General features: G+C 68.9%; 95 protein-coding genes, 3 tRNA genes, 1 pseudogene and 1 riboswitch (1 of these 100 only partly in view). Of the genes and pseudogenes, 56 read left to right on the top strand and 43 right to left on the bottom strand.

What is annotated here, in order from left to right; all coding sequences use genetic code 11:
• Positions 1-155 precede the first annotated feature (155 nt).
• Both KBY47_RS18330 and KBY47_RS18325 read right to left on the bottom strand, forming a co-directional pair.
• Entirely contained in the window at positions 156-446 is a 291-nt protein-coding gene (locus tag KBY47_RS18330) for a hypothetical protein (protein ID WP_210922234.1), read from the bottom strand.
• 317 nt (positions 447-763) lie between these two features.
• Positions 764-1,315 (bottom strand): ATP-binding protein, encoded by a 552-nt coding sequence (locus KBY47_RS18325; RefSeq protein WP_210922224.1) that lies wholly within the window; start codon positions 1,313-1,315, stop codon positions 764-766.
• 211 nt (positions 1,316-1,526) lie between these two features.
• Between KBY47_RS18325 and KBY47_RS18320 the strand changes: the two genes are divergently transcribed.
• Complete coding sequence (locus KBY47_RS18320; protein ID WP_210922223.1) at positions 1,527-2,900, top strand: sporulation protein; 1,374 nt, start codon at positions 1,527-1,529, stop codon at positions 2,898-2,900.
• Between the two features lie 3 nt (positions 2,901-2,903).
• Here KBY47_RS18320 and KBY47_RS18315 read toward each other — a convergent pair whose 3' ends face one another.
• Positions 2,904-3,818 (bottom strand): phosphotransferase enzyme family protein, encoded by a 915-nt coding sequence (locus KBY47_RS18315; protein ID WP_210922222.1) that lies wholly within the window; start codon positions 3,816-3,818, stop codon positions 2,904-2,906.
• 360 nt (positions 3,819-4,178) lie between these two features.
• Between KBY47_RS18315 and KBY47_RS18310 the strand changes: the two genes are divergently transcribed.
• Both KBY47_RS18310 and KBY47_RS18305 read left to right on the top strand, forming a co-directional pair.
• The gene (locus KBY47_RS18310; RefSeq protein WP_308405193.1) at positions 4,179-4,661 is read left to right on the top strand and encodes a hypothetical protein; all 483 of its coding nucleotides are present in this window, start codon (positions 4,179-4,181) and stop codon (positions 4,659-4,661) included.
• Between the two features lie 110 nt (positions 4,662-4,771).
• A complete protein-coding gene (locus KBY47_RS18305) occupies positions 4,772-7,840 on the top strand; it encodes an ATP-binding protein (RefSeq protein WP_210922221.1) in 3,069 nt (1,022 codons plus the stop codon).
• Between the two features lie 279 nt (positions 7,841-8,119).
• Here the strand turns inward: KBY47_RS18305 and KBY47_RS18300 are convergent, their stop codons facing one another.
• Entirely contained in the window at positions 8,120-9,238 is a 1,119-nt protein-coding gene (locus KBY47_RS18300) for a pentapeptide repeat-containing protein (protein ID WP_247694865.1), read from the bottom strand.
• Positions 9,239-9,392: 154 nt separating this feature from the next.
• Positions 9,393-11,204 (bottom strand): phosphomethylpyrimidine synthase ThiC, encoded by a 1,812-nt coding sequence (gene thiC, locus KBY47_RS18295; protein ID WP_247694864.1) that lies wholly within the window; start codon positions 11,202-11,204, stop codon positions 9,393-9,395.
• A riboswitch (TPP riboswitch) is annotated at positions 11,197-11,386 on the bottom strand. Its footprint overlaps the gene before it by 8 nt.
• A 71-nt stretch (positions 11,387-11,457) precedes the next feature.
• On the opposite strand from thiC, the gene KBY47_RS18290 reads away from it, so the two are divergent.
• A complete protein-coding gene (locus KBY47_RS18290; protein WP_210922219.1) occupies positions 11,458-13,197 on the top strand; it encodes a YibE/F family protein in 1,740 nt (579 codons plus the stop codon).
• Between the two features lie 100 nt (positions 13,198-13,297).
• Here the strand turns inward: KBY47_RS18290 and KBY47_RS18285 are convergent, their stop codons facing one another.
• The 4 genes from KBY47_RS18285 to KBY47_RS18270 form a co-directional block, all read right to left on the bottom strand.
• Positions 13,298-13,741: an SsgA family sporulation/cell division regulator gene (locus KBY47_RS18285; protein ID WP_210922218.1), complete on the bottom strand. Its 444-nt coding sequence runs from the start codon at positions 13,739-13,741 to the stop codon at positions 13,298-13,300.
• Between the two features lie 98 nt (positions 13,742-13,839).
• On the bottom strand, positions 13,840-14,553 hold the full coding sequence (locus KBY47_RS18280; RefSeq protein ID WP_210922231.1) for an IclR family transcriptional regulator: 714 nt from the start codon (positions 14,551-14,553) through the stop codon (positions 13,840-13,842).
• 540 nt (positions 14,554-15,093) lie between these two features.
• The gene (locus KBY47_RS18275; RefSeq protein ID WP_210922217.1) at positions 15,094-15,306 is read right to left on the bottom strand and encodes a DUF5326 family protein; all 213 of its coding nucleotides are present in this window, start codon (positions 15,304-15,306) and stop codon (positions 15,094-15,096) included.
• A gap of 180 nt (positions 15,307-15,486) precedes the next feature.
• Complete coding sequence (locus KBY47_RS18270) at positions 15,487-15,804, bottom strand: cupin domain-containing protein (protein ID WP_210922216.1); 318 nt, start codon at positions 15,802-15,804, stop codon at positions 15,487-15,489.
• A gap of 59 nt (positions 15,805-15,863) precedes the next feature.
• On the opposite strand from KBY47_RS18270, the gene KBY47_RS18265 reads away from it, so the two are divergent.
• From KBY47_RS18265 to KBY47_RS18235, 7 genes and pseudogenes are all read left to right on the top strand, one after another.
• Positions 15,864-16,241: a phage holin family protein gene (locus tag KBY47_RS18265; protein WP_210922215.1), complete on the top strand. Its 378-nt coding sequence runs from the start codon at positions 15,864-15,866 to the stop codon at positions 16,239-16,241.
• Positions 16,242-16,245: 4 nt separating this feature from the next.
• A pseudogene (locus KBY47_RS18260) lies at positions 16,246-16,739 on the top strand (low molecular weight protein-tyrosine-phosphatase).
• A complete protein-coding gene (locus KBY47_RS18255; RefSeq protein ID WP_210922214.1) occupies positions 16,736-17,932 on the top strand; it encodes a cystathionine gamma-lyase in 1,197 nt (398 codons plus the stop codon). The pseudogene KBY47_RS18260 and the gene KBY47_RS18255 overlap by 4 nt, the downstream one beginning before the upstream one ends.
• 226 nt (positions 17,933-18,158) lie before the next feature.
• Positions 18,159-19,064, top strand: a complete 906-nt coding sequence (locus KBY47_RS18250; protein ID WP_210922213.1) for a LysR family transcriptional regulator — start codon at positions 18,159-18,161, stop codon at positions 19,062-19,064.
• Positions 19,065-19,197: 133 nt separating this feature from the next.
• Entirely contained in the window at positions 19,198-19,680 is a 483-nt protein-coding gene (locus tag KBY47_RS18245; protein WP_210922212.1) for an NUDIX domain-containing protein, read from the top strand.
• 81 nt (positions 19,681-19,761) lie between these two features.
• Complete coding sequence (locus KBY47_RS18240; RefSeq protein ID WP_210922211.1) at positions 19,762-20,628, top strand: GNAT family N-acetyltransferase; 867 nt, start codon at positions 19,762-19,764, stop codon at positions 20,626-20,628.
• 7 nt (positions 20,629-20,635) lie between these two features.
• Positions 20,636-21,088, top strand: coding sequence for a GNAT family N-acetyltransferase (locus tag KBY47_RS18235; RefSeq protein WP_210922210.1), 453 nt, complete (start codon positions 20,636-20,638; stop codon positions 21,086-21,088).
• Between the two features lie 57 nt (positions 21,089-21,145).
• Here the strand turns inward: KBY47_RS18235 and KBY47_RS18230 are convergent, their stop codons facing one another.
• On the bottom strand, positions 21,146-22,531 hold the full coding sequence (locus tag KBY47_RS18230; protein ID WP_210922209.1) for a serine hydrolase: 1,386 nt from the start codon (positions 22,529-22,531) through the stop codon (positions 21,146-21,148).
• 80 nt (positions 22,532-22,611) lie between these two features.
• Positions 22,612-24,090: a replicative DNA helicase gene (gene dnaB, locus KBY47_RS18225; RefSeq protein WP_210922208.1), complete on the bottom strand. Its 1,479-nt coding sequence runs from the start codon at positions 24,088-24,090 to the stop codon at positions 22,612-22,614.
• Positions 24,091-24,550: 460 nt separating this feature from the next.
• On the opposite strand from dnaB, the gene KBY47_RS18220 reads away from it, so the two are divergent.
• Positions 24,551-25,888, top strand: a complete 1,338-nt coding sequence (locus KBY47_RS18220; protein ID WP_210922207.1) for an MATE family efflux transporter — start codon at positions 24,551-24,553, stop codon at positions 25,886-25,888.
• Positions 25,889-26,026: 138 nt separating this feature from the next.
• On the opposite strand, the gene rplI is transcribed toward KBY47_RS18220, so the two are convergent.
• From rplI to rpsF, 4 genes are all read right to left on the bottom strand, one after another.
• The gene (gene rplI, locus KBY47_RS18215) at positions 26,027-26,473 is read right to left on the bottom strand and encodes a 50S ribosomal protein L9 (RefSeq protein ID WP_210922206.1); all 447 of its coding nucleotides are present in this window, start codon (positions 26,471-26,473) and stop codon (positions 26,027-26,029) included.
• Between the two features lie 18 nt (positions 26,474-26,491).
• Positions 26,492-26,728: a 30S ribosomal protein S18 gene (gene rpsR, locus KBY47_RS18210; protein ID WP_003949403.1), complete on the bottom strand. Its 237-nt coding sequence runs from the start codon at positions 26,726-26,728 to the stop codon at positions 26,492-26,494.
• Positions 26,729-26,800: 72 nt separating this feature from the next.
• Positions 26,801-27,385 carry a single-stranded DNA-binding protein gene (locus tag KBY47_RS18205; RefSeq protein WP_210922205.1) on the bottom strand — a complete coding sequence of 195 codons (585 nt, stop codon included), beginning with the start codon at positions 27,383-27,385 and terminating at the stop codon, positions 26,801-26,803.
• 75 nt (positions 27,386-27,460) lie between these two features.
• Complete coding sequence (rpsF, locus tag KBY47_RS18200) at positions 27,461-27,751, bottom strand: 30S ribosomal protein S6 (RefSeq protein WP_003991486.1); 291 nt, start codon at positions 27,749-27,751, stop codon at positions 27,461-27,463.
• A 295-nt stretch (positions 27,752-28,046) separates the two neighbouring features.
• On the opposite strand from rpsF, the gene KBY47_RS18195 reads away from it, so the two are divergent.
• The 3 genes from KBY47_RS18195 to KBY47_RS18185 all read left to right on the top strand — a co-directional run bounded on the left by KBY47_RS18195 (position 28,047) and on the right by KBY47_RS18185 (position 30,774).
• On the top strand, positions 28,047-28,361 hold the full coding sequence (locus KBY47_RS18195; protein WP_210922204.1) for a hypothetical protein: 315 nt from the start codon (positions 28,047-28,049) through the stop codon (positions 28,359-28,361).
• A gap of 185 nt (positions 28,362-28,546) precedes the next feature.
• The gene (gene femX / locus KBY47_RS18190; RefSeq protein WP_210922203.1) at positions 28,547-29,668 is read left to right on the top strand and encodes a peptidoglycan bridge formation glycyltransferase FemX; all 1,122 of its coding nucleotides are present in this window, start codon (positions 28,547-28,549) and stop codon (positions 29,666-29,668) included.
• Between the two features lie 74 nt (positions 29,669-29,742).
• Positions 29,743-30,774, top strand: a complete 1,032-nt coding sequence (locus KBY47_RS18185; protein ID WP_210922202.1) for an alanine racemase — start codon at positions 29,743-29,745, stop codon at positions 30,772-30,774.
• A 95-nt stretch (positions 30,775-30,869) separates the two neighbouring features.
• Here KBY47_RS18185 and KBY47_RS18180 read toward each other — a convergent pair whose 3' ends face one another.
• Both KBY47_RS18180 and KBY47_RS18175 read right to left on the bottom strand, forming a co-directional pair.
• Positions 30,870-32,393 (bottom strand): glycosyltransferase family 87 protein, encoded by a 1,524-nt coding sequence (locus KBY47_RS18180; RefSeq protein WP_210922201.1) that lies wholly within the window; start codon positions 32,391-32,393, stop codon positions 30,870-30,872.
• Between the two features lie 100 nt (positions 32,394-32,493).
• Positions 32,494-35,196 (bottom strand): transglycosylase domain-containing protein, encoded by a 2,703-nt coding sequence (locus tag KBY47_RS18175; RefSeq protein WP_210922200.1) that lies wholly within the window; start codon positions 35,194-35,196, stop codon positions 32,494-32,496.
• Positions 35,197-35,570: 374 nt separating this feature from the next.
• Between KBY47_RS18175 and KBY47_RS18170 the strand changes: the two genes are divergently transcribed.
• The 4 genes from KBY47_RS18170 (at position 35,571) to KBY47_RS18155 (ending at position 39,339) form a co-directional block, all read left to right on the top strand.
• Positions 35,571-36,248 carry a PadR family transcriptional regulator gene (locus tag KBY47_RS18170; RefSeq protein ID WP_210922199.1) on the top strand — a complete coding sequence of 226 codons (678 nt, stop codon included), beginning with the start codon at positions 35,571-35,573 and terminating at the stop codon, positions 36,246-36,248.
• A 45-nt stretch (positions 36,249-36,293) separates the two neighbouring features.
• Complete coding sequence (locus tag KBY47_RS18165) at positions 36,294-37,376, top strand: inositol-3-phosphate synthase (protein ID WP_210922198.1); 1,083 nt, start codon at positions 36,294-36,296, stop codon at positions 37,374-37,376.
• A gap of 78 nt (positions 37,377-37,454) precedes the next feature.
• Positions 37,455-38,732 (top strand): MFS transporter, encoded by a 1,278-nt coding sequence (locus tag KBY47_RS18160; protein WP_210922197.1) that lies wholly within the window; start codon positions 37,455-37,457, stop codon positions 38,730-38,732.
• Between the two features lie 109 nt (positions 38,733-38,841).
• Positions 38,842-39,339 carry a hypothetical protein gene (locus KBY47_RS18155; protein ID WP_210922196.1) on the top strand — a complete coding sequence of 166 codons (498 nt, stop codon included), beginning with the start codon at positions 38,842-38,844 and terminating at the stop codon, positions 39,337-39,339.
• Positions 39,340-39,462: 123 nt separating this feature from the next.
• Here KBY47_RS18155 and KBY47_RS18150 read toward each other — a convergent pair whose 3' ends face one another.
• Positions 39,463-40,905, bottom strand: a complete 1,443-nt coding sequence (locus tag KBY47_RS18150) for a CCA tRNA nucleotidyltransferase (RefSeq protein WP_210922195.1) — start codon at positions 40,903-40,905, stop codon at positions 39,463-39,465.
• Between the two features lie 232 nt (positions 40,906-41,137).
• Here KBY47_RS18150 and KBY47_RS18145 point away from each other — a divergent pair, with 232 nt between their 5' ends.
• The 7 genes from KBY47_RS18145 (at position 41,138) to trxA (ending at position 50,965) form a co-directional block, all read left to right on the top strand.
• Positions 41,138-43,552: a DUF6049 family protein gene (locus tag KBY47_RS18145; protein WP_210922194.1), complete on the top strand. Its 2,415-nt coding sequence runs from the start codon at positions 41,138-41,140 to the stop codon at positions 43,550-43,552.
• A 45-nt stretch (positions 43,553-43,597) separates the two neighbouring features.
• Positions 43,598-45,907, top strand: a complete 2,310-nt coding sequence (gene murJ / locus KBY47_RS18140; protein ID WP_210922193.1) for a murein biosynthesis integral membrane protein MurJ — start codon at positions 43,598-43,600, stop codon at positions 45,905-45,907.
• Positions 45,908-46,044: 137 nt separating this feature from the next.
• Positions 46,045-47,772: a protein kinase family protein gene (locus KBY47_RS18135; RefSeq protein WP_210922192.1), complete on the top strand. Its 1,728-nt coding sequence runs from the start codon at positions 46,045-46,047 to the stop codon at positions 47,770-47,772.
• Positions 47,773-47,796: 24 nt separating this feature from the next.
• The gene (sigM, locus tag KBY47_RS18130) at positions 47,797-48,522 is read left to right on the top strand and encodes an RNA polymerase sigma factor SigM (RefSeq protein ID WP_210922191.1); all 726 of its coding nucleotides are present in this window, start codon (positions 47,797-47,799) and stop codon (positions 48,520-48,522) included.
• Entirely contained in the window at positions 48,519-49,439 is a 921-nt protein-coding gene (locus tag KBY47_RS18125; RefSeq protein ID WP_210922190.1) for an anti-sigma factor, read from the top strand. Before sigM ends, KBY47_RS18125 begins: the two co-directional genes overlap by 4 nt.
• A gap of 183 nt (positions 49,440-49,622) precedes the next feature.
• Complete coding sequence (gene trxB / locus KBY47_RS18120; RefSeq protein WP_210922189.1) at positions 49,623-50,591, top strand: thioredoxin-disulfide reductase; 969 nt, start codon at positions 49,623-49,625, stop codon at positions 50,589-50,591.
• A 41-nt stretch (positions 50,592-50,632) separates the two neighbouring features.
• A complete protein-coding gene (gene trxA / locus KBY47_RS18115) occupies positions 50,633-50,965 on the top strand; it encodes a thioredoxin (RefSeq protein WP_210922188.1) in 333 nt (110 codons plus the stop codon).
• A gap of 91 nt (positions 50,966-51,056) precedes the next feature.
• Here trxA and KBY47_RS18110 read toward each other — a convergent pair whose 3' ends face one another.
• The 9 genes from KBY47_RS18110 to rpmH all read right to left on the bottom strand — a co-directional run bounded on the left by KBY47_RS18110 (position 51,057) and on the right by rpmH (position 57,997).
• On the bottom strand, positions 51,057-51,674 hold the full coding sequence (locus tag KBY47_RS18110; RefSeq protein ID WP_210922187.1) for a GNAT family N-acetyltransferase: 618 nt from the start codon (positions 51,672-51,674) through the stop codon (positions 51,057-51,059).
• A 295-nt stretch (positions 51,675-51,969) separates the two neighbouring features.
• On the bottom strand, positions 51,970-53,070 hold the full coding sequence (locus KBY47_RS18105) for a ParB/RepB/Spo0J family partition protein (protein ID WP_210922186.1): 1,101 nt from the start codon (positions 53,068-53,070) through the stop codon (positions 51,970-51,972).
• Positions 53,067-54,140, bottom strand: a complete 1,074-nt coding sequence (locus KBY47_RS18100; protein ID WP_210922230.1) for a ParA family protein — start codon at positions 54,138-54,140, stop codon at positions 53,067-53,069. Before KBY47_RS18100 ends, KBY47_RS18105 begins: the two co-directional genes overlap by 4 nt.
• A 297-nt stretch (positions 54,141-54,437) precedes the next feature.
• A complete protein-coding gene (rsmG, locus tag KBY47_RS18095; RefSeq protein ID WP_210922185.1) occupies positions 54,438-55,154 on the bottom strand; it encodes a 16S rRNA (guanine(527)-N(7))-methyltransferase RsmG in 717 nt (238 codons plus the stop codon).
• A 135-nt stretch (positions 55,155-55,289) separates the two neighbouring features.
• The gene (locus tag KBY47_RS18090) at positions 55,290-55,805 is read right to left on the bottom strand and encodes a R3H domain-containing nucleic acid-binding protein (RefSeq protein WP_210922184.1); all 516 of its coding nucleotides are present in this window, start codon (positions 55,803-55,805) and stop codon (positions 55,290-55,292) included.
• A 15-nt stretch (positions 55,806-55,820) separates the two neighbouring features.
• Positions 55,821-57,104 (bottom strand): membrane protein insertase YidC, encoded by a 1,284-nt coding sequence (gene yidC, locus KBY47_RS18085; protein ID WP_210922183.1) that lies wholly within the window; start codon positions 57,102-57,104, stop codon positions 55,821-55,823.
• A 3-nt stretch (positions 57,105-57,107) separates the two neighbouring features.
• Positions 57,108-57,470, bottom strand: a complete 363-nt coding sequence (yidD, locus tag KBY47_RS18080; RefSeq protein ID WP_210922182.1) for a membrane protein insertion efficiency factor YidD — start codon at positions 57,468-57,470, stop codon at positions 57,108-57,110.
• Positions 57,467-57,838: a ribonuclease P protein component gene (gene rnpA, locus KBY47_RS18075; protein ID WP_210922181.1), complete on the bottom strand. Its 372-nt coding sequence runs from the start codon at positions 57,836-57,838 to the stop codon at positions 57,467-57,469. Before rnpA ends, yidD begins: the two co-directional genes overlap by 4 nt.
• 21 nt (positions 57,839-57,859) lie before the next feature.
• Positions 57,860-57,997: a 50S ribosomal protein L34 gene (gene rpmH / locus KBY47_RS18070; RefSeq protein ID WP_003956500.1), complete on the bottom strand. Its 138-nt coding sequence runs from the start codon at positions 57,995-57,997 to the stop codon at positions 57,860-57,862.
• Positions 57,998-58,392: 395 nt separating this feature from the next.
• On the opposite strand from rpmH, the gene dnaA reads away from it, so the two are divergent.
• The 9 genes from dnaA (at position 58,393) to KBY47_RS18025 (ending at position 71,259) form a co-directional block, all read left to right on the top strand.
• Positions 58,393-60,300, top strand: a complete 1,908-nt coding sequence (gene dnaA / locus KBY47_RS18065; RefSeq protein WP_210922180.1) for a chromosomal replication initiator protein DnaA — start codon at positions 58,393-58,395, stop codon at positions 60,298-60,300.
• Positions 60,301-61,204: 904 nt separating this feature from the next.
• Positions 61,205-62,335, top strand: coding sequence for a DNA polymerase III subunit beta (gene dnaN / locus KBY47_RS18060; protein WP_210922179.1), 1,131 nt, complete (start codon positions 61,205-61,207; stop codon positions 62,333-62,335).
• A 171-nt stretch (positions 62,336-62,506) separates the two neighbouring features.
• Entirely contained in the window at positions 62,507-63,382 is an 876-nt protein-coding gene (gnd, locus tag KBY47_RS18055; protein ID WP_210922178.1) for a phosphogluconate dehydrogenase (NAD(+)-dependent, decarboxylating), read from the top strand.
• Positions 63,383-63,455: 73 nt separating this feature from the next.
• Positions 63,456-64,577 (top strand): DNA replication/repair protein RecF, encoded by a 1,122-nt coding sequence (gene recF, locus KBY47_RS18050; protein ID WP_210922177.1) that lies wholly within the window; start codon positions 63,456-63,458, stop codon positions 64,575-64,577.
• Positions 64,574-65,125, top strand: coding sequence for a DUF721 domain-containing protein (locus KBY47_RS18045; RefSeq protein WP_210922176.1), 552 nt, complete (start codon positions 64,574-64,576; stop codon positions 65,123-65,125). Before recF ends, KBY47_RS18045 begins: the two co-directional genes overlap by 4 nt.
• Positions 65,126-65,559: 434 nt before the next feature.
• Positions 65,560-67,620 carry a DNA topoisomerase (ATP-hydrolyzing) subunit B gene (gyrB, locus tag KBY47_RS18040; protein ID WP_210922175.1) on the top strand — a complete coding sequence of 687 codons (2,061 nt, stop codon included), beginning with the start codon at positions 65,560-65,562 and terminating at the stop codon, positions 67,618-67,620.
• Positions 67,621-67,662: 42 nt separating this feature from the next.
• Positions 67,663-70,257 (top strand): DNA gyrase subunit A, encoded by a 2,595-nt coding sequence (gene gyrA / locus KBY47_RS18035; RefSeq protein WP_210922174.1) that lies wholly within the window; start codon positions 67,663-67,665, stop codon positions 70,255-70,257.
• A gap of 18 nt (positions 70,258-70,275) precedes the next feature.
• Complete coding sequence (locus tag KBY47_RS18030) at positions 70,276-71,094, top strand: DUF3566 domain-containing protein (protein ID WP_210922173.1); 819 nt, start codon at positions 70,276-70,278, stop codon at positions 71,092-71,094.
• Positions 71,095-71,182: 88 nt separating this feature from the next.
• A tRNA-Ile gene (locus KBY47_RS18025) sits at positions 71,183-71,259 on the top strand.
• 59 nt (positions 71,260-71,318) lie between these two features.
• Here KBY47_RS18025 and KBY47_RS18020 read toward each other — a convergent pair.
• Both KBY47_RS18020 and KBY47_RS18015 read right to left on the bottom strand, forming a co-directional pair.
• Entirely contained in the window at positions 71,319-72,308 is a 990-nt protein-coding gene (locus tag KBY47_RS18020; protein ID WP_210922172.1) for a hypothetical protein, read from the bottom strand.
• Positions 72,309-72,537: 229 nt separating this feature from the next.
• Positions 72,538-72,918, bottom strand: coding sequence for a DUF6344 domain-containing protein (locus KBY47_RS18015; RefSeq protein WP_210922171.1), 381 nt, complete (start codon positions 72,916-72,918; stop codon positions 72,538-72,540).
• 273 nt (positions 72,919-73,191) lie between these two features.
• Between KBY47_RS18015 and KBY47_RS18010 the strand changes: the two genes are divergently transcribed.
• Together KBY47_RS18010 and KBY47_RS18005 are read left to right on the top strand one after the other, a co-directional pair.
• Positions 73,192-73,320: a DLW-39 family protein gene (locus KBY47_RS18010; protein ID WP_003999697.1), complete on the top strand. Its 129-nt coding sequence runs from the start codon at positions 73,192-73,194 to the stop codon at positions 73,318-73,320.
• Positions 73,321-73,433: 113 nt separating this feature from the next.
• Entirely contained in the window at positions 73,434-74,774 is a 1,341-nt protein-coding gene (locus tag KBY47_RS18005; RefSeq protein ID WP_210922170.1) for a hypothetical protein, read from the top strand.
• A 45-nt stretch (positions 74,775-74,819) separates the two neighbouring features.
• On the opposite strand, the gene KBY47_RS18000 is transcribed toward KBY47_RS18005, so the two are convergent.
• Complete coding sequence (locus KBY47_RS18000; protein WP_210922169.1) at positions 74,820-76,397, bottom strand: serine/threonine-protein kinase; 1,578 nt, start codon at positions 76,395-76,397, stop codon at positions 74,820-74,822.
• Between the two features lie 100 nt (positions 76,398-76,497).
• Positions 76,498-77,046, bottom strand: a complete 549-nt coding sequence (locus tag KBY47_RS17995) for a DNA-binding protein (RefSeq protein WP_210922168.1) — start codon at positions 77,044-77,046, stop codon at positions 76,498-76,500.
• A 181-nt stretch (positions 77,047-77,227) separates the two neighbouring features.
• Here KBY47_RS17995 and KBY47_RS17990 point away from each other — a divergent pair.
• A tRNA-Ala gene (locus KBY47_RS17990) sits at positions 77,228-77,300 on the top strand.
• Positions 77,301-77,396: 96 nt separating this feature from the next.
• Here the strand turns inward: KBY47_RS17990 and KBY47_RS17985 are convergent.
• Positions 77,397-78,104: a DUF5324 family protein gene (locus KBY47_RS17985; protein WP_210922167.1), complete on the bottom strand. Its 708-nt coding sequence runs from the start codon at positions 78,102-78,104 to the stop codon at positions 77,397-77,399.
• A 325-nt stretch (positions 78,105-78,429) separates the two neighbouring features.
• Between KBY47_RS17985 and KBY47_RS17980 the strand changes: the two genes are divergently transcribed.
• Together KBY47_RS17980 and KBY47_RS17975 are read left to right on the top strand one after the other, a co-directional pair.
• Positions 78,430-78,963 (top strand): peptidylprolyl isomerase, encoded by a 534-nt coding sequence (locus KBY47_RS17980; protein ID WP_210922166.1) that lies wholly within the window; start codon positions 78,430-78,432, stop codon positions 78,961-78,963.
• A gap of 105 nt (positions 78,964-79,068) precedes the next feature.
• Entirely contained in the window at positions 79,069-79,950 is an 882-nt protein-coding gene (locus tag KBY47_RS17975) for a rhomboid family intramembrane serine protease (RefSeq protein ID WP_210922165.1), read from the top strand.
• A 295-nt stretch (positions 79,951-80,245) separates the two neighbouring features.
• On the opposite strand, the gene crgA is transcribed toward KBY47_RS17975, so the two are convergent.
• Positions 80,246-80,500: a cell division protein CrgA gene (crgA, locus tag KBY47_RS17970; RefSeq protein WP_210922164.1), complete on the bottom strand. Its 255-nt coding sequence runs from the start codon at positions 80,498-80,500 to the stop codon at positions 80,246-80,248.
• A 141-nt stretch (positions 80,501-80,641) separates the two neighbouring features.
• Between crgA and KBY47_RS17965 the strand changes: the two genes are divergently transcribed.
• Genes KBY47_RS17965 through KBY47_RS17940 form a run of 6 tightly spaced genes read left to right on the top strand, consistent with a single transcriptional unit; the run spans position 80,642 to position 84,872 of the window.
• A complete protein-coding gene (locus KBY47_RS17965; protein ID WP_210922163.1) occupies positions 80,642-81,424 on the top strand; it encodes a DUF881 domain-containing protein in 783 nt (260 codons plus the stop codon).
• 38 nt (positions 81,425-81,462) lie between these two features.
• Positions 81,463-82,161 (top strand): class E sortase, encoded by a 699-nt coding sequence (locus KBY47_RS17960; RefSeq protein ID WP_210922162.1) that lies wholly within the window; start codon positions 81,463-81,465, stop codon positions 82,159-82,161.
• A gap of 16 nt (positions 82,162-82,177) precedes the next feature.
• Positions 82,178-82,375 (top strand): hypothetical protein, encoded by a 198-nt coding sequence (locus KBY47_RS17955; protein WP_210922235.1) that lies wholly within the window; start codon positions 82,178-82,180, stop codon positions 82,373-82,375.
• Entirely contained in the window at positions 82,372-83,010 is a 639-nt protein-coding gene (locus tag KBY47_RS17950; protein ID WP_210922161.1) for an aminodeoxychorismate/anthranilate synthase component II, read from the top strand. The genes KBY47_RS17955 and KBY47_RS17950 overlap by 4 nt, the downstream gene beginning before the upstream one ends.
• The gene (locus KBY47_RS17945) at positions 83,007-84,101 is read left to right on the top strand and encodes a class E sortase (RefSeq protein ID WP_210922160.1); all 1,095 of its coding nucleotides are present in this window, start codon (positions 83,007-83,009) and stop codon (positions 84,099-84,101) included. Before KBY47_RS17950 ends, KBY47_RS17945 begins: the two co-directional genes overlap by 4 nt.
• A gap of 6 nt (positions 84,102-84,107) precedes the next feature.
• Positions 84,108-84,872 carry a class E sortase gene (locus KBY47_RS17940; RefSeq protein ID WP_210922159.1) on the top strand — a complete coding sequence of 255 codons (765 nt, stop codon included), beginning with the start codon at positions 84,108-84,110 and terminating at the stop codon, positions 84,870-84,872.
• A gap of 74 nt (positions 84,873-84,946) precedes the next feature.
• Here KBY47_RS17940 and pknB read toward each other — a convergent pair whose 3' ends face one another.
• The 6 genes from pknB to KBY47_RS17910 all read right to left on the bottom strand — a co-directional run bounded on the left by pknB (position 84,947) and on the right by KBY47_RS17910 (position 93,073).
• The gene (gene pknB, locus KBY47_RS17935) at positions 84,947-86,929 is read right to left on the bottom strand and encodes a Stk1 family PASTA domain-containing Ser/Thr kinase (protein WP_210922158.1); all 1,983 of its coding nucleotides are present in this window, start codon (positions 86,927-86,929) and stop codon (positions 84,947-84,949) included.
• A 173-nt stretch (positions 86,930-87,102) separates the two neighbouring features.
• Positions 87,103-88,575 carry a penicillin-binding protein 2 gene (locus tag KBY47_RS17930; protein WP_210922157.1) on the bottom strand — a complete coding sequence of 491 codons (1,473 nt, stop codon included), beginning with the start codon at positions 88,573-88,575 and terminating at the stop codon, positions 87,103-87,105.
• The gene (locus tag KBY47_RS17925) at positions 88,572-90,005 is read right to left on the bottom strand and encodes an FtsW/RodA/SpoVE family cell cycle protein (protein WP_210922156.1); all 1,434 of its coding nucleotides are present in this window, start codon (positions 90,003-90,005) and stop codon (positions 88,572-88,574) included. Before KBY47_RS17925 ends, KBY47_RS17930 begins: the two co-directional genes overlap by 4 nt.
• 26 nt (positions 90,006-90,031) lie before the next feature.
• On the bottom strand, positions 90,032-91,552 hold the full coding sequence (locus KBY47_RS17920; RefSeq protein WP_210922155.1) for a Stp1/IreP family PP2C-type Ser/Thr phosphatase: 1,521 nt from the start codon (positions 91,550-91,552) through the stop codon (positions 90,032-90,034).
• 140 nt (positions 91,553-91,692) lie between these two features.
• Complete coding sequence (locus tag KBY47_RS17915; RefSeq protein ID WP_210922154.1) at positions 91,693-92,205, bottom strand: FHA domain-containing protein; 513 nt, start codon at positions 92,203-92,205, stop codon at positions 91,693-91,695.
• Between the two features lie 10 nt (positions 92,206-92,215).
• The gene (locus KBY47_RS17910) at positions 92,216-93,073 is read right to left on the bottom strand and encodes a DUF3662 and FHA domain-containing protein (protein WP_210922153.1); all 858 of its coding nucleotides are present in this window, start codon (positions 93,071-93,073) and stop codon (positions 92,216-92,218) included.
• Positions 93,074-93,532: 459 nt separating this feature from the next.
• On the opposite strand from KBY47_RS17910, the gene KBY47_RS17905 reads away from it, so the two are divergent.
• Positions 93,533-93,619, top strand: a tRNA-Leu gene (locus KBY47_RS17905).
• 74 nt (positions 93,620-93,693) lie between these two features.
• On the opposite strand, the gene KBY47_RS17900 is transcribed toward KBY47_RS17905, so the two are convergent.
• Entirely contained in the window at positions 93,694-96,135 is a 2,442-nt protein-coding gene (locus KBY47_RS17900; protein WP_210922152.1) for an FtsX-like permease family protein, read from the bottom strand.
• On the bottom strand, positions 96,129-97,061 hold the full coding sequence (locus tag KBY47_RS17895) for an ABC transporter ATP-binding protein (protein WP_210922151.1): 933 nt from the start codon (positions 97,059-97,061) through the stop codon (positions 96,129-96,131). Before KBY47_RS17895 ends, KBY47_RS17900 begins: the two co-directional genes overlap by 7 nt.
• A gap of 210 nt (positions 97,062-97,271) precedes the next feature.
• On the opposite strand from KBY47_RS17895, the gene KBY47_RS17890 reads away from it, so the two are divergent.
• The 5 genes from KBY47_RS17890 (at position 97,272) to KBY47_RS17870 (ending at position 102,229) form a co-directional block, all read left to right on the top strand.
• On the top strand, positions 97,272-98,582 hold the full coding sequence (locus tag KBY47_RS17890; RefSeq protein ID WP_210922229.1) for a sensor domain-containing protein: 1,311 nt from the start codon (positions 97,272-97,274) through the stop codon (positions 98,580-98,582).
• Entirely contained in the window at positions 98,582-99,214 is a 633-nt protein-coding gene (locus KBY47_RS17885; protein ID WP_210922228.1) for a response regulator transcription factor, read from the top strand. The genes KBY47_RS17890 and KBY47_RS17885 overlap by 1 nt, the downstream gene beginning before the upstream one ends.
• Before the next feature lie 321 nt (positions 99,215-99,535).
• Positions 99,536-100,990: a DUF2252 domain-containing protein gene (locus KBY47_RS17880; RefSeq protein WP_210922150.1), complete on the top strand. Its 1,455-nt coding sequence runs from the start codon at positions 99,536-99,538 to the stop codon at positions 100,988-100,990.
• Between the two features lie 47 nt (positions 100,991-101,037).
• On the top strand, positions 101,038-101,838 hold the full coding sequence (locus tag KBY47_RS17875; protein ID WP_247694861.1) for a hypothetical protein: 801 nt from the start codon (positions 101,038-101,040) through the stop codon (positions 101,836-101,838).
• A gap of 61 nt (positions 101,839-101,899) precedes the next feature.
• Positions 101,900-102,229 (top strand): rhodanese-like domain-containing protein, encoded by a 330-nt coding sequence (locus tag KBY47_RS17870; RefSeq protein ID WP_210922227.1) that lies wholly within the window; start codon positions 101,900-101,902, stop codon positions 102,227-102,229.
• Between the two features lie 37 nt (positions 102,230-102,266).
• On the opposite strand, the gene KBY47_RS17865 is transcribed toward KBY47_RS17870, so the two are convergent.
• Complete coding sequence (locus KBY47_RS17865; protein WP_210922148.1) at positions 102,267-103,406, bottom strand: acyl-CoA dehydrogenase family protein; 1,140 nt, start codon at positions 103,404-103,406, stop codon at positions 102,267-102,269.
• A gap of 284 nt (positions 103,407-103,690) precedes the next feature.
• Between KBY47_RS17865 and KBY47_RS17860 the strand changes: the two genes are divergently transcribed.
• The 3 genes from KBY47_RS17860 to KBY47_RS17850 are packed head-to-tail and all read left to right on the top strand — an operon-like array spanning position 103,691 to position 106,511.
• Positions 103,691-104,476 carry a DUF5819 family protein gene (locus KBY47_RS17860; protein WP_210922147.1) on the top strand — a complete coding sequence of 262 codons (786 nt, stop codon included), beginning with the start codon at positions 103,691-103,693 and terminating at the stop codon, positions 104,474-104,476.
• The gene (locus KBY47_RS17855; protein WP_210922146.1) at positions 104,473-105,687 is read left to right on the top strand and encodes an HTTM domain-containing protein; all 1,215 of its coding nucleotides are present in this window, start codon (positions 104,473-104,475) and stop codon (positions 105,685-105,687) included. Before KBY47_RS17860 ends, KBY47_RS17855 begins: the two co-directional genes overlap by 4 nt.
• A complete protein-coding gene (locus KBY47_RS17850) occupies positions 105,684-106,511 on the top strand; it encodes a TrmH family RNA methyltransferase (RefSeq protein WP_210922145.1) in 828 nt (275 codons plus the stop codon). Before KBY47_RS17855 ends, KBY47_RS17850 begins: the two co-directional genes overlap by 4 nt.
• Positions 106,512-106,514: 3 nt before the next feature.
• On the opposite strand, the gene paaN is transcribed toward KBY47_RS17850, so the two are convergent.
• Positions 106,515-108,206 (bottom strand): phenylacetic acid degradation protein PaaN, encoded by a 1,692-nt coding sequence (gene paaN / locus KBY47_RS17845; RefSeq protein ID WP_210922144.1) that lies wholly within the window; start codon positions 108,204-108,206, stop codon positions 106,515-106,517.
• 181 nt (positions 108,207-108,387) lie between these two features.
• Here paaN and KBY47_RS17840 point away from each other — a divergent pair, with 181 nt between their 5' ends.
• Positions 108,388-108,889 carry the 5' end (the start) of a 3-hydroxyacyl-CoA dehydrogenase gene (locus KBY47_RS17840; protein WP_210922143.1) on the top strand. Its footprint extends 1,025 nt past the window's final position, so only the first 502 of its 1,527 coding nucleotides appear in the window; it begins with the start codon at positions 108,388-108,390; its stop codon lies off the right edge, out of view.

Below are 108,889 nucleotides of genomic sequence, written 5' to 3'. Positions count from 1 at the left end.
GGGGGCCGATCGGGCTATTGCGGGCAGCTCCACAGACTGCCCGATCCGCTGGCGAGCGTAAGGCCCCCTGTTCACTCGCCCCATGGCAGCTCCAGCCCAAAGTCTCTCCAACCGCCGACGTGCCCACACACCCCACTCACCAGCAGAAAGCCACCTCACGACGCACCACCGTCGCCACCCGCATACGCGTCCAGGAGCATGGCGAGCCGTTCCAGCGCGCCCGGCCAACCCACCAGGCGAACGACGCCGCGTCCGTCATCGTTCGTCGAGGCGACGGCCCGCACGGCGGACAGTTCGAATCCCGCACTCAAGAGCGCGCGGTTCAAACGATCAGCGGTGTCACGAGCGTCGCGCCAACCCGCCACGTAGTCGACTCCCGACACCCAGACACCGAAACCCACCTCCTCGATGCCGTCACCAAGCCAGCCCTCACCCGCACCAGTCACCTTGATCACTCCAGCCCTGGTCGATATGACCTTGCGTCAACTCACTTTCAGCCAGGGCCACAAGCAGCACGGCGGCCCCGGTACCATCAGGCACCGGGGACCGCCGTGTTCCCAGCCGGGCCACCCATCTGCTTTCCAGGGCTAGGGGGTGGCCCGGTCTCGGTATGGGGTTGTCAGGCGCGGTCCTTCAGCAGGGAGGGGAGCCCCCAGGGCTGAAGGAGCCGCGCCCTTAGGCCGAAGGGGTCAGACTTCGGCCGCTTCCGGTTCGCCGCCCGCTCCCGATCGCGTAGGAGCCATGACGGGCGGCGGACCGGAGATCATTGGCGCGGCTTATCGCCCACCAGGTCGAAGCGACACCACACCGTCTTGCCGCCGCCCTCTGCCGGGGTCCACCAGACCGCCGACGCGATCCGCTGCGTGATCATCAGCCCACGGCCGCTGTCAGGAAGAAGCGCATCGGTGAACTCACCCACCAGCTCAGGCGACAGCGCGTCGCCCATGGGGAGGAGAGGGGGCGTGGAGTCTTCGTCCTTCACTCCGACGAAGAACCACTTCGGGTACAGCTTGAAGGTCACGTCGATACGCCGAGACCGGCCGTCTCGGGAGCGAGAGCGATCCGGCACCACGTGGTTGACGACGTTGCCCACCAGTTCCGAGACAGCCAGCCGGGCGTCGTAGACCACTTCACCCGTGACGATGTCCCGCAGGAACACCGAGACCGTGTCCCGCGCGATACGTGCTGCATCACCGCACTCCGCGAAGAACGTCAGAGCGAGGAAGCGCCCATTTGCAGACGGTTCAGGCACCGCGAACCAGTGGGCGTACGCCTCCAACTCTCCCGCTACGTACTCGGGCTTTCTCGCATCCATCACGTCTCCCTCTGAGCCTTCCGACGGCCTTCACGTCACCGTTTGCTGCACGCAGGCCAGTACACGGCGCACCAGGCGCGATCGGGAGAGTTCACCAGGGGGTTCACGTGAACACCCGCAAAGCCATGGGGGGTTCGCGGATGAACCCCCCACAGCGATACTGCTGTGACAGGATGAGTACTCGCCGTCATTCTCGGGTTGGCAGGGGAGCATGAGCCGAGAGCCGAACGCGCAATTGATCGCAGTCATGGACGAGGCGAAGGTCTCGAACAAGGGACTCGCGAAGCGAATGAAGGACGCCGCCGCTCAGCGTGGCATCAGCTTGGGTACCACTCATGTCTCCGTCCAGCGGTGGCGGGATGGCGCCGGTATCCAGCCCCAGACAGCGGCGATCATGGCCAACGTCCTGAGCGCAAAGCTGAGCCGCCGCATCACTCCCGGAGATCTCGGATTCTTCGACCACTCAGGGCCCAGCACTCCGCAAGCGGTCGGCTATCCGAGCACGGTCCCCGACGTGCTCTCCATGCTCGATGGACTCGCCCAGGAACGCGCCGAGACCGTCACACCCGACCAACTGATCGTCGCGGATGCCGACGTCAGCTCCGCCGTACTGTCGTGGATGATCGCTCGCCCCGACGGAATCCAAGCTGACAGGCCAGCCCATCAACGGGTCGGCATGCGCGACGTACGGGCGATCAGAGACGCAGCCGCCACCTTCATGCAGCTCGACTTCAAGTACGGCGGAGGCCACGGCCACAAGGCGTTACGCCACTACTTCCGCCATGAAGTCCTACCCCTGCTCAGCGCGAGCTACAGCGAGAAAGTAGGCACAGCACTCTTCAGCGCCGCAGCCGAAGTCTCTCAGCTGCTTGCATGGACTGCCTACGACTCCGGAAACCACCGACTCGCCCACCGCTATCTCACGTCCACCCTGCGTCTGTCGCAGGTTATCGACGACCGAATGTTCGGCGCTCGCATTCTCGGCAACCTCAGCCACCAGGCAAACTATTTGGGCAACCACGCCCAAGCCATCCAGCTAGCCCGTGCCGCCGTCGAGGGCGCCAAAGGCCGAGCCACTCCGCGCGCCATGGCGAACTACTGGGCAATGGAGGCCCGCGCACTCTCCAACGCCGGTGACCGAGCTGCGGCAGGTCTCGCAATGAACCAGGCGGAACGCCACTTCGAGCGTGCCGACAGCGCAGAAGACCCGACGTGGCTGAGTTATTTCGATGACGCGGAACTGTTAGGCGAGTTTTGCCACTGCTTCCGCGATCTCAAAATGCGCAGCGAGGCCGTTGAGCACGCCCAGCGCGCCGTGAACAGCACCGACCCGCAATACGCACGGACCCTGGGCTTCTGCCGCATGGTGCTCGCTCAAAGCCAGCTACTGAACGGCGAGCTGGAGGCCGCCGTGACCACAGCAAGACTTGCCGTAGACGGCGGTGACTCCCTCCAGTCCTCCCGCTTCCAACGCTATGTAACAGACTTCCAGGCAGAGATCAGCACCCACGCGGCCAACCCTGCTGTCGTCGCCTTCAACGAGCATGTAAGCGATGCATTTGCGCGGCTTGACGAAGACGAGTAGTGGCTACCAAGGGCGCCAATCACGAGGCGCATCATCGTTACGCAAGCCAGCGATCCGCCGCTGATATTCAGCCGCCGTTTCTTCACTCTCCCGCACATTCTGCATGAGCCATGTAGTCATTCCGAACTCTTGCAGCCGCCTAAGCGTGTCGTAACCGTGCCAGTCGCGCAAATCCCGCCCGTAAGCACGCACGAAATCAGCGTACTGTTCATCGGTCTGCCATCGAAGACTGTGGTGTTCCACCGCCGTGACCATCAAATCCCACTCAGGGTGATCGAAGCAGAAAGCCTCAAAGTCAATCAAGATGACTTCACCCTGCGCGTCCACCATAAGGTTTTGCACATGCGCGTCACCGTGCACCGGCCCTTTTGGTGTTTCGAATTGCAGTTCTTCGTACTGCGCCCGCAACTCGTGCCAGCGCTTCCGCAGGAACACCCTGTCATCTTCGGGAATCACAGCCCGGTTGATCCGCAGATCTTGTTTGTCGAAAGGATCGAATCGGGGAAGCTCCAGCCCGGTCGGCACGGTCATGGAATGAAGATCATGCAGAACACGACCAAGTTCTCCGTATGTCGCCTTCCGATCCCCCTCGACGATCAGCTGCCAGAAGGTCACCGGGTGCCCGTCGATCACAAAGGGCTGTTCCAGACCCCCAACCAGACGGGCAGCCGGGAACCCTTCGCCCGCCAACCACCGGGAAACGGCTACTTCGGTACGAGCCTTGGGCAGCCACTCCCACCCCCGAGCCACCCGCACGATCACCGGCGCTGCAACCAGCCGAAACAACGCGTTCTCGCCGAGACGGATCAACTCTGCGCCTCGGTCGTCCAGGCCCGCCGCCCGGCACGCGGCACTCATCACCCGCCTCGCCGCAGCCGACGTGAACCCCTCTTGCGATCGAGCAGCGTTAACCGCCATGCCCGTACCAGCTCCCCTAAGTCGCACGCGATCAACCAGCGCACGTCTACAGGTGACCAACCCAGCGTGCACCGGACACGACTCTGACCGTACCCACAAGCAGTCGGCATGAAGGCTCAGCACTGTCCTAATGTGAGCACTTTGTCACGAATGGTAGATAAATCCCATTCGGCAGGAGCGAGAAGAGGGTCTAGCGATGTGACCCCGAGGAGTTACCCATCGACAGGCCAGGCCAGGTTCAGAAAACGCAAGATCTTTTCACGCCACACTAGCCCTCCCGATGGCAGCAAGGACTTTTCGCAAATCGAGTACGACAGGGGCGCATATCCCCTATCCTCACAGAGAGGTTGGGGGGGGATAGTGGTAGCCGGAGACGTCAGGCCTGAAGCAGAAGCCACGCGTAATGAGTTCGCACTAGAGAGATACCGATATATTCTGCAGCAAATTCATGCCGTCAATGAAAACGGACATCGCTTCCTCGCAATCTATCAGACGCTGGCCACGACCCTCGTGGGGGCCGCGCTTGCACTCTTCGTCGGCTATCGAAGATGGGGAGTAGAGCCCGATACAGCCCGAGGAGGAATCATCGGGCTGTTGGTGCTTACTACGGTGGTAGCCGCCTTTACGGTGACGCAGATCGTGGTGGGCACTCTTGCATGGCTTGACTACCGCAATGAAGAATGCGATATAACGGATCAGATGGTGGAGCCAGGTTTCCGAAAGCGCCCAAAGCCAGAAAACTTTTTCAGATGGTACGAGACCTACGTAGTGGCGTTCATCCTGATATCGATCATAACCATGTGGTCACTCGCCAGCCTCCTCATGCTACCGAAGGTTCAATGAGGCACGAATGCGCTAGCAAGCCTCAACCTGAGAATCTCAAATACGAACCACTTTGCCAGTCCCGTCCGGATAGTCTCGTGCGCTAGGCCAAGTTCCCTTGGAGGGAAATAATGAGTTCTCTTTCTTCGCTTGCCGAGCAAAAAGCCGATCAGGCTTCGCAGTACTCCGCATTTGGCGGCTTCAGTGTCCGCCAGGCAAAGCAGGACATAGAAGACCTTCTTGGGCGGATCGGCCAGCTTGGGTTCTTCGACCAGTACACCAAGCACGACGTCTCGCACATTAATGCAATGTTAGAAAAGCTAGATTGGCTAATCCCTGACGACACCAAAGAGCGCTTGACATCGGCAGACTGGCTTCTCATCGTTCTCTCCGCCTACTTCCATGACCTTGGAATGTTGGTCACGAAAGAGGAGTACGAAAGACGGCAAGAATCTGGTTTCGAAAAGTTCCGAGCCGACGTACTACTAACAGACGATGCCGACGGACGGGACTATGAGGCACGCTTGGCTGTGCTAGGCGATGAAGATAGGGAGAGGTTCCTCTATCAAGAGTTCGTGCGTGAGAACCACGCCTTGAGGGTTAAAAACTGGATCTTGGGTGACGATTCCCCCGCTGCGGGCATCTGCACTGCAGTGATGAGCGAGGTGCAGCGCATTCTGCAACCCCTCGATCCCGTATTCCGAGATGACCTCGCTCAGGTGTGTGAAAGCCATCATCTGGAAGATCTGTACGACACCAGCATTTATCCAGTCCAGCAATACTACGGGAGTGACCCCCAAGAGTCAGCGAATGTCCAGTATGCAGCCGTTCTGTTGCGTACCATTGATCTGCTCCATATTACGCGCGACAGGGCTCCCTCCATCGCCTTTAGGGTGCTTAACCCCAGCGACCCAATAAGCCAGGTCGAGTGGGCTAAGCAAATGGCAGTACGAGCAGTCAAGCCTGTCTGGGGACTAGACAATGAGGGGAATAGGAATGAAACAGCCCCCCGAGACACTATCGGTATTCATGCAAAGTTCACGGATGGGGACGGGTTCTTCGGCCTCACCTCCTACCTTAGGTACGCAGCCGACCAGCTACGCAAAAGCCACGACTGGATCCAGCGCAGCAACATAGCAAACGGACTCAACTATCAATTTCCCTGGAAGTACATTGACAAGTCCAGGATTGAAGCCAAGGGGTTTTTGACCCAACCGTTTCAATTCTCTCTTGATCAGACTAAGGTCCTCGACCTACTCACCGGTCACACGCTCTACAATGACTCAAACGTGGTCCTGCGCGAACTGATGCAAAACTCCATCGATGCCGTCAGACTTCAGCACGACAACAAGTCCCGGTCAAACGGGAAGGTGTTCGTTAAGTGGGACTCCAGCTCTAGAACTCTCGAGGTGCGTGATAACGGTACGGGGATGACACAGGCGATTATTGAGAATAATCTTCTGAAGGCTGGATCAAGCCGGTACCAAGACGCCGAGTTCCGCAAGAAGTATCCTACTTTCAACCCTATCAGCAGATTCGGCATCGGCGTACTTTCTACCTTTATGGTGGCCGACGAGGTAGAGATAGTCACTTGTCATCCCGACGAAACCGAAGCTCGTCAAATGTCTTTGAGGTCCGTACATGGCGAGTACCTTGTCAGAACTCTCAACAAAACCGAAATTGATAAGCATCTTTTCCCGCACGGGACATCCGTGCGGCTTAAGATCCGGCCCAGTGCGGACGTCGGGGACGTCTTAAAAATCGCCCAGAAATGGATCGTTCTTCCTGAATGCGAGGTTGCGGTTGAGGCGGATTCGGGAAAGCCGATCCGAGTAGGTTATGACTCTGTCGGGAGCGCATTGCGAGCTGCGATTTCTCACTTCGGAGCGGACTTCCGCGAACGACTTGAAAAGTCGAAAATTAGGATCGTCGAGAAGGAGCTCGATGGCCTATCGATTGCATATGCCGTGAGATGGAACGAATACTTCAATGAATGGGTTTTTCTCCCCTTTCCGGGTCCTGTGCGAGAAGCGGACACACTCGCGGGCACCTGCGTTGGTGGCATACGCGTGGAAGGGTACCCGCCTGGCTTCCGCCGCGCCTACGGCGTTTGGGCACTTGCCAATGCGTGGGGACCACATGCTCCTCGCACGAACGTAGCTAGGTCTGCAATCGATTCCACACCAGAGTTCGCTCGTGTTGTCGAACAGATCTACTCCGCTTACTGCGACCATATCCGCGAGGAGGTCGAGGAGCTCCAGTCGGTCCGATCACACTCATTGACTTGGGCTACGGGCGAAGCCGCCATTATTTCTGGCATCTTCTCCGACAGGGACTCCGTGCCGATCTCTAGCCCTTCTTTGAGGCAAAGCCTCGGCAAGCTTCCTCTGTTCCTGCTCGAACAAGGCGGAACCCGCAGACACGCTTCCGCTGACGATTTGCTTCAGTTCGAGGCACTCCGCATGACGGAGAGCACAGTAATGGAACATATCGAATACCTCCTCCGTGAGCTGCCAGGAGGATCGAGAGCTTCCGTGATGAAAGTGCTAGACGGCACCGACGATCAACGGGAGGAATCCGAGCCAGTAATCTGTACGCGTTTGGGCCGAGACAAGCACGTCGACGAGTTCTTTCTATCGGCGTGGCAAATAGCCGAGATGAAGGCCAACAAGTCGGCGCGTCGTTGTGATATCAGGTGGATCAAACGTGGTGACAGATCTCTTTGGTCCTCGGTAGACCTTCAATCGGCCGGGCTCGAGCGACTGGGTTCCGACCAAGACCGGTACGGCATCTCGCGAAGCCAACTAGTTCACATCCCGATTGACAGCATCACCGTTAACGGGTTTACAAATAGGGAGATTGGCGTACGAGTTGGCAGTGAGCTGTACCTAATTCCGGGACATCCATGGGCTAGCATGGTAGATACCATGAAGGAAGCGCCGGACTGGCAAGGGCCAGAAGACGAAAGAATTGTCGCGCTGTCATGGATGATTTCAGCGGTAATGCCATCGCTCAGAGATTTCTCTCGAATTCTTCCTCCCCTCGGTGATACACTAGAAGAGCTACGCATTCGCACAAGGAGATTCGAAATTTCCCACCTATTCGACTTTGATGCTTTCGCTGCCGCTACTGCGTCCAGCGAGCTGGAGTTTTTCGACACCCGTAGGTGGCAACGGTGGGGCGGGCAAGTATGGGGATAAGCAGGAAGAGAGCTTGACATGTGGGTTGGCTCTCGGCTCCCGGACAGCAGCCGTACCGCCCTAGTGCGGGCTTAAGGTAACCTGCGCCGCGCTCAGGCAGCAGCGACCAGTGCCTAGGGCGAATGGAAGATCCTTACATATCGGTATGGCCGTCGTTCCAGCAGAACAGGGCCGGAGACGAGGCAGTGCTATACGCAGCGACGGAGCACCGCCTTGCACTACCGAACCGCTCTGTAGAGCGAAGATTTACGCGGCCCTGTCAACACGGTCGGCCGTTGCTCACGAGCGCCGCAGTGAACTGAGACTCCCTTTGGCCTTCTCAAGCTCCTCGAAGCTCATCCCCGAGGGTAGGTTCTTGATCTCAGTCAGTACTGCAGCAGCGAGTTGTTCGAGCTGTAGGCCTTCAGAACGGGATAGATCCACGTTCTTCAGCTCGGCGCCCGCGAGGTCAGCGTTGTGGAACTCAGCGGACAGTAGTTGAGTGTGAACGAAGGCAGCACCTTGGAGCTTGGCGTCCCTCAACCGAGCCCGCTCCATGGCGGCGTACGAGAAGACAGCATTTCTCGCGTCGGCCTGCCATAGCGCGGTTTCTTCCATACCAGCTTGGTAGAAGATCGCGCCGTTGAGGTGCGTGAAGGAGAAGTCGGCCTTGAAAAGTGCAGCGCCCTGGAAGACCGCATCGCGCAGAGAGGATCGCGCGAAGTGAGCCCGCTGCAACCAGGCGTTCCTCAGGTCGACCTGATCGAGCTTGGCATCGCTCAAGTCCGCACCACGAAGATCTGTGTGACGAAGGTTGATGTATGGGGTGCTGTCACCGTGGGTCGGTCGCCGCCCAAGGACAGTTAGCGCAGCCTGTACGTCCTCGTCAGGCTTAGCGTCCTGCTCGTCAGAGCCCTCTTCGTCCCCAGCGGCGGCGCGCTGTCGGACAAAGGCAGCCAGCACTTCTACGACAGTCGCGTGATCCTTCTCGGAGTCCCTCATGATGCGTTCCAGCGCGTAGATACCGCCGAGTCTCTCCGTGAGGTTCTCCGACGCCAGGAGCTTGATCGCTTCAACGTACCTTTCCGTGACTTGGCCTTCACGGGTTAGTTCAGACTGTTCTTGATCACGGGCCCTCGTATGTTCGAACTGTTCCTGCACCTGCTCGTATTGCCGCAGACTCAGAACATGGTTGCGGTGCGTGTAGTAGAGGGTGATGGCCGCTACCGCCCCCACGCCGAGCGCGACAATCGTTGTGCGCAAGCCGGTGATGACGACGCCGTCAGCAGGCTGGAGGTCCTTGCTGCGGAGGTGGCCGCCATCGATCCACCAGGGGCCGCGCCACAAGAGCAGAACGTACCCCACGAGTGCCAGGGCGAGGACCATGATGAAAGCGATCCGCTTCGTCTTCGACTTCATGCTGAGCAGCATGGTCCTCGCCGCCGTCATCCAACCTCGGAACAGTAAAGTGCAGAGAAGAAGTTGAGGTCGGGGAAGTCGCGACGCGGTGGTCCACGCTCCAGGTCAAGCTGTAAGCCCGAACCAGAGAGCACGGACCATCTGTGGTCGATCCTCAGTCTGCGATCGGCAGGTAGACCCTGTTGCCCGCCTGAGCGAACTCCTTCGACTTCTGGAGCATGCCTTCGGCGATCTCCTTGGGAGACGCCCCCTCAGCCGCCGCACCACCGAACCGCTGTGTGATGCTTTGGCTAATCTTCATCGAGCAGAACTTCGGCCCGCACATCGAGCAGAAGTGCGCTGTCTTGGCGGGCTCGGCGGGCAGGGTCTCGTCGTGGAACTCACGGGCCGTGTCCGGGTCGAGGGCGAGGTTGAACTGGTCCTCCCACCGGAACTCGAAACGGGCGTCGGACAGGGCGTCGTCCCACTCCTGTGCACGTGGGTGCCCCTTGGCGAGGTCGGCTGCGTGGGCGGCGATCTTGTAGGTGATGACGCCGGTCTTGACGTCGTCACGGTTGGGCAGGCCAAGGTGTTCCTTGGGCGTGACATAGCAGAGCATGGCCGTGCCCCACCAGGCGATCATCGCGGCACCGATGCCGGAGGTGATGTGGTCGTACGCCGGAGCGACGTCCGTCGTCAGTGGGCCGAGCGTATAGAACGGAGCTTCATCACAGATCTCCTGCTGAAGGTCGATGTTCTCCTTGATCTTGTGCATCGGGACATGGCCCGGGCCCTCGATCATCGTCTGAACATTGCAACGCTTCGCGATCCGGTTGAGTTCCCCGAGCGTGCGCAACTCCGCGAACTGCGCCTCGTCGTTGGCGTCCGCGATGGAGCCCGGCCTGAGGCCGTCGCCGAGGGAGTACGTGACGTCGTAGGCGGCGAGGATCTCGCAGAGTTCCTCGAAGTTCTCGTAGAGGAAGCTCTCCTTGTGGTGCGCCAGGCACCATGCCGCCATGATCGAGCCACCGCGGGAGACGATGCCGGTCTTGCGGTTCGCCGTCAGCGGCACATAGGCCAGGCGCACCCCCGCGTGGACCGTCATGTAGTCCACGCCCTGCTCGGCCTGTTCGATGACCGTGTCCTTGTAGATCTCCCAGGTCAGCTCCTCGGCCTTGCCGTCGACCTTCTCGAGCGCCTGGTAGAGCGGCACCGTGCCGATGGGCACGGGGGAGTTGCGCAGCACCCACTCACGGGTGGTGTGGATGTTGCGGCCGGTGGACAGGTCCATGACCGTGTCGGCGCCCCAACGGGTCGCCCAGGTCATCTTCTCCACCTCCTCCTCGATGGAGGAGGTCACCGCGGAGTTGCCGATGTTGGCGTTGACCTTCACCAGGAACCGCTTGCCGATGATCATCGGCTCGATCTCCGGGTGGTTGACGTTCGCGGGCAGCACGGCACGGCCCGCCGCGATCTCCTCGCGGACCACCTCGGGAGAAACGTTCTCGCGGAGGGCCACGAACTCCATCTCCGGCGTGATCTCGCCCCGGCGCGCATACGCGAGCTGGGTGACCGCCTTCCCGTCGCGGCCACGGCGCGGCAGCCGTGGCCGACCGGGGAAGACCGCGTCGAGGTTGCGCAGACCGCCGCGCGGGGCGGTGTGCTTGATTCCGTCGTCCTCGGGACGGACGGGACGGCCCGCGTACTCCTCGGTGTCGCCGCGGGCGATGATCCAGTTCTCCCGCAGGGGCGCCAACCCCCTGCGGACGTCCGTGTCGACGAGTGGATCGGTATATGCCCCGGACGTGTCGTACAGCGTGACCGACTGCCCGTTGGTGAGATGCACCTGACGGACCGGCACCCGTATGTCGGGGCGGGAACCCTCGACATACGCCTTGTGCCAGCCGATGGACTTCCCGGCCTCGGCAGACTCCGTGTCGCTGGAGAGCTGCGTGGAGGCAGGCGTGCGTGCGTCCTTGTTGGCCATGAGACCTACTCCCTACGCCGGCATTACCCGGTAACAGGTTCGGCGGTCGACGCAGCGGTTTCCGTCCGCCGATGCTCCGTGTGAAACATCACTCGAGTGAGGTGATGTTTCATGTGAAACATCGCTGGGACGGAGGTCAGCGCCCTCTCAGCCCGGTGCTCCGAGCTCCCGCGTGTACAAAGGTGCCTCCACGCTAGCGTCAATTCGGGCGCGGTGAACAGAGGGCCTCTGTCGTTCTTGCGATGATCGGTCGGTGACCACGACGCATCATCCTCCGTTCCCGCCACCCGACCCACCTCGCGGATCCGACCCCAGATTCGGGAACGGCCCTGCTCAAGGCCGTAGTTCGGGCTCCGGCTCCGGTGCCGTCGGCGGGCCGGGGTTCGGTGGTGGGCAGGGCCCTGAGGGCCGTCGGGGTGGGCCTGGGCCCGGCTTTGGTGGAGCGGGCGGGCGCGGGCCGGGTGGAGGGCCCGGCGCCGGTGGTCGTGGGCCGGGGTCCGGTGGTGGGCCAGGAGCCGGTGACGGCCCGGGCGGGGGTGGCGGCAACGGCAGCGGCGGGCGCGGGTCAGGGCCCGGTGGTGGGCATACGCCCGGCGATGGACAAGGGCCGGGTGGCGGACACGGGCCCGGCGATAGCCATGGGCCCGGCGACGGATACGGGGCCGGTGGCGGTGGCGGACACGGGCACTCGCACAGCCACGCCCATGGCCCCGCCGCGCCCGTCTCCCAGCACCTGCGCAAAGTGATCGCGGTGATCCTGGTCCCGTTCGCCGCCGCGGTCGTGGTCGGACTCGCCGTGCTGTGGCCGGGCGGCGCACCGCCGCACGAGCGCACCGGGGTCGGCTTCGACCGCCAGACGCAACAGGCCACGGTCACCAAGGTCGAGAGCGTCAGCTGCTCCTCGGTGAACGGCTCGGCGCCCCCGCCAACCGGCGACACCTCCACGGCCGAGGGCTCCTCGGCACAGCAGCAGGCGCAGGGCACCTGCAAGAGGGCGACGATCCGGATCGACACCGGTGAGGACACCGGCCGTACGTTCACCGAGATCGTGCAGCCGGACCAGTCACGGCAGTTGCACGAGGGCCAGGAGGTCGTGGTCGCCTACGAGCCCTCGGCGCCCGAGGATCTCCAGTACTCGGTGACCGACGTGAACCGCAGGCTCCCCCTGACCCTGCTCGCCGGGATCTTCGCACTCGCCGTCGTGGTCGTCGGGCGATTGCGGGGCGTCATGTCGCTGATCGCGCTGGCCACCAGCTTCCTGGTACTGAACTTCTTCATCCTGCCCGCGATCCTCCAGGGCTCCAACCCCCTGCTCGTGGCGGTCATCGGGTCGAGCGCCATCATGCTGATGGCCCTGTACCTGTGCCACGGCCTGTCGGCGCGTACGTCCGTGGCGGTGCTGGGCACCCTGATCTCGCTGCTGCTGATCGGCGTGCTCGGCCTGCTGTTCATCGACTGGGCGGCACTCACGGGCAACACCGACGACAACACGGGTCTGATCCACGGCCTGTACCCGGAGATCGACATGAGCGGTCTACTGCTCGCCGGGATCATCATCGGCTCGCTCGGTGTGCTGGACGACGTGACGGTAACTCAGACGTCGGCGGTCTGGGAGCTGCACGAGGCCAATCCGACGATGGGCTGGCGCGGCCTGTACCGCGCGGGCATCCGGATCGGCCGCGATCACATCGCGTCGGTCGTCAACACGCTCGTCCTCGCCTACGCCGGTGCCGCGCTGCCGCTGTTGCTGCTCTTCTCGATCGCGCAGAGCAGCGTGGGGACGGTCGCCAACAGTGAGCTGGTCGCGGAGGAGATCGTGCGCACGTTGGTGGGCTCGATCGGCCTGGTGGCTTCGGTGCCGGTCACCACCGCCCTGGCGGCCCTGGTCGTCTCGGCCGACCGCCCGGGTTCGGGGCCGGGCCCGGACGCCGTACCGGCCGGGACGCGCCCGGCCCCGGTGATCGGCGGCCGGGGACGTCGCCGGAAGCGCTGACACACTCCCCGCGACCCGCGACCCACACCCCGCTTCCGACGTCCCACACCCCGCCCCAACAACGAGGCGAAGCGTTACGCCACCTGTCTGGCGTAACGCTTCACCCAGCGCCCTGCTCCGCCAGGATGCGGTCCAGTGCCTCGTCGAGATGAGCGTCGAAGTCGCCGAGCGCTCCCTCCTGGCCCAGCGGCACCAGCTTGTCGGTGCGGTCCAGGAAGGCCACGAGCGGTGCCGACGACGACCGGAACAGCGCGTGGTCAGCGCCGACCTGGAGCCTGATCAGCACCTCGCCCAGCGCCTCCGGTTCGACGGGTGTGACCCGCACATCGCCCTCGCCGCACGGCTGGCCGACCCCGTCGATCAGCAGCTCACGCCCGAACGCCCAGGTCACCGGGGCATCGCCGGGCAAGTGGAAGGTCAGCCGCACGGCATAGGGATCACAGGTCTCGTAGCGCAGCTCCACCGGGATGCGGAACGAGAGCTCCTCGGAGACGAGAAAGCTCATCATGACCTCTGCCTGTACCGCTTGTACGGACTCGCGCATCGCCTACCCCGTCATTTGCCGTCGACTGGCCGGGAATGAACCCCTGACACTGGTGGCATCTTGCTGAACGTGCACACCAGATCACAAGGAGTGAGTTTTCAGATACTGATAGAGATTGCAAGCGAGCCGAGCAGTTGCTCGATCTCGTCCTGCAACTGCCGGACCGCGGGGGACAGCCGGTCGGCCTGGTGGGCCGGGAGGGAGATCGCCATCGTCGCGGCGGTGGTGCCCACCGTGATCGGGATCGCCGCGCACACCGTCCCGAGGGCATACTCCTGCCGCTCGACGACCGGCTCCGTCCGTCTTGTCCGGTCCAGTCGTCGCAGCAGGCTGTGACTGTCCCGGACCGTGTACGGGGTGATCGACCGCACGGGGTGACGGTCGAGGTGGTCGCGGCGGGCGTCCTCGTCCAACTGGGACAGCAGACACTGCCCGATGGCGTGCGCATGCCCGGTCTCGCGGAAGTCGGCCCATTCCTCCACCGCCGGAGTGCCGGGGGTGTCGGAGACGCACATGACCTCGATCTCGCCGTCGCGGTAGCGCGCGTAGTAGACCGGTACACCGATGGAATCCCGCCAGCGGGCGAGCACCTCGGCGACCGTGCTGCGACGTTTCTGCTGTGCTCCGCTGCTGCTCAGCCGTGCCGCCGCCTCCCCGAGGAAGAACAGCCCCTTGTCCCGGCGCAGATAGCCCTCGTACGTGAGGGTGCGCAGCAGGTGGTACGCGGTGGGGAGGGCGAGGTCGGTCTCCCGGGCCAGTTGCTTGGCGGGTGCGCCGTACTCGTGCCCGGCGACGCACTCCAGGAGGCGCATGGCGCGCTGCACGGAGCCGATGAGGGTGGTAGCGGCCGACTGCGCGGAGGGGCGCACGGACTGTACGGAGGAGCAGGTCGGTGCCGTGAGCGCGGTGGATGCCGTGGGGTGCCGCGAGGTGGGTGGGGCGCCTGGTGGGGCTGGTTGCTCGGGAGGCCTGGGCACGCGCAGGCCCCGGACGGGGGCCACGGTCGTGAGGGCTGTCGGGGGTGCGTGTGGTGCTGCGCCGGCTGGGGCGAGGGCGGTGTCAGCCATGGCCAAAGGTCACTCCCGAAGCGCGAGGGGGCTGCCCGTGCGGGGAACACGGGAGGGGGGTACGCCGCTCGCGGGGGTTTGTCCCCGCGTGGAGTTCCGGACTCTAACCCCCTGTTGCCGCTCGGAGACGGTCTGTGCGGGAAACTTCCCCCGCCCGAGGGAACAGGCGATTCGCGTTACCGATCACCCCTGCCCGCACCACCGCACCAACAGCCCCGCTCGGCTCACCGGTGACCGGCGGCCGCGACTGTGAACCGTCGCCGCGCGCCGCTCACCTCTCGCCGCTCACCAGTCCCCGCGCGAGGAGGAGCTGGAGGTGAACTTCCGTACGACGTAGATCAGTCCACCGACCAGCGCGACGAAGACCAGCAGCTTGAACAGCAGGCCGATCACGAAGCCGATGACGCTGGCTATCAGGCCCCCGAACACGACCAGGGCGATGACCGGCACCGCGATCCACTTCACCCACCACGGAAGTCCCGCGAAGATCTCTCGCATTGCCCTCGTCCTGTCTCTCCGCCCTCGTAGCTGCCGGGGCCCGTCGACGGCCGACATCTCGGATGCCGGCTCCTTTTTCATGTCCTGCATTCGATGCTAGGCCGAGGAAGGCCCCGAACGGATGCCTCGCACCCCTTGTCGTCCCCTGACCGATCCCCTAGGGAACCCCGAGGGCCCGGCTCATCCCTCAGGCGGTGAGAACACCACCAGAACCCGCAGATCCTCGCTGATGTGGTGGAACTTGTGCGCCACTCCGGCCGGGACGTACACCACACTGCCGCGCGCCACCTGCGTGGTCTCCATGCCGACCGTGATCGCGGCGCGGCCGCTGACGACGAAGTACACCTCATCCTGGTTGTGCGGCTTCTGCGGGTCCGGTTCGCCCGCGTCGAGCGCGTAGAGGCCGACCGACATGTTCCGCTCCCGCAGAAACTGAAGGTAGGCACCCTCGTTGGCGGCGCGCTCCGCCTCCAGTTCGTCCAGCCGGAAAGCCTTCATCGTCTTCGTCGCCCTCGCACCCGTACTCGTATCCGATCTCGTCTGCCACGATCAGACACATGATGAATTTCCTAGTCAAGACGATCGCCAACGCCGGGGCCCTCGCGGTCGCCGTGTGGCTGGTCGGCGACATCACCTTGACCGGTGACAGCACCGGCAAGAAGATCGGCACCCTGCTGCTGGTCGCACTGATCTTCGGTTTGGTCAACTTCCTGGTCAAGCCGGTCGTGAACCTGCTGAGCCTGCCGCTGCTCATCCTGACGCTCGGCCTGTTCACCCTGGTCGTCAACGCACTGATGCTGCTGCTGACCTCGTGGCTGGCCGACAAGCTCGACCTGAGCTTCCATGTGGAGGGCTTCTGGACCGCCGTTCTGGGCGCCCTGATCATCTCGATCGTCTCCTGGGCGCTCAACGTCGTCCTGCCGGACGGGGACTGATTCCATGACCTACCGCGTCTGCTTCGTCTGCACCGGCAACATCTGCCGCTCCCCGATGGCCGAGTCCGTCTTCCACGCGCGCGTGGCGGAGGCCGGACTGCTCGACCTGATCAAGGTCGACAGCGCCGGGACGGACGGCTGGCACGAGGGCGAGGGCGCCGACCCGCGCACCGTGGCCGTACTGGAGCAGCACGGCTACGCCGCTGAGCACACCGCCCGGCGCTTCTGCGGGTCCGGTTCGCCCGCCTCGACCTCGTCGTGGCCCTGGATTCCGGCCACCTCCGCGCCCTGCGCCGCCTCGCCCCCACGGAGCAGGACGCCGCCAAGGTACGGCTGCTGCGCTCCTACGACCCCACGGCGGACGCCCACGACCTCGACGTACCGGATCCCTACTACGGGGGCATGGACGGTTTCGAGGAGTGTCTTGCGATGGTGGAGACGGCGAGCACGGGGCTGCTCGCGGCGGTACGTGAGCAGGTGGAGGGACGGGCGGCATGAGTGACACCAGCAGCAGTACGGGGCAGTCGGGCGGCGGCGCACGCACGCGTGGCGGCCTTTCCGGAGCGGGCACGCCGGGTGAGGGCACACGGGCGGTGCGGGCCGGGCTTCCGGAGCCGGTGAAGTACGAGCCGACCCTGCCGGGGCCGGTGTTCGCCGCGCACTTCCATCTCCCGGGCGAGCCCACGGGCCCGTACACCTACGGCCGTGACGAGAACCCGACCTGGTCCCGCCTGGAGCAGGCGATCGGCGAGCTGGAGGCGCCGGACGGGGACGGCGTCGAGACGCTCGTGTTCGCCTCCGGCATGGCCGCCATCTCCTCCGTGCTGTTCTCGCAGCTGCGCGCCGGGGACGCCGTGGTGCTGCCCAGCGACGGCTACCAGGCGCTGCCGCTGGCGCGGGCGCAGCTGGAGGCGTACGGCATCGAGGTGCGCACCGCGCCGACCGGCGGCGACGCCCAGCTGGACGTCCTGGACGGCGCCCGGCTGCTGTGGATCGAGACGCCGTCGAACCCCGGGCTCGACGTGTGCGACGTACGGCGGCTCGTCGAGGCGGCACACGCGCGTGGCGCCCTGGTCGCCGTCGACAACACGCTCGCGACGCCGCTCGGGCAGCGCCCGCTGGACCTGGGCGCCGACTTCTCCGTGGCCAGCGGCACCAAGCAGCTGACCGGGCACGGGGACATCCTGCTCGGCTACGTCGTCGGCCGCGACGCCGATGCCATGGCCGCCGTCCGCCGCTGGCGCAAGATCGTCGGTGCGATCCCCGGCCCCATGGAGGCCTGGCTGGCGCACCGGTCGATCGCCACGCTCCAGCTGCGGGTGGACCGGCAGAACGCCACCGCCCTCGCGGTCGCCGAGGCGCTGCGCGACTGGCCCGAGGAACTCGCCGTGCGCTATCCAGGGCTGCCGGGTGACCCCTCGCACAAGGTCGCCTCGCAGCAGATGCGGCGCTTCGGCTGCGTGGTGTCCTTCGCCCTGCCGTCGCGCGAGCGTGCGGACCGCTTCCTCGACGCACTGCGGCTGGTGGACGATGCGACGAGCTTCGGCGGGGTACGGTCCACGGCCGAGCGGCGTGGCCGCTGGGGCGGTGACGCGGTGCCGGAGGGCTTCATCCGGCTGTCGGTCGGCGCCGAGGACCCCGAGGACCTGGTGGCGGACGTACGGCGGGCACTGGAGGAATCGGCGGGATGACTTCCGCTCGGACGCGTGTCGTGGTCCGGGTACGTACAACGGACGGTCCGAGCCTCCCCCCTCGTGGCTCGGACCGTCCTCGGTTCCGCGCGCGAAGAACCGCGCGACCAAGGCTAGTTGACTCTGTGTCAGTGTCCAATCACAGTAGCGACAGAGACCTATCGACTTATTTATAGTTGGGGGCCCTGCCCGGGGCGGTGAGAGGCGGGAGAGGGGAGGCCACGCCATGGATCTGGCCTTGCTGCGCACGTTCGTCACCGTGCACCGGGCCGGTTCCTTCACTCGCGCCGCCGCCTTGCTGGGCCTGTCCCAGCCCGCCGTCACCTCTCAGATCCGCACCCTGGAACGGCAGCTCGGACGCCCTCTGTTCCTACGACAGGCCCGTGGCGTCACCCCGACGAGCATCGGCGACGAACTCGCCCACAAGGCGGCGCCGCATCTGGACGCCCTGGTCGAGATCGCCCAGTCGGGGCTCGACGATGACTCCTCCTTGCGCACCCTGCATCTCGCGGGGCCGCCCGAGTTCACCACCGAGCGGGCCCTGCCCGCACTCGTGGAGCTGACCGGCGAGGAGGGGCAGGGCCTTGCTCTGCGCGCCTCCTTCGGCAACGCCGAGGAGACCTTGGAAGGGCTGGCGGCCGGGCACCACGATCTCGCCATCAGCACAGCCCAGCCCCGCGGTGCGCTGCTCACCGCGACCGCGCTCTGCGACGAGGAACATGTCCTGGTCGCCGCCCCTCGCTGGACCAAGGAGATCGCCCCCGGGACCCTCAGCGGCAAGGGGGCACTCGCCCTCGAGAACGTTCCTGTAGTCGAGGTGCATGAGTCCCTGCCCTTTGTCTCCCGCTACTGGGCCTCCGTCTTCGACTCCCGTCCCTCCGCCTCGGGCACCGTCATCGTGCCCGATCTGCGGGCCGTGCTCGCCTGCGCCAGTGCGGGGGCCGGACTCGCCGTGCTGCCCCGCTATCTGTGCGCTGCGGCGCTCGAACGCGGGGAGGTGGTCGCCCTGCACGAGCCCGCGGTGCCGCCCCTGCGCACCTATTTCCTCGTCGTGCGCACCGGGACGCTCGCCATGCCGCATATCGCGCGGGCTCATGAGTGGCTTCAGCGGGCTGCCGCCGACTGGTGCTGAACCCCGGGATGTGCTGAATCCCGGCTCATGCCGAATCCAGCGCACGACGGCCGCCGGAGGCGTTCACTCCATGGGCTCGATCCGTGACGTTTCGCGATGTTTCACGTGGAACCAAGCGGGCCACATTTCTTCCATGACCGTCCGACCCGTGGTCAAGCGCACCGCCCGCGCCGTTCTGCTGGACGGTGGCGACCTGATTCTGATCAAGCGCACCAAGCCCGGCGTGGATCCCTACTGGGTCACGCCCGGGGGCGGGGTCGAACCGGGGGACACGACCGTCGTCGACGCCCTGCACCGCGAGGTGTACGAGGAACTCGGCGCCAAGATCACCGATGTGGTGCCCTGTTTCGTGGATACCGTCGAGCACATCGGTGAGGACGGCGGCGCCACCGGCGTCAAGGTGCAGCACTTCTTCGTCTGCCGCCTGGAGTCCATGGATCCGGCACTACGGCATGGCCCCGAAGTGGATGAGCCCGCAGGCGAGTACGAGATCGTGCGCGTGCCATTCACCCGGGTAGGCATCGCCTCCGTCCATCTCGTACCGCTGTCACTGCGGCACTACCTGGACGGCAATATCGAGGGCGTGCGGGCCATGCACGCGCCCGACCTGGGCTGAGCACACCTCTCGCTACAAAAGCCCGTACGTCTCTGCCGAAACAGGTGGACGCCAACGGCATAGGTTGACAGCCTGACCTGCGTGCCTACTCCTTCCCTCGCCGCTCTCCCTATCCGCCGACTGACGCTTCGCGATCTCCCCGCCTGCGCCGACTTGTCCGAGAACCGGGGGTGGCCGCGTGAAGAGCACAAATGGGGATTCCTCCTCACGGCCGGGAAGGGATACGGCATCGATGACCCCGAGGGGGGTCTCGTCAGTGCTTGCGTCGTCACGGAGTACGGAGTGCCGGACCGTCCCGATCTGGGCGCCATCGGCATGGTCCTGGTCTCCGAACGCCATGCCCGTCAGGGCGTCGGCCGCCGACTGATGCGCCATGTCATCTCCTCGATGAGCACGACGCCCCTGACCCTGCACGCGACCCCGTACGGCCGCCCGCTCTACGAGGAACTCGGCTTCAAGACCGTAGGCCAGGCGGAGATGGTCCGGGGGCACTTCACATCCGGCGGACCGGAACCCAAGGTCGCAACGCGCCCCGCCACCGCCGAGGACCTCACGGCGATTCTGCGCCTGGACACCCAGGCGTTCGGCACGGATCGCACGCACATCATCACTCGGCTGCCCGCCTTCGCCGACCGGGTGCGGGTCGCCCTGGAGGGTGACCAGATCATCGGCTACGCGGCCGCCTGGCCCAACATGGACACCCATGTGGTCGGCCCGCTGATCGGCCGGGACACGGAGACCGCCAAGGCCCTCATCGCCTCCCTTGCCGCCCACACCGACCGCCCGTTGCGCACGGACATCGACGTGCGGCACGAGGAACTGCTGACCTGGGTGAAGGAACGCGGCCTCGCCTCCGTCGCTTTCAACGCGGTCATGGCGTACGGGATGACAGAGCTGCCCGGTGACTGGAGCCGACGCTTCGCCCCGCTGACGGTGGCTGCGGGCTGAGGCACCCATGGGAGATCTTGAGATACGGGCGGCGGTCATCGACGATCTGCCCGCCATCGTGGGCATGCTCGCCGACGACCCCCTCGGGGCCCAACGCGAGTCGCCGGACGATCTCGGCCCCTACCGGAGCGCGCTGGAACGCATCAGCGCCGACCCGAACCAGCACCTGGTTGTCGCGGTCCGTGAGGACCGCCTCGTCGGCACGCTTCAGCTCACGATCATTCCGGGCCTGTCACGACGTGGCGCCACCCGATCGATCATCGAAGGTGTCCGCATCCACGCCGACGAGCGCGGCAGTGGCCTGGGGACACGGCTCATCGAGTGGGCCATTGAGGAATCCCGACGGCAGAACTGCCAGTTGGTGCAGCTGACCTCCGACAAGACACGCGCCGACGCCCATCGCTTCTATGAGCGCCTGGGCTTCCAGGCATCGCACACGGGCTTCAAGCTCCCCCTCTGACACCACAAGGTGCCCTGTTTCACGTGAAACAGGGCACCCGCGGTGCCACGCCAAGCCCTAGCCGATCCCCCGCCATCCCTCCGGGTCCACACCACCCGGCACCGGTGCCTGCTCGTCATAAGGCTGACGTGTGAACACGAACGACCCGAGGTCGAGATGGCTCACCGTCCCGTCCGCCCGCCGAACGGCCCGCAGCACTTCACCGGCGTAGTAGCCCTCCAGCCCTGTCCAGGTGCCATCGCCGTTCGCCCGGAACCGGGAGCGGCGGCCGTTCCCGGACAGCGGCTCCAGGGAGATCAGCCCATCGGCCGTCACCCGCAGACCGAAGGCGTACGTCCCCCAGTACCACTGCCCCGCCAGCTCCAGCGTGGTCGGCTCGACCTCCCGCAACGGCCGCCAGGGCTCCGGGATCCTCGGCTCGGCCTCGGCGACGATCCGCACGAGATCGGCGCCGACCGCCGACGCCACCGGCCCGGAGGTGCAGTTCATCAGCACCACCGCCGCCACATCGTCCTCCGCGGCGATGGTGAGGCTGGCCAGAAATCCCGGCAGTGACCCGGAGTGCCCCACGAGCAGCCGCCCGTCTCGGTGTCTGATCTCCAGCCCGAGCCCATAGGCGTAGCCGTCCACCACATCCGCGGCCTCGACCGGTGTGGCGGGCACCCGCATCTCCCGTACGGTCTCCGCGCTCAGCACCCGGTCGTCGCCGTGTGTCAGAAAGACGGCGTACCGCGCCAAATCGCCGGTGGTCGACCAGAGCTGACCCGCTGACGCCATGCGGCCAAGGTCCTCGGCGGGTTCCGGCAACAGCACATCCGCCCACGGGTGCACCGCCCAGCCGCCCGCATGAGGAAACGCCGGACGCACACTCGTACGCCTCAGCTCCAGGGGTGCGAGCACTTCACGCCGAAGCGCCTCCTCCCAGGAGGCACCCCGCAACTTCTCGACGAGGGCGCCCAGCAGGGTGTATCCCGGGTTCGAGTAGTGGAATCTGCGGCCGCTGGGATGCACCCGAGGCCGCTCACCGAGCACATCGGAAAGCTCCGGCCGCAGCGATCCCGGCGTGCGCTCCCACCACGGCGCGGGCGACTCCGCCGCCAGCCCGCTGCTGTGCGCGAGCAGCTCGGCGATCGTCGCCTCCCCCACACCAGTGCCCGGCAGATGCTTCTCCAGCGGATCGGTGAGGTCCAGCAGCCCTTCGTCCCTCAGCCGCAGCACCAGGACAGCAGTGAAGGTCTTGGTGATCGAACCGATCCTGTACTGCACATCCTGGTCCGGCACCTCCCCGTCCACCGAGGTCCGCGCCCCGTGCCACACCGCCCGTCCACCCCGGACGACGGACGCGACCAGCGACGGCGCCCGCCCTTCCGACTGAGCCACGGCGATCCGGTGCAGCAACGCCCGGCGGGTACCCGGCAGGAGTTCTTCCTGAGAAGTCGTCATGCGCTCAGTCCATACCGCCGAGCCGCACTCGTCGAGCGCATTTGTACGGTCCTGGTGGGCGTCCCGCCAGGTACGGCCGGTCAGGTCTGTGCCATGTCCACGAAGCGCGAGTAGTGGCCCTGGAAGGCGACCGTGATCGTCGCCGTGGGGCCGTTTCGGTGCTTGGCGACGATCAGGTCGGCCTCGCCGGCACGTGGCGACTCCTTCTCGTAGGCGTCCTCGCGGTGCAGAAGGATGACCATGTCGGCGTCCTGCTCGATGGATCCCGACTCACGCAGGTCGGAGACCATTGGCTTCTTGTCCGTGCGCTGTTCGGGGCCACGGTTCAGCTGGGAGAGGGCGATGACCGGGATCTCCAGCTCCTTGGCGAGCAGCTTCAGGTTCCGGGACATGTCCGAGACCTCCTGCTGGCGGCTCTCGGAGCGCTTGGAGCCGCCCGCCTGCATCAGCTGGAGGTAGTCGATGACCACCAGCCGCAGGTCGTTGCGCTGCTTCAACCGACGGCACTTGGCCCGGATCTCCATCATCGACAGGTTCGGTGAGTCGTCGATGTACAGCGGTGCCGCCGAGACGTCCGGCATCCGGCGGGCCAGACGGGTCCAGTCCTCGTCGGTCATCGTCCCCGAACGCATGTGGTGCAGCGCGACCCGGGCCTCGGCCGACAGCAGACGCATCGCGATCTCGTTGCGCCCCATTTCGAGCGAGAAGATGACGCTCGGCAGGTTGTGCTTGATGGACGCGGCCCGGGCGAAGTCGAGTGCGAGCGTCGACTTGCCCATCGCCGGACGCGCGGCGATGACGATCATCTGGCCGGGGTGCAGGCCGTTGGTGAGCGAGTCGAAGTCGGTGAACCCGGTGGGCACACCCGTCATCTCGCCGCTGCGGGAGCCGATCGCCTCGATCTCGTCGAGCGCGCCCTCCATGATGTCGCCGAGCGGCAGATAGTCCTCGCTGGTGCGCTGCTCGGTGACGGCGTAGATCTCGGCCTGGGCGCGGTTGACGATCTCGTCGACGTCGTCGTCCGCCGCGTATCCCATCTGGGTGATACGGGTGCCGGCCTCGACCAGTCGGCGCAGGACCGCGCGCTCGTGGACGATCTCCGCGTAGTACTCGGCGTTCGCCGCCGTCGGCACCGTCTGGACGAGCGAGTGGAGGTAGGCCGCGCCGCCGACCTTGTTGATCTCGCCGCGCTTGGTCAGCTCGGCGGCGATGGTGATCGGGTCGGCGGGCTCGCCCCGGGCGTAGACGTCGAGGATGGACTGGTAGATCGTCTCGTGGGAGGGCTTGTAGAAGTCGTGGCCCTTCAGGATCTCGACGACGTCGGCGATCGCGTCCTTGGACAGGAGCATGCCACCGAGCACGGACTGCTCGGCGTTGAGGTCCTGGGGCGGGACACGCTCGAAGGACGACCCCCCGCCGTCCCACCCGGTGCCGTCCGGACCACGGTCGTGCTGCTCGTCCCGGCCACGGCCGCCGTCACCGCGGCGACGGGAGGCGGGCAGACGATCACTGGGACCGCTGTCGGCCCAGGGGTCGTCCAAGGGCTCGGAAATACTCACCGAGCCACCTCCTCCCGTCCGCCGAGCGGACCTAGCCGTGCCCCTCTTTTCTACGGCACGGCACCGACAATCCGAGAAGCCCAACTCCGGTTCTGACGCGTCGGTTTTGTGATGGTTCAGCTGCCGACGGACGGAGCGGGCGCCGGACAACGGTAGGCCCCCGGGCACCGTCAGCCAATCTGGTTATCCACAGGCCATGTGGACGACGGCCCCGATGCTGTGGAGAACTCGGCGAAACCTGTGCACGACCCGGTGGACAGGCCTGTGAACAAGCTCCGTACCCTTCTCGTCGCACGACTCTGACCTGCGCTTTCCCCGTCCACCGGCTGTGCAGAACAAAAACTTTCCCACACGGACCAAGATCGTCTCGGACTGTACACAAGAGCACACACCGCAAGGCCGTAAGTAAGGGGCACAATGGCTTTGCATCGCTTACCTGTGGACGATTAGATTGGTGCTCATGACACAGGCTCCAGCGACTCCCCGCGCCACGCGGCGCCAGCACGACCGAGAGATCGTCGCGCTTGCCGTTCCGGCCTTCGGCGCACTGGTCGCCGAGCCTCTGTTCGTCATGGCCGACAGCGCGATCGTGGGCCACCTCGGCACCGCCCAGCTCGCCGGACTCGGCGTCGCCTCCGCGCTCCTCACCACAGCCGTAAGCGTCTTCGTCTTCCTCGCCTACGCCACCACCGCCGCCGTCGCCCGCCGCGTCGGCGCGGGCGACCTCCCCGCCGCGATACGCCAGGGCATGGACGGCATCTGGCTCGCCCTGCTGCTCGGCGCCGCGGTCATCGCCGTCGTCCTGCCCGCCGCACCGGGCCTCGTCGACCTGTTCGGTGCCTCCGAGACCGCAGCCCCCCATGCCACCACCTACCTGAGAATCTCCTCGCTCGGCATCCCCGCCATGCTGATGGTCCTCGCCGCCACCGGTGTACTGCGCGGCCTCCAGGACACCAGGACACCGCTGTACGTCGCCATCGCCGGATTCGTCGCCAACGGCGTCCTCAATGTGGTCCTTGTCTACGGTGCCGATCTGGGCATCGCGGGCTCCGCCTGGGGAACGGTCATCGCCCAGTGCGGGATGGCGGCGGTGTATCTCACGGTCGTCGTGCGAGGAGCCCGCCGCCACGGTGCCGCACTGCGCCCTGACCTCGCCGGGATCCGGGCATCCGCCCAGGCCGGTGTGCCACTGCTGGTGCGCACCCTCTCACTGCGGGCGATCCTGCTGATCGCCACGGCGGTCGCCGCCCGGCTCGGCGATGCCGATATCGCGGCACACCAGATCATCCTGTCCCTGTGGAGCCTGCTGGCCTTCGCGCTCGACGCCATCGCCATCGCCGGACAGGCCATCATCGGCCGCTATCTCGGCGCCGGTGACGCCCAGGGAGCCCGCGATGTGTGCCGCCGTATGGTGCAGTGGGGCATCGCCGTAGGGGTCGTCCTCGGGGTCCTGGTCGTGGTGAGCCGCCCGTTGTTCCTGCCGCTGTTCACCAGTGACTCCCTGGTGAAGGACGCCGCCCTGCCCGCGCTGATCGTCGTGGCGGTCTGCCAGCCCATCAGCGGAGTGGTCTTCGTCCTCGACGGCGTTCTGATGGGCGCGGGGGACGGCCCCTATCTCGCCTGGGCGATGCTGCTCACACTGGCGGTCTTCGCTCCCGTCGCGCTCCTTGTGCCCACCCTCGGAGGTGGGCTCACCGCGCTCTGGGTAGCGATGAACCTGATGATGACGGTCCGCATGCTCACGTTGTGGCTGCGCACCCGCTCGGGCCGCTGGGTCGTCACCGGCGCGACCCGCTGAATCCACTCACCGCGTTTCACGTGAAACAGCGAGGGCCGAGTCCCCAGCACTCTTCGTTTGGGGCTCGGCCCGGACGCGAAGAAGGGCCGCACCCCTTAGGGTGCGGCCCTTCTCAGCTGTGCAAGCCGAGTGCGACGATCAGGCCGCGACGACCTCGATGTTGACCTTGGCGGCAACCTCGGGGTGCAGACGCACGGACGTCTCGTGGGCGCCCAGGCTCTTGATCGGCGCGCCCAGCTCGATGCGGCGCTTGTCGACCTCGGGGCCACCGGCAGCCTTGATCGCCGAGGCGATGTCGGCCGGGGTGACGGAACCGAAGAGACGGCCGGAGTCGCCGGAACGGACGGCCAGGCGGACCCGGACACCCTCGAGCTGGGCCTTCACGCTGTTGGCCTGCTCGATGGTCTGGATCTCGTGGATCTTGCGAGCACGACGGATCTGCTCGACGTCCTTCTCGCCACCCTTGGTCCAGCGGATAGCGAACTTCCGCGGGATCAGGTAGTTGCGAGCGTAACCGTCCTTGACGTCGACGACGTCGCCGGCGGCACCGAGGCCGGAGACCTCGTGGGTGAGGATGATCTTCATGAGTCGGTCACCCTTCCCTTAGCGCGCGGTGGACGTGTAGGGCAGCAGCGCCATCTCACGGCTGTTCTTGACAGCCGTGGCGACGTCACGCTGGTGCTGCGTGCAGTTGCCGGTCACGCGGCGGGCACGGATCTTGCCACGGTCGGAAATGAACTTCCGCAGCATGTTCGTGTCCTTGTAGTCCACGTACGTGACCTTGTCCTTGCAGAAAGCGCAGACCTTCTTCTTCGGCTTGCGCACAGGCGGCTTCGCCATGGTGATTCTCCTGTGTGATCAAGAAGTTTGGGATACGGCCCACCCTCGGCCCAAAGGCCGGGACCCGAAGGTCTAGAAAGGGGGCTCGTCCGAGTAGCCGCCGCCGGAGCCACCGGAGCCGCCGCCCCAGCCACCGCCGCCACCCTGCTGGCCACCGGCGGGTGCGCCGGTCGCCCAGGGGTCGTCGGCAGGAGCGCCACCGCCCTGCTGGCCGCCACCGGGGCCGCCGCCCCAGCCGCCGCCCTGCTGGCCGCCGCCACCGCCGCCGCCGTAACCACCCTGACCACCGCGGCCGGCGGTCTTTGTGACCTTGGCCGTGGCGTTGCGCAGGCTGGGGCCGACCTCGTCGACGTCCAGCTCGTAGACCGTGCGCTTGACGCCCTCACGGTCCTCGTAGGACCGCTGCTTCAGACGGCCCTGCACGATGACGCGCATGCCTCGCTGAAGTGACTCCGCGACGTTCTCCGCCGCCTGACGCCAGACCGAGCAGGTCAGGAACAGGCTCTCGCCGTCCTTCCACTCATTGGTCTGACGGTCGAAGGTGCGGGGAGTGGACGCGACACGGAACTTCGCGACCGCCGCACCGGAGGGGGTGAAGCGCAGCTCGGGGTCGTCGACAAGATTGCCGATGACCGTGATGACGGTCTCGCCTGCCATGGGGGAACCTCTCGGCGGGTTTGCTGCTGGCTGCTGGTGCTGCTACTCGGATCCCGAGATCAGCTGAGCGGAGGCTCAGTGGGTCTCGGGACGGAGGACCTTGGTCCGGAGGACCGACTCGTTCAGGTTCATCTGGCGGTCGAGCTCCTTGACGACCGCAGGCTCGGCCTGAAGGTCGATGACCGAGTAGATGCCCTCGGGCTTCTTCTTGATCTCGTACGCGAGACGACGACGACCCCAGGTGTCGACCTTCTCGACCTTTCCGCCGCCGTCACGGACGACAGAGAGGAAGTTCTCGATCAGCGGGGAGACAGCGCGCTCCTCGACGTCGGGGTCGAGGATGACCATCACCTCGTAGTGACGCATGTGGAACCCACCTCCTTTGGACTCAGCGGCCACGGTCGTTCCGTGGCAGGAGGGTTGTGATGCGTACGCAACGGTATCGGCCGCCACTGACAACGGGGGTCGATCGGCGGTTTCCCAGAGGGGCGGGGACGGGTACCTGACGCGTCACCGACCCGGTGAGGACAGACACCGGTGCAGACGGTACAGACTACCTGCACAGCTGCTTCCGGTTGAAATCCTCCCCTGAGGGCGGTCAATCTGTACACATCGGGTGTGTATGGCGCTACAGTGCGCCGTCTTCCGCAGGAGGTGCCCCATGGCACAGGCAATGCGACCCAACACCGCCGGCTCTCTGTTCGCCACGGACGGCAGGCGTCATCCGCTCCAGGACACCCTGCTCGCGGTGACGCTGGTTCTCGGACTGACGGCCTTCATCTCGGCGATGTTCCACGACCTGCATATCCTCAGCTCCTGGACCGGGCTGCTGGGGATCATGACGGGTGCGTACGGGCAGTGGGTCTCGGAGACGACCCGCGAACGCTTCGGCCTCGTGCTGGGGCTCGGCGCCTCGGCCGTCGGTTTCTTCCTGGGAATGGCACACGGCGGTCTGTTCGGCGGTGTGATCGGCTGAGCGAAGAGGCGTCCGGATCCGCGGACGCCTTCCTTCCATGACGTCCCGGTGCACTCCGGTGGGCGATGCACCGGGGTCAAGGTGCCGTGTGCCCAGTCGGGGCGCTGGCAGGGCGCAGTAGGCTTCGGCGCGAGAGCCGGAGCCCCTGACCCCATGGGGACACACCAGCCCGAGGAGCGCCCCGAATGAGCCTGACCCTGAGGACCATCAGTCGCGAGCAGCATCTGGCGTACATCCAGAGCCTGCCGGCGGCGAGTCACATGCAGGTCCCGGCCTGGGCAGACGTGAAGGCGGAATGGCGCTCCGAGAACCTCGGCTGGTTCGACGAGCGGACCGGCGAGCTGGTTGGTGTGGGCCTGGTTCTCTACCGGCAGCTGCCGAAGATCAAGCGCTATCTGGCCTATCTGCCCGAGGGCCCGGTCATCAACTGGTTCGCGCCGAATCTCGACGACTGGATCCAGCCGATGCTCGCCCACCTCAAGCAGCAGGGCGCGTTCTCCGTGAAGATGGGCCCGCCGGTGGTCATCCGGCGCTGGGACGCCACGTCCATCAAGAAGGGCATCCAGGACCCGGACGTGAAGCGGCTGCGGGACATCGAGGCCGACTTCATCGAGCCCCGCGCCTTCGAGGTGGCGGACAAGCTGCGCCGGATGGGCTGGCAGCAGGGCGAGGACGGGGGCGCCGGCTTCGGCGACGTACAGCCCCGCTATGTCTTCCAGGTGCCGCTGGCGAACCGGTCGCTGGAAGAGGTGCACAAGAACTTCAACCAGCTGTGGCGCCGGAACATCAAGAAGGCCGAGAAGGCGGGCGTGGAGGTCGTCCAGGGCGGCTACCACGACCTGGAGGAGTGGCAGCGGCTGTACGAGATCACCGCCGTGCGCGACCACTTCCGGCCGCGCCCGCTGGGGTACTTCCAGCGCATGTGGTCGGCCCTCAACACGGAGGACCCCAACCGGATGCGGCTGTACTTCGCCCGCCACAACGGCGTGAACCTGGCGGCGGCGACGATGCTGGTCGTCGGCGGTCACGTCTGGTACTCCTACGGCGCCTCCGACAACATCGGCCGTGAGGTCCGGCCCTCGAACGCGATGCAGTGGCGGATGCTCCGCGACGCCTACGCCCTGGGCGCCACCGTCTATGACCTGCGGGGCATCTCCGACTCGCTGGACGAGACCGACCACCTCTTCGGTCTGATCCAGTTCAAGGTGGGCACGGGCGGTGAGGCCGCCGAGTACCTCGGTGAGTGGGACTTCCCGCTCAACAAGCTGCTCCACAAGGCGCTCGACATCTACATGTCCCGCCGCTGAGCCGCGGCCGTTTGGTTCCATAGCTTCCACACTTCTGATACACCGCAGCCACGAGAAAGGTTCCAGGTCCGGCCATGGCGCTCACGCTCTACGTCGACACCGCGCGCTGGCGGGCGCACCACAAGCACGTGCAGGAGCAGTTCCCGGGACTCGTCCCGGTCTGCAAGGGCAACGGCTACGGCTTCGGGCACGAACGGCTGGCGGAGGAGGCCACGCGGCTCGGCGCGGACGTCCTCGCCGTCGGCACGACGTACGAGGCCGCGCGCATCAAGGACTGGTTCGGCGGGGACCTGATGGTGCTGACGCCGTACCGGCGCGGTGAGGAGCCCGTGCCGCTGCCGGACCGGGTCATCCGGTCGGTGTCGTCGATCGACGGTGTATACGGCCTGGTGGGGGCTCGCGTGGTCATCGAGGTGATGTCCTCGATGAAGCGGCACGGCGTGAGCGAGCAGGACCTGCCGCAGCTGCACGCCGCGATAGAGAACGTCCGCCTGGAGGGCTTCGCGATCCATCTGCCGCTGGACCGTACCGACGGCTCGGACGCCGTCGAGGAGGTCATCGGCTGGATGGACCGGCTGCGCGCGGCCCGGCTTCCGCTGCACACCATGTTCGTCAGCCACCTCAAGGCCGACGAACTCACGCGGCTCCAGCAGCAGTTCCCGCAGACCCGGTTCCGGGCCCGTATCGGCACCCGGCTGTGGCTGGGGGACCACGAGGCCACGGAGTACCGCGGCGCCGTCCTGGACGTCACCCGGGTCGCCAAGGGCGACCGCTTCGGCTACCGGCAGCAGAAGGTGGCCTCAGACGGCTTCCTGGTGGTCGTGGCGGGCGGTACGTCGCACGGAGTGGGCCTGGAGGCCCCCAAGGCGCTGCACGGCGTCATGCCTCGCGCCAAGGGCGTCGCCCGGGCCGGTCTGGCCACGGTGAACCGGAACCTGTCGCCGTTCGTCTGGGGCGGCAAGCAGCGCTGGTTCGCCGAGCCGCCGCACATGCAGGTCTCCATCCTGTTCGTGCCCTCGGACGCGCCCGAGCCCAAGGTCGGCGACGAGCTGGTGGCCCATCTCCGGCACACCACCACGCAGTTCGACCGTCTGGTGGACCACTAGGCCCCGCCCAGCAACTGGGGACGGCCCACGCGGTCGTCCCTGAGCGGCCCTGCGCGGTGCCTCGAGAGGACGGCCTCCGCGCCACGTACGCCGTCTCACCGATCCCCGGCGGAACGATCGATTCCGTCGGCTGGCGCGCCCCAGTTCACCTGCGGGCCCTCCCCGGCGTGCACCGCGTGCCGGGGCTGATGGGCCGCCGCTCCGATCACGAACACGTCCTCGGCGCCGTCCAGTACGCCGCCCGAGGGGTCGTCGTCGCCCTCCCTGCGCACCACGTCGCGCTCCGGCATGAGGATGTCCCGTACGACGACGGCGCACAGGTACGCCGTGCCGAGCAGATGGACGCCGATGGCCCAGTGGTAGCCGTCGGTCGGCAGGCCCTTGTGGGCGTCTCCGCTGGTCGTGTACGCCAGGTACATCCAGATGCCGAGGAAGTACATCACCTCGCAGGCCTGCCAGATCAGGAAGTCCCGCCACTTGGGCCGGGCGAGGACGGCCAGCGGCACCAGCCACAGCACGTACTGGGGCGAGTAGACCTTGTTGGTGAGGATGAACGCGGCGACGATCAGGAAGGCCAGCTGAGCGAAGCGCGGCCGACGGGGTGCGGTGAAGGTCAGCGCTGCGATGCCCGCGCAGCTCAGCAGCATCAGGAACATCGCGAGCGCGTTGACGATCTCGGTGTCCAGCGGGTCGCTGGAGTTCTGCGCCATGATCAGCCAGAAGGAGCCGAAGTCGACGCCGCGTTCCTGGCTGAAGGTGTAGAACTTCGACCAGCCGTCGAAGGCGAGCAGCATCACCGGCAGGTTCACCACCAGCCAGGCGAAGGCCGAGCCCGCCAACGCCTTCCCGAAGTCCCGCCACTTGCCCGCGCGCCAGCACAGGACGAGCAGGGGTCCGAGCAGGAGGAAGGGATAGAGCTTGGCCGCCGTGGCCAGCCCCAGCAGGACGCCGAAGGCCAGGGAACGCCCGCGGGACCACATCAGCATCGCGGCGGCCGTGAGCGCGACGGCCAGCAGGTCCCAGTTGATGGTGGCGGTCAGCGCGGCGGCCGGTGCGAGGGCGATGAGCAGACCGTCCCAGGGGCGCCGGGCGTGGGTGCGGGCGACGCAGACGGCGATGACGACCGCGCAGATCATCAGCATCCCCGCGTTGACCATCCAGTACCACTGCTCCTGGTCCTGGATGCTGCCGCTGCCTGGAGTGAGCCAGGAGGCGACTTCCATGAAGACGCCGGTGAGCACCGGGTACTCCAGGTACTCCATATCGCCGGGGAGCCGGTCGAAGTACGGCACGAGACCGTCGGCGAATCCGCGGCCGTTGTAGAGGTGCGGGATGTCCGAGTAGCAGGCGTGCGTGTACTGCGAGCTGGCACCGAAGAACCAGGCACCGTTGTAGCAGGGCGCCTTCTGGACCAGCCCGAGGGCGAACATGCCGACCGCCACGAGCGCGATCACCCGTACAGGCGTCCACCAGGAGGTCCCGAGCAGGGCGCGCCTGCCGAGGGGGCCACCAATCAGCTCACTGCCGGTTGTGGCGACCTCGTCCACCCCGGTGGGACGGACCAGGTCGGTCTGGCGCTCGCTCGCTTGTGTCGATTCTGCACTGGGCATGGGGCACATCCTGCCGTACCCGCCTGGGAATACGGCGAGGGCCGCCGCACCTGGTGAGTGCGACGGCCCCATGTTTCACGTGAAACACCCGTGCCGGGTCATTTGGCGGCTAACCGGAGGTCCCTGTGAAAAGGCCTCCATTGCCGTTTCCGCCGTTTCCGTTTCCTCCACCACCGTCATCGCCGGTTTCCGAGCTTGTCGCCGTCGGTGTCGGGGATTCCTCCGTGCCACCGGTCTCGGTGCCACCGTTGCCGTTCCCGTTACCGCCGTCGTCCTCGCAGTTCCACCAGGTGGTGCAGGTCTCGGTCGGCTCCACAGGCGGGGGCGTGTTGTTCTTCGTCTTGGTGGGCGTCGGGGTCGGCGTGGGGCTCTCCGACTCCGTCTCGCTGACCGACGGCGACGGACTCGGCGACGGCTCCACGTCGTTGACGATCTCCCCGATGGGCTCCGGCTTGGGGAACTTCTTCGCCGGCTGGCCCTTCAGCGCCTCGGCCATATAGGCCTGCCAGATCTCCGACGGGAACGAGGCACCGTGGATCGACTTCTGGTTACCCGTTCCGTACATCTTCAGGAATGTGCGGTTCTTGATGGTCTCGTCGTCCGGGTACCGGAACATGCTGATCGCGGTGGACAGCTGAGGCGTGTAGCCCACGAACCACGCCGACTTGTTGTCGTCCGTCGTACCCGTCTTACCGGCCACCTCACGGCCGGGCAGTTGGGCGTTGGTACCGGTACCCGCCTCGACCACTGTCTTCAGCACATCGGTGACGTTGTCCGCGACCTGGGAGGTGAAGGCCTGCTCGGTCTCCACCTCGTGGGTGAAGACCGGGCCGTCCTTGCTGGTGACCTTGGTGACGGAGAACGGGTCGCGCTGCTTGCCGCTGGCGGCGAAGGTGGCGTACGAGCCGGCCATGCGAATGGCGCTGGGGTCGGAGACACCGATGGAGAAGGACGGGAAGTTGGAGCCCGCGAGGCTGTTCTCCAGGATGCCCGAGTTGACCGCGGCCTCCTTCACCTTGTCCAGTCCGACGTCCATGCCGAGCTGCACGAAGGCGGAGTTCGTCGAGAACTGCATCGCTTCACGAAGGTCGATCTTGTAGTCGGGTGGGGTGCCACGCGACTCGTCACCGTCGTTGACCTGGAGCCATTCCTTGCCGTTCTCGTCGTGCCAGACCGTTCCGTCATAGTTCTTGATCTTGAACTTGTTCTGGCCGCTGTACAGGCTCTTCGGTGAGACGACGGTGCGTTCGTCCTGGGGCTGGACCTCGGGCCCGTCGGGATCCCGCACTCCCCAGCTCATCGCCGCCGCGAGCACGAAGGGCTTGAACGTCGAACCGACCTGGGCGCCGGTGACGTCGGCGTTGTTGGTGAAGTGCTCGGTGGCGTCCTTGCCGCCGTAGATCGCCACGATGGCACCGGTCGCCGGGTCCACCGAGGCCCCGCCGAACTGGACGTGGGTGTCCGTGTCAGGGCGCTCCTTGGGGTCGATGTTGGCCTTCTCGACCTTCTTGACCGCCTTCTCCAGCGCCGCGACCTTCTTCTTGTCGAAGGTCGTGTGGATGGACAGACCGCCCTCGCGGAGCCTGCGCTCGGTGATGCCGGTCTTGTCGCTGTTGTTGACCAGGTAGGCGTTCACCAGGTCGACGAGGTAACCGGTCTGGCCGCTGAGTGCGGAGTTGGCACGCGGGTTCTGCACCTTGGGGAGGTCGGTGTACTTGGCCCGGGTCGCGGCGTCGAGGTGACCCAGCTCCACCATCTTGTCCAGGGTGTCCTGCATCTGGAGCTTGGCGCGCTTCTTGTTCTTCTCCGGCGTGGCGTTGACCGGGTCGATGGAGGTGGCGCCCGCGGGGTCGTAGTAGGTGGCGCCCTTGAGCGTGGCCGACAGGAACGCGCACTCACCCGGGTTGAGGTCGATGGCGTCCTTGTTGAAGTAGGCGCGGGCGGCGGCCTGGATGCCGTAGGCGTTGCGGCCGTAGTAGGCCGAGTTCAGGTACCCGGCCATGATCTCGTCCTTGGAGACCGACGCGCCCACCTTGATGGAGACGAACAGTTCCTTGAACTTGCGGGTGACGGTCTGCGACTGGTCGTCCAGCATGGCGTTCTTCACGTACTGCTGGGTGATGGTCGAGCCGCCCTGGGTGTCGCCGCCGCGGGCCATGTTGAACATGGCTCGGGCGATGCCCTTCGGGTCGATGCCGCTGTCGGTGTAGAAGGTCTTGTTCTCCTGGGAGACGACCGCCAGCTGCATCTCCTTGGGGATCTGCGACAGGTTGATGATCTGGCGGTTGGTCTCCCCACCGGTGGACACCATCTCGGTGCCGTTGGACCAGTAGTAGACGTTGTTCTGGGCCGTCGCCGTCTGGGCCACGTCCGGGACGCTCACCATGGCGTAGCCGACGCCCGCGATGGCGACGAGGCTGCCGAAGAAGGCGACGCCCAGGCCGGAGACGAGCTTCCACGAGGGCACCCAGCGGCGCCAGCCGTAGCGACCCGCGCGCGGGTAGTCGATCAGCCGCTTCTTACCGGGGTCGACGGCGCGGCCCGCGGGTGCGGCACGCCTGCCGCCACGGCCGGGGTCGGCCCCTCTGCGGCGACCCCCTCCGCTTCTCTGGGCGGCGCGGCGGGCTTCGGCGCGGCCACCGAGGGGGCGCTCCTCGCCCCCGTGGGGCCCCGCCCCATACGCATCGGAAGGAGATCCGGTGGCGCCTCGCGGTGCCGCGCGGCGGCCGGAGGACGAGCCGGACTGGCCGCGTCGGGCCGCGGCACGTCCGCCTCCCTGCGGCTGCGGCGGTTTGCGACGGTGCTCGCTCATCGAACGACTACTCCTCGGGCAGGCGCACCTGTGCGCGCCTGGAAACGGCGGCTGGTTTCCGGTCCCCCCGAAGTACGGATGCGGCCGTTACCGCATTCACCCGTACTGCACCGGGGACAGGGACGCCCCCTGACGCAACTCGGTTCCCGGTGGTGTGCATGCCGCACAGACTACGCAGCCTGTAAACCCACCTAGCCCCGAAGTTCACCCCAAATCCGGCAACTTGCTTCCGGCGAATCAGTGATGTGACGCCGTTCACTATCCCCCCTCTTGTCGCACCAGAGTCGTCGTTCTATCGTCGTGATGTATCGAGTCGATACATCAGCGCGAGATAAGGACCGTCCCGGGACCCCCGCGACAGAGAGGAGGCAACGATGAGCCGGCGCTCCGGCATCCTCGAGTTCGCCGTCCTCGGCCTGCTCCGCGAATCTCCGATGCACGGCTATGAGCTGCGCAAACGACTCAATACATCACTGGGCGTGTTCCGCGCGTTCAGCTACGGGACGCTCTACCCCTGCCTCAAGACGCTGGTCGCCAACGGCTGGTTGATCGAGGAACCGGGGAACGTCACCGAGGCCGCGGCCCCCCTCGCGGGACGCCGCGCCAAGATCGTCTACCGGTTGACGGCTGAAGGTAAGGAACACTTCGAACAGCTGCTCTCCCAGACGGGCCCCGACGCGTACGAGGACGAACACTTCGCCGCGCGGTTCGCCTTCTTCGGACAGACCTCACGCGACGTACGCATGCGTGTGCTGGAGGGACGCCGCAGTCGGCTGGAGGAGCGCCTCGAGAAGATGCGCGCCTCTCTGGCCCGTACCCGAGAGCGCCTCGACGACTACACACTCGAGCTCCAGCGCCACGGCATGGAGTCCGTGGAGCGCGAAGTGCGCTGGCTGAACGAGCTGATCGAGAGCGAGCGGGCCGGGCGGGACCTCAGGGGTACCGCCACCGGGGGGTCCGCTCATCAGGACACCACATCTGGAGCGACGGGCGGCCTGCCCCGGCCGGGGGACGAACCCCGGCCGGATACGCCCGACGACACCGCCATGTGAGGTCCCCGTCAGGGCCTCACCGAGTACACACAGGGAGCAACCGGAATGGGTTCGGTTCGCGTAGCCATCGTCGGCGTCGGCAACTGCGCCGCGTCGCTGGTGCAGGGAGTCGAGTACTACAAGGACGCCGACCCGGCGTCCAAGGTCCCCGGCCTGATGCACGTGCAGTTCGGCGACTACCACGTCCGTGACGTGGAGTTCGTCGCCGCGTTCGATGTGGACGCGAAGAAGGTCGGCCTCGACCTCGCGGACGCCATCGGCGCCTCCGAGAACAACACCATCAAGATCTGCGACGTGCCCAGCACGGGCGTGACCGTCCAGCGCGGCCACACCCTCGACGGTCTCGGCAAGTACTACCGCGAGACCATCGAGGAGTCCGCCGAGGCTCCGGTCGACGTCGTCCAGATCCTCAAGGACAAGCAGGTCGACGTCCTCGTCTGCTACCTGCCCGTCGGTTCCGAGGACGCGGCGAAGTTCTACGCCCAGTGCGCCATCGACGCCAAGGTCGCCTTCGTCAACGCCCTCCCGGTCTTCATCGCCGGCACCAAGGAGTGGGCGGACAAGTTCACCGAGGCGGGCGTGCCGATCGTCGGTGACGACATCAAGTCGCAGGTCGGCGCCACCATCACGCACCGCGTCATGGCGAAGCTGTTCGAGGACCGGGGTGTCATCCTGGACCGCACGATGCAGCTGAACGTCGGCGGCAACATGGACTTCAAGAACATGCTCGAGCGTGACCGCCTGGAGTCCAAGAAGATCTCCAAGACGCAGGCCGTCACCTCCCAGATCCCCGACCGGGAGCTGGGCGAGAAGAACGTCCACATCGGCCCGTCCGACTACGTCGCCTGGCTGGACGACCGCAAGTGGGCCTACGTCCGCCTCGAGGGCCGCGCCTTCGGTGACGTCCCGCTGAACCTGGAGTACAAGCTCGAGGTCTGGGACTCCCCGAACTCCGCCGGTGTCATCATCGACGCCCTGCGTGCCGCGAAGATCGCCAAGGACCGCGGCATCGGCGGCCCGATCCTCTCGGCGTCCTCGTACTTCATGAAGTCCCCGCCGGTCCAGTACTTCGACGACCAGGCCCGCGAGAACGTCGAGAAGTTCATCAAGGGGGAGGTCGAGCGCTGACCAGCCGCTCCCCTGTGAGCTGTTGAGGGTCCCCGGGTCGAAGCCCCGGGGACCCTTTCGGTATGTGAGGCTGTGCCCATGGCCGTCGTCCGCGATCTACGCGTCCTGCTGCGTTTCCAGGGCTTCAGGCGCCTGCTCGCCGTACGACTGCTCTCCCAGGGCGCCGACGGTGTGTACCAGGTCGGCCTCGCCACCTATGTCGTCTTCTCCCCCGAGAAGCAGACCTCGGCCACGGCGATCGCCTCCGCGATGGCGGTCCTGCTGCTGCCGTACTCCCTGGTGGGCCCCTTCGCGGGCGCCCTGCTCGACCGCTGGCGCCGCCGTCAGATCTTCCTCTACGGCAATCTGCTGCGCGCCGTACTGGCCTCGGTGACGGCCGCGCTGATCATCAGCGGTGTCCCGGACTGGCTGTTCTACGTCTCCGCCCTGTGCGTCACCGCCGTCAACCGCTTCGTCCTCGCCGGACTGTCCGCCGCGCTGCCGCGCGTCGTGGACGCCGAGCGCCTGGTGATGGCCAACTCCCTCTCCCCGACCGCGGGCACCCTCGCCGCCACCGCGGGCGGCGGCCTCGCCTTCGTCGTACGGCTGCTGATCTCGGACTCCGATGCCGCCGTGGTGCTCCTGGGCGCGGGACTGTACCTCTGCGCGGCACTCGCCTCCCTGCGGATCGCGGTGACGCTGCTCGGACCTGATCCGCAGCTGGTGCGGCCGCGGTTCGGAACGGCGGTCGCCGGGACGGCCCGCGACCTGGTGGCGGGGGTACGGCACCTCGCCGCACCACCGCGCCGAGAGGCTGCCTGGGCGCTGGCGTCGATGACGCTGATGCGGTTCTGCTACGGCGCCCTGACCGTGACGGTGCTGATGCTGTGCCGGTACGCCCTGACCTCCGACACGGACGACGGGCTCGTCCTGCTGGGGCTGGCGCTGGGCATCTCCGGCGCCGGTTTCTTCGCGGCGGCCGTGGTGACGCCCTGGGCGGCGACGCGACTCGGGCCCGGTCGCTGGATCGTGGTGTGCGCCGCGGCGGCAGCGGCCCTGGAACTCGTCCTCGGGCTGCCGTTCGCCACCGTCCCGTTGCTGGTCGCGGCCTTCGTCCTGGGGCTGACCACCCAGGGCGCGAAGATCGCCACGGACACCATCGTCCAGTCCTCCGTCGCGGACGGCTTCCGCGGCCGGATCTTCTCCGTTTACGACGTCCTGTTCAACGTCGCCTTCGTCGGCGCCGCCGGGATGGCCGCGCTGATGCTCCCACCGGACGGGCGCTCAGCGCCGCTCGTTGTAACGGTCGCCGTTATCTACGGAGCGGTTGCTGTGGCTATGGCCCGCTTTGAACGGCGGAGAGTGTCACATCAGTGACACAGAGCGGTATCTGGGTGGGGCGTTGTCGGTGCGGGCCGATAACTTACGTGGGTCTTACGGCGCGACTCATTCGCGCCACGCACCTATGTTCAAGGGGGACCCCCAAGTGTCTACTCCGCCGCCTCAGGGCAACCCGTTCGTGCAGAACCAGCCCCAGGGCCAGAACCCGTTCGCTCAGGGGCAGCCCCAGGCACCGTATCCGCCGCAGGCCGGCCAGCCGGGTGGAGCGCCGTTCGCTCCGGCCCCGCCGGAGCCCGCGCGCCGCAAGCTCAGCTTCAAGACGATCAAGAACATCGTCATCGCTGTGATCGTCGTCGGTGTGGCCGTCGGCGGTTACATAGCCAGCCAGGACGACGCCAACACGGCGGCCGTCGGCGACTGCATGCACCGCGGCAGCGCCGACGACAACAACCCGGACCTCGAGGTCGTCGACTGCAGCTCCTCAGACGCCGAGTTCGTGGTGCTGGCGAAGGTGAAGGGCTCGTACACCGCTCTCACCGCCGAGAGCAAGTGCGCCTCGGAGGCCAAGGACTTCCAGTACTCGTACACGGAGACCGGCGACGGCAGCAACTTCCTGCTCTGCCTGAAGGACTACACGAAGTAGGGCGAACAGCGAAGAGGGCCGGTGTTTCACGTGAAACACCGGCCCTCTTCGCTTGCGTCGGCGAAACCGTCGGTGAAGCCGCGGGGGCATGTTTCACGTGAAACATGCCCCCGTTTCACGGCCTCAGCTCTGCTCGGCCCACCAGTCCTTCAAGGCCGCCACTGCCTCGTCATGCCCCATCGGACCGTTCTCCAGGCGCAGCTCCAGCATGTGCTTGTAGGCGCGCCCGACCGCCGGACCGGGGTTGATCCCGAGAATCCCCATGATCTCGTTGCCGTCGAGATCCGGGCGGATCGCGTCCAGCTCCTCCTGCTCCTGGAGCTGGGCGATGCGCTCCTCCAGGCCGTCGTACGCCCGGGACAGCGCGGCCGCCTTGCGCTTGTTGCGGGTCGTGCAGTCCGAGCGGGTCAGCTTGTGCAGCCGGTCGAGGAGGGGCCCGGCATCCCGCACATAGCGACGCACGGCGGAGTCGGTCCAGTCGCCGGTGCCATAGCCGTGGAAGCGGAGGTGGAGTTCGACCAGCCGCGAGACGTCCCTGACCATCTCGTTGGAGTACTTCAGCGTCGTCATCCGCTTCTTGGTCATCTTGGCGCCGACCACCTCATGGTGGTGGAAGGAGACCCGGCCGTCCTTCTCGAAGCGACGGGTGCGCGGCTTGCCGATGTCGTGCAGCAGCGCGGCGAGCCTCAGCGTCAGGTCGGGGCCGCTCTCCTCCAGCGCGATCGCCTGCTCCAGCACGATCAGTGTGTGGTCGTAGACGTCCTTGTGCCGGTGGTGCTCGTCGCTCTCCAGCCGCAGCGCGGGCAGCTCGGGCAGGACCCGGTCGGCGAGGCCGGTGTCGACGAGCAGGGCGAGGCCCTTGCGGGGGTGCGCGGACAGGATCAGCTTGTTCAGCTCGTCCCGGACCCGCTCGGCGGAGACGATCTCGATCCGCTCGGCCATCTCCTTCATCGCGGTGACGACCTCGGGAGCCACCTCGAAGTCGAGCTGGGCGGCGAAACGCGCCGCTCGCATCATCCGCAGCGGGTCGTCCGAGAAGGAGTCCTCCGGTGTACCCGGTGTGCGCAGCACCCGCGCCGCGAGATCACCGAGGCCGCCGTACGGGTCGATGAACCTCTTCTCGGGCAGCGCCACCGCCATGGCGTTGACGGTGAAGTCACGCCGGACGAGGTCGTCCTCGATGGAGTCGCCGTACGCCACCTCGGGCTTGCGCGAGGTGCGGTCGTAGGCCTCTGAGCGATAGGTGGTGACCTCGATCTGGTAGCCGTCCTTCTGCGCACCGACCGTGCCGAAGGCGATCCCGACCTCCCACACCGCGTCCGCCCAGGGGCGCACGATCTTCAGGACGTCCTCGGGACGGGCGTCGGTGGTGAAGTCCAGGTCGTTGCCGAGCCGACCGAGCAGCGCGTCCCGGACCGAGCCGCCGACCAGGGCGAGTGAGAATCCGGCCGCTTCGAAGCGGCGCGCGAGGTCGTCGGCGACCGGTGCGACCGTCAGCGACTCGTCGGCCGCGCGGTGCTGTACCTGGTTCGGGACACTGAGCTTGTCTTCATTGGCGTTCGGCACAACAAAAGAGGGTACGTGGCCGTGACGCCGACGAGCGCGCCGATTACCGGCGCAGGGCGGCGTTCCGCTGCATCACGGCAGCGTTCCCCTATATACGGATACATTCGGGTCGGCGCCCTGACTTCTACGATCTTGTGACGTAGTCCGCGGCACTTCCTCTCAGCGGGCATCGTTACCATGCCTGGACGCACATTCCGACGACCACTGACGACGACTAGGGACGGGCGAGCGCGTGGCCGAGGCGGCAGACTTCCAGGGGACCGGTCCCTCACCTGCCCGCCCCTGGCTGCGGAGGACCGCGGCACTCCTCGCCGGAGCGCCGCTGCTCGCCGGGCTGCTCCAGCTGCCCGCCGCGCAGACCGCGGACGCCGCCGGACAGACCTCCGCCACGGCTTCCGGGCAGTCCTCCGCCAAGGCCGCCTCCGACTCGCGCTCGGTAGCCATCGCCCTCGACTCGGTCACGCCCGCCGCACCCGGCGACAACGACACACTGACCATCTCGGGCAGCGTCACCAACAAGGGCAAGCAGACGATCACGGACGCCCATGTCGACCTGCGGGTGGGCCCCGAGCTGACCACCCGCTCCTCGATCGACAGCGTCTCCCAGCGCACCGACTACGTCCCCGGCATCGACGGCGTCGAGGTCGGCGAGTCCTACGCCAAGGAGTTCACCAGGCTCACCCCAGGCGTCGCGCAGCGCTTCAGCATCTCCGTGCCGACCGACGAGCTGGACCTCGGCGGCAGCGGCGTCTACCAGCTCGGCGTCTCACTGTCCGGACAGACCTCCACACAGGCCTGGGAGCAGGTGCTGGGCATCCAGCGCACCTTCCTGCCGTGGCAGCCCGACGAGGCAGAAACGAAGACGAGGACGACGTTCCTGTGGCCGCTGGTGGCCAGCTCCCACATGACGGCGGAGACCGGGTCGAACGAACAGCAGACACCGGTCTTCAGCGACGACGACCTCGCCAAGGAGATCTCCGCGGGCGGCCGTCTGGAACAGATGGTGTCCCTGGGCCGCGATCTGGACGTCACCTGGGTGATCGACCCGGATCTGCTGGCCTCCGTGGACGCCATGACCCGCGGCTACGAGATCCAGGGCGAGGGCGACACCACCACGCCCGGCACGCACCAGGCCGTCGCCAAGCAGTGGCTCGCCCAGCTCCAGAAGGCGGTGGCCGGCAAGGAGGTCGTCGCTCTGCCGTTCGGCGATCCCGACCTGGCCTCGCTCGCCCACAACGGCACCGATGTCCCGGGCTCGCTGAGCCACCTCAAGGACGCCACGGACGTCGCCGCCACCACCGTACGGTCCGTGCTGTACGTCACACCGAGCACGGACTTCGCGTGGCCGGTGAACGGCGCCGTCGACCCGTCGATCGTCAAGGTCGCCACCTCCGCGGGCGCCGACAAGGTGATCGCCCGCAGCGACAGCCTGGAGGAGACCAGCGGTCTGCCGTACACGCCCTCCGCGGCCCGGCCGATCGGCGGGGGCACCACGGCGGTGGTCGCGGACTCCCGGCTGTCGACGGCGTTCCAGGGAGACCTGACGAAGGCGTCCACCACCACGCTCGCGGTGCAGCGGTTCCTGGCACAGAGCCTGAGCGTCAACCTCCAGACGGGCAAGCAGCGCAGCATCGTGGTCGCGCCGCAGCGGACACCGACCGCGAGCCAGGCCCGGGCCATGGCCAGGGCGGTGACCATTCTCCAGGACGGCACCTGGTCCGAGGGCCAGACCCTCACCGCGGCCGCCGAGGCCAGGCCGGACCCCGAGGCCACGACCAAGGTCCCCTCGGCCTCCTCGTACCCGTCGTCGCTGCGCAAGCGGGAATTGCCGCGCGCCACCTTCGAGCAGGTCGCGACCACCCAGGAGAAGCTCGACCACTTCAAGGTGATCCTCACCTTCGAATCCCGGGTGGTGACCCCCTTCGGGCGGGCCATGAACCGTGAGATGTCCACGTCGTGGCGCGGCCGGGCCGCCGAGGCGACCGTCTTCCGCGACGGTGTGGAGACCTACCTCGACGATCTGATCGACCAGGTCAGACTGATCGACAAGTCGGAGACCAAGCTCTCCGGCCGCAGCGCCACCATCCCGGTGACCGTCCAGAACAACCTGGTGCAGGGCGTCGACAACCTGGTGCTCCGCCTCACCTCGACCAGCCCGACCCGTCTGGAGATCGGCGGCAACGCCTACTCCGAGGAACCCGTCAAGGTCTCCGGCGGCCACAGCCAGTCGGTGAAGTTCAGCACGTCCGCCAAGGCCAACGGCCGGGCGACGGTGGTGGCCCAGCTGTTCACCGAGGACGGCCAGGCCTACGGCGACCCGGTCACGTTCGATGTGAAGGTGACCGAGTTCACGGCCACCGTGATGCTGGTCATCGGCGGCGGTTTCCTGCTCCTCGTCCTCGCGGGCTTCCGTATGTACACCCAGCGCAAGCGCGCCGCCGCCCGCAGGGCCGCGGAGGACGGCGCGGACAGCGGCGACGATTCCACCGGCGGTCCCGGAAACCCGGAGGACCCCGAGGACCGTCTCACACAGGAGTCCGGCACACCGGGCGGGGAAGCCGACCCGCAGCAGCCGAGTGACCCGACACCGGACACCGCAGCGGAAAGCGCCAACCCGTCCGGGACGGGTGAGAGAGTGGACCGTTGAGGATGCCGAGGCCGGTGCGGCCGGGACCGATGAGGTGGAGTAAGCATGAACGCGCCGTACGACGGTGACCGTGGCCAGGCCGCGGGCGACCCGGGCACCCCCGAGGGCCCGCCGCCCGAGCACGGCCAGGTGCCGCCGCAGCACCCGGCGGACATGTACCTCCAGGACGCCTACGACCAGGACCCCTACCGGGGGCAGGACCTCTCCGCGCAGGACCCGGTCGCCGAGGCGCTCTACGACCGTGCCGCGCACCCCCCGCCGCCCCCGGGTACGTATCCGCCGCCGCAGCAGCTGTACGCACAGCCGCCCCCGTCGCCGTACGCTCCCGATCCGCGGGTCTGGGCGCAGACCCCGGCACCGGAGCCCGAGGGCCCGACACAGTACCTGCCGTACGGTGACGACCCGCGTCACACGCAGTACGTGGGCGTCGACGACCTGGTCACCCAGTCCGGTGGGGAGCAGCAGCAACCCGACGCGTTCGCCCACCTCTTCCGGGACCAGCAGCAGGGCGGGACGCACCAGCCGACGGACTACCACCCCGCCGTACCGGGCCCGGCCGCCGAACCCGACACGGGCCAGGCGCACGCGGACCCGTCAGGCGCGGGTTCGTACCACACGGGCCCTTACGCGGGCGGGCCGCCGCCGCAGCCCCCCACCTCCGCGCCCGCGGCCCCCGCGGCCGAGGCTCCCGATCCCGTCCCCGCAGCCGCCGTCCCGAAGAAGGGCGGCCGGGCGACGGGTCTGCTGAAGTCGAGCGCCGTGATGGCCGCGGGCACCATGGTGTCCCGGCTGACGGGCTTCATCCGTTCGGCGCTGATCGTCTCGGCACTCGGCACCGCGCTCCTCGGTGACACCTTCCAGGTGGCCTACCAGCTGCCGACGATGATCTACATCCTCACCGTCGGCGGTGGCCTCAACTCGGTCTTCGTGCCGCAGCTGGTGCGTGCCATGAAGGACGACGAGGACGGCGGCGAGGCGTACGCCAACCGGCTGCTGACCTTGGTCATGGTCGCGCTGGGGCTGCTCACCCTGCTCGCGATGTTCGCGGCGCCGCTGCTGGTGCGCGCCCTGTCGAACTCCGTGGCGACCGACCCTGCGGCCAACGACGTGGGCATCACCTTCACCCGCTACTTCCTGCCCTCCATCTTCTTCATGGGCGTCCATGTGGTGATGGGTCAGATCCTCAACGCCCGCGGCCGGTTCGGCGCGATGATGTGGACGCCGGTCCTCAACAACATCGTCATCATCGTCACGCTCGGCATGTTCCTGTGGGTGTACGGCACCGCCGAGCACTCCGGCATGCAGGTCACCAACATCCCGGCGGAGGGCCAGCGGCTCCTCGGCATCGGCATCCTGCTCGGCCTCGTCGTCCAGGCGCTGGCGATGATCCCGTATCTGCGCGAGACCGGGTTCCGGCTGCGCCTGCGGTTCGACTGGAAGGGCCACGGCCTCGGCAAGGCCGCGATGCTGGCCAAGTGGACGATCCTGTTCGTCCTCGCCAACCAGGCGGGCGCCCTCGTCGTCACCCAGCTCGCCACCGCGGCCGTCGCCGACACCGACATCCCCGGCACCGGCTTCAGCGCCTACGCCAACGCCCAGCTGATCTGGGGCCTGCCGCAGGCCATCATCACCGTCTCCCTGATGGCCGCCCTGCTGCCCCGGATCTCCCGCTCGGCCGCCGAGGAAGACGGAGGCGCCGTCCGCGACGACATCTCCCAGGGCCTGCGCACCACGGCCGTCGCCATCGTGCCGCTCGCCTTCGGGTTCGTCGCGCTCGGCATCCCGATGTGCACCCTGATCTTCGGCTCCTCGGGAAGCGGCGCGGCCACCAACATGGGCTACATGCTGATGGCGTTCGGCCTCGGCCTGATCCCCTACTCCGTGCAGTACGTCGTCCTGCGCGCCTTCTACGCGTACGAGGACACCCGCACGCCCTTCTACAACACGGTCATCGTGGCCGCCGTCAACGCGAGCGCCTCGGCCCTCTGCTTCGTCCTGCTCCCGGCCCGCTGGGCCGTGGTCGGCATGGCCGCCTCCTACGGCCTGGCCTATGTGATCGGCGTCGGTGTCGCCTGGCGACGGCTGCGCAAGCGGCTGGGCGGCGACCTCGACGGCGCCCGCGTGCTGCGCACCTACGCCCGGCTGAGCATCGCGGCGGTACCCGCGGCCATGCTGGCGGGTGCGGCCTGTTACGGCATCACCCAAACCCTCGGCCAGGGAGTCGTCGGCTCGTTCGCCGCACTGCTCGCCGGTGGCGCCGTACTGTTCGGAGTCTTCTTCGTCGCCGCCCGCAAGATGCGCGTGGCGGAAGTGAACTCGCTCGTCGGCATGGTGCGTGGGCGTCTGGGGCGCTGACGCGGGGGTATGCGCACAACCATCGTCCGCCGTCGTGTGTCGTGCATAGCGGCGGACTGTGGGCACAATTGGTTTCGGCGTCGGACGGCGCGCCCGGAGTCGAACGGCGCGCAACGGATGGGGAGGCAGGAACGACGGTGGCGGAACGGAGCACGGCTGCCGTCGACGTGGCAGACAGCAGCGGCGACAAGCCGCTGACCGCCAAGGCGGAGCAGGCGGACCAGTCCACGGCCGACGGGGTGGCCCAGAACCTGGAGCGGAACACGAAGAACGACGAGGCACAGGGGAGCGACGGGGCAGGCGGTCCCGGTAAGGCCTCACCGCCCGAACTGCACAGCGGCCACAAGCTCGCCAGACGGTACCGCCTGGAGGAGTGCGTCACCCGTCTGGACGGCTTCAGCAGTTGGCGTGCGGTGGACGAGAAACTGCGCCGCGCGGTCGGTGTCCATGTACTGCCCGCAGACCACTCCCGGGCCCGCTCGGTGCTCGCCGCGGCCCGCTCCTCCGCCCTGCTGGGCGATCCCCGCTTCGTACAGGTGCTGGACGCCGTCGAGGACAACGACCTCGTCTACGTCGTCCACGAATGGCTGCCCGACGCCACCGAACTGACCACTCTGCTGGCAACCGGGCCGCTGGAGCCGCACGACGCCTACCAGATGGTCACCCAGGTGGCCGCCGCCATGGCCGCCGCGCACCGCGAGGGCCTCGCCCATCTGCGGTTGAACCCCAACGCCGTGCTGCGCACCTCGACCGGCCAGTGGCGCATCCGCGGCCTCGCCGTCAACGCCGCCCTACGCGGCATCAGTTCCGACACCCCGCAGCGCACCGACACCGAGGCGATCGGCGCACTGCTGTACGCGGCGCTCACCCAGCGCTGGCCGTACGAGAGTGACGCCTACGGTCTGTCAGGGCTGCCCAAGGACGTCGGTCTCATCGCCCCCGACCAGGTGCGCGCCGGAGTCCACCGCGGCCTGTCGGAGCTGGCCATGCGCGCCCTCGCCAACGACGGCGCGACCGCCTCCCGCCACGAGTCGGCGTGCACCACGCCGGAGGAGCTGGTGAAGGCGATCGGGGAGATGCCGCGCATCCGCCCGCCGGAGCCCGCGTTCACCGCCCCGCCCGAGTACCAGCGCACCACCTACCAGCAGGGCACCTACGGCCGCACCCCTCCGCCAGGTGTCACTCAGCCGGTCGCGTCGCCCCCACCGCCCCCGTTGCAGAGCCGCACCGGCAAGGCACTGAAGTGGGCCGTCTCCGCGCTGCTCATCGCCGCGCTGGGTCTGGGCAGCTGGCAGCTGGCGGACGCACTGATGCAGCAGGGCGAGAAGGCCGACGACACCAACCAGACCCAGACGACGGACGACAACGACAAGGGCAACGAGAAGCCCAAGCCGGTCAAACCGCTGACGATCGAGGGTGCGCAGGAGTACGTGGCCAGCGGTGACGCCCAAGCGGCCGAGGATGTCGGCAACACGTACGACGGCAACAGTTCCACGTTCTGGCGCACCAAGCGCTACACCGACGGCCCGGAGCTGGCTCCCTACAAGCCGGGCGTGGGCATCGTCTACGACCTCGGCTCGTCCCAGGAGGTCTCCGCCGCGTCGATAGGGCTCCGGTACGGCGGCGACCACACGACGGCGACCCTCTACGCCACCGACTCACTCTCCCCGTCGACGGGCGTCGAGGGAATGACGAAGATCGGAACCGCCAGCACAAGCGCCACCTCTCTCACCGTGAAGGCGTCAAAGACGGTGAAGACGCGGTACGTGCTGCTGTGGATCACGGCCGTCCCGAACGCGCCCACGGACGGCTACAGCAGCGCGGGCTACAAGCAGGCCATCACCGACCTGAAGTTCACGGGCTGAGTCGGCCGAAGGCGAGGGGGCCCGATGGCTAAGGACATCGCATATGGCGATGTGAGCGACCAGGACCTCCTCGCCCGGCACGTCGAGGGCGACCCCGACGCCTTCGGTGAGCTGGTGCGGCGGCACCGGGACCGGCTCTGGGCGGTGGCGCTGCGCACCCTGGGTGACCGCGAGGAAGCCGCTGACGCCGTCCAGGACGCCCTTGTCTCCGCCTATCGCGCCGCCCACACCTTCCGTGGCCAGTCGGCCGTGACGACATGGCTTCACCGGATCACGGTGAACGCCTGTCTCGACCGGGCCCGCAAGGCCGCCTCCCGGAAGACCTCGCCGGTGGACGACAACGAGCGGCTGGAGCAGCTGTTGGAGCCGCACGAGTCGGCGTCGGCTCCCGCCGAGCGCAACGATCTCCACCGCCAGCTCCTCGAGGCGCTCCGCACCCTCCCGGCCGACCAGCGGGCCGCCCTCGTCCTGGTGGACATGCAGGGCTATCCCGTCGCGGAGGCCGCCCGCATCCTCGATGTGCCGGTCGGCACGGTGAAGAGCCGCTGTGCCCGGGGCCGGGCCAGACTCCTGCCGCTGCTCACCCATCTACGGCCCGAGAATCCAGGGGGCGGCACAGAATCGGGGAAGCGGCGGAACCGGACGCAGGGGACATCCGTCCCACCGGCAGCGGAACCGCGTGACGACGGTCCGCGAGATCCAGGACCGAGCGATTCAGCTGCTGTGAAGGGCGGAGGTGGGCGAGCGTGACATCCACGACGGACGCGGCGGGGCACCCGGACGTCACCGAGATCTCCGACCTCACCGAGGGCCTGCTCCCCGCATCCAGGACCGCCGAGGTACGGCGGCATCTGGAGGAGTGCGATCTCTGCTCCGACGTGCAGGCGTCCCTGGAGGAGATCCGGGGCCTCCTCGGCACGCTTCCGGGGCCCGCGCCCATGCCCGCCGATGTCGCCGGCCGGATCGATGCCGCGCTCGCCGCTGAGGCACTGCTGAACGCCTCGGCGCCCGAGGCACTGGGCAGTGCACCCGTCGAGGCGGCCCGTGCCTCATCGAGTGGGGACGACAGCCCGCGTGTTTCACGTGAAACATCGCCCACGGACCGTCCAGCTGGACATCCCCGAGCCTCTTCCACGGGCCCGGGGCGCAAGGACCGCAAGCGGGGCGGCCGACGCAGGACCGTCGTCCTGAGCGCCGTCCTGTCGGCCGCGGCTCTGGGACTGGGCTCCGTCCTGTGGTCGTCGCTGTCCGGCGGCCAGGCCGACACCGCCGCCCACGGGGAGCAGTCGACCTCCACGGACACCTTCTCCGAGGACCGCCTCAAGAAGCAGGTCGCAGATCTTCTCGCAGGGCAGCCGAGCACGCGCGGCGGCTCCCGTTCCCCCGATGGCTTCGGTGTGGAGTCCGTCCCCAGTTCTCATGCCACCAGCCTCTTCAAGGAGTCCTCGGTGACCATCCCCGAGTGCGTCCGGGAAAGCATCGGCGACACGGACTCGGCTCTGGCCGCCAAGGAAGGCACCTACCAGGGGACCAAGGCACTGCTCGTCGTCCTGCCCGACGCCGCAGACCCGACCCGGGTCACCGCCTATCTGGTGGATGCGACATGTGTGGACCAGTCGTCGGTGAAGGCCAAGGTGCTGCTGAAGCACTCGTATCCGCGCTCCTGAGCTGTGGGCGGTTCCTTCCCGCCAGCCGTCTCTGGTTCTTGGGGTAGCCGCACGGAAGACGCTTCTCCGTGTGCCCGGGCACAGCGGGAATGCGCGCCCCTTAGGATCCGTTGGGTGGGGTGAGAGTCAGGAATGGGACTCCCACCGGTCGAACGATTCAGTCCAGAGACGAGGAATCCAGCCGTGAGCGACGTCCGTAACGTGATCATCATCGGCTCCGGGCCCGCCGGTTACACGGCGGCGCTCTACACCGCGCGCGCGTCGCTGAAGCCCTTGGTGTTCGAAGGTGCCGTCACCGCCGGCGGTGCTCTGATGAACACCACCGAGGTGGAGAACTTCCCGGGCTTCCAGGACGGCATCATGGGCCCCGAGCTGATGGACAACATGCGGGCCCAGGCGGAGCGCTTCGGCGCCGAGCTGGTCGCGGACGACATCGTCTCCGTCGACCTGACCGGTGAGACCAAGACCGTCACCGACACCTCCGGCACCGTCCACCGGGCCAAGGCCGTGATCGTCGCCACCGGCTCCCAGCACCGCAAGCTCGGTCTGCCGAACGAGGACGCCCTCTCCGGCCGCGGTGTCTCCTGGTGCGCCACCTGTGACGGCTTCTTCTTCAAGGACCAGGACATCGCCGTGATCGGCGGCGGTGACACCGCGATGGAGGAGGCCACCTTCCTCTCCCGCTTCGCCAAGTCCGTGACGATCGTGCACCGGCGGGACACCCTGCGCGCCTCCAAGGCGATGCAGGAGCGCGCCTTTGCCGACCCGAAGATCAGCTTCGTCTGGGACAGCGAGGTCGCCGAGATCCAGGGCGACCCGAAGCTGTCCGGTCTGAAGCTGCGCAACGTCAAGACCGGCGAGCTGTCCGACCTCCCGGTCACAGGCCTGTTCATCGCGATCGGCCATGACCCGCGCACCGAGCTGTTCAAGGGCCAGCTGGACCTGGACGAGGAGGGCTACCTGAAGGTCGGTGCTCCCTCGACCCGGACCAGCCTGACCGGTGTCTTCGGCGCCGGTGACGTGGTGGACCACACCTACCGCCAGGCGATCACCGCAGCGGGTACCGGCTGCTCCGCCGCTCTGGACGCCGAGCGCTACCTCGCCGCGCTGGCGGACGAGGAGAAGGCCGAGCCCGAGAAGACCACCGTCTGACCCCTCATCACCCCACGCAACAACCAGTTAAGGAGCCCGCCGTGGCCGGCACCCTGAAGAACGTGACCGACGACTCCTTCGAGCAGGACGTCCTCAAGAGCGACAAGCCCGTCCTGGTGGACTTCTGGGCCGCCTGGTGCGGGCCGTGCCGCCAGATCGCCCCGTCCCTCGAGGCGATCGCCAAGGAGCACGGCGACAAGATCGAGATCGTCAAGCTCAACATCGACGAGAACCCCGGCATCGCCGCGAAGTACGGCGTGATGTCGATCCCGACGCTGAACGTCTACCAGAACGGTGAGGTCGCCAAGACCATCGTCGGTGCCAAGCCGAAGGCCGCCATCCTGCGCGACCTCGAGGACTTCATCGCCGAGTAATCGAGGCGTCCGTCGAGCCGACGGCGATGTTTCACGTGAAACACGAATGGGCCACCCCCACGGGGTGGCCCATTGCCGTAGACCCAAGCCCTTACAGGGGCCGGAGCACCGGCTCCTTCTGCACGGCACCGAGCAGACGGTCCAGGGCCATCTCGACGTCCTCCTTCCAGGAGAGAGTCGTCCGCAGCTCCAGCCTCAGCCGTGGATACGTGGGATGCGCCCGGACCGTCTTGAAGCCCACCGCCAGCAGATGGTCGGCGGGCAGCACACAGGCCGGTTCCTTCCACCGGGCATCGCCGAAGGCCTCGATCGCCTTGAAGCCCCGTCGCAGCAGATCCTTGGCCACCGTCTGCACCATGACCCGGCCCAGCCCTTGCCCTTGATATCCCGGCACGATGTACGCGGTCATCAGCTGTACGGCATCGGCGGCGACGGGACTGGTGGGGAACGCCGTCGAGCGAGGCACATAGGCGGGGGGCGCGTACATCACAAAGCCCACCGGCACGTCATCGACATAGACGACCCGGCCGCAGGAACCCCAGTCCAACAGCACGGCGGAGATCCAGGCTTCCTTCTCCAGCGCGGACGTGCCCGCCTTTACCGCGGCTTCACCGCTGACGGGGTCCAGCTCCCAGAAGACGCACGAGCGGCAGCGCTTGGGAAGGTCCTGAAGGTTGTCCAGCGTGAGCGGTACGAGCCGACGCCCCATGAAGGCTGTTCCTCGCTTCCTGCACCCGCCGCATCGCGGGCAGCGGTCAGAGCGCTCCGTTCCCTGAGCAGACTGCCGACGAATCCACCAACCGCACCCAGCCCCAGTCCCGCGCTCACCAGTCCGGTCCGGCTCACCATGCGCACGGCCCCCGCCTCCCCTCAGAGCTGACTGTCAGCAGGATGCGTCCTATCCGATCGCATCGTATCCACGAAGCGATTCCGCCGATACCGACAAAAAGCAAAGTGCGGGCCGTGTTCCGGTACACACCGGACACGACCCGCACCAAGACGGTTCAGGCGCCAGCTTCCTCGCCGGAGTCGTCGTCCTCCAGGCCACGCTGGAGCACGGGTCCCTCACCCGGAGCGAGAGTGCCGAGGATCCGCTCCAGATCCTCCATCGAGGCGAACTCGACGGTGATCTTGCCCTTCTTCTGTCCCAGGTCGACCTTCACCCGGGTCTCGAAGCGGTCCGACAGCCGCGTCGCAAGATCGGTCAGCGCCGGGGAGACACGGGTCCCCGCCCGCGGCCCCTTGGACCGGGTAACCGCCGTCGGCCGCGAGCCCATCAGGGTCACGATCTCCTCGACGGCCCGCACCGAAAGGCCCTCAGCCACGATCCGCTGCGCCAGTCGGTCCTGCTCCTCCGAGTCCTCCACGGAGAGCAGCGCCCGGGCATGCCCGGCGGAGAGCACTCCGGCAGCCACCCGGCGCTGCACCGTCGGAGAGAGCTTCAGCAGCCGCAGAGTGTTGGAGACCTGGGGGCGGGACCGCCCGATGCGGTCCGCCAGCTGGTCATGGGTGCAGTTGAAGTCCTTCAGCAACTGGTCGTAGGCGGCTGCCTCTTCCAGCGGGTTCAGCTGTGCCCGGTGCAGGTTCTCCAGCAGGGCGTCCAGGAGGAGCTTCTCGTCCTCCGTGGCACGCACGATCGCCGGGATCGCCTCCAGGCCCGCCTCACGGCAGGCCCGCCAGCGACGCTCACCCATGATCAGCTCGTAGTGCCCGGTGCTGATCTGGCGGACGACGACGGGCTGGAGAAGGCCCACTTCCTTGATGGAGGTAACCAGTTCTTGCAGCGCATCCTCGTCAAAGACATCACGCGGCTGGCGAGGGTTGGGCGTGATGGCGTCGAGCGGGATCTCGGCGAAGTGGGCGCCCATGACCGTCGCGGGGCCCTCCGGAACACCGACAGCCGAAGGCTCCTCTGTTTCACGTGAAACAGGCGGCAGAGTCGCCACCTTTGCCGCCGCCACTCCGCGTTCGGTAGCCAGCCCCGGTGCCGCTGGCCCCGGGGCACCAGCACCCCCGACAGCCGTCTGGGCCGGCGTCCGCTCTGTCGCTGCTGCGGGGATCAGTGCGCCGAGCCCTCGTCCCAGCCCCCTCCGTCGCTCGCTCACTGGATCCCCTCCACCATGCTCTGGTCGCTCTGAGCGCCGATATGGGCGTGCGTCGGGTCGTAGCCGACGTTGACGCCCTTCAGCGCAATTTCCCGTGCCGCCTCAAGATAGGAGAGGGCGCCACTCGATCCTGGATCGTAGGTCAGCACCGTCTGCCCATAGCTCGGTGCCTCGGAGATACGGACCGAGCGAGGAATGCTCGTCCGCAGCACCTCGTCCCCGAAGTGGGTGCGCACCTCGTCGGCGACCTGAGACGCAAGGCGCGTCCGGCCGTCGTACATGGTGAGCAGAATCGTCGATACATGCAGTGTGGGGTTGAGGTGCCCCCGCACCAGATCGACATTGCGCAGCAACTGACCCAGCCCTTCCAGCGCGTAGTACTCGCACTGGATCGGGATGAGTACCTCCTGGCCCGCGACGAGTGCGTTGACCGTCAGCAGGCCCAGCGAGGGCGGGCAGTCGATGAGGATGTAGTCCAGGGGTTGCTCATAGGCCTGAATGGCCCGCTGGAGCCGACTCTCGCGCGCCACGAGAGACACCAGCTCGATCTCCGCACCGGCGAGATCGATCGTGGCGGGCGCACAGAAGAGCCCTTCGACATCGGGGACCGGCTGGACCACTTCGGAGAGCGGCTTGCTCTCGACCAACACGTCGTAGATGGAAGGAACTTCGGCGTGATGGTCGATCCCCAGCGCGGTGGAGGCGTTTCCCTGTGGGTCGAGGTCGATCACCAGGACACGGCTGCCGTGCAGAGCGAGGGAAGCAGCAAGGTTGACGGTTGTCGTCGTCTTACCCACCCCGCCCTTCTGGTTGGCGACGACGATGACACGGGTCTGCTCAGGCCGTGGCAGACCCTCGCCGGCGCGACCCAGAGCCTCAACCGCCAGCTGGGCAGCGCGACCGATGGGAGTGTCGTCCATCGGGGGCGGTGTTTCACGTGAAACATCGTCCCCCATCGACTCGGTACGGGGACCGGGGACCGGATCGGTCATCGGTCCCGCGATGTTGGCGTCGGACCGCAAGGATTCACTCTCCTCGACTTCAGGCTCGCAATGAACAGAGCCTCCCATGCCTTCGGGGTCGTGAACCAGTGAGGCCTGTTGTTCTGTGGAGAAATCCACCTCTGTGGACAACTCTGTGCCCCGTAGGGGCGACGGAGCGTCATCAGGAGGAGCCTCTCCGAGAGATCCAAGAGGCTTGCGGTCGCGAGGTTCGGCCGCAGCGCGGCCACGACTGATGATCCCGTGCAGCAGTGAGCGACGTTTCACGTGAAACACGATGCACAGCAGCCAGGGTCACTCCCGGGAGACACTCCGGCATGCATAGGTTTGACAGCTTGTGTGGAGTACGTCCTGGCGCCTGAGCGATCAGCGACGTCGGCGTGTCCTTCCCGTCCGCGCCGCCTTGGCCCTCTTGGCCGCGAACCGCACCCCACCCGGGCTTTCTCCGACCTCCACGCGCACCACGGTGGACATAGGATCCACGACACCTTCACCCACATGCAGGATGGAGGTCTCGACGGCACCCAGCTTGCTCAGCGCCGCCGCCGCGCTCTTCAGCTCCTCCTCGGCCGCGTCTCCCTTGAGCGCCAGCATTTCGCCGTAGGGGCGGAGCAGCGGGATGCCCCAGGTCGCCAACCGGTCGAGCGGCGCCACAGCCCGTGCCGTCACCACATGAACCGGCGGCAGCTTGCCCATGACTTCTTCGGCGCGCCCACGGACCACGGTCACATGATCGAGGCCCAACAGCTCCACGACCTCGGTCAGAAAGTTCGTACGCCGCAGCAGCGGCTCCAGAAGCGTGATCTTCAGGTCCTCCCGGACGAGCGCCAGCGGGATACCGGGCAGTCCGGCCCCCGACCCGACGTCGCACACCGTCACCCCCTCGGGCACGACCTCGGAGAGCACCGCGCAGTTCAGCAGATGCCTCTCCCACAGGCGGGGCACCTCACGCGGACCGATGAGCCCGCGCTGCACTCCCGCCTCGGCCAGAAGCTCCGCGTACCGGACCGCATCGCCGTAGCGATCACCGAAGACATCGCGGGCCTCCTCGGGCGCAGGGGGGAGTTCAGCTGCCTCCGTCACGGGGACCGTCCTTCCGTACCGCATCGGCGCACCGAGCGCCGACTCCAGAACTACAGGCTGACAAAGTTCGGCCCCGCCTGCGCAACAGACGGGGCCGGAGATGTGGGACCGCTCGGGACCAGATCAGGACCTGGGTCAGGCGGGCAGCACGACGACGAACCGCTGCGGCTCCTCGCCCTCGGACTCACTGCGCAGGCCAGCGGCCTTGACCGCGTCGTGCACGACCTTGCGCTCGAACGGCGTCATCGGCTTCATCTTCACGGGCTCGCCGCTGCTCTTCGCCTCGGCCGCGGCCTTGGCGCCCAGCTCGGACAGCTCCGTGCGCTTCTTCGCCCGGTAGCCGGCGATGTCCAGCATCAGACGGCTGCGGTCACCGGTCTCACGGTGCACGGCCAGGCGCGTCAGCTCCTGGAGCGCCTCCAGCACCTCACCGTCGCGTCCGACCAGCTTCTGGAGGTCACGGCTCCCGGCGTCGCTGATGATCGAGACAGAGGCGCGGTCGCCCTCGACATCCATGTCGATGTCGCCGTCGAGGTCAGCGATGTCCAGCAGACCCTCAAGGTAGTCCGCCGCGATGTCGCCCTCCTGCTCCAGGCGGGTCAGGGTGTCTGCGCCCTCGGCAGCAGCGGCGGAGGTGGTGCCTTCCGTCACGGGATGGACTCCTTCTTACTTCTTGGTCGGGGACTTGGGCCGCTGCTGGCCCTTGCGCTGACCGGACTGGGCTCGGCTTCGGCCGCCGCCGGACTTGGGCGCCGACTTCCCGGCGGAGCCGGACGGCTTGTCGTCCTGGGACTCGTCGGACTTGCTCAGCGAGGTGGGGGACGAGGTCTTCTCAGCGCCACCGGCGGGCTTGGCACCACCGGTCTGGCGCTTGGACTTGGGCTGCCGCTTGGGCTGCTGGCGCTTGGGAGCGGAGGTGCTGGTGGGGGTGCCGTCCTCGTCCACGACGGCCACGGCGCTCTCGCTCTTGACCACGGTGCCGTCGGTCTGGGCCGCGAGACCCGCCTTGCTCAGACCGTTGATGAACTTGCGCTCGTAGTCGTTGCGGTCCCGGCCCTTGGCGACGATGGCCTTGATGATGGCGCGGTCCCGGCGGCTGCGGGCCTTGCTGTGGTGCGTGACGTGCTTGTAGAGGCGCTCCAGGTAGGCGGCCTGGGCCTTGGAACCCGGGGTCGGGTTGTTGTGGATGACGTACATCTGCTGGCCCATGGTCCACAGGTTGGTGGTCAGCCAGTAGACGAGGACACCGACCGGGAAGTTGATGCCGAAGACGGCGAAGATGATCGGGAAGACGTACATCAGCATCTTCTGCTGCTGCATGAACGGCGTCTTCACCGTGGTGTCGACGTTCTTCGTCATCAGCTGGCGCTGCGTGTAGAACTGCGACAGCGACATCAGCACGATCATGATCGCGGTGACGATCCGCACATCGGTGATCGAGGACCCGAGGGCCTCGACCTTCGAGGAGCTGTCGGTGAACTTCGCGGCCAGCGGAGCGCCGAAGATGTGCGCCTTCTGCGCGCTCTCCAGCAGCCGGTCGTTGATCACGCCGATGGTGTCGTTCGACGCGATGCTGTTGAGCACGTGGTACAGGGCGAAGAAGAACGGGGACTGCGCCAGGATGGGAAGGCACGAGGAGAGCGGGTTGGTGCCCGTCTCCTTGTACAGCTTCATCATCTCTTCGGACTGACGCTGCTTGTCGTTCTTGTAGCGCTCCTGGATCTTCTTCATCTCGGGCTGGAGCGTCTGCATCGCGCGCGTCGCCTTGATCTGCTTCACGAAGAGCGGGATCAGGCAAATACGGATGAGGATCACCAGGGACACGATGGACAGGCCCCAGGCCCAGCCCGTGTCAGGGCCGAAGATCGCACCGTACAGCTTGTGGAACTGGACGATGACCCACGAGACGGGTGTGGTGATAAAGCTGAAGAGGCTGGCAATCGTGTCCACTAATCATGCTCCTTGGGCATGGGACGAGGTCTCTGCGGCCGGGCTCGAAGGACTCCCAGGATGCTGTTCCTCGATGGCCGGGTCGGCGGCGGAGGGCCCGCCCTTGCGTGCGCGCCACGCGCCGCGCAGCATTTCGTGCCACCGCGGGCGCTTGCGCGGCGGGACATGGTCCACACCACCCAGCGACCACGGATTGCACCGGAGGATGCGCCAGGCGGTGAGCGCCGTGCCCTTGATCGCACCGTGCCGGTCGATGGCCGTGTAGCCGTAGTGGGAACACGACGGGTAGTACTTGCACACGGGCCCGAGCAGTGGGCTGATGGTCCACTGGTAGAGCTTGATGAGCGCCAACAGCGGGTACTTCATCGCGCGCCCCCTCCCAGCAGCCGCTGAAGCGCGGCATCCAGGTCTCGGGCCAGCTGTGCATGGTCGGCGTCGCCCGCCCCGGGCAGCGCCCGTACGACTACCAGGCTACCGGGGGGCAGGTCGGTCACTCGCTCGCGCATCAGGTGACGCAGTCTGCGCTTGACCTTGTTCCGCACGACCGCGCCTCCCACCGCCTTGCTGACGACGAAACCCGCACGCGTCGGGGGAGCGCTCTCCCCAGGCGCGTGCGGGTCCGTGGCACCGCTTCGAAGGTGGACGACGAGGAGAGGGCGTCCAGCCCTGCGTCCTCGCCGTACCGCGGTCGCGAAGTCCTCGCGCCGCCTCAGCCGGTTCTCGGTGGGCAGCACGACGTCATGACCTGACCGGGATCAGGCGGACAGACGGGCGCGACCCTTGCTGCGGCGGGACGCGAGAATCGCGCGGCCGGCACGGGTGCGCATACGCAGCCGGAAGCCGTGGGTCTTCGCGCGACGACGGTTGTTCGGCTGGAAGGTGCGCTTGCTCACTCGGGGGCTCCAGAAAGAAATCGGGGTTGGCGGGGTGCCGTCCTGGCTGTCACCGTGCGCCCACGAGTAGCTCGCGTTACGCCCGAGTGCACCGCTTTCCGATCACCGACTACTCCGCGTTTCACGGAGATGTGATCTGTGCCCATCGGAGGCAGGCGGCAGCAGCCATCGACAACTCGACCTGGTTACGGTACGCGCGGCTGCGCCATTCGGTCAAACCAGCGGTCGCCGGGAGACACTATCCACAGCCTGGGGACAACAACTTGAACCGCACCGGTCGCCCTGACTACCGTGGCTGAACTCCGATTCGTTCCCTTGTCCCCAGCCCACCCGATTTACATCCCGACCCGTCCCAGGAACCACACGTTCGTGGGATCTATGAGAGAGCGTGCCCTGTGGCTGACGTACCTGCCGATCTTGCCGCAGTGTGGCCACGAGTACTGGAGCAGCTCCTCGGCGAGGGCCGCGGTCAGGGTGTCGAGGTGAAGGACGAGCACTGGATCCGCCGCTGTCAGCCGTTGGCGCTGGTCGCGGACACGGCCCTGCTCGCCGTACCGAACGAATTCGCGAAGGGCGTACTGGAGGGGCGTCTGGCGCCGGTCGTCAGCGAGACGCTGAGCCGTGAGTGCGGCCGCCCGATCCGGATCGCGATCACCGTCGACGACTCCGCGGGCGAGCCCCCGGCCCCGCCGACGTCCCAGCCCAAGCCGCAGTCCCAGCCGCAGTACGAGGAGCCGGAGCTGCCGTCCGGCCCGTACGACGGCTACGGCCGCCACCGCGGCGACCAGCGCCCGGCCGACCAGCTTCCGACCGCCCGCCCGGCCTACCCCTCCGAGTACCAGCGCCCCGAGCCTGGCGCCTGGCCCCGGCAGGGACAGGACGACTACGGCTGGCAGCAACAGCGCCTCGGCTTCCCCGAGCGGGACCCGTACGCGTCGCCGCCGCAGGAGTCGTACGGCTCACCCGACACCTACGGCTCGCAGGACTCGTACCGAACACCGGACTCGTACGGCGCACAGGACGCCTATGGCTCGCAGGACTACCGCCCACAGCCTGTGGATCGTCCCTCCTACGAGCAGCAGCGCTCCGAGTACGAGCCGTCGCGCGGCGACTACGACCAGCGCGACGGCCGCCGGGAGCTGCCCGAGCCGCCCGCCGGTTCGGGGCATGTGCACCGCGGCGGTCCGGTCGGCTCCTCGCTGCCCGCCTCCAGCGGCGCCCCCGGCCCGCTGGCCGCGCAGCCGGCCCCCGCGGCCGGGCCCGGTGAGCCGACCGCGCGCCTGAACCCGAAGTACCTCTTCGACACGTTCGTCATCGGCGCCTCGAACCGGTTCGCCCACGCGGCCGCGGTGGCCGTCGCCGAGGCGCCCGCGAAGGCGTACAACCCGCTGTTCATCTACGGCGAGTCGGGGCTCGGCAAGACGCACCTGTTGCACGCGATCGGGCACTACGCGCGGAGCCTGTACCCCGGCACGCGCGTGCGGTACGTCAGCTCGGAGGAGTTCACCAACGAGTTCATCAACTCCATCCGCGACGGCAAGGGCGACAGCTTCCGCAAGCGCTACCGCGAGATGGACATCCTGCTCGTCGACGACATCCAGTTCCTTGCGGACAAGGAATCGACGCAGGAGGAGTTCTTCCACACCTTCAACACGCTCCACAACGCCAACAAGCAGATCGTGCTCTCCAGCGACCGGCCGCCGAAGCAGCTGGTCACGCTGGAGGACAGGCTGAGGAACCGTTTCGAGTGGGGCCTGATCACCGACGTCCAGCCGCCGGAGCTGGAGACGCGCATCGCGATCCTGCGCAAAAAGGCGGTGCAGGAGCAGCTCAACGCCCCGCCCGAGGTGCTGGAGTTCATCGCCTCCCGGATCTCGCGCAACATCCGTGAGCTGGAGGGCGCGCTGATCCGGGTGACGGCGTTCGCGTCGCTCAACCGGCAGCCGGTGGACCTCGGTCTGACGGAGATCGTCCTGAAGGACCTGATCCCCGGCGGCGAGGACGCGACGCCGGAGATCACCTCGACGGCCATCATGAGCGCCACCGCGGACTACTTCGGCCTCACGGTGGAGGATCTGTGCGGCAGCTCGCGCGGGCGCCAGCTCGTCACGGCCCGCCAGATCGCCATGTATCTGTGCCGTGAGCTGACGGACCTGTCGCTGCCGAAGATCGGCGCGCTGTTCGGCGGCCGGGACCACACGACGGTGATGCACGCCGACCGCAAGATCCGCAATCTGATGGCCGAGCGGCGCTCGATCTACAACCAGGTGACGGAGTTGACGAACCGCATCAAGAACGGCTGAAGCGCGGCACTCGTACGTCGCTCGTACGCCGTCCCTACGGCGTCCAGGGCGCCCTCGGAGGACATCCGGGGGCGCCCTTCGCCGTTCCCGCGGCTTCTGTCGTCGTCGACGACCCGCCACCCGGTGTTCGAATTCGCGCCGGGTTACGGCCGCCCTCCACAGATTCGGTGACTTTCTGCCGTCCACATCCTGGGGACCGCCGAGTTGTCCAGACCGTATCCACAGGCGAGCCTGTTGAAGGACCATCAGACCAGGTCAAGTGGTTGTGGATTGGTGGACGAAGGATCTCCACACCCTGTGGACGAATCGGTGATCCACAAGCTGTGCACGGAGTTGTCCACGGGCAACCCACAGGCTGAGGACGATTGTCCCCAGCGATCCCCGGCTTCTCCACAGCTCTGTCCACTGTTCGGCAACATGACGCACGCGCTCACCGCGTCGAGTGAAGCGCGTCACACAAAGGTGCCAGGTTGGGCTGTGGGAAAGGTGGGTAAAGCTGGGGACGGCGCTGGGGAGAACTCGCCCCGGCCTGTGCACGGGGTGTGCAGAACTTTCCGTTCTCCACAGCGGGGCCAGGTTGTCCACGGCCTCCACCCACAGGCCCGGTGGACAAAATTCCGCCTCTGAGCTGCGGAAACGAAGTTATCCACGGTATCCACAGGCCCTACTACTACTCCCAACTAGAGAGAGCTGGGAATTCGTTTCGAAGCGGGACCTGTGCACAACTCGCCTCTCGGCGCCCGGCTGCCCCTCGTCACGACTTGACCCCGAGAGGCACCTACTGTCAGTGCCGTGCGTCAGACTGTTCCCGGTGTCCTTCCCGTCCCAGGGGCCCGCGACACCGAGACAGACGACGAAGCGAAGCAGGGCGAGAAGCGCCGGCAACAGCAGGAGGCGGCTAACCGTGAAGATCCGGGTGGAACGCGACGTACTCGCGGAGGCAGTGGCCTGGGCGGCGCGCAGCCTCCCGGCCCGTCCGCCGGCGCCTGTGCTCGCCGGCCTGCTCCTCAAGGCCGAGGACGGCCAGCTGAGCCTGTCCAGCTTCGACTACGAGGTCTCCGCGCGGGTGAGCGTCGAGGCGGAGGTCGAGGAGGAGGGCACGGTCCTCGTCTCCGGCCGTCTGCTGGCGGACATCTCGCGCGCCCTCCCCAACCGGCCCGTGGAGATCTCCACAGACGGTGTACGGGCGACCGTGGTCTGCGGCTCCTCCCGCTTCACCCTCCACACCCTGCCTGTGGAGGAGTACCCGGCGCTGCCGCAGATGCCCAACGCCACCGGCACGGTCCCCGGCGAGGTCTTCGCCTCCGCCGTGCAGCAGGTCGCCATCGCCGCCGGCCGCGACGACACGCTCCCCGTCCTCACGGGTGTCCGCATCGAGATCGAGGGCGACACGGTCACGCTGGCCTCCACCGACCGCTACCGCTTCGCGGTCCGCGAGTTCCTGTGGAAGCCGGAGAACCCGGACGCCTCCGCGGTCGCCCTGGTGCCCGCCAAGACGCTCCTGGACACCGCCAAGGCGCTCACCAGCGGTGACAGCGTGACGCTCGCGCTGTCCGGCTCGGGCGCGGGCGAGGGCCTGATCGGCTTCGAGGGCGCCGGTCGCCGGACGACGACCCGCCTGCTGGAGGGCGACCTCCCGAAGTACCGCACGCTGTTCCCGACGGAGTTCAACAGCGTCGCCGTCATCGAGACCGCCCCCTTCGTGGAGGCCGTCAAGCGCGTGGCCCTGGTCGCCGAGCGCAACACCCCGGTGCGGCTGAGCTTCGAGCAGGGCGTGCTCATCCTGGAGGCCGGTTCCAGCGACGACGCACAGGCTGTGGAGAGGGTCGACGCGCAGCTGGAGGGCGACGACATCTCGATCGCCTTCAACCCGACGTTCCTGCTGGACGGTCTGAGCGCGATCGACTCCCCGGTGGCCCAGCTGTCCTTCACCACGTCCACCAAGCCCGCGCTGCTGAGCGGCAAGCCCGCGCTGGACGCCGAGGCGGACGACGCCTACAAGTACCTGATCATGCCGGTCCGGCTCAGCGGCTGACCGCGCCTCGGCGAGAAGCCGCAGGTAGGGGCGTACGTATGAGCGCGTATGCCCACAGGTGTGCGCGAGCGTCCGGGTTTAGGCTCGGACACGGGTACGAACGTGCCGCGGGGCAATCCCGCGGCACGGACGGCCGTAACGCCACCTCGCGAACCTTAAGGAACACAACTGATGGAGCTCGGTCTCGTCGGCCTCGGCAAGATGGGCGGCAACATGCGCGAGCGGATCCGCCGCGCGGGCCACACCGTCATCGGATACGACCGCAACGCGGATCTCGCCGATGTCCACAGCCTGGAAGAGCTTGTGGGCAAGCTCAGCGGCCCGCGCGTGGTGTGGGTGATGGTCCCGGCGGGCGAGCCCACCCAGAACACGATCGACCAGCTCGCCCAGCTGCTCGAGCCCGGTGACGTGGTCGTGGACGGCGGCAACTCGCGCTGGACGGACGACGAGAGGCACGCCGCCGAGCTGGCCGCCAAGGGCATCGGCTTCGTCGACTGCGGTGTCTCCGGCGGCGTCTGGGGCCTGGAGAACGGCTACGCGCTGATGTACGGCGGCGACGCGGAGAACGTCGCCAAGGTGCAGCCGGTCTTCGACGCCCTGAAGCCGGAGGGCGACTTCGGCTCCGTCCACGCGGGCAAGGTCGGCGCGGGCCACTTCGCGAAGATGGTCCACAACGGCATCGAGTACGCCATGATGCAGGCCTACGCCGAGGGCTGGGAGCTGCTGGAGAAGGTCGACTCGGTGACGGACGTCCGCGAGGTCTTCCGGTCCTGGCAGGAGGGCACGGTCATCCGGTCCTGGCTGCTGGACCTGGCCGTCAACGCCCTCGACGAGGACGAGCACCTGGACAAGCTGCGCGGTTACGCACAGGACTCCGGCGAGGGCCGGTGGACCGTGGAGGCCGCCATCGACAACGCCGTGCCGCTGCCCGCGATCACGGCCTCCCTCTTCGCGCGGTTCGCCTCGCGCCAGGAGGACTCGCCGCAGATGAAGATGATCGCCGCGCTGCGCAACCAGTTCGGCGGCCACGCGGTCGAGAAGAAGTAGTCCACAGGACCGCTGGGTAGTCCACAGGACCGTTTCGGCGGTCCACAACGCCGGGGGAGGTCGGCGAACGACCATGCACGTCACGCATCTGTCGCTGGCCGACTTCCGCTCGTACACCCGGGTCGAGGTCCCGCTCGACCCGGGCGTCACGGCCTTCGTCGGCCCCAACGGGCAGGGCAAGACGAACCTGGTCGAGGCGGTCGGCTACCTCGCCACCCTCGGCAGCCACCGCGTCTCCTCCGACGCCCCGCTGGTCCGCATGGGCGCCGAGCGCGCGGTGATCCGGGCCCAGGTGCGGCAGGGCGAGCGCCGGCAACTCGTCGAGCTGGAGCTGAACCCGGGCCGCGCCAACCGCGCCCGCATCAACAGGTCCTCGCAGGTCAGGCCCCGTGACGTCCTGGGCATCGTGCGGACGGTGCTGTTCGCGCCGGAGGACCTCGCCCTGGTCAAGGGCGACCCCGGCGAACGGCGCCGCTTCCTGGACGAGCTGATCACCGCCCGCTCCCCGCGCATGGCCGGGGTCCGCTCCGACTACGACCGCGTCCTCAAGCAGCGCAACACCCTGCTGAAGTCGGCCGCGCTGGCCCGCCGCCACGGCGGACGCTCGATGGACCTGTCCACCCTCGACGTCTGGGACCAGCACCTCGCGCGGGCGGGCGCCGAGCTGCTCGCCCAGCGGCTCGACCTGATCGCGGCGATCCAGCCGCTGGCCGACAAGGCGTACGAGCAGCTGGCACCGGGCGGCGGCCCGATCGCCCTGGAGTACAAGCCGTCGGCGCCGGGCGACGCACACACGCGTGAGGCGCTGTTCGAGCAGCTGACAGCGGCGCTCGTCGAGGTCCGCAAGCAGGAGATCGAACGGGGCGTCACCCTGGTGGGCCCGCACCGTGACGACCTGCTGCTCAAGCTGGGCGAACTGCCCGCCAAGGGCTACGCCTCGCACGGCGAGTGCTGGTCGTACGCGCTGGCGCTGCGGCTGGCCTCCTACGACCTGCTGCGCGCCGAGGGCAACGAGCCGGTGCTGGTCCTCGACGACGTGTTCGCCGAGCTGGACACGCGGCGCCGGGAGCGGCTGGCGGAGCTGGTGGCGCCCGGCGAGCAGGTCCTGGTGACGGCCGCGGTCGACGACGACGTACCGCATGTGCTGGCGGGGGCGCGGTACACGGTGTCCGGGGGGACGGTGGAGCGCGTATGAGCGAGAACGCACCGGCCGGCGGCGCCCCCGGGGAGGGAACCGGCAAGCAGGCGGCTTCCGGTGTGGACCTCGCGCGGGTGGCGTTGCGCGCGGCGCGGGAGCAGGCACGCGCGCGTGGGGACGCGGCACAGCAGCGCAAGCAGGCACGGCGCGGTGGGCTGCGCTCCGGGGCGCGCGCCGACGGCCGTGATCCGATGGCACTCGGCGCGGCGATCAACCGGCTGATCACCGAGCGGGGCTGGGAGGCCCCGGCGGCGGTGGGCGGGGTCATGGGGCGCTGGCCGCAGATCGTCGGCGAGGACGTGGCCAAGCACTGCGTCCCCGAGCGGTACGACGAGGACGAGCGGGTCCTGGTGGTGCGCTGTGACTCCACGGCCTGGGCGACGAACCTGCGGCTGCTGGCGCCGACGCTGGTGGCCCGGCTCAACGAGGACCTCGGGCACGGTGCCGTGCGGCAGATCAAGGTCCTCGGCCCCGGCGGGCCCGCGCGCCGCTACGGCCCGCTGCGCGCCCCGGGGAGTTCCGGGCCCGGCGACACCTACGGGTGAGGTCCCCGTGACGAAAGTCACGTGAAAGGTTCCGGAATGTCCGCTGTGGCGGCCCGGTATGTCCCGCCGAGCACCCCCGCGCGCACAGGCGCACACAGTTGCGAATTCCGACCTGACCCGGGAGTAGCGAAGGGTTGACACCTCGAAGCTCTGAGTGCCGCCGTGAGCCTCTTGGAGCCCCCATCCGCATATCGGGAGTCGGACGAGCGTCGTTCAGGGCGGCACATGAGGACTCAGGTACCGGCAAACCCCCATCAGTGTCAGTGCTACCGGTAGACTGGAAGACAATCCCGCCCCAAACGTGGGGACCGTCCGGGAAAGCTGAGCAACGCTGATCAAGGCTTACCACCGCAACATGCCGCAGCCGCTCCGGCGACCCTCCCCGGAGGGAGGACCTCAGAGCCTGGCTCGTGCTGTGCCAGAAAGGGCGCTTCGTGGCCGATTCCGGCAACCCCAACGAGAACATCCCGTCCACCGACGCCGGCGTCCCCGCCGCGGCCAACGCCTCGAACGGCGAGGTCACGGCTTCGTACGACGCCAGCGCCATCACCGTCCTCGAGGGTCTGGACGCGGTCCGCAAGCGACCCGGCATGTACATCGGCTCGACCGGTGAGCGGGGACTGCACCACCTCGTGTACGAGGTGGTCGACAACTCCGTCGACGAGGCGCTGGCCGGTCACGCGGACACCATCGAGGTGACGATCCTCCCGGACGGCGGTGTGCGTGTCGTCGACAACGGCCGCGGCATCCCCGTGGGCATCGTCCCCTCCGAGGGCAAGCCCGCCCTCGAGGTCGTGCTGACCGTGCTGCACGCGGGCGGCAAGTTCGGCGGTGGCGGCTACGCGGTCTCCGGTGGTCTGCACGGTGTGGGCGTCTCCGTCGTCAACGCGCTGTCCTCGAAGGTCGCCGTCGAGGTCCGGACCGACGGCCACCGCTGGACGCAGGACTACAAGATGGGCGTCCCCACGGCGCCGCTCTCCCAGCACGAGGCCACCGAGGAGACGGGCACGTCGGTCACCTTCTGGGCCGACGGCGACATCTTCGAGACCACCGACTACTCCTTCGAGACGCTCTCGCGGCGCTTCCAGGAGATGGCGTTCCTCAACAAGGGTTTGACGATCAAACTCACTGACGAGCGCGAGTCGGCCAAGGCCACGGCCGGCGCGGACGAGGCGGGCGGGGACGAGAAGCAGGAAGCGAAGACCGTCACCTACCACTACGAGGGCGGCATCGTCGACTTCGTGAAGTACCTCAACGCCCGCAAGGGCGAGGTGGTGCACCCGTCGGTGATCGACCTCGAGGCCGAAGACAAGGACAAGGCCCTCTCCCTCGAAGTCGCCATGCAGTGGAACAGCGGCTACAGCGAGGGCGTGTACTCCTTCGCCAACATCATCCACACGCACGAGGGCGGCACCCACGAAGAGGGCTTCCGCGCGGCGCTCACCAACCTGATCAACAAGTACGCGCGCGACAAGAAGCTGCTGCGCGAGAAGGACGACAACCTCACGGGTGACGACATCCGCGAGGGTCTGACGGCGATCATCTCGGTGAAGCTGAGCGAGCCGCAGTTCGAGGGCCAGACCAAGACCAAGCTGGGCAACACGGAGGCCAAGACCTTCGTGCAGAAGGCGGTCTACGAGCACCTCAACGACTGGCTGGACCGCAACCCCAATGAGGCCGCGGACATCGTCCGCAAGGGCATCCAGGCGGCCACCGCGCGCGTGGCGGCCCGCAAGGCGCGCGACCTGACCCGCCGCAAGGGCCTGCTGGAGTCCGCGTCGCTGCCGGGCAAGCTCTCCGACTGCCAGTCGAACGACCCCACCAAGTGCGAGATCTTCATCGTCGAGGGTGACTCGGCCGGCGGCTCGGCCAAGTCCGGCCGCAACCCCGAGTACCAGGCCATCCTGCCGATCCGCGGCAAGATCCTGAACGTCGAGAAGGCGCGGATCGACAAGATCCTCCAGAACCAGGAGATCCAGGCGCTGATCTCCGCCTTCGGCACCGGTGTGCACGAGGACTTCGACATCGAGAAGCTCCGCTATCACAAGATCATCCTGATGGCGGACGCCGACGTCGACGGCCAGCACATCAACACCCTGCTGCTGACCTTCCTGTTCCGCTTCATGCGGCCGCTGGTCGAGGCCGGACACGTGTTCCTGTCCCGTCCCCCGCTCTACAAGATCAAGTGGGGCAAGGACGACTTCGAGTACGCGTACTCCGACCGCGAGCGCGACGCGCTGATCGAGCTGGGCCGCCAGGCGGGCAAGCGCATCAGGGACGACTCGGTGCAGCGCTTCAAGGGTCTCGGCGAGATGAACGCCGAGGAGCTGCGCATCACCACGATGGACCAGGAGCACCGCGTCCTCGGGCAGGTCACCCTCGACGACGCCGCCCAGGCCGACGAGCTGTTCTCGGTCCTGATGGGCGAGGACGTCGAGGCCCGCCGCCAGTTCATCCAGCGCAACGCCAAGGACGTCCGCTTCCTCGACATCTGAGTCGGTCTCAGCTGACCGCACCAGGAAGGACCTTCACCAGCAATGACCGACGAGAACACTCCCGTGACGACGCCCGAGGGTGACGCCCTGGGCATGCGCGTCGAGCCCGTCGGGCTCGAGACGGAGATGCAGCGCTCCTACCTCGACTACGCGATGTCCGTCATCGTCTCGCGCGCGCTGCCGGACGTCCGCGACGGCCTCAAGCCCGTCCACCGCCGCGTCCTGTACGCCATGTACGACGGCGGCTACCGGCCCGAGCGCGGCTTCTACAAGTGCGCCCGCGTCGTCGGCGACGTCATGGGCAACTACCACCCGCACGGCGACTCATCCATCTACGACGCGCTGGTCCGCCTCGCGCAGCCGTGGGCGATGCGGATGCCGCTGGTGGACTCCAACGGCAACTTCGGCTCGCCGGGCAACGACCCGGCGGCGGCCATGCGGTACACCGAGTGCAAGATGGCGCCGCTGTCGATGGAGATGGTCCGCGACATCGACGAGGAGACCGTCGACTTCACGGACAACTACGACGGCCGCTCCCAGGAGCCGACCGTCCTGCCCGCCCGCTTCCCGAACCTGCTGATCAACGGCTCGGCGGGCATCGCGGTCGGCATGGCCACCAACATCCCGCCGCACAACCTCCGCGAGGTCGCGGCGGGCGCCCAGTGGTATCTGGAGAACCCCGAGGCCTCGCACGAGGAACTGCTCGACGCGCTGATCGAGCGCATCAAGGGACCGGACTTCCCGACCGGCGCGCTCGTCGTCGGCCGCAAGGGCATCGAGGAGGCCTACCGCACCGGGCGCGGCTCGATCACCATGCGCGCGGTCGTCGAGGTCGAGGAGATCCAGAACCGCCAGTGCCTGGTGGTCACGGAGCTGCCGTACCAGGTGAACCCCGACAACCTCGCGCAGAAGATCGCCGACGGGGTGAAGGACGGCAAGCTCGGCGGCATCGCCGACGTCCGCGACGAGACGTCCTCGCGCACGGGCCAGCGCCTGGTCATCGTCCTGAAGCGGGACGCGGTCGCCAAGGTCGTCCTGAACAACCTCTACAAGCACACGGACCTCCAGACCAACTTCGGCGCCAACATGCTGGCCCTGGTCGACGGCGTCCCGCGCACGCTCTCCCTGGACGCGTTCATCCGCCACTGGGTGACGCACCAGATCGAGGTCATCGTCCGCCGTACGCGCTTCAGGCTGCGCAAGGCCGAGGAGCGGGCGCACATCCTGCGCGGTCTGCTGAAGGCCCTGGACGCCATCGACGAGGTCATCGCGCTGATCCGGCGCAGCGACACCGTCGACATCGCGCGCACGGGCCTGATGAGCCTGCTGGAGATCGACGAGATCCAGGCCAACGCCATCCTCGAGATGCAGCTGCGCCGACTGGCCGCCCTGGAGCGCCAGAAGATCGTCCAGGAGCACGACGAACTCCAGGCCAAGATCACTGAGTACAACGAGATCCTCGCCTCCCCGGTCCGCCAGCGCGGCATCGTCAGCGCGGAACTCGCCGCGATCGTCGAGAAGTACGGCGACGACCGCAAGACCCAGCTGATCCCCTACGACGGTGACATGTCCATCGAGGACCTCATCGCCGAGGAGGACATCGTCGTCACCGTCACGCGCGGGGGCTACGTCAAGAGGACCAAGACGGACGACTACCGGGCGCAGAAGCGCGGCGGCAAGGGCGTGCGCGGCACGAAGCTGAAGGAAGACGACATCGTCGACCACTTCTTCGTCTCCACGACGCACCACTGGCTGCTCTTCTTCACCAACAAGGGCCGCGTCTACCGCGCGAAGGCCTACGAGCTGCCCGACGCCGGGCGCGACGCGCGCGGTCAGCACGTCGCCAACCTGCTGGCCTTCCAGCCGGACGAGGCGATCGCCGAGATCCTGGCGATCCGCGACTACGAGGCGGCGCCGTACCTGGTGCTCGCCACGAAGGCCGGTCTGGTCAAGAAGACGCCGCTGAAGGATTACGATTCGCCCCGCTCCGGTGGTGTCATCGCGATCAACCTCCGGGAGCGGGAGGACGGTTCCGACGACGAACTGATCGGAGCGGAACTCGTCTCGCCCGATGACGATCTGCTTCTGATCAGCCGGAAGGCACAGTCGATCAGGTTCACGGCGACGGACGACACGCTGCGTCCGATGGGGCGTGCGACCTCGGGCGTCAAGGGCATGAGTTTCCGCGAGGGCGACGAGCTGCTCTCGATGAATGTTGTTCGACCCGGTACGTTCGTGTTCACTGCTACCGACGGTGGGTACGCGAAGCGGACCGCTGTCGACGAGTACCGCGTCCAGGGTCGCGGCGGCCTCGGCATCAAGGCCGCCAAGATCGTCGAGGACCGTGGGTCGCTCGTCGGCGCGCTGGTGGTCGAGGAGACCGACGAGATCCTCGCCATCACGCTGGGCGGCGGTGTGATTCGCACGCGAGTCAACGAGGTCAGGGAGACGGGCCGTGACACCATGGGCGTCCAACTGATCAATCTGGGCAAGCGCGATGCCGTCGTCGGTATCGCACGCAACGCCGAGGCGGGACGCGAGGCGGAGGAGGTCGACGGTGACGTGGCCGTCGACGAGACCACCGACGCACCCGAGACCACCGGCACGGACGTGGGCGAGGTGCCCCCGGCCGAGTAGCACGAGGAGTGAGTCAGCGTGAGCGGAGCCACGGGCGCCGGACCGACCGGGACGTCCACCGGTTCTACGGCCGGTACGGAGACGGACGGCGGCGGCCGTGGCTCCGCCACGTATGACGCCGACTCGGCATCAACCTCGTACGCACAACAGACTCATGGATCCCAGGGGGGAACTGTGACGGACACCCGAGGTCCGCAGACCCAGCAGTACGCCGCTGGAGCGGGCCCGGCCGCCACCGGCGGCCAGACGCAGCCGCCGGCCAACCACACCGGAGCGGCCGCGTCCCAGCAGACGGCGTCGCCCCTGCCCGGGGAGCGCGCGGCGCAGCAGCCCGCCGGGCCGTACCACCCACCGCAGGCCTACCCGACGCACGGCGGCGCCCAGGGCGGTCAGGCTCCGGCGGGCGGACCGACGGCGGTCGCCGGGGGTGTACGCCGCCCGCGCACCGGCGCACGCACCACTCCGCGCGTCCGCAAGGCGCGCCTGCGGGTGGCCAAGGCCGACCCGTGGTCCGTGATGAAGGTGAGCTTCCTGCTCTCCATCGCGCTCGGCATCTGCACGATCGTCGCGTCGGCCGTGCTGTGGATGGTCATGGACGCGATGGGCGTGTTCTCCACGGTCGGCGGCACGATCTCCGAGGCCACCGGCTCCAACGAGTCGAACGGCTTCGACCTCCAGGCCTTCCTGTCGCTGCCCAACGTCCTGATGTTCACGTCCATCATCGCGGTCATCGACGTCGTCCTGGCCACGGCCCTCGCCACGCTCGGCGCGTTCATCTACAACCTCTCCGCCGGCTTCGTGGGAGGCGTGGAGCTGACGCTCGCCGAGGACGAGTGAGGCCGGGCAACTATCGATTTTGGGACTGCCCCGGTCGTGCGCTAATCTTCAGGAGTCAGCGCGCGGGACGTACACCGCAGAGCGCGGCGGGGCTATAGCTCAGTTGGTTAGAGCGCATCCCTGATAAGGATGAGGCCACAGGTTCAAATCCTGTTAGCCCCACCAGCGAAAAGAACCCCCAGTCGGTAGCGGCTGGGGGTTCTTGGTGTTCGGGGCGGGTGGGTTTATGAGGCGTGGCGGAAAGTGGTGGCCCAGCCGATGGTGTGGGGGCCGTACTTGTCGTTGATGCGGTCCGTGGTGATTTCCGCGGCCAGGCGGGCCTCGCGTGATGTGTCGAGGGTGAGCTGGTCGGCGGTGTGGGCGGCGTCGAGGAGGTCGTCGGCGCGCAGGGTGAGGGCGCTGACGCGGGCGCGTTGGAGGCCTGCGGCGTCGATCAGGCGGTAGGCCGTGGTGCGCAGGTCGTCGTGGGCGGAGGGCCGCGGGAGGCGGCGGGACTTGTCCCAGGTGGTGCCGTCGGGGAAGCGGAGGGTGAGGGTCAGGGCGCCGGTCGCCTGGTGGCGGTGGCGGAGTCGGTGGCCGAGCCGGCCCACCAGGCCGAGCAGGGCCGCGCGGACCTCGGCGCCGTCGAGGGTGTGCCGGGGGAAGACGTGGGTGACGGTCGCGGAGGCGGGCAGCGCCCGGGGGGTGACGGGGCGTGGGTCGATGCCGCGGGCGCGGTCGGCGGCCAGACGTCCGGCGCGGCCGCCCAGCACCCGCCGCACGGTCGCCGACGGCACGGCGGCGAGCAGGCCGACGCGGTGGAGGCCGTACGCGTGCAGCGCCTCGGCCTGGCGGGGGCCGATGCCGTGCAGGGCCTCGACGGGCAGGGGGGCTAGCCAGTCGGTGACCTCATGGGGGGTGATGGCGAGGACGCCGCCGGGCGGCTCGATTCGGGCGGACGCGGTGGCCGCGACCGTGATGGACGGGCCCACGCCGACCCTGACGTCGACGCCCAGGCGGGAGATCGTACGGACCCGCAGCATCTCGGCGAGGTGGTGGGCGTCCTTGCCGTGGTAGGTCAGCGCGCCCCTCAGGTCCACCAGGGCGGCGCTCGGGGGGAGGGCCTGGACGACGGGGGACAGTTCGGTCAGCTGCTCCAGGACCTGTCGGTAGGTGTCCTCGGGCAGGTGGCCGGGGCAGCGCACATGCATCACCGTCGGTGTCTCGGGTGCCATGGCGTCCGCCTCCCTGGATGGTGTCCTTCTCCACGTCCCTTCTCCAGGGTATCGAACGTACGATCGAACAGACGTGCCGAAGGCCCGGACCAGCGGGTGCCTGCTGGTCCGGGCCTTCAGTTCGGGTACACCGTGTGCGTCGTGGTGGGTGGCAGTGCTGTACGCAGATCGCCATGACGACGGTGATGGCAAGGGTGACGACAAAAGGGGTCCGGCTTCGGCGGTTGCCTCAGCGCTGGAGCGGGAGGGTCACGGGCGCGCGGTCGTCGGGGTCGTCCGCGTCGTCACAGGAGTCCTCGGACTGCGGGGCCGATTCGGAGTCCGTGTCCGTGTGGGGGAGATGGCGGCAGCTCGGGGTCTTGCCGTGGGCCTCGGCGCGGATGCGCTGCTTCATCGTGGGGGGCAGGGCTCTCGCGTGGGACCAGACCCAGCCGGGCGTCGCCGCCGGTGCCGTGGTCGGTGGCAGGAGATCCGCGGTGCTGTTGCGGGTCGGCTCGCTCTGCGGTACCGCCGCGGCGGCGGTCGTGGTGACGAGTCCGAGCGTCGTGCACAGTGCGATGAAGGCGGTGACGAGGACGTTCCACAGCTTCATGACCTTGGTGCGGGCCATGGCCCCTCACTTTCGGGTTGGGCGATTTGCGTACTTTCCTCATGATGTGTATGTGGGCCGCGAAGTGGTGGACCGACGCCCGTGGCGCGTCGATGTTCAGATGAACACCACCCGGATGGGCGCACACCCCAGAAAGTCAGGGAGACGGGCACGGAGATGTGCCCGGTGGAGGGCCGGAGTTGAGGCCCCGGCGCAGGTCACCGGCCGATATCGGACGGTGTGTATAGTCGGGCGCCAGAGGTCCCCTACGTCAAGGAAAGACGAGGTCGCGCGGTGAAGAAGCTTCTCCTGGTCGCACTGGCCGCCATCGGCGGGCTCCTCGTGTACCGCCAGATCCAGGCGGATCGCGCCGAGCAGGATCTGTGGACGGAGGCGACTGACTCCGTGCCCACGGGTTCGTGAGCACCGACATCCGATTCTGAACAGACCCCGACCGTGTCATCGGTCGGGGTTTTGCGTGTGCGGCAGGATGGGCCACGGTCGGAACAGGCGCGGTGACGACGAGGGGGCGCGTGATGGGACGGCGTACGGCGCGGTGGCGCGCGGCAGCGGGGCGTGGTAACCGGCCTCCACGCGCGCGTGGGGCCCTCGTAGGGGCACTGGCGCTCGCCGTCCTGGCCGGGCTCCCCGGACAGGCGCTCCCAGCCGCCCCCGGCGCGCCACGCGCGTACGGCTTCGCCCCGGACGCCCTCACGGTCCCCGCGGCCACGAACCCGGCGGAGGCCGCGCTCCTCGTGCCCGGCAAGACCTACCGGAGCACCCTGCAAAGCAGCGGGAAGACCTACTTCCGCCTCGAACTCGGCGCCACCGAGAACTCCTACGTCTCCGCCACCGCCGTACCCCGCCCCGAGGCCGTGCTCTCGGCCGTCGACCGCCTCAAGGTCTCCCTCCAGGACGCGGACGGCGGCTCCTGCTCCCTCGACAGCGCGTCCTTCGGCGCCGCCCGCAGCCCGCACCCGATCGCGGTCTCGGGCATGCGCGAGGTGTCGTCCCGCTCGTCGCGCTGCCAGGGGGCGGGCACGTACTACGTGGTGGTCGAGCGCACCGGTACGGCGGAGCCCGCGCCGGACGTCTGGGACCTGGAGCTGGCACCCGTCACGGAGCCCGGCCTGACCTCGGCCGAGGCCACCGAGGCGCCCGGGGACTGGGACTCCGCGTCCCCGGCCCCCGTCGAGGGGCAGGGTGAGCGCCGGACCGGCGGCGAGGGGTTCGCCTCGGCCGCCGCGATCGGCGAGGGCGTCTGGTCCACCGGGATCGCGCCCGGACAGACCCTCTTCTACAAGGTGCCCGTCGACTGGGGCCAGCAGTTGCACGCCACCGCCGAACTCGGCGGTGCGGAAGCGGAGGACGGCTCCGGCTTCTCCGTCGGCGCGCTCGGCCTCGCGCTCTACAACCCCGCTCGAGGGCCGGTCGAGGAGAAGAGCGTCAGCTACGACGGCGAGCAGAAGTCGGCCGTGCTCGACCCGCTGCCACCCGTCGACCACGCCAACCGGCACGCCGTCGCGGAGAAGGCGAGCGGAATGCGGTTCGCCGGTTCCTACTACCTCGCGGTGCACCTCTCCTCCCGGGTCGCGGACGACTTCGGTACCGGGCCGCTCCCGCTGACCTTGCGGGTACGGGTCGACGGGGACGCCTCTGAGGGGCCCGGGTACGACGGCGATCCGGTGCCCCGCGGTCTGTTCGAGGTCGCCGCGGGGGACCGGGCCAGCGGGTCGACGAGCGGCGGTGACGAAGACGCCGGGAACGACGCCGCGATGACGGCGCTCGCCGTGGGCGGGATCGGCGGCGGGACCGTGCTGCTGGGCGGGCTCGCGGTGTGGACGGTGGCGGCGCGGCGGCGGGGCGCCTCGGCGTAGGGCGGGGGCATTCCCAGGCGCGGACCGGCTACGGGCCGACTCCGGTCAGATACGGGTCAGCGCCCAGAAGCCGACGGCGTAACAGACCAGGGCCAGGAGCAGCACCGGGACGGCCACCCTGGCGGGCGGGCCGGGGCGGTGGGCGGCGCGGCGGCCACGGCGGTCCGCGCGGTGCCGGGGCGGGGGCCAGGAAATCGTCTCGGGCGGACCGGGAACCTGCGGGTCCTGAGCGGTGTACGAAGCAGTAGAGGCATCAACGCGGTGCCGCACGGCTTGTGTCGTCGGATCCTGGGGGGCGATGTGGAACGGAGGCGCTGGAAAGCCCTGCTGAGCCTGTGGGTAGGGCTGTGGCTGTGCCAGTGGGTACGGCGGCGGCGTGGGGGGAGCCGCCGGAGGGGGCGGGAGGTGGAAGCTGCCGGTGTCCGACATGCCCGACGGCCATGGACCGGGCAGGCCCACGGGTGCGGGGCTGGGCTTGGGGCGGGGCTGGGGCGGCTGACGTGGATCGGGCGGTACGGCGCCGGAGGCCGGGCCCGAACCGGTTCCCCTGTCGGTGCTCGCGGTCCCACCTGTGCCGGAGCCGGCGCCCGAGCCGGTGCCTGTACCCGAACCCGTACCTGTGCCCGAGCCGGTGCCATCAGTGCCCGGGCCGGTGGCCGGCTCTCCCTGCTCCCTCCGCCGTCCTCGCTCTCCCCGCTCTCCCTCCTCCCTTCCCTCTTCAGGCGTCACCCCAGGCGCCTTCTTGAGGGGCCCGTCGAGGCCGAAGCCCGCCGGGAGCGGGCCGAGTTGGTCGAAGATCTCGATCTGCTCGTCGTCGGGGCCCGGCTCCGGGAGGAGTTCGACGGCGGACGCGAGCGCCTTGCGCGCCCCCGTGGCGGTGCGGAAGCGGGCCTGCGGGTCCGGCTGGAGCAGCGTGGCCACGACCTGCCAGAGCGGCTCCGGAATGCCCTGCGGCGCCCCCGGTGTGCCGTGCTCCGCGAAGTACTGGATGAGCGCCTTGGCGTCGGGCTTGGCACCCTCCAGCAGATACAGCGCCACCAGCCCTACGGCGAACAGGTCGGCGGGGAAGTCCGGTTCGGCGCCCATCATCTGCTCGGGCGCGAGGTAACCGGGCGTGCCCACCACCAGGTTGGTCTCGGTCAGCCGGGGCTCGCCCAGCCGCATCGCGATGCCGAAGTCGGACAGCCGCAGCCTGGGGCGGCCGGTGCCGGTGGCCTCGAGGAGGACGTTGGCGGGCTTGATGTCCCGGTGGACGACGTCCTCGGCATGGACCGCCGCGAGCCCGGACAGCAGCTGGTCGAGCAGGGTGCAGACGAAAGCCGGCGGCAGCGGGCCGTAGTCCCCGACCAGATGGACCAGCGACCCCCCGGCCACCAGGTCCATCGTGAAGAGGACCTTGTCGTCGTCGGCGGCCCAGCTGGCGGGCGCGAGCACATGGGGGTGATCGATCCGCAGGGCCTGCTCGCGGACGAAACGCAGCAGCGAATGGGCGTCGCGCTGCTGGAGCACCTTCGCGGCCACATAGCGGCGACGGCGGTGGTCCCACGCGCGCCATACGGCGCCGACGCCTCCGCGTCCGATCGGGTCGACCAGTTCGTACCGGCCTGCGAACACCTCACCCATCGCTGCGCGCTGCTCCTCCCCGTGGTTTCCCCCTGGTCCGGAGGCGGGTCGTTTGGCGTCGGCCCGGCAGCCGTACCCCCTCGGCGACCGGGCCGTGGGCTCAGTTCTGGTGCGCCTGGTAGTGCGCGACCGCGTCGGAGGTGCGGCCCGCGCCGTAGACCCGGAGGAACTCTGCCAGTTCCGGGTGGGTCGGGGCGAGGGTGTCCGCGGCGTCGATGATGTCGCCCGCGGCGGCGACCGAGCGCAGCAGGGACTGAATCTCACGGACCACACGCTTGACGGTGGGCGCCCCCGAACTGCTCGTCGTCTGTGTGGTGTTGCTCAGCACGGAGCCCCCCTGGGCCTTCTTGATCTCTTCCATGCGGTCGGTGGCCTCGGCGGCGCTGACGCTGCCGTCCGCGACCTGTGCGGCCAGTTCCTGCAACAACTGCACCCGCTGCACGACCGCCGGGTTGCCGATCTTCGCGCGCTGACCGCTCATCAGCTGCGACAGCATCGGTGCGGACAGTCCCAGTACCCCCGCGAGACGAGCCTGGTTGAGGCCCAGGTCGTCTATGAGCTTACGGAAGAGCGCCCCCAACGGCTCCCCGTACCAGTTCCGCTGCAGTTCCCGCGCTCTTGCGGTGGCTTCCTGCTGTGCGGCGTCCATTGCGTCTCCCCATCGCTTCCCCAAGACGTGCTTCGCTGCCGCGAACCACGCCGAGCATCTTACGGAGAGTGGTCGTTCGCGGGGACCCCTAATCCTTTTGCGAGATCCAGGGGAGGACCCGGTACTCTGGTCCCCGGAGTCCACCGGATCGCGGATCTTTCCGGCGGGACGTTTCCCTCACGGGGCCTTAGCTCAGTTGGTAGAGCGCTGTCTTTGCATGGCAGATGTCAGGGGTTCGACTCCCCTAGGCTCCACAGAATTCCAGCGAAAAGCCCTCCGAGCTGCGGAAACGCAGTTCGGAGGGCTTTTTTGCGACGGTCGGCGGCGGCCGGGACGCCGGGGCCTGGGTCTCAGCCGCGGTCCTCCCGGTTGGCGGCCTCCTCGGCCTCCTTGGCCTGGACCTCCGGGTCCAGTTCGGACGGGGTCCCGTCGACGGAGGTGAGACGGCCGGACTCGGGGACCTCGGTCGCGGCAGGCGGCTCGACCAGCCAGTCGGGGTTGGCCTGCTTGTCCCACCACTTCCAGGCGGCGAAGGCGCCGCCCGCCAGCACGCCCACTACGACGAGCGCCCTGGCGACACGGCCCGCCCTCGCCCGCCGCTCGTGCTTGCGGACGAGCTTCTGGATCTCCCTCGGCGTGACCTGGCCGCGCAGCGCGGCCAGGGCGGCGACACCACGCGAGGCCGCCTCGTCGCGGACGGGCCCGGCCGCGGCCACTGCCTGGTCGATCCTGGGCTTGGAGTACACGGCGGCCTGCCGGGCCGCCTTGCGGGTGCGTGCGGCGGCCTCGTGCGCGGCCAGGTCGACCTTCGGCGGAACGTGGGAGCGCGCCTGTGTGCGGGCCAGCTCCAGCCGGGGGACGAGATGGGCCTCGTACTGCAGGCGGGCCTGTTCGGTGGCCTGCGTCATCTTGGGCGCGAGCCGTACGCGTGCCTCCTGTGCGTAGTGTGCGGCCCTGTCCTTGGCCGTGTCGGCGTAGGGCGCCACCACTTCCGCGGCGTGCAGCACGCTGTCCTTGGCCGAGCCGGTCGCGGCGCGCACGCTGTCCATGCGGGTCACGGGATCCTCCTCCTCGGTGGCGTACGGTATTTCGACTTTCCACCCTTTTACGGATCATGCCTGCCGGTGCCCGACGCGGCATGCGCGGGCGGGCATCCGGGTCACAATCGACTGCAATTGCGGATGAACAGATGAACACGGGGCAACGGGAGCTTGTCGTCGACAATGCCACGGATTGCCGTGGCGCGCCCGCGTCCCGGGGCCACTCGGCCGGTTTTCCGCAAGCGGCGCGCCCGTACGCCGGGCCGGTCGCAGGACGTCGGGCGACGGCGGGCGCCGGGCGTGCGAGGATCGGGGGGTCACAGAGGACAACGGAAGGCAGATCGTGGCTGAGCAGCTCTACGCCACCCTGAAGACCAACCACGGCGACATCGAGATCCGGCTCTTCCCGGAGCACGCGCCGAAGACGGTCAAGAACTTCGTCGAGCTCGCCAAGGGCGAGCGGGAGTGGACCAACCCGGCCACCGGCCAGAAGTCCACGGACAAGCTCTACGACGGCACGGTCTTCCACCGGGTGATCAGCGGTTTCATGATCCAGGGCGGTGACCCGCTGGGCAACGGCACGGGCGGTCCCGGGTACCAGTTCGAGGACGAGTTCCACCCGGACCTGCGCTTCGACAAGCCCTACCTGCTCGCGATGGCCAACGCGGGCCCGGGCACCAACGGCTCGCAGTTCTTCGTCACCGTCGCCCCGACGGCGTGGCTGAACCGCAAGCACACCATCTTCGGCGAGGTCACGGACGCGGCCAGCCAGAAGGTGGTGGACACCATCGCGACCACGCAGACCAACCCGCGCACGGACCGTCCGGTCAACGAGGTCGTGATCGAGTCGGTCGTCGTCGAGAGCCGCCAGGTCTGACCCGGTAGACGGCGACCGAAGCGTCCCGCTGGGAACCAAATGCCCCGCTCATCCGTAAGGATGGGCGGGGCATGGTATTGCGCAGGACGATTCTTAGGGGACCTCATGGAGCAGCCCGCAAGCGGTGCACCGGACGCTCGGAGTGTGCCCTTCTGCTATCGGCATCCGGACCGTGAGACCGGTGTGCACTGCACCCGCTGTGAGCGGCCCATCTGCCCCGAGTGCATGATCAGCGCCTCGGTGGGTTTCCAGTGCCCCGAGTGCGTCCGCGGCGGCTCGGGCACCGGCCACGCGGCGAACGCGTCCCGGCCGCGCACCCTGGCCGGGGGCACGGTGACCGCCGACCCCCGGCTGGTCACCAAGATCCTGCTGGTGCTCAACCTCGGGGTGTTCATCGCCGTGCACACCTCGTCGTCCTTGCTGGACCACCTGGTGCTGGTCGGCACGTGGCCTCCCTTCCTCCCCACGGAGGGCGTCGCGGAGGGCGAGTGGTACCGCCTGTTCACCTCGATGTTCGCGCACGAGGCGGTCTGGCACATCGCGTTCAACATGCTGAGCCTGTGGTGGCTGGGCGGCCCCCTGGAGGCGGCTCTCGGCCGGGCCCGTTATCTGGCGCTGTACCTGGTGTCGGGGCTGGCGGGCAGTGCGCTCGCCTATCTGCTGACCTCACCGACGACGGCCACGCTCGGAGCGTCCGGCGCCATCTTCGGGCTCTTCGGCGCGACGGCCGTGCTGATGCGCCGCCTCCAGTACGACATGCGTCCGGTGATCGCCCTGCTCGCGATCAACCTGATCTTCACCTTCAACCCGGCCTTCAACATCTCGTGGCAGGCCCATATCGGTGGCCTGGTCGCCGGTGTCGTCGTCGGCTACGCCATGGTGCACGCCCCGCGGGAGCGGCGGGCGCTGGTGCAGTACGGCACCTGTGCCCTGGTGCTGGTGGTCATCGTGGGCATGACAGTCCTACGGACGGTCCAGCTCACCTGAGACCGGCCCCAGGACCGCTGCGGGGCTGGTCCAGGCCGTTTGTCCACAGCCTGTGGCGGATCTTGTGCATAGTGTGCGGAGTTACGCCAGAACAGCTGTGCCCCCTGTCGCTGACCTGTGTTTGCGCAGGTCAGGCAGGGGGCGGCCGGGGCTCGAACGCGCGTCCGGGACCGGTGTGTCAGTCGTACCGGCGTCAACCCTCGATGAGTTATCCACAGATCGTCGTCTTTTCCCCAGGTGAGGTGTGGAAATTCGCTCGACCTGTGGATAACTCAGCGGATAGCCCTGGGCAGAGCTACTTCCACTGCGTGGAGACGCCGAATCCCGCCGCGATGAAGCCGAAGCCGACGACGATGTTCCAGTTGCCGAGGGCGTCGATCGGCAGCGAACCGTCGGTCACATAGAACACGACGATCCAGGCCAGGCCGATCAGGAACATCGCCAGCATGACGGGGGCGACCCAGGCCCTGTTGGTCAGCTTGATCGCGGTCGTCTGCTTCGCCGGCGGCGGTGTGTAGTCGGCCTTCTTGCGGATACGTGACTTCGGCACGAGGGTCTCTCCTGTCGATGCGCTGCGTGGCCGCGCAGGTAACTGGGTCGGGCTCGGGGCAGCGTACAAGGGGACACTGAGCGCTCCCCCGGGCGTCCGTTAGCGTAGTGCTTCCGTGGCACCGAAGGAGATAAGGGTACGTTGAGCAATTCTGCCGACTCCCCCGGGACCGGATCCAGCCCTGAGCGCAGAGGACGTTTCCGGCCCGTCCGCGTGCTCACCGTGGGTGTCTTCGCTCTCGCCGGTCTCATCTTCTTCACCAGCTTCAACACGGCCAAGGGCACCAACATCCGCACGGACGCCTCGCTGCTGAAGCTCTCCGACCTGATCCATGAGCGCAGCCACAACAACGGCCAGCTGGAGGAGTCCAACGCGGCCCTCCGCGACGACGTCGAGTCGCTGGCCGCGCGGGACACCGGTATCACCGCGGCGGACGAGAAGCGGCTGGCCGCGCTGGAGAAGAACGCCGGCACCGAGGAGCTGAAGGGCGAGGCGATCACCGTCACCCTCAACGACGCCCCGCCGAACGCCACCGCCAAGCTCCCCGGCTACCCCGAGCCGGAGCCCGACTACCTGGTCATCCACCAGCAGGACCTCCAGGCCGTGGTGAACGCCCTCTGGGAGGGTGGCGCCAAGGGCATCAAGGTCATGGACCAGCGGCTGATCAGCACCAGCGCCGTGCGCTGCGTCGGCAACACCCTGATCCTCCAGGGCCGGGTCTACTCACCGCCGTACAAGATCACCGCGGTCGGGGATCCCGGGACCTTGAAGGACGCGCTCGCGGCGTCCCCGGCGATCCAGAACTACATGGTGTACGTCAATGTCTACGGCCTCGGCTGGAAAGTGGAGGACGACGGGGCGGTGACTCTGCCCGGTTACTCGGGCACAGTGGACCTCCAGTACGCCGAGCCCGTGGAGCAGTAGCGGAACGCCGAAGGGCGACGCCGGGGGGACCTGTGTCGGTGCGCTTGATCGTCAGGACCGTCAGCGAGCTGTGCATCACCGTCGGCGCGATCATCGTGCTGTTCGTCGCCTATGTGCTGTTCTGGACCGGGGTGCGGGCCGACACGGTCATGGACGACCAGATCGAGCAGCTCCAGGAGCAGTGGTCGAAGGGGCAGCTGAGGGGGCCGACGGCGGCGCCCGGTGCCTCCGGTGAGACCGCGAGTCCGCCCGCGCCGGAGCCGTACCGGCAGGGCGAGCCCTTCGCGATCATGTACATCCCGCGTCTTGGTTTCACGTGGAACAAGCCCGTGCTGGAGGGCACCGACACCGGCACCTTGAAGAAGGGGCTCGGTCACTACGCGAACACCGCCCAGCTCGGGCAGCGGGGCAACTTCTCGGTCGCGGGCCATCGCCGCACCCACGGCGACCCCTTCAAGGACTTCCCCCGGCTGCGGCACGGTGACGCGGTGGTGCTGACCGACGGCACGACCTGGTTCACGTACCGGATCGACAAGGGGCCGTACCGGACCGTGCCCACGGATGTCGCCGTGATCGATCCCGTGCCCAGGAAGTCGGGCTACCAGCGGCCGGGCCGCTACCTCACGCTGACCACCTGTGAACCGGAGTGGGGCCACAGCCACCGGCTGATCGTCTGGGCGCACCTGGACTCCACACAGCCCGTGGAGGCCGGGAAACCCGGGGCCCTGCGCCGTTAGTCTGGTGCGGTACGGCGTGAGTGTGGTGCCGTGGTGCGACGGAAGGGACGGCATGTACGGCTGGATCTGGCGGCATCTGCCGGGAAACGCCTGGGTGAGGGCCCTCATCTCCCTGGTACTGGTCCTGGCCGTGGTCTACGTCCTCTTCCAGTACGTCTTCCCGTGGGCCGAACCGCTGCTTCCCTTCAACGATGTGACGGTGGACAACCAGTGAGCGCGCGCATTCTCGTCGTCGACAACTACGACAGCTTCGTCTTCAACCTGGTCCAGTACCTGTACCAGCTCGGCGCCGAGTGCGAGGTGCTGCGCAACGACGAGGTGTCGACGGCCCACGCCAACGACGGCTTCGACGGCGTGCTGCTCTCCCCCGGCCCCGGCGCCCCCGAGCAGGCCGGGGTCTGCATCGAGATGGTCCGGCACTGCGCGGCGACCGGTGTCCCCGTCTTCGGTGTCTGCCTCGGCATGCAGTCCATGCAGGTGGCGTACGGCGGTGTGGTGGACCGGGCGCCCGAGCTGCTGCACGGCAAGACCTCGCTGGTCGAGCACGAGGGCAAGGGCGTCTTCAGCGGACTGCCCTCACCCTTCACCGCGACCCGCTACCACTCCCTCGCCGCCGAGCCGCCCACCGTCCCCGCCGAGCTGGAGGTCACCGCCCGCACCCAGGACGGCATCATCATGGGCCTGCGGCACCGCGAACTGCCCGTGGAGGGCGTGCAGTTCCACCCCGAGTCGGTGCTCACCGAGCACGGCCACCGGATGCTGGCCAACTGGCTCACCGAGTGCGGCGACCACGGCGCCGTCGCCAGATCCGCGGGGCTCGCCCCGGTGGTGGGCAGGGCCACGGCGTGACCGCACTGCGCCCCGAGCGCGAGACCGACCTCCCGTACGGGCAGCAGTCGTACGGGGAGTCGGGCACGTTCGAGGAGTGGTACGACCCGGGGGCGCACCAGCAGGACCCCGGAGTGCCCCAGCAGACGCCGCCGTACGAAGCGCCGTACGAGACCCCGTCCGCCGCCCCTTACGAGCCACCGGTCGACGAGGAGACCGTGGCCCTGCGGATACCCGACCCTCCGGAAGGGCCCATACCCGCCTCTGAGGCCTCATCCGCCACACGCGCACCCGAACCCGCCCCCGGCGGCCGAGCGGCCCGCAGAAAGGCCGCCAAGCGCCGTCACCGTCGTCATGCGGCGGGCGGCCAGCCACAGCGGGACGAGAACGCGGCCCCCCTCTCCCGGGTCGAGGCCCGCAGACTGGCCCGGTCCCGCAAGCCCGGCCCCGGTGTCATCGCCAGTCGTGCGATCGGTGAGGTGTTCATCACCACCGGTGTACTGATGCTGCTGTTCGTCACCTACCAGCTGTGGTGGACCAACGTCCGGGCGCACGCGCAGGCCGGCAAGGAGGCCAGCGACCTCCAGGACCAGTGGGAGAGCGGCGAGCGCAACCCCGGCACCTTCGAGCCCGGGCAGGGCTTCGCCATCCTGCGCATCCCCAAGCTCGACGTGGTCGTGCCGATCGCCGAGGGCATCAGCAGCAAGAAGGTCCTCGACCGCGGCATGGTCGGCCACTACGGCGAGGAGCCGCTGAAGACCGCGATGCCCGGCGACAAGACCGGCAACTTCGGCCTGGCGGGCCACCGCAACACCCATGGCGAGCCGTTCCGGTACATCAACAGGCTGGAGCCGGGCGACCCCATCGTGGTGGAGACGCAGGACACGTACTACGTGTACAAGATGGCGTCGATCCTGCCGGTGACCTCGCCGAGCAACATCAGCGTGCTCGATCCGGTGCCCAAGGACAGCGGCTTCACCGAGCCGGGCCGCTACATCACACTCACCACCTGCACGCCGGAGTTCACCAGCAAGTACCGCATGATCGTCTGGGGCAAGATGGTCGAGGAACGCCCGCGCAGCAAGGGAAAGCCGGATGCGCTCGTCGAGTAGGGACAGATGACAAACGTGGTACCGACCACCGACGACAGCGAAGAGCGGACCGCGGCATCGGCGCCCCGGCGCCGCCGACCCGGCCGGATCGCCATGGCCGTCAGCGTCCTCGGAGAACTCCTCATCACCGCGGGCCTGGTGCTCGGCCTCTTCGTCGTCTACTCCCTGTGGTGGACGAACGTCATCGCCGACCGCAAGGCCGACCAGGAGGGCGCCAAGGTCCGCGACAACTGGGCCGCGTCCGACGACCGCTCCGGCGCCGACGACGGCCCCGTCGTCCTCGACACCAAGGACGGCATCGGCTTCCTGCACGTGCCCGCGATGAACGGGGACGAGATCCTCGTGAAGAAGGGCACCTCCAACGAGGTCCTCAACGACGGCGTCGCCGGGTACTACACCGAGCCCGTCAAGGCCACCCTCCCCACCTCCGGCAAGAACGGCAACTTCTCCCTCGCCGCCCACCGCGACGGCCACGGCGCGGAGTTCCACAACATCCACAAGCTGGGCAAGGGCGACCCGATCGTCTTCGAGACGAAGGACAAGTGGTACGTCTACAAGGTGTACGCCACACTGCCCGAGACCTCGAAGTACAACGTCCGGGTCCTGGACGCCGTACCGAAGGAGTCCGGCAAGACGAAGGCCGGGAAGTACATCACGCTGACCACCTGCACGCCGATCTACACCAGCAGGTACCGGTACATCGTGTGGGGCGAACTGGTCCGCGTCGACGACGTGGACGACCGGCGGACGCCGCCGGCGGAACTGCGGTAACACACGCCTGAGCCCCGGCAGCCCTCTCACGAGGGCTGCCGGGGCTCAGTGCTGTCACTCAGGCTCGGGAGCGGTCAGTCACCGCCGCCGCCGATGAAGCCGTTGCCTCCGCCGTTCTGCTGGTTGAAGCCGACGGTCCGCAGGGTGATCGTCGTGCCGGCAGGGTCGTCGACCTCGCCGTTCTTCGGGTTCTGGTCGATGACGAACGCCGTGTCGCTCTGGTCGCTGTCGCCGGTCAGCGCGATGTTCGTGAAGCCCGAGGCGGCGAGGATCTGCTTGGCCTCGCCCAGCGTCTTGTTCCGCACGTCGGGCACCGAGGTCTTCTTGTTCTCCTTCTTGCCGACGTGGACGGTCACGTTCGACCCGGGGTCGACGGACGAGTTGGCCGTCGGGGTCGTCCGGATGACCTTGCCGTTCTGGTTGTCGTCCTCGGTCGGCTCGTCGGCGCACTGGGCGGTGAGCCCCTCGGCCTGGATGCGCTGCAACGCCTGCTCACAGGTCTGGCCGGTGACGTCGGGGAGCGTCACCTTCTCCGCCTCCTTGGCGATGGTGAGCGTGATCGTCGAGCCCTTCTCGATCTCCTTGCCGGAGGTCGGGTCCTGCTCCAGGACGGTGTCCGGCTCCTCCGAGGAGACCCGCGACTTGGTCTTGATCTGGAACTCGTAGTCGTCGCCCTCCAGCTTGGACGTGGCCTCGTCCAGGGAGAGCCCGATCACACTGGGGACCGCCACCTTCGGGGCGCCCGTCGAGACCGTCACGTCCACGGTGGAGCCCTTGTCGACCTTCGTGTTGGCCTCGGGGCTCTGGTCGCAGATGTTGCCCTTCGACTGGTTCTCGCAGGGCTTCTCCGTCACGTTGAGCGTGAGATCGCTGTTGCTCGCCTGTTTCTCGGCGTCCGCCTGCGTCAGCCCTACGAAGTTCGGCACCGGCACGGTGTCGTTGCTCACGCCGTTGTCGCCGAACGCCCACCGCCCGATCAGGATCGCGCCGACGAGGACCAGCACCGCCGCGACGACCAGCAGGATCGTCGAGGTGTTGGACTTCTTCTGGCGGCGCCGGTCGGGGCGGTCGTCGTAGCCGTAGCCGCCGTCGTCCGGGTTCATCGGGGGCAGCATGGTGGTGGCCGCGCCCGGCTCCGAGCGCAGGGCCGTGGTCGGCTGGTCGTCGGGGTAGCCGCCGTACGCCACCGCGCCCATCGCGGCGGTGGCCGCGACCGGCTGCCCGTCGAGGCAGGCCTCGATGTCGGCACGCATCTCGTCGGCCGACTGGTAGCGGTAGTTCGGGTCCTTGACCAGCGCCTTCAGCACGATCGCGTCCATCTCGGGCGTGATCTCGGGGTCGAAGACGCTCGGCGCCTGCGGTTCCTCGCGGACGTGCTGGTAGGCGACCGCCACCGGGGAGTCGCCGACGAACGGCGGACGGACGGTCAGCAGCTCGTAGAGCAGACAGCCCGTGGAGTACAGGTCGGAGCGGGCGTCGACCTGCTCGCCCTTGGCCTGCTCCGGGGAGAGGTACTGGGCGGTGCCGATGACGGCCGCGGTCTGGGTCATCGTCATCCCGGAGTCGCCCATGGCGCGGGCGATGCCGAAGTCCATCACCTTGACCTGGCCGGTCCGCGTCAGCATGACGTTGGCCGGTTTGATGTCGCGGTGCACGATGCCGTTGCGGTGGGCGTACTCCAGGCCCTGGAGGATGCCGATCGTCATCTCCATCGACCGCTCCGGCAGCAGCTTGCGGCCGGAGTGCAGCAGCTCACGCAGCGTGGAGCCGTCGACGTACTCCATGACGATGTACGGGATCGAGACCCCGTCGATGTAGTCCTCGCCCGTGTCGTAGACCGCCACGATCGCGGGGTGGTTGAGCGAGGCGGCCGACTGGGCCTCCCGGCGGAACCGGGCCTGGAAGGACGGGTCGCGCGCGAGGTCCGCGCGCAGCGTCTTCACCGCCACCGTGCGACCGAGCCGGGAGTCATGCGCGAGGTATACCTCCGCCATGCCACCACGGCCGAGCACATGGCCCAGCTCGTACCGGCCGCCGAGGCGACGCGGCTCTTCCATAGCTTCCTACCAGCCCTCTCCGTCGGATCCGACCGGCACGGGCCGTGCGGTCGGAGGCTGCCCGTCCGGGCCTACCGTACCCGGGTCTATTTGTGGGACTTGGCCAAGCCCGTCACTCGATACAGGACCGGTATCGCAACGTGCGCCGATGTGAAGGCGACGTGACGGGTTTCTCACTGCCCGCTGTTGATGACCGCCTCCATCACGCCCTTCGCGATCGGGGCGGCGAGGCCGCCGCCGGAGATGTCGTCACGGTTGGCGTTGTCGTCCTCCACGACCACGGCGACGGCGACCGGCGAGGTGCCGTCGTCGGCCTTGGCGTACGAGATGAACCAGGCGTACGGCTTCTCGCTGTTGTCGACGCCGTGCTGGGCGGTACCGGTCTTGCCGCCCACCGTCACCCCGTCGATCGCCGCGTTGCCGCCGGTGCCGTCCGCGACGACGGTCTCCATCATCGACTGGAGGATCCGGGCGTTGTCCTCGGACAGCGGTCGGCCCAGCTCCTCCGGGTCGGTCTGCGCGATGGTGTCCACGTCGGGGGCCTGGAGCTTGTCGACCATGTACGGCTTCATCAGCTTGCCGTCGTTGGCGACCGCCGAGGCGACCATGGCCATCTGGAGCGGGGTCGCGGCGGTGTTGAACTGGCCGATCGAGGAGAGCGCGGTCTGCGACTGGTTCATGTCGTCGGAGAACACGGACACGGCGGAGCGGACCGGGGTGAACTGCTCGGAGGTGAAGCCGAACGCCTTCGCCGTCTGGAGCATCTTGTCGTTGCCCAGGTCCGAGCCGATCTTGCCGAAGACGGTGTTGCAGGAGTACTGGAGCGCGACCCGCAGGGACGCGTTCTCGCAGGGGATGTTCCCCTCGTTCGGCAGTTCGGTGGTGGTGCCCGGCATCACCCACGGCAGCGGGGTGTCCGTCTTGGTGTCCGCGTCCTCGTAGAGCCCGTGCTCCAGCGCGGCGGCCGCGGTGACGACCTTGAAGGTCGAGCCCGGCGGGTAGGTCTCGCGCAGCGCCCGGTTGAGCATCGGGTCGTCGGGGTCGTTCTTCTTCTGGAGCGCGTTCCAGGCCTTCTCGTCGTCCGCGGAGTACCCGGCGAACGTCGAGGGGTCGTACGACGGGTAGGAGGCCAGCGCCAGGATCGCGCCGGTGGCCGGGTCGAGCGCCACCACCGCGCCCTTGCCGCGCTGGGCGAGGCCCTCGTAGGCGGCCTTCTGCGCGGCCGCGTCGAGGGTGGTGACGACGTTGCCGCCCTCCTTCTTCCTGCCGGTCACCATGCCGAGGGTGTTGCGGAAGAAGAGCCGGTCGTCGTTGCCGGTGAGGATCGGGTCCTCCAGGTTCTCCAGCTGGTTGGTGCCGAAGGCCTGGGAGGCGTAGCCGGTGACGGGCGCCCACATGGGGCCGTCCTGGTAGGTGCGCACGTACTCGAAGTCGCCGCCCTCGGCCCGCTTGGAACCGGTGATGGCCTGGCCGCCGACGATGATGTCGCCGCGCGGGGTGGCGTACCGCTCGATGGCGACGCGGCGGTTCGCGGGGTCCGTGGCCAGCTGGTCGGAGCGGGCGTACTGGAGCCAGTTGTCCCGGAGCAGCAGGGTGAGCACGAGGAGCCCGCAGAAGACCGCGATCCGGCGCAGCGGCTTGTTCACGAGCGGACCACCTGGGTCATCTCGGCATCGGGGTTGGGGGCGGACGGGGCCGGGCGGCGCGCGGTGTCGCTGATTCTGAGCAGGATGCCGACCAACGCCCAGTTGGCGATCACCGAACTACCGCCGTACGCCAGGAACGGCATGGTCATACCGGTCAGCGGGATGAGGCCCATCACACCGCCCGCGACGACGAAGACCTGGAGGGCGAAGGCGCCGGACAGGCCGATGGCGAGCAGCTTGCCGAAGGGGTCGCGGGCGGCGAGGGCGGTGCGTACGCCGCGCTCTGCGATGAGCGCGTAGAGCAGCAGCAGCGCCATGACACCGGCGAGGCCCAGCTCCTCGGCGAAGGTGGCCAGGATGAAGTCGGAGTTGGCGGCGAACCGGATCAGGTCGGAGTGGCCCTGGCCCCAGCCGCTGCCGAGGGTGCCGCCGGAGCCGAACGCCCACAGGGTCTGCATGGCCTGCTCGGAGTGGCCGCCGATGCCCTCGCGGGAGAGCGTGTACTCGCGCATCGGGTCGAGCCAGGCGTCGACGCGCTGCTGGATGTGCGGTTCGAAGGAGGCCACGCCGACGGCGCCGACCGCGGACATCAGCAGACCGAAGACGATCCAGCTGGTCCGCTCGGTGGCGACGTACAGCATGATGACGAACATTCCGAAGAACAGCAGCGACGTACCGAGGTCGGTCTCGAAGACCAGGATGAGGATCGAGATCGCCCAGACGACGAGGATCGGGCCGAGGTCGCGGCCGCGCGGCAGGTACAGCCCCATGAAGCGGCGGCTGGCCAGCGCGAGCGCGTCCCGCTTCACCATCAGGTAGCCCGCGAAGAAGATCGCCAGCACGATCTTCGCGAACTCACCGGGCTGGATGGAGAAGCTGCCGACCTGGATCCAGATCTTGGCCCCGTAGATGTTCTTGCCGAGGCCCGGCACGAGCGGGAGCAGCAGCAGGACCAGCGCGCCCAGCATGGAGATGTAGGTGTAGCGCTGGAGGACGCGGTGCTCCTTGAGGAAGACCAGCACCACCACGAAGAGCGCGATGCCCATCGCCGTGTACATCAGCTGGCGGGGCGCGGCGTTGCCCGCCTGGTAGATCGACTGGAGCAGCTCCGACTGGTCGAGGCGCCAGATGGCGACCAGCCCGAGGCCGTTGAGCAGCGTGGCCAGCGGCAGCAGCAGGGGGTCCGCGTACGGGGCGAACTTGCGTACGACGAGATGGCCGACGCCGGCCAGCAGGCCGAGGCCGAGGCCGTAGCTCAGCAGCCCGGCGGGCACCTCGTCGTTGATCGCCAGGCCCACGTTGGCGTACGCGAAGACCGGGATGACGACGGCGAACACCAGCAGGGCCAGTTCGGTGTTGCGTCTGCTGGGCGCGCCGATGGCGCCGATCGTGGACGTGTGGTGCTGCGAGGTGTTCGTTGGACTGCTCATCGTGTGACGGGGCCTCTCACGGCTGCCTACTGCTTACCGCACAGCGAGACGACCTTCTGCTCTTCCTCCGACAGGCTCGGGCCGGGGTTGGGAGTGGGCGTGGTCGCGGACGGGGAGGGGGACGGGGTCGTGGACGGGCTCGGTGACGCCTTGGACGTGTAGGAGGCCGGAGTGGTTCCCGTGGTGCCGCCTGCCTCGCCCTCGCCGGTCTGCGCGTTGTTCTCGCTCTCGGCCTCGTGCCGCTTCGCCTCCTTCTCGCACGCGGAGGCCTGCACGGCCAGTTCGTCGATCTTGGCCTGGGCGTTCTTCAGGCTGCCCTCGGCCAGGGTGTCCTTGACCAGCTTCTGCTGGTACGGCGGCAGGTACTTGAGTTCGATGTCGGGGTGGTCCTTCTCGACCTCCGACAGCGACACCCAGGCCAGGTCCTGGCTGATGCCCCGGTACAGGGCGACATGGTCCTCGTTGACGCCGACGTAGTACTGGGTCTGTGTCCAGCGGTAGCCGCCGTACAGGCCGCCGCCGACGACGGCGAGCGCGAGGACGCCGAAGAAGGACCGCTTGAGCCACTTGCGGCCGGAGTCGGGTTTGACGAAGTCGTCGTCGCCGTAGCCACCGAAGCCGCCCGCCGGGATGTAGCCGGTGGTGTCGCCGGAGCCGGGCGGGCCGAACTCGCCGCCCCCGCCGTGCCCCTGGCGGCCGAGGCCGGAGGCGCGGCCCGCGGGGGTCTGCATGATGCCGTTGTCGCTGAGCTGGCTCTGGTTCTCGGCGACCGCGCCGACCACCACGGGGGTGTCGGACAGCTGCCCGGCGAGGGTGTCACCGGTGTCGAGGTCGAGGACGTCGGCGACGATGACGGTGATGTTGTCGGGGCCGCCGCCGCGCAGCGCCAGCTGGATCAGGTCCTGCACGGTCTCCTGCGGGCCCTGGTAGCTGGCGAGGGTGTCCTCCAGGGTCTGGTGGGACACGACGCCGGAGAGACCGTCGGAGCAGATCAGATACCGGTCGCCCGCCCTGACCTCGCGGATCGAGAGGTCGGGTTCGACGTGGTCGCCGCTGCCCAGCGCCCGCATCAGCAGCGACCGCTGCGGGTGCGTGGTCGCCTCCTCCTCGGTGATGCGGCCCTCGTCGACCAGACGCTGCACCCAGGTGTGGTCCTGTGTGATCTGCGTGAGGACGCCGTCGCGGAGCAGGTACGCGCGCGAGTCGCCGACGTGCACGAGGCCGAGCCGCTGCCCGGTCCACAGCAGGGCGGTGAGCGTGGTGCCCATGCCCTCCAGCGTCGGGTCCTCCTCGACCATCTGCCGCAGCTGGTCGTTGGCCCGCTGCACCGCCGTACCGAGGGAGGTCAGGACGTCGGAGCCGGGGATGTCGTCGTCGAGGGCGACGATGGTCGAGATGGCCTCGGACGAGGCGACCTCACCGGCCGCCGCGCCGCCCATGCCGTCGGCGATGGCCAGCAGTCGCGGTCCGGCGTACCCGGAGTCCTCGTTGCCCTCGCGGATCATGCCCTTGTGCGAACCGGCGGCGAAGCGCAGTGACAGACTCATGCGCACCTCGCCCGTCGGCTCCGGATACAGCCGATCGTGTCGAGCCACACTGCCCACCCTCCGGTCGGGAGCGCGCCGGGGCCCCGGGTGTGGACCGCCGCTGCGTGCTCGCTCCGCTCGCGCTCATTCATGACGTAGCACTACTTCCGCAGCTCGATGACGGTCTTGCCGATGCGGATCGGGGCGCCCGGCGAGATCGGCGTGGGGGTCGTGAGCCGCGTCCGGTCGAGATACGTGCCGTTGGTGGAGCCGAGGTCCTCGACGATCCACTGGCCGTCCCGGTCCGGGTAGATCCTGGCATGCCGGCTGGAGGCGTAGTCGTCGTCCAGCACGATCGTGCTGTCGTGCGCCCGGCCCAGGGTGATGGTCTGGCCCTGGAGGGCGACGGTGGTGCCCGTCAGGGTGCCCTCGGTCACGACCAGCTTGGTGGGGGCGCCGCGGCGTCCGCGGCCACCCGCGGGCTGCTGGCGCTGCTGCGGGGGCGCGGCCTGGCGCGCGGGCTGCTGCGCGCGCCCCGCGTCGCGCCGCGAGCCGCGCTGCGTGACGCGCGTACCGAACAGATCGCTGCGGATGACCTGCACGGCCACGATCACGAACAGCCACAGTACGGCCAGGAAACCCAGCCGCATGACCGTGAGGGTCAGCTCTGACATTGCCCCCGGATCACCCTTCGGCTTGCCTATAGATAACGGTGGTGCTGCCCACGACGATCCGCGAGCCGTCGCGGAGCGTAGCGCGGGTGGTGTGCTGCCCGTCCACCACGATGCCGTTGGTGGAGCCGAGATCCTGGATCGTCGAGGGCGTTCCGGTCCGGATCTCGCAGTGCCGTCGGCTCACGCCGGGGTCGTCGATCCGCACGTCGGCCTCGGTGCTGCGGCCCAGCACGAGCGTCGCGCGGGAGATCTGATGGCGGGTGCCGTTGATCTCGATCCAGTGCCTGGTGCGGGAGCCGCCCGGCATGGCTCCCGGCGCCGCGGCGGGGCGCTGCGGGGCGGCGGGCGGCGGATAGCCGTAGCCACCGCCGGGCGGGGGCGCGGACGGCATGGGGGGCGGCGCCGACGCGGGCTGCGGCGGGTAGCCGTAGCCGCCGGGGCGCTGACCGGCCGCGGGCGGGGCGGCGGCGGGGCCGCCGGGGGCCTGGCTGGTGGAGGAGGCGAGGGTGCGGCTGCGCACCCGGTACAGACCGGTGTCGAGGTCGTCGGCCTTCTCCAGATGGACCTTGATGGGGCCCATGAAGGTGTAGCGCTGCTGCTTGGCGTAGTCGCGCACCATTCCGGCCAGCTCGTCGCCGAGCTGCCCGGAGTAGGGGCTGAGCCGTTCGAAGTCGGGGGTGCTCAGCTCCACGATGAAGTCGTTGGGTACGACGGTGCGGTCGCGGTTCCAGATGGTGGCGTTGTTGTCGCACTCGCGCTGGAGTGCTCCCGCGATCTCCACGGGCTGCACCTCGGACTTGAACACCTTGGCGAAGGTGCCGTTGACCAGACCTTCGAGACGCTGCTCGAACTTCTTCAGGACTCCCATGGGGCACCTCCTCCGTCGTTGCCGCCGTTGCCCTTGCCGCTCCGGGTGCCGCTACGGCCCACCCGGTACTGCTTACTGATCGTATCCACGCGCCGGTGAATCGGCTGGTTCCCCCTGTCGGCCCGGTCGACGGGTGTCGACGCCTCCGAAGTTCCCTCCGGAGACCCCCTTCGAACTCTTCTTTGGACGTTGTCCTGGGAAGGATCGTAGAGGCGGCCGAAGACCAGTGTCCCGCACCCGACTGTGGACTCCGTACGGCTTCCGGGGAGACGGGCGGTACCGGTACGAGGTTGATACGTGAACGACGGGCCGGACGGGGCGGGACGGGACGGTGGTTCGGGTTTCCGCGCTGTCCCGGCGGGGGAAAGGGATGTGAACCCACCCCGGACGCCGTGCTAATGTTCTGCGTGTCGGAAGGCGCCAGCCCCCAAGGGGCAAGGGCCCGAGGACACACCCAATGCGCGGGTGGCGGAATAGGCAGACGCGCTGGATTCAGGTTCCAGTGCCCGCAAGGGCGTGGGGGTTCAACTCCCCCCTCGCGCACCACCGGAAACGGGCGGCATCGTGATCACGATGCCGCCCGTTCCGCATGTCCGGCTCCTTTCGCTGTGAACAAAGTCTCAGACGGTCGCGCCGCGGCTGCGCAGAGCGAGCGCCGTGGGGGCTAGGGCGGCGAGCACCGCGAGGAGGGCGCAGGCCGCCGTGGTGGCGCCGAGCGCCTGCCAGGGGAGCCGAGGGAGGGCGGGCACCGACAGGGCGGCGAGCGCGGCCCCCATGCCGAGCAGGTTCAGTACGGCGGTCAGCAGGCCCAGCAGCGACCCCACCGCTACGACGGTGAGCGCCTCCGCGCAGGCCAGCCGGAGCACCTGCGCGCGCGTGGCGCCCGCCAGCCGCAGGGCCGTGCGGTCACGAGCCCGGTCGGAGGCGGCCATGACCATGGTGTTCGCCACCGAGATGCCGGTGTAGAGCAGGGCGATGCCGAGGACCAGCAGGTGGCCGAGGCGGGTGGTGCGGTCGGTGCCGGGGCGGTTCGCCCGTACCCACTCCTCCTTGGGGAGGACGCGGGCGCCACTGTTCTGGAGCGCCGTGCGCAGCCCGGCCGTCACGACGGCGGGGTCGGCGCCCGGGGCCAGGGTGACGTCGACGCGGTCGACGGGCGCGCCGGGGGCGTTGGCCGGGGTGACGTAGACGCCGTTGTCGCCGGTGCCGGTGCGCTGCACCGCGGCGATCCGCAGCGACCTGCGGGTGCCGTCGCCGAGCCACACGTCGACGTGGTCACCGACGCGGTGCCGGGCCCACTCCTCGTTGACGATGATCGAGTCGTCGTCGAGGTCGGTCACCCGCCCGGCGGTGAGCGGCAGCCGGGTGGTCGCGGCGAGCCGGCGCGGGTCGGCGGCGCGGGCCCGCGACCTGACGAGGGCCACGCCGTCCTCCAGGACGTGCACGGCGGTGGACGCCGAGGGGGAGACGGTCCGGGTGCCGGGGAGGGCGCGCAGGGCGTGCAGGGTCCGGGCGTCGAGGGGTGTGGGGGCGGTGACGACGTAGTCGGCCGAGGTCTGCTCGCGGACCTCCGCCGCCCGCGCCTCGGACAGGGTCGCGGTGGCGCCCAGCAGGGAGCCGGTGAGGGCGACCGTGACCAGGACGGGAGCCGCGACCGCGGCGGTGCGGCGGACGCCCGTCACGGCGTTCTCGCGGACCAGCGTGCCGCCCGCGCCGGGCAGCCGGGCCGGGAGCCGGGTGAGCAGCCGGACCAGCGGCCCCACCAGCAGGGGAGCCAGCAGCGCGACCGCGGTGATCAGCAGCATCGGGCGGCTGACGTAGGTCTTGCGGTGCAGCAGCTCGCCCGGTGCGGTGGCCAGCGCCAGGACGAGCGTCACGGCGGCGGTCAGCAGCAGGGCCGTACCGCACAGCAGACGGCCCCGGGGCATGGCCCCGGCGTCCACGGACGCCTCGCGCAGCGCCTCGGCGGGCGCGGTACGGCCCGCCCGCCAGGACGCGGCCAGCGCGCCGCACAGGGCGACGGCCAGACCCGTCCAGAAGGCGACCTGGTACGGCCAGGAGGCCGCGCCGACGGTGAACCAGGCGGGGGCCAGAGCGGCGTCCACCACGCGCTCGGCGAGTACGGGCGCGGCCCGGCCCCCGAGCGCGCAGCCCGCGGCGGCGGCGAGCACGCCGACCAGCAGCGCCTCGGTCAGCACCGTCCGGCGGATCTGGCCCGGGGTCGCCCCGGCGGTGCGCAGCAGTCCGAACTCCCGGCGTCGCTGGGCGACCGCGAAGGCGAACGTGGAGGCCACGACGAACACCGACACGAAGGCGCTGACGCCCCCCGCGGTGCCGAACAGGGCGTTCAGCGCGGTCAGCGCCTCCAAGTCGCGGTCCGGGTCGGCGTCGGCGCGGCGGCGGGCGTCGCCGGTGAGCACGTCGACGGGATGCCCGCGCAGCGCGGAGCGGACGGCCGCCGGGTCGGCCTCCACGACGAGCTGGGTGCTCACCGGGGCGAGGCCGGCGGCCCGTGCGGCGGTGTGGAAGACCGGGTCCTCGAAGCCGAGGGGGGCGACCGTGCCGACGACCCGTACGGTGCCGTGGTCGGTGCGCAGCCGGTCGCCCACGCGCGCGTGCCGGTCGGCGACGACGACCTCGGCGGGGGCGGCGGGCGCGCGGCCCGCGGTCAGCTCGTACGGGGCGAAGCGGGCCGTGGGCCAGGGGTGGCCGGTCAGGACGCGGGCGCCGGACGCGGTGTGGACGCGGACGGGGTAGGACCGGTCCTCGGTGACGCGGCCCAGGCGCTTCAGGGCGGCGAGGGCCGGGGGCGGTGTCCCGCGCGGGTGGGCGAGCTTCTGGACGCGGTCCCCCACGGGGGTGGGCACGCGCAGGGTGTCCTGGGAGCGGACGACGACCGGGGCGGTGGCGACACGTTCCGGGGCACGGGTGGGGGCGTCCAGGGAGGCGGCGAGGGCCAGGCCGGTGACGGTCAGGAGGGCGACGCCGAGGGCCAGGGCGACGAAGCTGCCGACGAAGGTCGTCCAGCGGGGGCGGAGGGTGCGGAGGGACGTGGTCAGCATGTGGGTGCTGCCTTGGGGGTGGGGGGCAGGGGGGTCGTGTGGTGGGTTGTTGGGTGGTGCGGGGTGGCGTCCACGTGTGCGCGCGTGAGGGTTGTCATGTGGTGGGCGACGGTGTCCGCGTCTGCGCCGGTCAGGCGGCCCGCCGGGCGGCCGTCGACGAGGAAGACGACCTGGTCGGCGTGGGCGGCGGCCACCGGGTCGTGTGTGACCATGATCACTGTCTGGCCCTCGCGGTCGACCATGCCGCGCAGCAGCCCGAGCACCTCGTGCCCCGTCCGTGAGTCCAGGGCGCCGGTCGGCTCGTCGCCGAAGAGGACGTCGGGCCGGGTGATCAGGGCACGGGCGAGCGCGACGCGCTGTTGCTGGCCCCCGGAGAGCTGGGCGGGGCGGTGCCGGGCGCGGTCGCCGAGGCCCACCTGGCGCAGGGCCTCACGGACCCGGGCCCGCGGGACGCGGCGCCCGGCCAGCCGCAGCGGCAGGGCGACGTTCTGCTCGGCGGTCAGGGACGGCAGCAGGTTGAAGGACTGGAAGACGAAGCCGACGCGGTCCCGGCGCAGCAGGGTCAGCCCGCGCTCGCTCAGCCCGGTCAGCTCCGTGCCGCCGATCCGGACCGAGCCGGAGGTGGGCCGGTCCAGGCCCGCGGCGCAGTGCAGCAGGGTGGACTTGCCGGAGCCGGAGGGGCCCATGACGGCGGTGAACGTGCCTCGGGGGAAGGTGAGCGACACGTCGTCGAGGGCGGTCACGGTGCGGCCCTTGGTGCCGTAGTGCCTGCTGACGGCGTGGAGTTGGACGGCGGGGGGCCCGGCGGTGGAGGGCTGGGTGGCGAGGGGGTGGGCGATGAGGGGTTGGTTGGCGAGGGGCTGCGTGGCGAGGCGTTGGCTGGTGAGGGGCTGCGTGGCGAGGCGTTGGGCGGCGTCTTCGGTCATGGGTCTCACCGAACCGTGGGGAGGGGGTGCGGCGCAGTGCGGTGGGAGCGAGTCCCGGGGTAGGGCCAGGCCTACCCCGGAAGGTCGGGCCGAGCCGATGGCCCCGGCCGGGCGGCGCCTTCTACGGTGATCCGCATGCCCTCTACGCCGCCCACGCCCCCCTTGGTGACCCGTACGCCCGCCGGGGCCGTGGTCACCGTCTGGCAGGCCATGGCGGGGGCGCGCTATCTGCTGTCGCCGTGGCCGTGGCGCAGCGTCGCGTACCTGCTGAGCGGTGTGCTGCTCGGCGTGACCCTGCTGGTGGGGCTGGCGCTGCTGGCCGTGCTCGGCGGGATGCTCGCGCTGGTGGTCGTGGGGCTGCCGTTGCTGGTGGGGCTCGTGCTGGCCGGGATACCCGTCGCCCGGCTGGAGCGGCGCAGGCTGCGCCTCGTGGACGCCGGGACGGATCCCGCCGACCCGCACCGGACGCCCGGTGCCGAAGGGCTCAGGCCCTGGCTGACCACCCGGCTACGGGAGGGAGCGACCTGGCGGGAACTGGGGTACGCCCTGCTCCTCGCGGGGCTGCTGTGGCCCGTCGACGCGCTTGTGGTGACCGTGGGGCTGCTCTTCCCGGCGGGTCTTGCCGCGACGCCGCTGCTGATGGCGACGGTGGGCGACGGCCGGGAGACCAAGGTGCTCAAGCAGTGGACGGTCACGACCTGGCCCGCCGCGTTCGCGGTGGCGGTGCTCGGCCTGGCGCTGCTGTGCGCGGGCGCCTATCTGCTGGGGGTGGGCGCGGGGGCGCGGGGCGCGCTGACGCGGCTGCTGATCGCCTCGCGCGAGGGCGAGCTGGGCGAGCGGCTCGTCGAACTGACCCGCTCGCGCGTGCGGTTGGTGGACGCCTTCGAGGCGGAGCGGCGGCGCATCGAGCGCGATCTGCACGACGGCGCCCAACAGCGGCTCGTGGCGCTGACGATGACGCTCGGTCTGGCCCGCCTCGACGTTCCGCCCGGCCCGCTCGCCGAGCAGCTCACCAAGGCCCACCAGGAGGCGGACGCGGCCCTCGCGGAGCTGCGGGAGCTGATCCGGGGCATCCATCCCAAGGTGCTCACGGACTACGGGCTTGCGGCCGCCGTCGCCGACGCCGCCGACCGGTGTGCGGTGCCCGTCGACGTGGCGCTGGAACTGCCCGGGCGGCTGCCGGACGCGGTCGAGGCCGCCGCGTACTTCGTGGTCGGCGAGGCGCTCACCAACGTCTCCCGGCACAGTGGGGCGAGCCGGGCGACGGTGACCGGTGAGCACCGGGACGGTCGGCTGGTGCTGCGGGTGAGCGACGATGGGCGGGGCGGCGCGCGGGCCGGGGCGGGCAGTGGGCTGACGGGGCTCGCGGACCGGGTGTCGGTGCTGGATGGCAGACTCTCCCTGGCCAGTCCGGCGGGCGGACCGACCGTGTTGCGAGTGGAGATTCCTTGTCGGCCGCGCTCGGTGGCACCAGTGACCTCGGCGCCCTCGGCGCTTCCGTCGAGAGACCCCTCCGGATAGTGCTGGCCGAGGACAGTGTGCTGCTGCGGGAAGGGCTGATCGGCCTGCTGGCCCGCTTCGGGCACCAGGTGGTGGCGGCCGTCGGGGACGCGGGGGCGCTGGCCGCCGCGGTCGAGGCGGAGGCTCCGGACATCGTCGTGACGGATGTGCGCATGCCGCCCGGCTTCCAGGACGAGGGCCTGCACGCGGCGGTGCGGCTGCGGGAGCGGCGGCCCGCCCTGCCGGTGCTGGTGCTCAGCCAGTACGTGCAGCGGACGTACGCCTCCGAGCTGCTCGACTCCGGTGACGGTCGTGGCGTCGGCTATCTGCTGAAGGACCGGGTCGGCCAGGTCGAGGAGTTCGTGACCGCGCTCTCCGACGTCGCCTCCGGCGGCACGGTCGTCGACCCGGAAGTGGTACGGCAGTTGCTGCGCCGCCGCCGGGACCCGCTGGAGCGGCTCACGCCGAGGGAGCGTGAGGTGCTCGCGCTGATCGCCCAGGGGCGGTCCAACGCGGCGATCGCCCGGGAGCTGGTGGTGTCCGACGCGGCGGTCGGCAAGCATATCGGCGGGATCTTCACGAAGCTGGACCTGCCGCCCGCGGAGGAGACGCATCGGCGGGTGCTGGCGGTGCTGACGTTCCTGCGGGCGTAGGGCGCTCGGTCGGGCGAGCGTTGGACCCCGGTCGGGTGGGCGGCGGAAGCTGGTCGGGTGGGTGCAGGGTGCAGGGTGCAGGGTGCAGGGCGCAGGGCGTAGGGCGCTTGGTCGGGTGGGCGGCGGACCCTGGTCGTGCGGCTGTAGGGCGCATGGTCGGGTTGACGCGGGGCGTCGTTCCGGGTTCCTCGGGGGGCGGGGTTTTCCACAGGCTGGGAGTTGTCCACAGGGGCTGACGCCGTTCCGGCTCGTGGCTGTACGGTCGGCACGAGTTGATGTTCGGGCGTGCGGGTCCGGCGAGGTGCGGGGGAGGCGGTCGGTGTGACGGACGCTGGTGTGGTGGCGGCGGGGGCCGGTGGGCCGGGGCGGTTGCCGCGGGTGCGGGGGTTCGCCGAGTGGCGGCCACGGGGCGAGGCCGACCGGTCGGCGACGCCGTCGCCGTCGCCCAAGGAGGCCGGGAAGGCGCTGCGGGAGCGGGTCCCGAGGCACGCGCACGCCACGCTCGACCTCGCCGCCTCCCGGCCCGACCCGGTGACGGCCGTCGAGGAGTCCAACCGCGGCCGGATCGCCGGGCTGACGCCCATCAGGGTCGGGCGGATGGCCGCCACGCCGTTCGCGTTCCTGCGCGGCTCGGCGGGGCTGATGGCGTACGACCTCGCGCGCACCCCGATGACCCGGGTCCTGGCACAGATCTGCGGTGACGCGCACGCGGCGAACTTCGGCCTGTACGGCGACGCGCGCGGGCGCCTGGTGATCGACCTGAACGACTTCGACGAGACGGTGCCGGGCCCCTGGGAGTGGGACCTGAAGCGGCTCGCCACCTCCCTGGTGCTCGCGGGCCGGGAGGCCGGGGCGGACGAGGACATCTGCCGGGCCGCCGCGCACGACGCGGTGGGCGCGTACCGGCGCACCATGCGGCTGCTGGCCAAGCTGCCCGTGCTGGACGCGTGGAACGCCATCGCGGACGAGGAACTGGTCTCCCACACCGACGCACACGACCTGCTGGGCACGCTCGAACGGGTCTCCGAGAAGGCGCGGGCGAACACCAGTGGGCGGTTCGCGGCGAAGTCGACCGAGCCGACCGACGACGGCGGGCGCCGCTTCGTGGACGCGCCGCCGGTGCTGAGGCGGGTGCCGGACGCGGAGGCGGTGGCGGTCGCGGCGTCCCTGGAGGAGTATCTGACGACGCTGTCGGAGGACCGGCTGCCGCTGCTGGCCCGGCACTCGGTGCACGACGTGGCGTTCCGGGTCGTCGGCACCGGCAGCGTGGGCACCCGCTCGTACGTGGTGCTGCTGCTGGACCACCGGGGCGAGCCGCTGATCCTCCAGGTGAAGGAGGCCCGTCCGTCCGCGCTGGTCCCGCACCTGGTGACGGCCGGTTTCGCGGCGCCCGAGGCGGACCACGAGGGGCGCCGGGTGGTGATGGGGCAGAAGCGGATGCAGGTCGTGAGCGACATCCTGCTGGGCTGGACGACCGTCGAGGGGCGGCCCTACCAGGTCCGGCAGTTCCGCAACCGCAAGGGCAGCGTCGACCCGGGCGCGCTGGCCGCCGACCAGATGGACGACTACGCCCGGATGACCGGCGCCCTCCTGGCCCGCGCCCACTCGCACAGCGTCGACCCCCGCCTGGTCGCCGGTTACTGCGGCAAGAACGAGGAGCTGGACGAGGCGATATCCGCCTTCGCCCTGGCGTACGCCGACCGCACCGAGGCCGATCACGCCGCTCTGCTGGCCGGGGTGCGGGCCGGGCGGGTCGCGGCGGAGACGGGGGTGTGAGGGTGCGGGGGCCAAGATCCGTGGACAGGGCCTAGGCTGGTCGGGTGATGACCCCGGAAGCTGAGCAGCAGCGGCCCGAGGAGCGGCTCGAGCGGGCCGTGCGGGCGGCCGAGCAGGCACTGATCGAGTACGAGATCGCCGTGGAGACCTTCCGGATCGAGGTCGACAACTTCTCCCGGCTGCACCACCAGCGGCTCGGCCCGATGTACGCCCGCCTGGAGGAGCTGGACGCGCAGATCGCCGAGGCCCGCGCCGAGCGCAGCGGTGACCCGGAGGACCGGCGCAAGGCGGAGGAGCTGCGGGCCCGGGTCATGCCGATGCCGGACGTGGAGGAGCTGTTCCACGGCTGGATGGACGGCGGTGGCCTGTTCCCGGAGGCCGCGGCGATGCTCACGGACCAGCCGGTGCGGCCCCCGCAGCGCGTCCGGCCCAGCGACGAGGCCCGCAGGCTCTACCGCGAGCTGGCCCGCAAGGCCCACCCCGACCTGGCGCAGGAGGACGGCGAGCGCAAGCGGCGCGAGGAGTTCATCACCCGGGTGAACGCCGCCTACGCCCGGGGCGAGGAGGCGCTGCTGCGGGAGCTGGCCGAGGAGTGGGAGGCCGGTCCGGCGCCCGCCGCGTCCGGTCCCAGCGCCAGCGACGAGCTGTACGCCCGCCTGGAGTGGCTGTCGGAGCGCAAGGAACTGCTCACCGAGGTGGCGCGGACGCTGGAGGAGGGCGCGATCGGCTCCATGCTGCGGCTCGCGCCCGACGATCCCGACCGGCTCCTGGAGGAGATCGCCGAGCAGCTGCTGACGGAGGTCCAGAGCCGGGAGGCGGAGCTGGCGGAGCTGCTCGGGCAGGAGTGAGCGTCAGGCTCGTCCGGCCCGGGCGTCCGGTAGCTTCGGAACCATGAATTTCGGAGCTGGTGTGCCCACCGTGCAGGTCACGGACGTGAAGGACGACGACTTCCTGCTGGACGTCCGTGAGGACGACGAGTGGCAGGCAGGTCATGCCGCGGGGGCGCTGCACATCCCGGTCAGCGAATTCGTCGCGCGGTACGGGGAGCTGACCGAGGCCGCGCCGCAGGACGGCCGTGTCCATGTGATCTGCCGTTCCGGTGGTCGGTCCGCGCAGGTCACGATGTATCTGGCCCAGCAGGGCATCGACGCCGTGAACGTGGACGGCGGAATGCAGGTGTGGCAGGCCGCTGGGCGCGCCGTCGTGAACGACAAGGGGGAGCCCGGCTTCGTCCTGTAGGCACCGCTCTGGGCGACGCCGGGGCACTGCGCGGCGCTCAGCCCAGCGGGTGGGCCGCCAGCAGGTCGCCCAGCGCCTCCTCGTGGGCGGACGCCGGGCCGAGGGACAGTTCCAGGTGCTTGGCCCAGGCGTGGTAGCGGTGCAGCGGGTACTCGACGTCGGCGCCGAAGCCGCCGTGCAGGTGCTGCGCGGTCTGCGCGACCCGTCGTACGCCCTCCGCGGCCCAGATCTTCGCGACGGCGACGTCCGCGGCGGCGGGCAGCGGCCGTTGCGCCGCCGCCCCGGAGCCGATCCGCCAGGCGGCCTGCCAGAGCGTGGCCTCCATCGCCCGCAGGTCGACATAGCGGTCGGCGGCCTGCACGGCGACGGCCTGGAAGGTGGCCAGCGGGTGCCCGAACTGTTCCCGCGTGCTGGTGTAGTCGGCGGTCATGCGCAGGACGCGTTCGCCGAGGCCGAGCGCCAGCGCGCAGGTCCCGGTGAGCAGCAGGTTCCGGAGCCACTCCCAGGCGCCCTCGGCGTCGATGACGCGGGTGACCGGGAGGCGGGCCGCCTCCAGCCGTAGCTCGCCGAGCCGTTCCCCGGTGGTCGAGATCTGTTCGGCGAGCGCGGTGCCCGGGTGGCCGCGCGGCACCAGGGCCAGGACGATGCCGCCGTTCCGGTCGGTCGCGGGTACGAGCGTGAGGTCGGCGTCATGGGCCCAGGGGACGGCCGTCTGGGCTCCGTCCAGCAGCCAGTCCGCGCCGTCCCGCCGGGCGGTCACGGCACGTTCGGCGGGGTCGTGGCCGGTGCGGCCGTGCCCGGCGACCGTCAGCACGGTCCCGCCCCGGGCCACGCCCGCCAGCAGCGCCGCCTTCGGCTCCGCGGCGCCGAAGGCCTGGACGGCGGCCGCGGCCGCGCTGGTCTCCAGCAGCGGCACCCGGGCCAGCACCTTCGCCGACTCGCGCAGCACCAGACAGAGCGCGACCGGGTCGAGCCCGGCCCCGCCGTGCTCCGGGGCGAGCAGGAGCCCTGTGAGTCCGGTCTCGGCGAGCCGGGCCCACAGCGGCCGGTCGTACCCCTCGGCCACGGCGCCCGCGGTGAGCGCCGGGCTCGGCACCGTGTCCGGGGCGACATCGGCGAAGACCCCCCGCGCCGCCTCGGCCGCCGCCTGCTGCTCCTCGCTGAAGGTGAAGTCCACGGTCCCTCCCTGCCCTTCCGGCGGTGCCGCTCGGCCCGGTCGTCGGCCCGGGTCTGGATCTGACGGGACGTCAGGAACGAGGGTCAAGATAGAACAGGTTCCAGGAGAAGGGAACGGCGGCGCCATGGCCGTAAGGTGTCCCCTCCCGTGTGTGGCGCGTGGCTCATCCGATGGGGCTGTGCCGGGCGGGTCGGCCTGAGTACGGTGCCGGTGCGAGCGCCGTACGGAGGCGTGTGCGGGCGGGGCGAGCCGAGGACGGACCTGGGACCGGGAGACGGGGCGGAATGGACGCGTACGGCGCAGGGGGCGCGCGCGGCGACGGCGTGGAGAACCCGCCCGCCGACGGCCCGCACGCCGTCGACCAGGTGCCCTCACCCCGGGGCGGTGACGAGGCGCCCGGTCCGCACCCCCCGGGACCGCCCCGTACCGGGGTGGCCGCGCTGCGGCTCCCGTACCGGGTCGGGGTCGCCGTGGTGCTGGCGGTCGTCGCGGTGGTCGTCTGTGTCCACCTGGGGATGGTCTTCCTGCACGTCGCCCCGTCGAACACGGCCACCAAGCGGCACGGCGAGGCGGTCGAGGAGTGGGTCTACCCCGAGTTCGAGCAGAACTGGAAACTGTTCGCGCCGAACCCGTTGCAGCAGAACATCTCCGTGCAGGTCCGGGCGCAGGTGCGCACGCCGGACGGCGGTTCCCGGATCACCGGCTGGTACGACCTGTCCGCGCAGGACGGCCGGAACATCGACGGCAACCTGCTGCCGAGCCACACCGCTCAGAACGAGCTGCGCCGCGCCTGGGACTTCTACGTCGGATCGCACGACGCCGAGAACCGCCCCTCCGGTGAGCGGGGGGCGATGAGCGAGGCGTATCTGCGGCGCATCGTGCTGATGCGCCTGGAGCGGGCGGGCGCGGCCGGGGCCGGGGGCGTGTTCGAACGGGTGCAGGTGCGGGCCGCCACCACCAATGTGGCGCCGCCCGAGTGGAGCGACGAAGAGGTCTCCCTGCGGCCGGTCCACCGCGAGCTGGCCTGGTGGCGGGTGCCGCCCGCCGAGGCCGAGGGAGGGATCGGGTGAACCGCGTCGCCCTGGCGGTCTCCGGCGCCATCGCGCGGGTCACGGAGTCGGCGCTCGGCCCGTACCAGACCGCCGTGATACGCATCGGCTTCGCCGGGACCTGGCTGCTGTTCCTGCTGCGCGAGTATGCGCACCGGCACGAGCTGTACGGCCCGAACGGGCCCTGGGGCTGGGACCTCGGCCAGCAGCTGACCGGCCTCAACGGTTCCTTCACGGTGCTGATGTGGTCGGACGCGACGCTCTGGTTCGAGATCGCCTACGCGCTCGCGGTGCTCTCCAGCCTGCTGCTGATGCTCGGCTGGCGCACCCGCACGATGTCGCTGCTCTTCATGGTCGGCGTGCTCTCCCTCCAGAACCGCAGTGTCTTCATGGGCGACGGCGGGGACAACGTCCTGCACCTGATGTCGATCTACCTGGTCTTCACCCGGTGCGGCCGGGTGTGGTCACTGGACGCCCGGCGGGAGCGGCTCGGGCACGAGGCGCGGGCGCGTGGCGAACGGGTCGTGGACCGTACGGGGCCCGCGCTGTGGGGCGTGTTCGGGGTGCTGCTGGCCGCGGCGACCGGGGCCGGGCGGCTGTTCGACTCCGAAGCGCTGGTGCCGGTGCTGCTGTGGGGCGCCTGGGCGGCGCAGGGACTGTGGTGGGTCGTGGGGCGGCGCGCGAGGAGCGCCGAGCCGCGGATCCTGCTCGATGTGATCGCGAACATCCTGCACAACGGAGCACTGTTCGTGATCATGGCGGAAGCTTGTCTGATCTACGCCACGGCGGGCTGGTACAAGATCCAGGGCTCGCGCTGGCAGGACGGCACCGCCGTCCACTACCCGCTCCACCTGGACTACTTCTCGCCGTGGCCCGCGCTGGCCGATCTGCTGTCCAGCAGCGGCACGATGGTGCTGCTGGTGACGTACGGGACGGTCGCCGTGCAGGTCGCCTTCCCGTTCACGCTGCTGCACCGGCGGGCCAAGAACGTCCTGCTGGCGGTCATGATGACCGAGCACGCGGTGATCGCCGTGGTGCTGGGGCTGCCGTTCTTCTCGCTGGCCATGATCGCCGCGGACGCGGTCTTCCTGCCGACGTCCTTCCTCCGTCGGATCGGGGGCTGGGCGGCACGCGCGCGTGAGCGGCTGTTCGCGCGCGGCCGGGTCGCGCCGCCGCCCGCGCCGCCCGCCCCGGAGGACACCGAGCGCGCCCACGTAGGCTTCCCGGCATGAACGACCCCGCCGACCCCGCCGACCCTGCCGACCCTGCCGGGCCGGACGCCGACGCCCCCCTGAGCCACGCGGACGCGATGGCGCTCTGGCAGCGGCGCGTCGGCACCTCCGTGCTCCTGGACGGCTTCCACGCCCTCAAGCACGCCCTGCGCTTCGGCGCCGAGGTCCCGGTCGCGGTCACCGCCGACCGGAGCGCCGCACTCGCCCTCGCCGACGAGCTGGCCCCGGACGTACGGCGGACGCTGGCGGGCCTGCTGACCGAGGTGGGGCAGGCGGCGTACGCGTCCCTGGTACCGCGTACGCACCCCACCGGGGTGGCCGCCCTCGCCGTACGGCCCGCCCGCGAGACCCGTCTGCGCGCCCTCGGGAAGGCCGGGCGGGGCGCGCCCGTCGTCGTCCTCGACCAGCCGCGCAACCTCGGCAACGCGGGCGCGGTGATCCGGCTGGCCGCCGGTTTCGGGGCGACCGGTGTGATCACCACCGGCACGCTCGACCCCTGGCACCCCACGGTGGTGCGCGGCGGGGCCGGGCTGCACTTCGCGACCGCGGTGGAGCGCCTGGACGTCGCCGAACTGCCGCCCGGACCGCTCTTCGCCCTCGACCCGGAGGGCGAGGACATCCGCGGTCTGAAGCTGCCCGACGACGCGCTGCTCGCCTTCGGCTCGGAGCGCAGCGGGCTCTCCCGCGAACTGCGCGCGCGTGCCGACCACTTGGTGTCGCTGCCGATGCGCCCCCAGGTCTCCAGCTACAACCTCGCCACCAGCGTGGCCATGACGCTGTACCACTGGAGCCTCACGGCCGCCGGAGTCCCCGGGGGCGCGTGAGCGTCACGCCTCGCGGCGCACCTCCACCACCCGGAAGCGGTTGGCCACGAAGGCGCCGTCGCACAGCGCGGAGTTGGCCGCCGGGTTGCCGCCGGAGCCGTGGAAGTCGGAGAAGGCGGCCGTCTGGTTGACGTACACCCCGCCGGTCAGGTTGAGCGACAGCTGGGCGGCCTCGTCCAGGCAGACCTCCGCCACGGCCTGCTCCACCTCCGGGTCGGTGGTGTACGCGCCGACCGTCATCGCGCCCTTCTCCCTGATGGTGCGCCGCAGCAGCTCGACCGCGTCGGCGGCCGAGTCGACGGCGACGGCGAACGACACCGGCCCGAAGCACTCGCTCATGTAGGCGGCCTCGGCGTCGGGCTTGGCCCCGTCCAGCTTCACGATCACCGGGGTGCGCACGACGGCGTCCGGGAAGTCCGGGTGGGCGATCTCGCGGGAGGCGAGGGCGACCTCGCCGAGGCCCGCGGCGGCCTCCAGACGGGCCTTGACGTCCGGGTTGACGATCGCGCCGAGCAGCGCGTTCGCGCGGGCGTCGTCGCCGAGCAGGCCGTCCACCGCGCGCGCGAGGTCGGCCACCACCTCGTCGTAGGACTTGTGGCCGTCGTCGGTGGCGACGCCGCCGCGCGGGATCAGCAGGTTCTGCGGGGTGGTGCACATCTGGCCGCTGTACAGCGACAGGGAGAACGCCAGGTTGGACAGCATGCCCTTGTAGTCGCCGGTGGACTCCACGACGACCGTGTTGACGCCCGCCTTCTCGGTGTACACCTGCGCCTGGCGGGCGTTGGCCTCCAGCCAGTCGCCGAACGCCGTGGAGCCGGTGTAGTCGATGATCCGGATCTCGGGCCGGACGGCGAGCGTCTTGGCGATGCCCTCGCCGCCCCGCTCGGCGGCCAGCGCGACCAGGTTGGGGTCGAAACCCGCCTCGGTGAGCACCTGCCGGGCGGCCTGGACGGTCAGCGCGAGCGGCAGCACCGCGCGCGGGTGCGGCTTGACCAGCACGGCGTTGCCGGTGGCGAGGGAGGCGAACAGGCCCGGATAGCCGTTCCAGGTCGGGAAGGTGTTGCAGCCGATGAGCAGCGCGACCCCGCGCGGGACCGGCGTGAACTCCTTGGTGAGGGCGAGGGGGTCGCGCTTGCCCTGCGGCTTGGTCCACTCGGCGGTCCCGGGGGTGCGGACCTGCTCCGCGTAGGCGTAGGCCACCGCCTCCAGGCCGCGGTCCTGCGCGTGCGGGCCGCCCGCCTGGAACGCCATCATGAAGGCCTGGCCGGACGTGTGCATGACCGCGTGGGCGAACTCGTGCGTCCGGTCGCTGATCCGCTTGAGGATCTCCACGCAGACCAGCGCGCGCAGCTCCGGGCCCGCGTCCCGCCAGGCGCGCTGTCCGGCCCTCATGGCGGGCAGCAGTACGTCGACGTCCGCGTGCGGATAGGTCACGCCCAGCTCGACGCCGTACGGCGAGACCTCGCCGCCCACCCAGTCGTCGGTGCCGGGCTGGTCCAGGTCGAGGCGGGTGCCCAGCAGGGCGTCGAAGGCGGCCTTGCCGGCGGCCGCGTCCAGGCTGCCGTGCTCGCCGTAGGCCTTGGGGTGCTCGGGATGGGGGGACCAGTACGCGCGCGTGCGGATCGCTTCCAGCGCCTGGTCGAGGGTGGGCCGGTGCTGGGCGATCAGCTGGTCAGCGGTGAGTGCGGCGGCCATGCGGGTCCAACTCCTCGTCTGGGGGACTCCTCGTCGAGTCCTTGACCTGGCGGAAACAACAAGAGGGGCAGCTCAAAGCGGGGGCGGGACAGAGTGGTCAGAGTTAGAGTAACCGAACGATCGGTCGGGACAAGGGGGTCCGCCGCATCTGTGGACAACCCCGTGCGGGAGGATCGCGCCCATGACAGCACTCGACCTCAGCAGCGCCGTGGCCGTCGTGGGGACCGGCACCATGGGCCAGGGCATCGCCCAGGTGGCGCTGGTCGCCGGGCATCCCGTACGGCTGTACGACGCCCTGCCCGGCCGCGCCCGCGAGGCGGCCGACGCGATCGGCGCCCGGCTCGACCGGCTCGTGGCGAAGGACCGGCTGACCGGTGCCGAGCGGGACGCCGCCCGTGCCCGGCTGCTGCCCGCCGAGGGCCTCGCCGAGCTGGCCGACTGCGCCCTCGTCGTCGAGGCGGCCCTGGAGCGGCTCGACGTCAAGCAGGAGCTGTTCCGCGAGCTGGAGGACATCGTCGGCGACGACTGCCTGCTCGCCACCAACACCTCCTCCCTGTCGGTGACCGCGATCGGCGGCGCGCTGCGCAACCCCGGCCGCTTCGTGGGCCTGCACTTCTTCAACCCGGCGCCGCTGCTGCCGCTGGTCGAGGTGGTCTCCGGGTTCGCCACCGACGTCACGTACG

It is taken from the genome of Streptomyces sp. B93 (assembly GCF_018070565.1).
GTDB lineage: Bacteria > Actinomycetota > Actinomycetes > Streptomycetales > Streptomycetaceae > Streptomyces.
Note: the sequence above shows the minus strand (reverse complement) of the source record. Positions and strands in the feature narration are given on the sequence as shown.

Excerpts from the sequence above, each read along its gene's own strand:
- KBY47_RS18175 (WP_210922200.1), bottom strand. The coding sequence starts at position 35,196 with ATGAGCGAGCACCGTCGCAAACCGCCGCAGCCGCAGGGAGGCGGACGT.
- KBY47_RS18220 (WP_210922207.1), top strand. The coding sequence starts at position 24,551 with ATGACACAGGCTCCAGCGACTCCCCGCGCCACGCGGCGCCAGCACGAC.
- KBY47_RS17975 (WP_210922165.1), top strand. The coding sequence starts at position 79,069 with ATGGAGCAGCCCGCAAGCGGTGCACCGGACGCTCGGAGTGTGCCCTTC.
- rpsR (WP_003949403.1), bottom strand. The coding sequence starts at position 26,728 with ATGGCGAAGCCGCCTGTGCGCAAGCCGAAGAAGAAGGTCTGCGCTTTC.
- KBY47_RS18285 (WP_210922218.1), bottom strand. The coding sequence starts at position 13,741 with ATGCGCGAGTCCGTACAAGCGGTACAGGCAGAGGTCATGATGAGCTTT.
- KBY47_RS18185 (WP_210922202.1), top strand. The coding sequence starts at position 29,743 with ATGGCGCTCACGCTCTACGTCGACACCGCGCGCTGGCGGGCGCACCAC.
- KBY47_RS18315 (WP_210922222.1), bottom strand. The coding sequence starts at position 3,818 with ATGGCGGTTAACGCTGCTCGATCGCAAGAGGGGTTCACGTCGGCTGCG.
- gnd (WP_210922178.1), top strand. The coding sequence starts at position 62,507 with ATGGAGCTCGGTCTCGTCGGCCTCGGCAAGATGGGCGGCAACATGCGC.
- KBY47_RS18275 (WP_210922217.1), bottom strand. The coding sequence starts at position 15,306 with ATGCGAGAGATCTTCGCGGGACTTCCGTGGTGGGTGAAGTGGATCGCG.
- KBY47_RS18100 (WP_210922230.1), bottom strand. The coding sequence starts at position 54,140 with ATGGGAGGCTCTGTTCATTGCGAGCCTGAAGTCGAGGAGAGTGAATCC.
- KBY47_RS17915 (WP_210922154.1), bottom strand. The coding sequence starts at position 92,205 with ATGTCAGAGCTGACCCTCACGGTCATGCGGCTGGGTTTCCTGGCCGTA.
- KBY47_RS18205 (WP_210922205.1), bottom strand. The coding sequence starts at position 27,385 with ATGGCAGGCGAGACCGTCATCACGGTCATCGGCAATCTTGTCGACGAC.
- KBY47_RS17850 (WP_210922145.1), top strand. The coding sequence starts at position 105,684 with ATGAACGACCCCGCCGACCCCGCCGACCCTGCCGACCCTGCCGGGCCG.
- KBY47_RS18000 (WP_210922169.1), bottom strand. The coding sequence starts at position 76,397 with ATGGGTGAGGTGTTCGCAGGCCGGTACGAACTGGTCGACCCGATCGGA.
- gyrA (WP_210922174.1), top strand. The coding sequence starts at position 67,663 with ATGACCGACGAGAACACTCCCGTGACGACGCCCGAGGGTGACGCCCTG.
- KBY47_RS18045 (WP_210922176.1), top strand. The coding sequence starts at position 64,574 with ATGAGCGAGAACGCACCGGCCGGCGGCGCCCCCGGGGAGGGAACCGGC.
- KBY47_RS18325 (WP_210922224.1), bottom strand. The coding sequence starts at position 1,315 with ATGGATGCGAGAAAGCCCGAGTACGTAGCGGGAGAGTTGGAGGCGTAC.
- KBY47_RS18160 (WP_210922197.1), top strand. The coding sequence starts at position 37,455 with ATGGCCGTCGTCCGCGATCTACGCGTCCTGCTGCGTTTCCAGGGCTTC.
- KBY47_RS18020 (WP_210922172.1), bottom strand. The coding sequence starts at position 72,308 with ATGGCACCCGAGACACCGACGGTGATGCATGTGCGCTGCCCCGGCCAC.
- KBY47_RS18255 (WP_210922214.1), top strand. The coding sequence starts at position 16,736 with ATGAGTGACACCAGCAGCAGTACGGGGCAGTCGGGCGGCGGCGCACGC.
- KBY47_RS18195 (WP_210922204.1), top strand. The coding sequence starts at position 28,047 with ATGGCACAGGCAATGCGACCCAACACCGCCGGCTCTCTGTTCGCCACG.
- KBY47_RS18305 (WP_210922221.1), top strand. The coding sequence starts at position 4,772 with ATGAGTTCTCTTTCTTCGCTTGCCGAGCAAAAAGCCGATCAGGCTTCG.
- yidD (WP_210922182.1), bottom strand. The coding sequence starts at position 57,470 with ATGAAGTACCCGCTGTTGGCGCTCATCAAGCTCTACCAGTGGACCATC.
- rpsF (WP_003991486.1), bottom strand. The coding sequence starts at position 27,751 with ATGCGTCACTACGAGGTGATGGTCATCCTCGACCCCGACGTCGAGGAG.
- thiC (WP_247694864.1), bottom strand. The coding sequence starts at position 11,204 with ATGGCCAACAAGGACGCACGCACGCCTGCCTCCACGCAGCTCTCCAGC.
- KBY47_RS17910 (WP_210922153.1), bottom strand. The coding sequence starts at position 93,073 with ATGGGAGTCCTGAAGAAGTTCGAGCAGCGTCTCGAAGGTCTGGTCAAC.
- paaN (WP_210922144.1), bottom strand. The coding sequence starts at position 108,206 with ATGGCCGCCGCACTCACCGCTGACCAGCTGATCGCCCAGCACCGGCCC.
- KBY47_RS18170 (WP_210922199.1), top strand. The coding sequence starts at position 35,571 with ATGAGCCGGCGCTCCGGCATCCTCGAGTTCGCCGTCCTCGGCCTGCTC.
- KBY47_RS17995 (WP_210922168.1), bottom strand. The coding sequence starts at position 77,046 with ATGGACGCCGCACAGCAGGAAGCCACCGCAAGAGCGCGGGAACTGCAG.
- KBY47_RS17860 (WP_210922147.1), top strand. The coding sequence starts at position 103,691 with ATGGACGCGTACGGCGCAGGGGGCGCGCGCGGCGACGGCGTGGAGAAC.
- KBY47_RS17920 (WP_210922155.1), bottom strand. The coding sequence starts at position 91,552 with ATGAGTCTGTCACTGCGCTTCGCCGCCGGTTCGCACAAGGGCATGATC.
- KBY47_RS18250 (WP_210922213.1), top strand. The coding sequence starts at position 18,159 with ATGGATCTGGCCTTGCTGCGCACGTTCGTCACCGTGCACCGGGCCGGT.
- recF (WP_210922177.1), top strand. The coding sequence starts at position 63,456 with ATGCACGTCACGCATCTGTCGCTGGCCGACTTCCGCTCGTACACCCGG.
- KBY47_RS17900 (WP_210922152.1), bottom strand. The coding sequence starts at position 96,135 with ATGCTGACCACGTCCCTCCGCACCCTCCGCCCCCGCTGGACGACCTTC.
- KBY47_RS18300 (WP_247694865.1), bottom strand. The coding sequence starts at position 9,238 with ATGAAGTCGAAGACGAAGCGGATCGCTTTCATCATGGTCCTCGCCCTG.
- KBY47_RS17925 (WP_210922156.1), bottom strand. The coding sequence starts at position 90,005 with ATGAGCAGTCCAACGAACACCTCGCAGCACCACACGTCCACGATCGGC.
- KBY47_RS17895 (WP_210922151.1), bottom strand. The coding sequence starts at position 97,061 with ATGACCGAAGACGCCGCCCAACGCCTCGCCACGCAGCCCCTCACCAGC.
- KBY47_RS18005 (WP_210922170.1), top strand. The coding sequence starts at position 73,434 with ATGGGACGGCGTACGGCGCGGTGGCGCGCGGCAGCGGGGCGTGGTAAC.
- KBY47_RS17875 (WP_247694861.1), top strand. The coding sequence starts at position 101,038 with ATGACCCCGGAAGCTGAGCAGCAGCGGCCCGAGGAGCGGCTCGAGCGG.
- KBY47_RS18110 (WP_210922187.1), bottom strand. The coding sequence starts at position 51,674 with ATGGGGCGTCGGCTCGTACCGCTCACGCTGGACAACCTTCAGGACCTT.
- murJ (WP_210922193.1), top strand. The coding sequence starts at position 43,598 with ATGAACGCGCCGTACGACGGTGACCGTGGCCAGGCCGCGGGCGACCCG.
- KBY47_RS18280 (WP_210922231.1), bottom strand. The coding sequence starts at position 14,553 with ATGCGCCTCCTGGAGTGCGTCGCCGGGCACGAGTACGGCGCACCCGCC.
- sigM (WP_210922191.1), top strand. The coding sequence starts at position 47,797 with ATGGCTAAGGACATCGCATATGGCGATGTGAGCGACCAGGACCTCCTC.
- KBY47_RS17940 (WP_210922159.1), top strand. The coding sequence starts at position 84,108 with ATGACAAACGTGGTACCGACCACCGACGACAGCGAAGAGCGGACCGCG.
- KBY47_RS18015 (WP_210922171.1), bottom strand. The coding sequence starts at position 72,918 with ATGGCCCGCACCAAGGTCATGAAGCTGTGGAACGTCCTCGTCACCGCC.
- KBY47_RS18180 (WP_210922201.1), bottom strand. The coding sequence starts at position 32,393 with ATGTGCCCCATGCCCAGTGCAGAATCGACACAAGCGAGCGAGCGCCAG.
- KBY47_RS18165 (WP_210922198.1), top strand. The coding sequence starts at position 36,294 with ATGGGTTCGGTTCGCGTAGCCATCGTCGGCGTCGGCAACTGCGCCGCG.
- pknB (WP_210922158.1), bottom strand. The coding sequence starts at position 86,929 with ATGGAAGAGCCGCGTCGCCTCGGCGGCCGGTACGAGCTGGGCCATGTG.
- femX (WP_210922203.1), top strand. The coding sequence starts at position 28,547 with ATGAGCCTGACCCTGAGGACCATCAGTCGCGAGCAGCATCTGGCGTAC.
- KBY47_RS18270 (WP_210922216.1), bottom strand. The coding sequence starts at position 15,804 with ATGAAGGCTTTCCGGCTGGACGAACTGGAGGCGGAGCGCGCCGCCAAC.
- KBY47_RS18245 (WP_210922212.1), top strand. The coding sequence starts at position 19,198 with ATGACCGTCCGACCCGTGGTCAAGCGCACCGCCCGCGCCGTTCTGCTG.
- KBY47_RS18265 (WP_210922215.1), top strand. The coding sequence starts at position 15,864 with ATGATGAATTTCCTAGTCAAGACGATCGCCAACGCCGGGGCCCTCGCG.
- KBY47_RS17890 (WP_210922229.1), top strand. The coding sequence starts at position 97,272 with ATGGCGGGGGCGCGCTATCTGCTGTCGCCGTGGCCGTGGCGCAGCGTC.
- KBY47_RS18230 (WP_210922209.1), bottom strand. The coding sequence starts at position 22,531 with ATGACGACTTCTCAGGAAGAACTCCTGCCGGGTACCCGCCGGGCGTTG.
- KBY47_RS18320 (WP_210922223.1), top strand. The coding sequence starts at position 1,527 with ATGAGCCGAGAGCCGAACGCGCAATTGATCGCAGTCATGGACGAGGCG.
- KBY47_RS18235 (WP_210922210.1), top strand. The coding sequence starts at position 20,636 with ATGGGAGATCTTGAGATACGGGCGGCGGTCATCGACGATCTGCCCGCC.
- rplI (WP_210922206.1), bottom strand. The coding sequence starts at position 26,473 with ATGAAGATCATCCTCACCCACGAGGTCTCCGGCCTCGGTGCCGCCGGC.